Consider the following 115,343-nt stretch of genomic DNA (forward strand, 5'->3'; position numbering starts at 1 on the left):
AATAGAACAGGTAGGCCCGGTCGCCGCTGACGACGACGTCCGCGTGGCCGCCCATCACGCCGTCGTCCGGTCCGTGGCCCGGCTGTTCCAGCAGCGTCGTGTCCTGCTTGCGCCAGGCCAGCGCGTCGCTTGACCGGAACACGGCGAGGCCATGCCACACGTCGACGATCATCCACCATGCGCCGTGCCAGCGGAACACCTTGGGCCCTTCGCCGCGCTGGGCGACGGCGAGACCCCGGTCCGTCCAGTGTTCCAGGTCCGGGCTGTCGGCGTAATACGTGTTCTTGTGATCGAGTTCGTTGTTGTACCACATGCGCCAGGTCCCGTCGGGCAGCCGGGCCAGCGACGGGTCGATCACCTTGTCGTTCGCCAGCGGCACGATCGCCGGATGGCGCCAGGTGCGCAGGTCAGTGCTCGTCAGGTGCACGATCACGCGCGGATGCTTCCAGTCCTCGAACACGCCCGGCACGACCGTGAGGAACATGTGGAACGTGCCGTCGCCGGCGCGCACGATGTCGGGCGCCCAGTGCGTCGCGTCCTTGCCGCCCAGGCCGGGCGGCAGGTCGATGTCGGCCGTGCCGACGTACGTCCAGTGCGCGCCGCCGTCGGGCGATTCGGCGATGCCGATGCGCGTGCCGTGCACCCACGTCACGCCCGGCAGGCCTTGCGCGGTCGCGCGCCGGTTCGTGTAGAACATCCACCAGCGCCCGCGGGCCGGGTTCCATATCAGGGTCGGATCGGCGGCGCCGTCATACACGGGGTCGCGGAACAGGGGCTTGGCGGCGATGCCGCCTGCGGCGACAGTCGCGGCGGCCGGCGGCGCGGTCCGCTCGATGGCGCAGCCGGCGAGCGCGGACAGTGCCAGCAACAGGCACGCCGACCTGGCCGCGAACGGCCGTAACGTGGACAACAAATCGTCTCCTTTTCCCGGACGGTCTTCAGCCGCCGTCGACATGGCGCGATGATAAAGCCGGCGTGGCCTGCCGACCAATGAAATTTTTCGCGCCACCGATACGTTTTGTACGCGTCCGCGTCACCGGGCAGGCGGGCGCCGGTGCCGCGGCCGGTCGTCCATGCCCGCCTCGTCGACGTCGGCCGACGTCGAGCGCGAGCGCTTGTATTCGAGTTCGCCCGCTTCCTCCGGCAGCGCGGGGCCCGTGTACAGGACGGCCACGTCGGCCAGCGCGCTGGCGCGGTCGTCGCCGAAGCCGGACAAGGGCGTCAGCCGCAGCCGGCGCGCCGTCACGGTCCGGCTGAAACGCACCGTCTGCGGATCGAACGTGGAGCCCAGCACGGGCCGCGCCACGTCGCGCCAGCTGGCGCCGTCGTCGCTCGCCTGGATCAGCCATTCGTGCACGTCGCCCTCGTGGTCGCGGTGGTTCTGGCGCGGCATCAGCACCAGGCCGTCGAACGGCACGGACTGCGCGAATTCGATGGTCAGCGGCGGCTGCGGCCGCGGCGCGTCGCCCTTCACGGCGACGAGGCCATAGGTGTTCGGATCGCCGTCGACGACATTCGCCGCGTCGGGCCAGCCGCTCGCCGTCGCGCCGAGCTTTTTCATCACACGCGTGTCGAACAGGCTGGCGCGCAGCGCGGCCGGATCGACCGCCGTCGCCGGCTCGAAGCGTGCGCCGGCCATGTAGTCGAGCAGCGAGCGGCGCAGCTGGCGCGCGGCCGGGCGCTCGTCGAGCCGGTTCTCCAGGTCGAACGTCGACACGACGAGCCGGCCGCTGCCCACCTTCGCCTCGAACACGGCGCCCAGCCGGTAGTTGCGGTTCCAGTCGTCGATCGGCTGGACGATGGGACGCAGGCCGGCCGGCAGGCGCGCCAGGTTGAAGGCGCGGGCGCCCGCCACCAGGTCGCTCCACTGCCAGTCCATGTGGTCGGCCGTCGGGAAGCCGGCCAGCGCGGGATGCGCGCGGTCGACCCACAGGCCCAGCATGCGGCTCCAGCCCGGATTCATCAGGCGGTTCCAGAACACGGGCACGTCCGCGAGCGGCGGCGAGGTCCAGTCCAGGTCCGCCTTGCGCGGCAGGTACAGCACGCTGCCGCCCTGCGCCAGCCTGGCCTCGGCCTCCGGCCACGCCCGCGTCACCAGCACGCCGGCGGGGACGGCAGCGTCGACCTTGTCCGGATACAGCCAGAAGTTCCAGTCGTTGGCGACGGCGGTGCCGTCGAGCCCGACGACGAGCTTGTAGTGCGCCGGCGCCGGTAACCGCGCGAGATCCGTCGCCACCCGGCCCAGCGGGATGTTCTTCCCGATCGGGATGTCGAGCTGCGCGAAGCGGCCCTGCACGACGGCGCGCCCGCCATCGTCCTCGATGCGCCACCACGGCCGCGCGCCGGCCAGCGGCTGTTGACCGTAATGCGCGATCTCGACGGGCACGTCGAACGCGTCGCGCGTCGTGAGGACGGAACGCGTGAGGCGGGCCAGCGGGACCGTCTCGCCATTGAAGCGGCGGAAGGCTTCCGGCGTCGCATACCCCTTCGATTCCCAGAACGTGTCGAGGATGCCGACCAGCGCCGTGCCCTGGCCCAGGTAGTCGTGCAGGTCCAGCAGCTGGTAGCCACTCATGCCGCGCGTGCGCAGCGCCGCCTCGATCTCTTCCTTGTAGCACGCGACCTGCCACCGTCCGGATGCGAGCGCGAAGTCGTGGTCGCGGTCCAGCACCCCGTGGCGGCGGGCGGACTCGCGGAAGATCTCGTAATTTCCCGGCCGCAGATAGCCCGTGAACTTGTCGATGACCGAGAAATCCGGATACGCGACCCACTGCCCCATCTCGTGCGCGATCACCGGCACCTTGATGCCGTCCAGCGAGGCCGCGTAATCGCGTCCGAACCAGCCGGTCTTGTTGCGCAGCGGCTTGGGGCCGATGCGCTGCACGGCCAGGTAGTCGGTGTCCTTGTCGAGGTCCGGCACGACCTTTTCGGTGTGGCCCGTGCCGTTGGTGTACAGGCGGCGCGGGTCCTCGGCGCGGAAGCGCGCGATCCACTTCGCGAAGACTTCCTTCCAGCGGCCCGACGGCTCGTTGCTGGGGCTCAGCAGCAGGAACGACGGATGGTTGCCGTAGGCGCGGATCAGGCGTTCGGTCTCGTCGACCAGCATCACCGCGATGGGCGAACCGGGTTCGAACCGGTTCCACATGCCGGGTTCGATCTGCAGGTAGATGCCCACTTCGTCCGCCGCCTGGAACGCGGCGTCCGGCGGCGTGAACGAGTGGAAGCGGATGTGGTTGATGCCCCAGGCCTTGTTGATGGCGAAGATCTTCTTCCAGTACGCGACGTCGGTCGGCGGATACCCGGTGAGCGGGAAATCGCCGCCGTGGTGCGTCCCGCGCAGGAACACGGGGCGGCCGTTGACGAGGATGTCGGTGCCGCGCGCCGCCACCTGCACGAAGCCGAACGACACGTTCCGGGCATCGTCGGCGCCCGGTCCGCGCAGGCGCAGCGTCAGCGACTGCAGTGCCGGGTGCCACTCGTCCCACGTCTGCGTATCGCCGGGGTACTGCACGCGGAATTCCGCGCTGCCGCCGGCCGCCGTCCAGCGCACGGCGACGCGCCTGCCGTTGGCCTCGATCGTGCCCTGCCCCGCCTTGCCGCCGCCGTTGCCGACCTTGAGCTTCACGAGGACGCTGCGGGTTGCCACGTCCGGGAACACCTGCGCGTCGTCGATGTACACGGGCGACGTGGCGCGCAGCTCGGCGCGGCCGACGATGCCGTTCCAGCTCATGCCGAGCGAATCCGAGATGCTGTGCGAATCGGGCCGGTAGGCCATCAGCACGCGCGAATCCACGCGCACCGTGACGCGGTGCTTGCCCGGCGCCAGCATGCCGATGTCGTAGTCGTGCGGCGCCACGAGGCTCAGGTTCGATCCGAGCGCGCGATCGTCGATCCAGGCGCTGGAACCCCAGCGGGGCCGCTCCAGGTGCAGCACGACCCGCTTGCCGCGCCACCCGCGCGGCACCTCGACGTCGCGCTGGTACCAGGCCGCGCCGAGGTAGTGGCGCGGCGGCTGGCTCAGGAACGGCACCTTCACCTGGCCCGGCGCCGTGAACGCCTTGTAGTCCTCGCGCAGGTTCCAGTGCTTGTCGTACAGCGACAGTACCCAGGGCGTGTGCGCCGTGATCTCGTCGCCGTAACCTTGCGCGTTGAGGATGCCCGGGATGCGGATGCGGTCGGGCAGCGTGCGCGTATCCCAGTGCTCGGCCACGCCGGTGTCGGCGGGGTCGAGCGCGAAGCGCCACGTGCCGGCCAGGTCGAGGGTGTCGGCGGCGGTGGCGGAGGCGGCGGAGGCCCCGAACAGCATGGCGGCGGCCAGAGCAAAACGTAAGCGGGACAGGAAGTTCATGCGGTTCTTCATTCGGTGTCGTGATCGTGCATTGTGGCATGCGTGCCCGCGTCCGCCGGCGCCGTGCCGCCAGGTTGCGGACGCCAGCGGCATGCCGCCAGGCGGTCGAGCGGGACGGCGGCCGCCATCGCGCGATAACCGGCCGGCGACGGGTGCAGGCGGTCGCCGGAATCGAAGGCTTCACGCAACCGGCCGGGCGCGTCGGGGTCGCGCAGGGCGGCGTCGAAGTCGGCCACGCCGTCGAACAGCGGGCTGGCGCGCAGCCAGGCGTTCAGCGTCAGGCGGTCCGCCTCGTTGTCCGGGCCGGGCTGGTAGATGCGGCTGCCGCCGTATGGGACGATCGTCCCCGCGATGAGGCACACGCCACGCGCGTGCGCCTGTGCGGCCAGTGCCGTCCACCCGTCTTCCAGGTCGTGCAGCAACGCGCGGCGCGCGTCCGGCGTATCCCGTCCGGCACGATGCTGGACGCCGAGGTCGTTCACGCCGATCAGCACGAGCGCATGCGTCACGCCGGGACGATCGAGTACGTCGTGCGCGAAACGCGCCGCCAGCTTCGGACCGTTCCCGTCGGCCAGCATGCGGTTGCCACCGATGCCTGCGTTCACGACGGCCAGCACCGGCGCATGCGTGGCGCCCAGGCGCCGCTGCAGGTAATCCGGCCAGCGCTCGTCGCGGTCGAGGCCCGCCCCGGTGCCGTCCGTGATCGAATCGCCGATCGCCACCAGCTCGGCCGCGGGCGCGGACGGCAGCACGTCGATCTCGTCGACCTGATACCACGACGTCAGCGCCCGCGCGCCGTCGAGAGCGGGCCGCGCGGCCTGGTCGCCCGGCGCAAGGAATTGCGTCGCGTGGGCAGCGATGTGGACGCTCTGGCGCGCCGGCAGCGCCTCGACGGCCAGCGACACCGCGACGAGATCGCCCGCCACGCTCGGGAAATCCAGCGGATCGCTCACGATCTCGGCGCCCGGCGCGACGGTCACCCCGGGCTTGCCCACGAAACGCAGCGGCAGCGGCGGTCCGGCAAGGTCGCCCGCGCCGGCACGCGCGCGGCCGACGGTCGCGGCGCCGATCGCGAGGGGCTCGTCACCGAAGCGGTTGCTGATGCGCACCCGCAGCGCGGTGCCGCCCAGCGACAGGCGCATGGCCTGGCGCAAGGTCGCGTGCGCGGCGGCGGCCGGCGCCAGCGCCACCTTGTCGTTCGGGGCCATCAGCGCCGTGCCCCAGGCGGCGATCCAGTCCGGCGCCGGCCGCGCCTGGGCGGCGGCGGCCAGCAGGCCGGCCGCGACGAGCGTCGTGCGAACCTTCATGCGATGTTTCCGTGTTCGTGAATAAAAAGAGCGCGACCCGCCCGGCGGATCGCGCTCCTGCCCCCCCCGGGCGCGGGCGGCGTCTCGCTCATCAACCGCCGAAGCGGAAGTTCGCGCCGGCCATGATGCGGCGGCCGGCATAGCTGTAGTCCAGGATGCTCGGCGCGCCGTTCGAGAACGGCACGTAGGAGCCCTGGCTGTCGCTGGTCGCGGCGTTGCCCAGGTTGCGGCCCTCGACGAACACCTCGACGTTCGGGGTGACCTTGTAGGCGATCTTCGCGTCGAGGTAGCGGGTGGCGTCCTTGAAGTTCGGCGAGCCCGGATTGTACGCCGGCGGCCGGGTGTTGCCGCTGGCGTTCGGGTAGTTGTTCACCCCGGTGCCGGTCCAGCCCGCGATGTTGGCGAAGTAGCTGGCCACGCCCTGCACCGCGACGCGTGCCGACAGGCGGCCGTCGTCATACCAGATCGCCCAGTTGTACTGGAACTTCGATTCGCGCAGCGGCGGCATCGGCGTGCCGGTCAGCAGGTCGACGATGTTCTGCGTGGACGTGACGGAACCGAGCTTGGTGTAGTTGCCGTCGAAGCCGAGGTAACGCAGGCGCCACGGCAGGAACGTGAACGCAGTCTTGGTGCCAAACTCCCAGCCCGTGCGGGTGGTCGGTACGCCGTTCTGGTAGGTCGAGAACGAGAACGGCAGGTTCGACAGCACCTGGCCGGTGGTCGGATCGGTCAACGCCATGCCGAGGGTGCCGTTGGCGGTCTGCACGATGGACGGGCCGACGATGCCCTGCTGCTTGAAGTACGACAGCGAGAACATGGTGTCCTTGCTCGGGTAGTACTCCACGCTCCAGTTCTGGTTCAGGTTCTTCTGGGCCTGCAGGGCCGGGTTGCCGATCTTCGACGTGCAACGCTGGGTGTCGTCGTCGGCCAGGCGCTCGTCGTAGCGGCACAGGCCCTGGGGCAGCAGGTAGCTGACCGGCGGCCTGGCCACGGTGCGGGCACGGTTGTAGCGCACCACGACCTGATCCGGCACCACCCACATGGCAAGGTTATAGATCGGCAGGAAGTCGTGGGTGGTCGCGTCGACCGCGGTATTGGTCGTCACGGTGACGTCGTTGATGCCCGCCTCCGCGCCCGGGTTGGCTGGGTCGAAGGAAGCGTTCTTGGTGATCGACTCGAACGACATCTGGCCGACGCCGTGCACCTTGGTGCGGATATAGCGGTAGCCCAGGTTGCCTTCGATCTCCCAGCCGAACGGCAGCGCACGTTGCGTGAACGGGATGTGGTCGACGTTGAAGTCGCCCATGACGTACAGCGCCTCGGAACGCTCGCTCATGCGCGTCCCCGGCTGCTCATAGGTCTTGCCGTCCGAACCGACGCACGAATAGACGCAATTCAGGTTGGCGTTCGGGACGCCGGACAGCTGGAACACCTTCTGCACGTCGATGTTCGGCCAGTTGGTCAGGGCGCTGCCGAACTCGCCGTTGGCGCCGTTGAAGAACCGGGTCGGGGTGATGTTCCCGGTGATCGACTTGGCGATGACGTCCTGGAACTGCTGGGGCGTCAGGGTGACCGTGCCCGAACCCAGGCGATTGTAGGAATTGCCCGGCACGAAGCCGTACTGGCACTTGTTGCCGCCCGCGCCCAGCGAACCGGCAGTGTCCTGGCAACCGACCAGCGTGCTGCGGACGATGGAAGGCTGGACCCAGACGTTCGGGTCCGTGCTCGCCTGGTAGCCGTTGCCGTAGTTGCCGGGATTGTGGTAGCGGGTGTCGCGGAAGGTGAAGCCGCTCTTGAACCGGGTGAAGAACGGCACCGATTCCGGCGTCGCCCACGTGAAGTCCGCCTTGGCGGTACGCTCCTCGGTTTCGCGCACCACCGGGTTGTAGGTCAGCTGCGGCTGCGAAAAGGTCACCAGTGGCTGCTGGTTGGCCGTGTAGGCCGGAACGTCGTGGATGTTGCCGCCGCCGCCCGTGACGGCCTTGGACGCCGCCTGCGACACCAGCTGGACGTAGTTGGCCGGGTTGTACAGGTTGAAGTTCGAGCCCGCCGGGAAGCTGTAGGCCCACAGCCCGTTCGGCTGCACGGTGAGTTGCGCCGCGCCGTAATTGGTGGCGAACGTCGTGCGGAATTGTTCGCTCGTGTACTTCGACTTGGCGTCGCCGACCAGCCATTCCGCCGTCAGCCCGCCGTGCCGCCATTCGCCGCCGCTCTGGAAATACCGGGTCACGGTGTTGCTCTTCTGGTAGATCTGGTCGACGCCGGCGCTGCCGTCGCTGATGCCGAAGCTGGTGACGTGGTGGCTCGCGTCCACCTTGACGGTCGACGGATCGACGTTGGTGACCGCGCCCTGCACGGCCGGGCCGTTGGCCAGGTAGCTGGCGTTACCCGGATACAGGTAGTAGCCGTCCGCGCCCGCCGCGACGGCGCGCACGCCGTTCGTGTCCGTGAACGTCTTGGCGAGATTGATGTTCATGCCGCCCAGGTTGAGGAACGACGTCTGGTTCTCGGTCGCGCGCTTCGAATAGCTGCCCTTGAGGTAGACGGTCAGCTCGCGGTTGACTTTGAAGTCGCCGCGCAGGTCGAGGTCCTGGCGCTTGTCGGTCTCGGTCTGGATCTTGTTGCGGATCAGCGAAGGCGTGTAGTCGTTCCACTGGTTCAGGCAGCTGATCAACTCGTTCTGGCGCTCGTTCAACGCGCTGTTGCGGTTGTTCGTGCTCAGGTTCTTCAGCGCGGCGTCGGCCGAGGTCAGCTGCGGAAACGCCGCGTAGCATTCGGCCTTGGTCTTCGCCGCGGCCGACTTGGTCAGGATCTCCTGGGGCGTCGCCGTCATGTAGCTGCCGGTGCCGCTCGTGTACGGGTAGATGCCCACCGATCCGACCGCGGGCCCGGCCGGCGTGGTCGACGCCGGATCCGCCATGTTCAACGTGGCCGGGTTGTAGGTGAAGGTCTTTTCCGGCGAGTTGTCGAAGTCGATCGCGCGAGCATAACCGGTGTTCGCGCTCGTCGCGACCTGCATCTGGTGCTGTTCGTTGGCGGTCGTCGACTTCGACGCGTTCAAGATCACGCCAAGGCGGTCGTTCATGAACTTGCGCGAGAGGATGACGTTGGTGTCCGGCTCCCACTTCTTGTTCAGGTTATTCGTCGTACCGGACACGCGCACCGCGGCGAACGGCTCCTTGAAATCCAGGCCGGTGCGGGTCTTGATGACGATGCCGCCGCCCAGCGAGCCTTCGACCATGTCGGCCGTCGAACCCTTGACCACGTCCACGCTCTTGATCAGGTCCGCCGACAATTGGCGGAACTCGCTGCCGCGGCCACCGAGGTCGCTGTTGGCCGACTGCACGGCCATGCCGTCGATCTCGACGCGGGTCAGGTCGGGGCCGTTGCCGCGCACGGCGACGGTCACACCCTCGCCGAAGTCGCCGCGGTCGAGCGCGACGCCGGCCATGCGCGAGATCGCCTCGCCGATGTTGCGGTCCGGGAGCGAACCGACGTCCTCGGCGACGATCGAGTCGAGCGCGGTGGCGGCGTTTTTCTTGCGGGCGATCGACGATTGCTGCGACCTGCGGGTCGAGACGACGACGGTCGCGATGCCGCTCGCGATCTCGTTGTTGCCCTTCGGGGCCGCGCTCGCGCCGGTGCCGGGCGCCTGCGTGTTGGTGGCGTCCTGCGCCGGCGGATTGTCCTGCGCCAGCGCGGCGTGGCTCGCCATCAGCGAGACTGCCAGCGAGACGGCATAGGCAAGGCGGGTGGGACGGATGACGTTGCGGATGTCGTGCATTTTTCTGTCTCCTTGGTGGACCGTGGTGAGCGGTCTGTCTTTTTTCGCGGTGACGCCGCAGGTCTGGTGCTGCGGTCGTTGGCTCTTCGACTCAGGGACAGTGTAGGGTTGCGGGCGCCCATCGTGATATATCAGCGGGAAATACTCATCCACATGAGCGAAGCGTGTGCTCGAATGGCCACACACACCGATCAAAACCGCGATTGCGATGCCATTTTTTGCGCGGGATGACGCCGGCGCCCTGCGAACGGTTATCGCAACGCCGCGGGCCGGGCCCACGCGCCGCCGAAACGATCAATCCGGTGAGCGAATCGTGCGGGGGCGCACGGCGCGATCGCCCTGCGCTATCCTTGCCCGCGCAAGCCGCGCCCACCCACGAGGAGACCCGATGAAGACGACGAGATCACAGACCATCCCTGCTTTGCTTTCGCTCCTGCTGCTGGCCACGGCGCACGCCCAGACGGGCACCGTGATCGTGAACGGCACGAAGGCGCGCGCCGGCGATCCCCATGCGATCAACGCAGCGAAGGACCGGATCCTGAACGGCCGGTCGGCGTCGTCGTGCGCGTTCATGGACCCGCACAACCCGGCCTACGATCCGGTCATGACGACGTACATGAGCGACTTCGGGCTGGACGACAGCCTGTCCAACGACGTGCCGCACTTCTCCGACCTGGCGCCGGGAGGCGACGTGTCGAATGCGGTCGATTCGTCGGGCATCGCCCGCGACCCCGGGATGTCCGGCCAGATCGCGCCGACGAACACGTCCGGCTGCGGTCCCGCCGACCGGCGCTTCGCGGCGGGCCGCAACCGCATCGCGCGCAACGACAAGTCGCTCGCCTTCGGCTACGAAGCCTACGACAACAAGGACTACGCGCGTGCGCTGGAGCAGTTCACCACCGCGTGGAACAAGGTCGGCTACGACGAGGCGGCGCTGATGCTGGCGCGCCTTCACCTGTACGGCCTCGGTACGCCGAAGGACGGCGCGCAAGCCGTCGCGTGGCTGGAAAAGGTGGACAACCAGCGCTACGATCCCGCCGACCGCCTGCACTTCGATCCGGCGCACCCGGACGCGATGACCCCGCGCATCGAAGCCGCCTTCATGCTGGCGCGGATGTACGACCGCGGCATCGGGGTGGCGCGCGACGCCGGCAAGGCGCGCCTGTGGTACGGGAAGGCGGCCGGCTACGGCTTCGTGCCCGCCCTCGACATCCTGGGCGCGCGCGCCCTGGCCGGCAGGGACGAGCCGCGCGACCCCGTCAAGGGGCTGGCGCAGTTGAAGGAAGCGGCGGACGCGGGCTACCCGGCCGCGCAGTACCATCTCGCACGCGCCTATTACGCGGCGGACGGCGTGCCGCGCGACGTCAGGACGGCCGGCGCCTACTTCGAAGCCGCCGCGCACGCCGGCATCCCCGCCGCCATGTTCGCGGCCGGGCACATGATCGACCTGGGCGAAGGCGTGAAGGCCGATCCCGCCAAGGCCATCGTCTACTACAAGGATGCGGCGCTGAAGGGCGACCGCGACGCCCAGTTCGCGCTCGGCACGTATTTCTACAGCGGCGAAGTGGTCGGCAAGAACCCGGCCACGGCAAGGCAGTGGTTCGCCGCCGCGGCGCGCCAGGGCCAGCCGGACGCCCTGTTCAACCTGGGCGCGATGACGGCCAACGGCGAAGGCGGCGCGAAGGACCCGGCCGCGGCCTACGTGCTGTTCAACCTGGCCGCCCAGGCGGGCTACGACGGCGCCGCCGGCGCGCTGAAGGCGTTGACGCCGACGCTGACCGCGGACGAGCGCAAGCGCGCCGACGCCGTGCTGCATCCGCGGGTCGCCGCGTCGCACTGACGGCCTGCCTACGCCGGCGGATAGTCCGGCGGCAGCAGCATGTCGGGAAAGCGCTCGCGCAATACGTCCAGCGCCTGCAGGGTGCCCGACAGATGATCGCGCACGGCGCGCTGGGCCCCCGCCGCGTCGCCGCGCGCGACGCAGCGCGCGATCCGGCCGTGCTGCTGCAGGATCGACTGCGCCTTGCCGTTCAGCGGCAGGTGCAGGCGGCGCAGGCGATCCAGGTTGCCGCTGCAGCGGCGCGTCAATACCCACAGATCGGGCAATTCGGACGCGTCGTACATGCGCTTGTGGAACTCCATGTCGACGCGCGTAAACTGTTCCAGGTCGCCCGCCGCCAGGCAGCCGCGCTGGCGCGCCACGAGGTCCAGCAGTTGCCTGCCCAGCTCCGGGCGGGGCTCGCGGGCCAGCACCCACGCGATCTCCAGCTCGACGGACAGGCGGAAGAAATGCGCCTGGCGCGCCGCGGCCAGGTCGATGGCGCGCACGCGCGTCTGATGCTGCGGGTAGATGTCGACGAGGCGCTCTTCCTCCAGCCGCAGCAGCGCTTCGCGGATGGGACTCTGCGACAGCTGGAAGTACTCGCACAACGCGGGCCGCGCCAGCACCGTGCCCGGTTTCAGGGCGAGGCCGACGATCCGCGCGCGCAGGTGCTCGAACACCTGCGCGGTCGCGTTGCGCGAGCGGTCCAGGCGGAACGGGACGTCGAGGGCGCTCATCGCTTACGGCCGTTCATAGAACTCCGCCTCCACGATGGACAGCGTGGACGTCGACACGCCCTTCGTTCCCGTCGCCGTATTCGCCTGGTTGGCGACCTCCGTCAGGCGCATGCCGCCGCCCTCCTGCGCACGGCCGTCCAGCGCGATGCGCACCGAGCGGCCCTGGATGGGCTTCAACGGCAGCGTCACATAACCGAGGCTCGTGGGTGTGAGACCGCTCCACGCTTCCTGGCCGTCCACGTACACCTTGAGCGGATAGCTGCGCTCGCGCCAGCCCGTCAGCTTGAGCACCACTTCCGCCAGCCGCGCGGCCCTGGCCAGCGTGTACGTGATCTCGGGCGTGGCGCCGGGCTTGCTCGTCCAGGCGGTCGTCTCGTCGTCGTCGATGGATTTGTTCCCGTCCGGCGCATCGACCGCCGCGACGGGCACGGCCACGCGCGACACGGTGAACGACGGCGTGGCCGGGGTGGGGCCGCGGTCCAGGTGCGCCGGCGGCGCGGGCGGCAGCGCGGCCAGGCCGTCCTGCACGGCCACCGGCCTTGACTCCAGCACCAGTTCTGCCGGCGCCAGGCCCTGTGCGCGGGCGCGGACGACGATGCGGCCGGCCGTCGGCGTCGTGCGCAGCAGCACGCGATTCACGCCGCCCTCCACCGGCAGCGAGCGCGCGAGGATGTCGTTGTCCGGGCCCTGCGCGATGCCGCCGCGCCATTCGGCCGGGCCCTGCACGTCGAAGTCGACGGTATCGAGCGCGAGCGGATTGCGGCGGCCGGCCGCGTCGACGGCCTCCACCTGCACGAGCGCCATGTCGGCGCCGTCGGCGCGCAGGCCGTGCGGCGAGACGATGGGCGTGAGGCGCAGCGCGACGGGGGCGCCGGCCGTCGCCAGCGTCGTCTCGCAGACCTGCTTGCCGTGCGCGTCATAGCCGATGGCCTTGAGTTCGCCCGGCTGCCAGGCGACGTCGCCGAACGTGAACAGGAAGCGCGCGCTCTGCTGCGCGGGGCCGAGCTCTTTCCCGTTCAGGAACAGCTTCACGGTGTCCGCGCTGGAGACGACGGCGACCGGCTTGACCGTCCCCGCAGGATAATTCCAGTGGCCGGCGATGTGGACGCGCGGGTGCTCCACGTCGACCCAGCCGTCCCACATGACCTGGTGCGCGTACCACGCGTCCTTCGGGATGCGCATGGCGTCCACTTCGCCGCTGCGCCGGTAATTCTCGGCGCCGCGGTGGTGGGTGTTCGAGTCCGAGAACACGATGTTCACGCCGCCGCTGGACACGCGCGTGCCGGTGCCGGGCCGCTCGCGCCAGTAGTCGTACCAGCGCTTGACGTCCTCGATGGTGAAGCTGTCCTGGTTACGGTTGTAGGCGCTCGCGTCCTGGCCCTTGTGCAGCGGCCCGTCGCCGTCCTTGTGGTAAGGCGGGCTGAGATCGTCCCAGTATTTGCGCAGCGCCTCGTCGCGCGCGTACTCCATCGCCCACATCGGCATGTCCGCGCTCTTGTTTATGTACAGCATTTCGCCGCCGTATTCCGCGACCTGCTTCAGCTCCCGGCTCAGCATTTCGCGGCTGCCGGACGCACGCCCGCCGTACGGATCGTACTCGTCGCGCAGCGCCTTCATCGCCCGCATGTGGTCCGCGCTCACGCCCTTGTTGCCGCTTTCGTAGAACACGATGCTCGGGTTGTTGCGGTTGTAGACGATGGCGTCGCGCATGGCCTCGAGGCGCTGGCCCCAGCGGCGGTCCTTGACGTCGCCTTCCGAATCGCCGGCCGGCATCGCCTCCATCAGGCCCAGGCGGTCGAGCGATTCGACGTCCTGCTTCCACGGCGTCACGTGCATCCAGCGGAACAGGTTCGCATTGCCGGCCAGTGCCAGGCCGTTGCTGTAATCGGAGAGCCACGCGGGCACCGACATGCCGACCGCCGGCCATTCGTTGGTCGTGCGCTGCGCATAGCCGTGCACCTGGATGACGCGGTCGTTCAGCGCGATCATTCCGTTGCGGAACGCCGTCTTGCGAAAGCCGGTGCGGGTCGTGACCGCGTCGAGCGGCCTGCCGTCGACCTTCAGGGTGGTCACGACGTCGTACAGATAGCCGTAGCCCCAGCTCCAGAAGTGCAGGCCGGCGACGGGCGCGTCGGCCTTCAGCGTGACGGTGGCGCCGGGCGCGATGGCCTGCGCGGGTGCGGCGAAATGCGCGACACGCCTGCCGTCGCGGTCGCGCAGCTCGACGTCGTATTCCACCTTGCGCGCCCTGCCCGATGCGTTGCGCACCTGCGATTCGGCGTGGACGGTCGCCTTGCCGTGCGCGATGTCGAAGTCGCGCGCATACACGTACACGCCGGTCGTGCCGAGGCTCGCGAGCAGGGGCAGCGTCTGGTACACGGGCTCCGTCACGTGCAGGCGCACGTTCTTCGACAGCCCGCCGTAATTGGCATAGAAATTCTTGTCGTTCCACTGGAAGCGCTGGCCCGTGGCCCGCTCGCGGTAGTCCCAGCTGTTGTCGGTGCGGACGGCCACGACGTTGTCGCCTTTGAGGAGCGCGCCCGAGATCTCGACGCCGAACGCGTTGACGCCGTTCTCGTGCAGCCCGACGGCGCGGCCGTTGACAAACACCTCGGCGGCCTGGCGCGCGCCTTCGAATTCGAGGAACACCTTCTGGCCCGGCTTCAGGCCGGGCACCCGGAAATGCTTGCGATACCAGGCCACGCCGGTCGCCAGGTCGGCGATGTCCTTGCGGAAGGCGTCGTCCTCGTTCCACGCATGCGGCAGGCTCACGGGCTTCCACGCGCCGTCGTCGAAGCCGGGACGCGCCGCTTCCTGCGGGTCGCCGACGACGAGTTTCCAGCCGGGGTTGAAGTCGTACAGGGCGCGTGCCGCGTGGGCCGGCGCGGCGGCGGCGAGCGCCATCGCCAGGGCAAAACGGAGGTTCATGGAGGTCCAGTCAACGGGAAAGTGGGCACTGAAATATTAGCAGTCCAGTATTCGACCTTTGCGGGGTCCCGCCAATTACTCAACATGCTGAGCGTTCGCCGCGCCCGGATTGACGCCCCTGCCGTTTGGGCAGGTAATGACGGTCCAACAACAACAGCAATCAAGGAGACGGCATGGAATCAAGGCAGCAGTACCTCGTGCGCGGCGCGTTCGCGCTGGCGATCCTGGCCGGCGCGGGCGGCGCGGCGGCGGCGACCTATTACGTGGCCCCTGCCGGCAACGACGCCAACGCGGGCACGCAGGCGGCGCCGTGGGCGAGCTTCGCCAGGGCGCAGTCGGCGGCCGTGGCCGGCGACACCGTGTACTTCCGCGGCGGCGCCTACGTCTACCACGGTGGCCTGAACCAGTGCGCCAGCATGACGGACACCGTCAACGTCATCACCCTGAACAAGAGCGGCGCATCCGGCAAGACGATCCGCTACTGGGCGTATCCGGGCGAAACGCCGGTGTTCGACTTTTCGCAGATGAAGGACAACTGCCGCGTGAAAGGCTTCAACGTGACGGGCAGCTGGATCCACCTGAAGGGCCTGGAAGTGACGGGCGCCCCGCAGCAGCCGGGCAATCTGCTGAACAACGAATCGTGGGGCGTGTGGAACAGCGGCAGCAACAACACCTTCGAGGCGCTGAACACGCACCACCACATGGGTCCGGGCATGTTCATCGCGAAGGGCAGCAACAACCTCGTGCTGAACGTCGACTCGCACCACAACTACGACCCGTACAGCAAGAGCGGCCCGGGGCAGAACGCGGACGGCTTCGGCGTCCACATCGGCGCCAACCAGCCCGGCAACGTGATCCGCGGCTGCCGCGCGTGGGCGAACACGGACGACGGCTACGACACCATCAGCGCGTATTCGCCCGTGCTGATCGAGAACTCGTGGGCGTGGATGATGGGCTACTATCCCGGCACCACGACGTCCGTCCCGGCCGGCAACGGCAACGGCTTCAAGCTGGGCGGCTACGGCGGCGTGTACGTCGCGAACGCGCCGCAGCACACCGCGCGCTTCAACGTCGCCTTCAAGAACAAGGCCTACGGCTTCTACGCCAACCATCATCCGGTCGCGAACTACTTTTATAACAACACGGGCGTCGCCAACCACGCCGACTTCAACATGCTCGGCATCGACCCGAGCGGCGCGGCCATCAGCCTCGGCATCCTGCGCAACAACCTCGCGTGGCAGGGCACGCTCGTGATGAACATGGGCGGCGCGGACGTCGCCAACAACAGCTGGAACCTCGCCAGCGTGTCGGTCACGAGCGCCGACTTCCAGAGCACTCTGCTTACCGGCTGGGACGCGCCGCGCCTGCCGGACGGCAGCCTGCCCCCGCTCCCTTACCTGCGCCTGGCGAGCGGCAGCGACCTGCTCGACAAGGGCGTCAACGTCGGCCTGCCGTACAGCGGCACCGCGCCGGACCTGGGCGCGTTCGAAGGCAGCGCGCCGGTGACGCTGTTCACGGACGCCGGTGCGAACATGACGGTCACGCAGTCGGGCCTCACGCTGAACCGCACGACGCAGCAGATGAGCGGCACGCTCAGCTTCACGAACCGGTCGACCACGACCTACGACGGCGTGCTGATGGCGCGCCTCGACACGTTGAGCGACGGCGTCCTGCTTGCCAACCGCAGCGGCAGCCAGGGCGGCGCGCCGACCCTGACCGTGACGTCGGCCCATCTCGCACCGGGGCAGACGGTGACGTTCCCGCTGGTCTTCTCCAACCCGGCGCACGTCGCCATCGGCTACACGCCGCGCCTGTTCGCGGGCCGGCCATGAAGCGGCTCGCACTCGCCCTGTCCCTGCTGTGCGCCTGCGCCGCGGCCGCCGCCGGCCCGACGTACCACGTGGCCATCGACACGCAGGACCATGCCGGCCAGTCCGGCTACCTCGACTTCCTGATCCTCGGCCAGGCCGCGGCCAGCCCCGTGCACGCGACCCTGAGCGGCTTTGCCGGCATCGCTCCGGATGGCGGCGCCGCGGACATCGCCGCCGGCGACGTGAGCGGCTCGGCGGCGACCGGTGTGGTGCTCGGCAACGGCACCGGCTGGAACGAATTCGGATTCTGGACCCGCTTCACGGGCCAGCTGGCGTTCGACGTCGCCTTCGACATCGACCCGCTGCCCGGCGCCGGCAGCACGCTCGAAGTGGCGCTGCTGGACGCTGGCCTGAACTACCTGGACCAGGACGGCGACGCGCTGGCGTTCGCCACCGTGCCCGGCGCGGCGCCGGTCGTGACGGCGACGGCCGCCGTGCGCCTGCCGGAAGCGCCGGCGCCGGCGCTGTGCCTGACCGGTCTCGCGCTCCTCGGGCTGGCCCGCCGCCGGCGCGCCTGAAGCGGACGGGCTGGTCAACGGGACGGGAACGCTGTTAGCATTGCGGCACGCGGGCCGACCGCGTGTCCGCCTTCCCTTCCCGTATCAAGTAATTAACAGTAAAGAGCGATGACGAAACCATTCAAACGCATCCTGTTCACCGGCGCCGCCGGTAACCTGGGCCGCCGCCTGCGCGAGCGCCTGCACGAATTCGCCGACATCGTGCGCCTGTCCGACGTCGCCGATGTCGGCCCGGCCGCGCCGCACGAGGAAATCGTCCTGTGCGACCTGGGCGACCGCGACGCCGTCATGCGCATGTGCGAGGGCGTCGACGCCATCCTGCACTTCGGCGGCATCTCCACCGAAGAGGAATGGGCGCCGATCATGCAGGCCAACATCCTCGGCATGGTCAACCTGTACGAAGCCGTGCACAAGCTCGGCATCCGGCGCGTGGTCTTCGCCAGCACCAACCACACGATGGGCATGTACAAGACGACCGACCTCGTCGACGCCACGATGCCGCCGCGCGCGGACGGTTACTACGGCGTGTCGAAAGTGTTCGGCGAGACGCTGTCGCGCTATTACTGGGACCGTTTCGGCGTGGAGACCGTGTGCATCCGCATCGGCTACTGCTGGCCGGAAGCGACCAACTACCGCCAGATGGTGACGTGGCTCTCGCTCGACGACCTCGTGCAGCTGCTGCACCGCTCGTTGGTCACACCGCGCGTGGGCCACACGATCACGTTCGGCATCTCCGACAACGAGGGCCGCTGGTGGGACGACCGCCACGCCGCCTTCCTGCGCTACCAACCCAAGGACAGCTCGGCGCAGTTCGCGCACAAGCTGCCGCAGACGGTCGAGTATCCGCCGGCCGACGACATCACCACGTTTTATCAAGGCGGCGTTTTCCTGCACAATGGGCCGAAGTACAAGGCGTGACACGGCCCTGAGGCACGGGTCGGCACGTCACATGTCGTCTGACGTCCGATCTCAACGCCGTCGTTCCCGGGCATCTACACTCCGTCACTCCCGCGCAGCTACATACCGTCGTTCCCGCGCAGGCGGGAACCCAAGTATCGTCGGAGCACGGTTGACTTGGGCCCCCGCCTGCGCGGGGGCGACGGGGGTGTTCGTTGCGGACTTCCCGAATAAACGGGCCCGCCCCGCCAGATGCCCCGACCCGCGCGGGAACTACGGCGTTCTCGTACCGGCCCACATTTTTTTGCAGACTTGTCAGACGACCGAGTCCGCACGGCTATAATCGTGGCCTGGACCCACTGTTTACCACACGCGCATGAACTCGCCGACCGCCCTGCTGCCCGCCCGCAAGAAATACCGCAACCTCGCCCAGGGCGTCGTCGAAGAACTGAGCGCGCGCATCCGCCGCTCGGAATTCAACCCGGGCGACAAGCTGCCGCCGGAATCGGCCATCATGGAGGCATACGGCGTCAGCCGCACGGTGGTGCGCGAGGCGATCTCGCAGCTGCAGGCGGGCGGCCTCGTGCAGACGCGCCACGGCATCGGCACCTTCGTGCTGGAACCGCCGGCGACGACGCTCGGCATCGGCACCGACAGCGTGGTGACGGTGCGCGACGTGCTCGCGATCCTGGAACTGCGCATCAGCATGGAGACCGAGGCCGCGTGGCTGGCCGCGTCGCGCCGCACCGACGAACAGGTGGCGCGGATGGGCGAGGCATTGGGCGAGATGCAGCGCGCGCTGGTGAACGGCCGCACGTCCGTGGAGGCCGACGTGCGCTTCCACCAGCTGATCGCGGAAGCGACCGACAACCGCTACTTCGTCGAACTGCTGGGACAACTGGGCAGCGCGATCATCCCGCGCGCGCGCCTGAACACGCCGGGGCTCGGCGAGGACAAGCCGGCCGACTACCTCGAACGCGTGAACCGCGAGCACGAGGACATCTACAAGGCGATCCTGCGGCGCGATCCGGAGGCGGCGCGCGCCGCCATGCGCACCCATTTGTCGAACAGCCGCGAGCGGCTCCGCGAAGCGCAGCAGCGCCTGCAGGACCACCCCGCGGCCTGACGGCGCAACCGTCGCGCGGGCACGGGGTGCCCGCCCGACGGGATCAACGGTACTGCAGGGCGGCGTTGCGCACGACGGTCAGCGTGGGACGCGCCGCGCGCGGCGCCGGCGCAGGCGCCGCATCGCGCTCCAGCGTGAAGATGCCGACGGCCTGCAGCAGCGACTGCGCCTGCACCTTGAGGCTCTCGGCGGCGGCCGCGGCCTCCTCCACGAGCGCCGCGTTCTGCTGCGTGATGCCGTCCATCTGGTGCACCGCGGTGCTCACTTCGGCGATGCCGTGGCCTTGCTCGTTGCTGGCGCGGGCGATGTCGGCGAGGATGCCGGACACCTGCCGGATCGCGTCCAGGATCTCGTCCATCGTGTTGCCGGCCTGGTCGACGAGGCGGCTGCCCGTCTCCACGCTCTGCACGGAGTCGCTGATCAGGCCCTTGATTTCCTTCGCGGCGCCCGCGCTGCGCTGGGCCAGGCCGCGCACTTCCTGCGCCACCACCGCGAAGCCGCGTCCCTGCTCGCCGGCGCGGGCCGCCTCCACGGCCGCGTTCAGCGCGAGGATGTTCGTCTGGAAGGCGATGCTGTCGATGACGCCGATGATGTCGCTGATGCGCGCCGAGCCGTCCTTGATCTGGCCCATCGTCGACACGACCTGCGCCATCACGTCCCCGCCCTTGCCCGCCACGGTGGTGGCGCGCGCGGCGAGCTCGTTGGCGTTCTGGGCGTTGGCGGCGTTGCGCTGCACGGTCTGCGTCAGCGTCTCCATGGCGCTGGCGCTCTCCTCCAGCGATCCGGCCTGCGCTTCCGTGCGCGCCGACAGGTCGGCGTTGCCGGTGGCGATTTCATCCGTCGCCGACGCCATGCTTTCCGTGCTCGTGCGGATCTTGGCGAGCATGTCGTGCAGGTTGCCGTTGATGGTGGCGATGGCCCCCATCAGCCGGCCCACCTCGTCGTCGAATTCGACGGCGATCTCGCCCGACAGGTCGCCGCCGGCGATGCGGTCGGCGGCGTCGACGGCCTTGTTCAGGTTGCGCATGATGTAGCGGTACACCATGTACAGCGCCGTCGTCGTCAACACGAGCGACACGATCATCAGCGCGATGGCGGCCGTCATGGCGGTGCCCGTCGCGTGCCCGGCAGCGGCGACGGCGGCGCCGGTGCGCTCGTCCAGCAGGCGCAGGAAGTCGTTCAGCGGCACCATGATGCGCGCCTTGTTCCGGTGGTAGGCCGCGTCGTGCATGATGGTGCGGGCGAATTCCGGATTCGGGTCGGCCTTGCGCGTGAAGCCGCCGTGGCCGTCGTCGAACAGGCCCTTGACGGCGTTCATCGCGATGACTTCCGTCTTGACGAGCGCGTCGGAGTCGTCCTGGGCTTCCTTGAGCTTGGCGAACTCCTGGTCGGAAAAGCCGGCCTGGCGCATCAGCTGCTGCAGCGGGACCGTCTGGCCGCTCGACGGCGGGACGGCCACGCCGCCGGCCACGAGGTCCCAGTAGATGCGCTCGTAGTGCTCGGGCCGCGGCTTGGTGCCGTTGCGGATGGCGAGGATGTCCATGTATTGCTGCTCGTAGCGCTCGTCGCCCGTGACGACATAGGTGCGGGCGAGGCGCGTCAGGTCGTCGGAACTCTGGCGCAGTTCGTCGGCCAGCAGGTAGGACCGGTAGCGCGCGTCGCTCGCCTCGGTCGCGCGGCTCTGCGCCGACGACACCCGCGACAACGCGACCAGCATGAGGCCGGCCATCAGCAGCGTCAGGGCCAGCAGGGTGATGAAGGTTTGTTTGATCGTAAGGTGCCGCATGATGTCTCCTCGTTGGACACTTACAATCTATCCAAATCTATCCACGGAAAACAGCAAAACTTGAACAGAAGCTCCAAATGTTTTCTTGACGCAACATATGATGCGCAGCATGCAATGGGCGGCCGGCGCCGCGGCACGTCGCCCGCGCCGCCGGCCGGTTGTCAGAAGCGCATGCGCACGCCGGCCCGGTAGGTCCGGCCGATCACGTCGTACAGGGCCGGGTTGATGCCGATGCTCAGGTTGGTCTGCGGCACCAGCACCGGGCCGCGGTCGGCCAGGTTGTCGATCTTGAAATACAGCATCGATTCCTTGGCAAAACGGTACGTGGCGCCGAAGTCGACGTAGGTGGCGCCCGCGATATGGTTGTCGTAGATGGTCGGATGCGCCGCCGTCGGCAACGGACAGCTGGCCTGGCATTCGATGAATTCATTGCTGAACACGCCGGCGCTGACCCAGCGCTCCGTCAGGCTGACGCCCAGCTTGCCGTCGTCCCACGATTGCGTTACGAGCGCTTTCCACTTGGGCGTGCTGCCCGTCATGTTGCCCGCGCCTTCGCTCGGCGCGGTCCCGGGCACGCCGGGATCGGACACCGCGTGGATCGTGCGCGTGGCCATGCCGCGCAGCGTGAACGCGCCCGGCAGGCCATGGTCGCGCAGGTTCATGCGGTACGCGGTCTCGACGTCGACGCCCCGCGTGTGCAGCGACGCGAAGTTGAAGCTCTGGGCCAGCACGTAATTCGTGCCGGCCGGGCCGTTGATCGACACGGCCGAGCACACGTTCTGGTAGCCGGCGTAGCACAGGTCGACTTCCTGCTGCGGGCCCAGCGAGTTGATCACGTTCCGGACCTTGATGTCGTAGTAATCGACAGAGAGGTTGAAGCCGCGCGCCCACGCCGGCTGGCTCAGCACGATGCCGAACGAATTGTTGCGGGCGACTTCCGGCGCGAGGTCGGGATTGCCGACGTTGCGCTGCTGGACCTGCACCGACGAGCCCTGCGAATTGTTCACCGCCTGGTTGGTGACCGTCATCGCGGCGTACAGCTCGGACAGGTTCGGCGCGCGCACGTCCTTCGAACTCACGGCGCGCAGGCGCAGCCCGTCGATCGGCGTCTTCCACGTCGCGCCGATCTTCCACGCGTTGGCGTTGCCGGCCGTGCTGTACTTTTCCTGGCGATCGGCGATGTTCAGGTTCGCTTCGCCCAGCGTCGCCGATTTCAGGAACGGGATGTTGAATTCGACGTAGGCTTCCTTCACGTTGAACGCGCCGCGGCCGTTGTGGTAATTCCCCGCGAACCAGTTGTCGCCGCCTGCCGCGAGGGTCGTATCGAGCGGATAGCCCGGGCCGTAGCGCGATTGCAGGTCCACGCCGGCGCCGTACGGGTCGCCGTACACCGAGTAGTCCTCGCGCCGCCATTCGGCGCCGGCCGCCATCGAGACCGGTCCGGCCCAGGCCTCGAGCACGTCGCCGTGCACGTTGGCGCTGACGACGTTCTGGCTCGAATCGGTGTGCTGCATCGGACCGTTCAGCGGCGCGATGTACGACCAGCCGGCCATATTGATCGGCACGTCGCCGAAAATGTCGATCGGCTGGCAGCCGTTGGCGCGCGCGGCGGCGTCGCGGCAGACGACGTTGCCGCCGGCGTCGCGCACCGCGTCGATCGCGTAGTTGTAGCGGCGGTTCAGCGTGATGTCCTGCACGTGGATCACGGTCGTGTTCTCGCCATGCTCGGCGTACGCGTCGTACGACCAGTCCTTGCCGAACAGGGCGAAACGGCCGTCCGCGCCCAGCACGACGCGGCGCTGGGTGCGCGTCGGGTGCACCGTGATATTCGCGGGGAATTCCGCGTTCGCGGTGCCGACCTGCATGACGCCGTTCGGATAGCCGGACGCGCAACCGGCCGCGATCGACGCCGGCAGGTAGGCGTTGTCGCACTTGATGCCCAGATTGGCCTGCTTGGCCGCGCCCGGATTCGGCGAGAACACCGACGTCACCTGCGCCCAGTTTCCCGTCACGTAGATTTCGTTGTCCGCGTCGAGATCCCACGACACGCGCGTGTACGCGACCTCGCGGCGGAAATTCATCGCGAGGTTCGTGCCCGCGCCCACGCTGCCGGCCAGGTCGCCGCCCACACAGAAGTTGCCGACGCAATTCGTCCCGTACTGGAACGGCTGCGGCGTGCCGCCCGGGCCGAACGCCGTGCCCTTGAGCGGACCGTCCGTGATCAGGCCGTATTTCGCGTACTGGACGTGCTGCGCGTGCAGGATGCTCTTGTAGCGCGGCGCGCCCGCGGCCTGCATCGCCTTCGTCGATTCCTGCAGCGCCGGGTTCATGTACCAGCTGCGGCCGTTCGCGCCGACTTCGCCGAAGCCCGGCGAATCGACGCCGTTCTCCTTCGTGAATTCGGCGCTCGCCTCGACGTGCAGGCGGTCGTTCGCGAAGCCGCGCCCCCATGCCGCCTGCAGCGTCCCGTTCTTGTCGTCGTGATACTGCGTCATGCCGCCTTCGGCATTGAACTTGAAACCGTTGAACTTCTTGTCCGTGATGAAGTTGACGACACCGCCCACGGCATCCGAGCCGTACGACGCCGACGCGCCGCCCGTCACCACGTCGACGCGCTTGACGAGCAGTTGCGGGAACTGGCTCACGTCCGTCACGCCCGTCACGTTGGCGCCGACGACGCGCTGGCCGTCCAGCAGGGTCAGGGTGCGGATCGTGCCCAGGCCGCGCAGCGACAACGACGACAGGCCCTGCACGCCGCTCGACGTGCTGTACGTGAAGGTCGTGCGGCCGGTGCTGCCCTGCAGGGCCGGCAATTCGGTCAGGGTTTCGAACAGGTTCGGCTTGGCGGCCTTGGCGAGATCGTCCGCCGTCAGGGTCGTCGTCGGCGTCGGCTGGCTGAACCCGCGCGCGGCGATGCGCGAGCCGGACACGACGACGGTGGTCACGGCCTCGGGGCCGGCCGGGGCGCTCTGGCCGTCCTGTGCATATCCCGGCGTGGCGGCAACACCGCACGCACCGGTGACGGCGAGATGGATCAGGGTCTTGCGAAACTGCGTTGGCATATTGTCTCCGTTTTATTGTATCGGTATCGTTTGTTGCCTCTGCTGCTGTTCCTCGGTGGTACATTGTGCGGTGATAACGCTATCTGTTAGCGCTATCACCGCACCGCCCGGATTTTGAACCGTTCCGTAAATATGCGTCCAATAACTTTTATTAATCGTGCAATGCAAGAATCGCATCGAATCCTATGCCACGGCGAGCGCGGCGCCGGTGCGCGCCGAATTTCCTCTTGCCCTTTTCGACGGCCACTTGTACGATGACTGACAATTGTAGTGCGTGCATCCTGCGCGTCGTGCCATCGCCCTTTTCCTGGAGCCTCCATGAATCCGCAAGAACTGAAACAGGTCATGTCGTCCGGCCTGCTGTCCTTCCCCATCACCGACTTCGATGCCGAAGGTAATTTCCGCCCCAGCACGTACATCGAGCGCCTGGAATGGCTCGCGCCGTACGGCGCCACCGCCCTGTTCGCGGCCGGCGGCACCGGCGAGTTCTTCTCGCTGACGCACGACGAATACTCGCAAGTGATCAAGACCGCCGTCGACACCTGCGCCGGCAAGGTGCCCATCCTGGCCGGCGCAGGCGGCCCGACCCGCAGCGCCATCGCGTTCGCCCAGGAAGCCGAGCGCCTCGGCGCCAAGGGCGTGCTGCTGCTGCCGCACTACCTGACCGAAGCGAGCCAGGACGGCCTCGTCGCCCACGTGGAGCAAGTCTGCAAATCGGTGAACATCGGCGTCGTCGTGTACAACCGCGCCCAGTGCCGCCTCACGCCGGAGTCGCTGGAAAAGCTGGCCGACCGCTGCCCGAACCTGATCGGCTTCAAGGACGGCATCGGCGACATCGAACTGATGGTCTCGATCTGGCGCCGCATGGGCGACCGCTTCAGCTACCTGGGCGGCCTGCCGACGGCGGAAGTCTATGCCGCCGCCTATAAAGCGCTGGGCGTGCCCGTGTATTCGTCGGCCGTGTTCAACTTCATGCCCAAGCTGGCGATGGATTTCTACCACGCGATCGCGAAGGACGACCACGCGACGACCAACCGCCTGCTGGACGAATTCTTCCTGCCCTACCTGGCGATCCGCAACCGCAAGGCCGGCTACGCCGTGTCGATCGTCAAGGCCGGCGCGCGCCTGGTCGGCCACGACGGCGGCCCGGTGCGCGCACCGCTGACCGACCTGACGCCGGAAGAATCGGACATGCTGCACAAGCTGATCATCGCCCAGGGCGCCCAATAACCACCGCTACGACCAGGAAAACAGACACATGAGCATCCAAGGTGAAATGATCATCGGCCGCCGCGTCGTGCGCGGCAGCGCCGGCACGACCCGTGCCTTCAATCCGTCGACCCGCGCGCAGATGGAGCCGGAATTCGGCCTCGCGACGGAAGACGACGTCGCCGCCGCGTGCGCGCAGGCGGAACTGGCGTTCGACCCGTACCGCAGCCTGCCGCTCGAACAGCGCGCACGCTTCCTGGAAACCATCGCCGACCGCATCATGGACATCGGCCCGCTGCTGATCGAGCGCGCGTCCGCCGAATCCGGCCTGCCGGCGGCACGCCTGGAAGGCGAACGCGGACGCACCTGCAACCAGCTGCGCCTGTTCGCCAAGGTCGTGCGCGACGGGCACTTCCTGGAAGCGACGCTGGATTCCGCCCTGCCGCAGCGCACGCCGCCGCGCTCCGACCTGCGCATGCGCAAGATCGGCCTGGGCCCCGTCGCCGTGTTCGGCGCGTCCAACTTCCCGCTCGCATTCTCCGTCGCCGGCGGCGACACCGCGTCCGCGCTGGCGGCCGGCTGCCCGGTCGTGGTGAAGGCGCACAGCGCCCACCTGGGCACCTCGGAACTGGTCGGCAAGGCCGTGCGCCAGGCGGCCGAGGACTGCGGCATGCCGGACGGCGTGTTCTCGATGCTGATCGGCGAAGGCCGCGTGGCCGGCCAGGCGCTGGCCGCGCATCCGGCCATCAAGGCGGTCGGCTTCACCGGTTCGCGCCAGGGCGGCCTTGCCCTCGTGCGCACGGCGAACGCGCGCCACGAGCCGATCCCCGTCTATGCCGAAATGAGCAGCATCAATCCGGTGTTCATGCTGCCGGGCGCCCTCGCCGCCGGCGGCGCCAAACTGGCCGGCGCCTTCGTCGATTCGCTCACGCTGGGCGTGGGCCAGTTCTGCACCAACCCGGGCCTCGTGATCGCCCTGGCCGGCAAGGACCTGGACGCGTTCCGCGCCGCCGCCGCCGAGGCCTTGGGCGCCAAGGGCGCGGGCACGATGCTCACCGCCGGCATCCATCAGGCTTACGTCGACGCCGTCGGCCGCCGCTCCGGCATCGCCAACGTGGAACTGGTCGCGCAAGGCAGCGCCGAAGGCACCGGCTGCGCCGCGCAGGCCGCGCTGTACGCCACCGACGCCGCCACGTACATCGCCAGCCCGGCGCTGGACGAAGAGATCTTCGGCCCGGCGTCGCTGGTGATCGCGTGCCGCGACGAAGCCGAGATGCTGGCCGTGGCGCGCCACCTGGAAGGCCAGCTGACGGCCACCGTGCACGCCACCGCCGCCGACCGCGAACTGGCCGCCGGCCTGCTGCCGACGCTGGAGCGCAAGGCCGGCCGCGTGCTGTTCAACGGCTTCCCGACCGGCGTCGAAGTGTCGCACGCGATGGTCCACGGCGGCCCGTTCCCGGCCACGTCCGACAGCCGCTCGACGTCGGTGGGCGCCACCGCCATCGAACGCTTCCTGCGTCCGGTGTGCTACCAGGACGTGCCGGCCGACCTGCTGCCGGAAGCCCTGCGCGACGACAACCCGCTGGGTCTCGCGCGCATGGTCGACGGCACGCTGCAGGTCGCAAAATAATCATCATGTAGACGTTTAGCAGCACCGGGTGGCTGGTACGATGTGCCGGCCACCCCGCCGTCGCCCGCCCATCCGGCGGCGACGGCAACGGCCGGAGGAGACGCCGGCCGCGCACAAGTCGGCACAACCTGATAGAAGGCCTGACCATGACACGCAATCGCACAAGCGACGCCGCCCCGACCGCCGGCGGCAACTTCCGGTGGACCATCTGCGCGCTGCTGTTCTTCGCCACCACCGTCAACTACCTCGACCGCCAGGTGCTGAGTCTTCTCGCCCCTTCGCTGTCGAAGGAATTCGGCTGGTCGAACACCGACTACGCCAACATCGCCGCCGCGTTCCAGTTCGTGTACGCGATCGCCCTGCTGCTCGCGGGCCGCATCGTCGACCGCCTCGGCACCAAGACCGCGTACACGCTCGCCATCGTCATCTGGTCGGGCGGCGCCGTCGCCCACGCGTATTCGATCGAACTCGGCGCCGGCCTCAAGGCCATTCTCGGCCTCGCCGTGCCGGCCTCCGTCCTCGGCTTCATCGTCGCGCGCACGATCCTCGCGATCGGCGAGGCGGGCAACTTTCCGGCCGCGATCCGCGCCACCGCCGAATACTTCCCCAAGTCCGAGCGTTCGTTCGCGACGGGCATCTTCAATTCCGGCGCCAACATCGGCGCGATCCTGGCGCCGCTGACGGTGCCCGTGCTCGCCGCGATCTGGGGCTGGCAGGCCGCGTTCATCTGGATCGGCGGCATCGGCTTCCTGTGGGTCGTGTTCTGGGTGTTCCTGTTCGACGAGCCGGCACGCCAGCGCCGCCTGTCGCGCACGGAACTCGACTACATCCGCAGCGACGACGCCGGCGCCGCGCCGGTGGCCGCGACCGGCCCCGCGCCCGGCTGGCGCACGCTGCTCGGCCTGCGCCAGACGTGGGCGTTCATCGTCGGTAAATTCCTGACGGACGGCGTGTGGTGGTTCTTCCTGTTCTGGCTGCCGAAATACCTGACCGACAAATACGGCATGGCCACGTCCGACCTCGTGCTGCCGCTGGCCGTCCTGTACAGCATGACGATGGTGGGCAGCATCGGCGGCGGCGCGCTGCCGACGCGCTTCATGCGCCGCGGCGACGCGCCGTACGACAGCCGCATGAAGGCCATGCTCATCATCGCCTTCTTCCCGCTCGTCGTGCTGCTGGCGCAGCCGCTGGGCCACTTCGGCTACTGGGTGCCCGTGATCCTGATCGGCGTCGGGGCCTCGGCGCACCAGGCGTGGTCGGCCAACCTGCTGACGATCACGTCGGACCTGTTCCCGCGCCATTGCGTCGCGTCGGTGGTCGGCATCGGCGGACTGGCGGGCGGCATCGGCGGCGTGCTCGTCACCAAGGTCGGCGGCAGGCTGTTCGACTACTACGGCGGCCTGGGCCAGATCCAGACCGGCTACATGATCATGTTCGCGTTCTGCGCGCTGGCGTACCTGGCGGCGTGGATCATCATGAAGATGCTCGTGCCGACCCAGGCGACGGCCCGCCTGCCGGAGGAGCTGGCGCATGCCTGACGCGGTCGTGGAAAGCATCAGTGGCGTGCGCTGCACCGTCGGCGAGAGCCCGGTGTGGCACGCGGCCGAGCAGGCCTGGTACTGGGTCGACATCCCCGCGCGCCGCATCTGGCGCCTGGATCATGCGACCGGCAGCACGCGCCACTGGACGGCGGCCGAGATGGTCGCCTGCATCGCGCCGCGCGCCAGGGGCGGTCTGATCGCCGGCATGGAGACCGGCGTCTTCGCCGTCGACCTGCAGGATGACGGCACCGTGCGCGCCGAGCGCCTCGCCGCGCCGCCGGAACTGGCGCCCGGCATGCGCTTCAACGACGGCCGCACGGACCGCCAGGGCCGCTTCTGGAGCGGCACGATGTGGATGGACATGGCCGCCGCGCTGCCGATCGGCCGCCTGTACCGCTACGACGCGGCCGGGCTGTCGGCGCCGCTCGTCTCCGGCCTCGTCACGCAGAACGGTCTCGCCTGGTCGCCCGACGGCCGTACGATGTACCTGTCCGACTCGCATCCCACGCGCCGCCGCGTGTGGGCGTTCGACTACGACGTGGACGCCGGCGTCCCGCACGACCGGCGCCTGTTCGCCGACATGGCCGCGTACGCGGGCCGGCCGGACGGCGCCACGATGGACAGCGACGGCTGCTACTGGGTCGCCGGGAACGACGGCGGCAGCCTGCTGCGCTTCACGCCGAACGGGAAGCTGGACCGCGAACTGGCGCTGCCGGTGCCGAAGCCGTCGATGCCGTGCTTCGGCGGGCCGGCGCTCGATACCCTGCTCGTCACCTCGATCGTGCAGCCGGGGCGCGAGGACGATCCGCTGGCGGGTGCGGTGCTGCTCGTGCGGCCGGGGGTGTGCGGGGTGGCGGAGGTGGCGTTCGGCGGATGACCGGGATGACGTCGTTCGATGGAACGATGTCGGTGTCCATTCAAGTGCCGGTGGAACGCTCGGGGTCGGCGACCTCCGCCCACACGGATGCAAGCGACATGCGAGCGTCACGCGTGGGCACGGGGTGCCCACCCTACGGGCGCGTGCACGATGTCGTAGGGTGGGCGGCCCCCGCCCGCGCGCACGCGTGCGACACGCGAACGTCGCACGTAAGCACGGTATCGTAGGGTGGGCGGCCCCCGCCCACGCGCATGCGTGCGACACGCGAACGTCACACGTACGCACGGTATCGTAGGGTGGGCGGCCCCCGCCCACGCGGATGCGTGCGACATGCGAACCTTCCGCGCGGGCACGGGGTGCCCGCCCTACGAGTTTTGGTGTCGCGACGCGTCGGTTAGTTGCAAACGGCCGGGAAACGATGGCGTTGCCCACACCCGCGGCCCGATGCGGTATCGTGACGGCCGCACACAGGAGTCCCGATGAACGACAGCATCCATTTCTACGAACCGCGCGCCGGCCACGGCCTGCCGCACGATCCCTTCAACGCCATCGTCGGGCCGCGTCCCATCGGCTGGATCTCGTCGCGCAGCCGCGCCGGCACCCTCAACCTCGCGCCGTACAGCTTCTTCAACGCCTTCAATTACACGCCGCCCATCGTCGGATTCGCCAGCATCGGCTACAAGGACACGGTCCGCAACGTCGAGGAAACGGGCGCGTTCTGCTGGAACCTGGCCACGCGCGCCCTCGCCGACCGCATGAACGCCACCTGCGCCGCCGTGCCGCCCGACGTCGACGAATTCGCGCTGGCCGGCCTGACACCCGTGGCGTCGCGGCTCGTCGACGTGCCGCGCGTACTGCAAGCGCCCGTCTCGTTCGAGTGCCGGCTCACCCAGGTCGTGCGGCTGCAGGGCGCCGATGGGCAGGCCGTGCCGAGCTGGCTCGTGCTGGGTGAAGTGGTCGGCGTGCACATCGACCGGGCGCTGCTCACGGACGGCGTCTACGACACGGCGCGCGCGGGCCACATCCTGCGCGGCGGCGGTCCGGCCGACTATTTCGAGGTCGGGCCGGCGCAACTGTTCCGCATGTTCAGGCCGCAGTGATATACGTAATATCTGGCGAACTAAGCAACAAAGCCCGCGATCACGTATGATCGCGTATCGCCGTCGACCACGGTGCCCCCGTCTACGCCTGCGCCAGGAGCGCGCGTACAGCCCCGGCCATCCGCGCCGTGCGGGCGACGGGCGGTGCCCGCGGCACCGCTTTCGACTCGAAACGCGGCGCATGTCCCGGCACACGTCACCCCCGCGGTCCCTGCCGCGCACGGGACGGCAGCAAAGAATACACAACATCGTCCGCGCCAAGCGGCATAGGAGAAGCAATGAGTACCGAAAGCAGCCTGAACGAGGCTAAAGACACCCAGTTACGCGCCGACGCGCTCGAATACCACCGCAGCCCCGTGCGCGGCAAGATCGAGGTCGTGGCGACGAAACCCCTGTCCAACCAGCGCGACCTGTCGCTCGCCTATTCGCCCGGCGTGGCCTACGCCTGCGAGGAGATCGCCGCCAACCCGGCCACCGCCGCCGAATACACGTCGCGGGGCAACCTGGTCGCCGTGATCTCGAACGGCACCGCGGTCCTCGGCCTGGGCAATATCGGCCCGCTGGCCAGCAAGCCCGTCATGGAGGGCAAAGGCTGCCTGTTCAAGAAATTCGCCGGCGTCGACGTGTTCGACCTGGAGCTGGCCGAGAACGATCCCGATAAACTCATCGAAGCGATCGCGATGCTCGAGCCGACCGTCGGCGGCATCAACCTGGAAGACATCAAGGCGCCCGAGTGCTTCTACATCGAGAAGAAGCTGTCCGAGCGGATGAACATCCCCGTCTTCCACGACGACCAGCACGGCACCGCCATCATCTCGTCCGCCGCGCTGCTCAACGCGCTGAAGGTCGTCGGCAAGGACATCGGCCGGGTGAAACTGGTGGCGTCCGGCGCGGGCGCGGCGGCCATCGCCTGCCTCGACATGATGGTGAGCCTGGGCGTGAAACGCGAGAACGTGTTCGTCGCCGATTCGAAGGGCGTGATCTGGCAGGGCCGCGAAGCGAACATGGAAGCCAACAAGGCCCGCTACGCGCAGGATACGGACGCGCGTACGCTGGCCGACATCGTGAACGGCGCCGACGTGTTCCTCGGCTGCTCGACGGCGGGCGTGCTCACCGGCGACATGGTGAAGACCATGGCCGACCGCCCCGTCATCCTGGCCCTCGCGAACCCGGAGCCGGAGATCCGTCCCGAAGTGGCGAAGGCCGCCAGGCCGGACTGCATCGTCGCGACCGGCCGTTCGGACTATCCGAACCAGGTCAACAACGTGCTGTGCTTCCCGTACATCTTCCGCGGCGCCCTCGATTGCGGCGCGACGCGCATCACGACCGAGATGAAGCTGGCGTGCGTGAGCGCGATCGCCGAACTGGCCGAGGCGGAAGCCAACGACGCCGTCGCCGCCGCGTACGCCGGCCAGGACCTGACCTTCGGCCCCGACTACATCATCCCGAAACCGTTCGACCCGCGCCTGATGGCCGCCATCGCGCCGGCCGTCGCCAGGGCCGCGGAAGCGTCGGGCGTCGCCACCCGTCCGATCGCCGACATGGACGCCTACCGCGACAAGCTGGGCGAGATGATCTACCACACCGGCTTCTTCATGAAGCCCGTGTTCGCCAAGGCCAAGGCCGCGCCGAAACGCGTCGCCTACGCCGACGGCAGCGAGCCGCGCGTGCTGCGCGCCGTGCAGACCGTCGTCGACGAGGGTCTCGCGAAGCCCGTCCTGATCGGCCGCGCGGGCGACGTGGAAAAAGCGATCAAGCAGTCCGGCCTGCGCCTGAAGCGCGACGTCGACTACACGCTCGTCGAGGCCGAGGGCGACACGACCCTGCAAGGTGCCCATCTGCTGAACGCCGGCCAGGTCGACTCGCTGATCTGCGGCATGCAGGGCAGCTACGACACCCACCTGGCGCACGTGAAGAACGAGATCGGCCTCGCGCCGGGCGCCGACGTGCTGGCCGCGATGAACGCGCTGGTGCTCGACAAGATGACCCTGTTCATCACCGACACCTATGTCAACGACAATCCGTCGGCGCAGGAACTGGCGGCGATCACGAAGCTGGCCGCGACCGAGATGCGCCACTTCGGCGTGGAACCGAAGGCGGCGCTGGTGTCGCATTCGATCTTCGGCTCGTCCCAGCGTCCGTCCGCGCAGCGCATGCGCGACGCGCGCGCCCTGCTCGCCACGAGCGCGCCGGAACTGCCGGTGCTGGGCGAAGTGCATGGCGACGCCGCGCTGTCGGAAGACATCCGCCGCGTGTACCAGTCGGATGACGGTTTCGCCGGCAGCGCCAACCTGCTCGTGATGCCGTCGCTGGACGCCGCCAACATCCTGTTCAACGTGCTCAAGGTCACGTCGGGCAAGGGCGTGACGGTCGGCCCGATCCTGCTGGGCGCGGCGAAGTCCGTACACATCCTGAGCCCGAGCGCGACCGTGCGCCGCATCGTCAACATGACGGCGCTGGCGGTGGCAGAAGCGCGCTAGGACCTTCTGCCAAAAAGAAGCGCGCCAGCGTCCATTTGACTGGCTCGTATCGCCAGCAGTAAGACCGTCGCCCCTGCGCAGGCAGGGGCCCAAGATCGTCGCATCTCGCAGCATGCGAACTTGGGGGTGGAAACTGCGAAAAGAAGCCCGGCAAACACTCGGGGACGCGCCCCCGAGTGCCGGATTCTTTGCTAAGCTGTCAGGCTGAAACCGATTTCACACAGCCCGACATATCATGCCCACTCCACGCAAGACCGCCCTCGCGCTGGCCCTGCCCTGCGCCCTCATGGCCGCCGCCCACGCGGCGTCCGACATTCCCGTCCACACCCTCGACAACGGCAGCGTGCGCGCGACCGTCACGGACGCCATCGGCGGCCGCCTGCTGTCGTTCGGGCTGGCCGGCCAACCCAACTTCCTCAAAGTCGATACCCGGGCCGGCGATCCCGGCGCGCCCGTCGACGCGAGCACCGACAACGTCGGGTATCTCGGCCACGAGATCTGGGTCGGACCGCAAAAGGAATGGTGGTCGCACCAGGACGTGAACCCCGCGCGCGCCGGTGCGCCCTGGCCGCCCGATCCCTGGCTGAGCCTCGCCCGCTACAAGGTCGAGGACAAGCGCGCCGACGCCATCACGCTCGCGAGCCCGGCCAGCCCCGTGAACGGCCTGCAGCTCGTGAAGCGCTACAGCCTCGTCGCCGGCAAGCCGCACAGCCTGCGCCTGGACGTCGACGCGGCGAACATCCGCACGAACCAGGTGGCCTGGGACATCTGGTTCAATACGCGCGCCCACGCCGACACGCGGGTCTATGTGCCGGTCGCACGCCGCGAGGACGTGCGCCAGCAGGCCATCGAACCCAAACCGGACATGGTGCCGCTCACGTGGACGCTGGCGGACGGGCTGTTCTCGCTCGACGCCTACCCGGCCGGCAAAGGCCAGCCGCACCGCAACGGCAAGATGCTGCTGCAGCCGTCGGGCGGCTGGATGGCGGGCTTCCACGACGGCCAGGTGCTGGTGATCCAGTTCGCGCACCAGCCGCGCGCGGCCATCCATCCGGACCAGGGCCAGATCGAGTTGTACAACGACTGGCAGCCGGACGCGCCCGACAAGGGACTGATGGAGATGGAAGTGCATGCGCCGTACGTCCGGCTGGCGCCGGGGCGGCACATGCAGGCGTCGGAGCTGTGGACCCTGCTGCCTTACGACGGGCCGGACACGCGGGCGGCGCAGGTGGCGTTCCTGCGGACGAACGCGAAGGCGTTGGGGTTGGAAGGACTGTGATCGTATGAACGTCGCCCCCGCGGAGGCGGGGGCCCTATTTTGCATGCGCCGACGAGACGCCCGCAGAACTGGGGTCCCTGCCTTCGCAGGGACGACGGTGTTACATCAGAAGCTGTAGCGCATCTTGGCCGTATAGCGCGGCCCCGACACGAACCATGCGCGGCCCTTGAACCCGACGCCCTGCTGCATCAGCTGGCGGGTCTTGGAGTCCGTCAGGTTCTGCGCTTCCACGCCGAACGCCAGCCGCTCCGTGATGTTGTAGAACACCGAGGCATCGAGCTGGCCGTAGCCGTCGGACCACACCGGCAACGCCCACGCCACGTTGTGCTGGCCATAGGTCGGGCTGCTCGGGTTGGTATCGGTGCCGTCCGTGCCCTGCGTGCCGTTCACGTTCACGTTCTGCAGGTTCTTCGAGCGCCAGTTCCAGGCCAGGCGTGCCGACAGCGGTCCCTTGTCGTACATGAGCGCCAGGTTGTACGTCTGGCGCGACAGGCCGATCAACGGCAGGTCGCCGAACGTCTTGCCGTCGATGTCGCAGCCGTTCAGGTTCAGGTTGTAGTTGTCGGCCGTATTCCCGCCCGAGCAATACACGGAGTGCACCGGCGTGTGCAGGTCGATCTTGCTGTCGACAAAGGTGAAGTTCGCCTGGACGCCGAAGCCCGACAGCCAGCCCGGCAGCATGTCGAAGTATTGCTGGTACGCGATCTCGGCGCCGCGCGCATGGCCGTCCGCGCCGTTCACGGGGCCCGTCACGGTGAACGTGTACGGCTTGCCGGTGTTGTCCGACACGTTATAGCCGTACGACTGCTTGATGATGACGTCCTTCAGCTGCTTGTTGAACAGCGCGAAGGTCAGCGAGCCGGACGGCGCGAAATACCACTCGGCCGTCAAGTCATACTGGTGCGAACGCACGGGGCGCAGGTTCGGATTGCCGGTGCCCGTACCCGTGTAGGTAACGAGGCCGCTGGCATTGTCCACGTTCTGCGACAGCGTCGTGTAGCCCTGCAGGTCGCTGAAATCGGGGCGCGAGATGCCGGTGGACAGGCCGAAGCGGAATTGCAGCTTGTCCGTCGCCTTCATGCGCAGGTTCAGGCTCGGCAGCACGTTGTTGTACATGTTGCTGAAGTCCTGCTTCTGGGAGAACGCGGTGAACACGGGAATGCCGGCGCCCGTCGACGTGCTCGGGTTGAGCACGGTGTAGCCGTGCGCCGTCATGTCGGTCCGTACGTAGCGCACGCCGATGTTGCCGTCGACCGGGTATTTCAGGTCGTCGAAACCGAAGCGCAGTTGCGAGTACAGCGCGCCGGTCTTCTCCTTCTGGTCGTTCACGCCGGCCGGATCGGTACCGAAGGTCGCCGGGCTCCACGCCGTGCAGTTGGGGCCCGTTGCGCACAGCATGTTCGGATACGTGTGCAGCTGGGCGTACGTGCCCGGATAGCCGGTCGCCAGCGACACGGCCGGGAACACCAGTGCCGGCACGTTGGTGTCGTTGTTGAAGAAGTTGTTGAACGAGTGGATCTGGGTCTGGTTGGAGAAGCGCGGATCGCCCAGGTAAGCCAGGCCCGTGAGCGTGCCCGGCACCTGCCAGGTCTGGGTGATGGCCGCCCAGTTGTAGCTCGGGTTCGAGTTCTCGTTGCGCGAGTCGCGGTCCGTCAGGCGCACGCCGAAACGGATGTCGCGCAGCACCGGATGGTCGAAGTCGTACTTCGCGTCCGTCCGCCAGGCCCACTCGCCGGCCTTGCTGCGGTCCTGGTGTTCCATCGTGAACGCCCAGTAGTAATTGTTCGGATTCGCGAGGTAGGCGCGGTCGGCGTCGGTGAACGACAAGGTCGGCACGTCGCCGCGCAGGTCGATGGTCTCGCTCGGCATCTGCACGCCGGTGGCCACGGTCGAGTCGAAGCTGCTGGTCGTGGCGCGGATGCGCTGCAAATCCGTGCTCAGGGTCCAGCGGTCGTTCGGGCGCCAGCGCACGTTCCACGCGATGTCCGTCGTGTCCGACTTGCGGTCGGCCGAGCGCGTGTCGCCGCCGAAGTTGATGCCGTTGTCCTGCGGATCGGTCAGCGTGCCGGTCAGCAGCGCGCCCTTCGAATCGAACGTGGCGTCCGGGCTGACCTTGATGTTGTAGGGGCTGGACTGGGCGAAGATCGCCTGCTCGTCCCAATGCATCTTGTAGCGCGACTTGAAGAAGGTGAGCGAGGAGCTGAGCGTGCTGTCCTTCTTCCACTGCAGTGCGCCGTAAGCGCCTTCGCGCTTGCGTTCGAATTGCAGCGTGCGCCATTGCGAGCCTTTCGGCACCCACACGGTCTTGCCCGCCACGACGTCGGCGCGCGGATAGTAGGGCTCGACCTGGAACGCGTCGGTACGGTCGCCGTGCTCCGAATACGCGAGGTCGACGAGGGCGCCGACTTCGCCGAAGCCGGTCTTCCAGCGGTTCGAGAACATGAAGGAGGCGGACGGCTGGCGCTTGCCTTTCTTGAGTTCCGAGTAGGTATCTTCCACCGTCAAGGCAAACTTGCGGCCCTTGTAGTCGAACGGCATCGCCGTGCGCAGGTTCACGAGGCCGCCCACGGCGCCTTCGATCTGTTCGGCGGACGGATTCTTGTAGATGTCGACGCCGGCCATCAGTTCGGGCGGCACGTCTTCGAAGTTCAGCGCGCGGCCGCCGTTGGCGGAGAACGAATCGCGGCCGTTCAGTTCCGAGCGGACGTACGACAGGCCGCGCACGTTCACGCCCGAGCCTTCGACCGAATAGTGTTCCGGGTCGCCCTTGGACATCGTGCGATCGATGGTGACGCCGACGACGCGCTGCAGCACTTCCGTCACCGAGCGGTCCGGCAGCTTGCCGATGTCGTCGGCCACGACCGAGTCGACGATCTCGTCCGAATTCTGCTTGATCTTCTGTGCGGACTGCAGCGCGGCGCGCTGGCCCGTCACGACGACGACGTTGGCGTCCTGGGTTGCCTGGGTCTGCGCCAGCGCGGTGCCGCCGGCGAGCAATGCGATCTGGCCCACTGCGACGGCGATCGCGGTTCTCTTGAATCGAGTCATGTAGTCTCCTGTGCTCTGTTTGTGGTGCCCCGCTTCAACGGCGGGGCTGGTTACGACTGCGGATGAATACGGCCACCCTGCGGCGGCCGCAATAATGGGTCAGTGCGAATTCGGGGCTGCTTGCCGGAACGCGGCACGGCCGGATCGGCGTTGTAGAGAGGTCGGGATCATGGTCCCGGTCCGGAATGATCGGCGATGGCCGGCGGAGGTTGGCATTGTTGTCTCCATGCTTTATTTATTGCACAGGCGATGTAGTCGTTATGGTCTTGTAATCGGTTTCATGAGTGTAGTGATTTAGCGTGATTTTTGTCAAACGCCATAACATCACTGTTGTACGCTAACATCGTATGTATATTTTATTTGCGAAAAAGTATGCTGAAATTTGATAGCTCGACAATTCGTCCGAAAAGCGCAACACGCTTGTGCAAGGTGGTGGTTTCGGGCCGAAATGTGGCGGAAGAAAATTGAACAGGACACGAGCGATAAATCCAATCCGCAGAGGGACGCAGGCCGGCAAACGTGACGCGCCGCTCTTCACGAACGCGCGGTTGCGGGCAAATCGCAGCGGTTATCAGGCGTTCGCTGCCTGATCCGGGGTGCACGATTTCAGGCTATTTTAGATAGCGCTACCATCACAATAATCCGCTATATCTAATTGGCGCAGTTTTGCCTATAAACAACAACTCTCTCGGTGGCCCAATTCTGAACATTGTTTTGGTAGCGCAATCAATTAAATCTCTAAATGAATTATGAAAAACATTTCCCTTCCCGCTCCACTTTTGCGGAAAAGGGAAATGGTATCTTGTTGCTATCCATGAGAGCACGTAGAGTCCTATCGATTCCCTTCGCTATGCGACCCATTTAAAAAGAGCGCAATAATAGACATGACCGATTTTCAAAAGTTCCCGAACCGCATTTGCCGCGCAGGCCGCCCGGAGGCTGCATGAACATGCCGGCCGAACCGCCGAAGAAGACTCGCCGCACGAAAGGCGGACTCACGCTCGTGGACGTGGCCCGCGTCGCGGGCGTGGCGCCGATCACGGTGTCGCGCGTGCTGAATTCACCGGAAAAGGTATCGGCCGACCTCGTGCAGAAAGTGCGCTCGGCGATCGAGCGCACCGGCTATGTGCCCAACCTGCTCGCCGGCAGCCTGGCGTCGACGAAGAGCCGCATGATCGCGGCGATCCTGCCCACCATCGCGGGCTCCGTGTTCCTCGACATGATCCAGTCGCTGACGGAGACGCTGGCCGGCGCCGGCTACCAGCTCATCCTGGGGCAGGCGGGTTATGTGAATTCGCGCGAGGACGAACTGCTCGAAGCGATCATCGGGCGCCGGCCGGACGGCATCGTCCTCGCCGGCATCATGCGGTCCGCGCAGGGCCGGCGCCGCCTGCAGGCCAGCGCCATTCCTCTCGTCGAGACGTGGGACCTGACGCCCACGCCGGCCGACATGCTGGTCGGCTTTTCGCACGAGGACGCGGGCCAGGCGGTGGCGGAATTCCTGTACCAGCGCGGGCGCCGCCGCGTGGCCGTGATCAGCGCGTCCGACGAACGCGCCCAGCGCCGCAACAACGCCTTCGCGCAGGCGGCCGTGCGCCTCGACATGCAAGGTCCGGACGGCCAGGTGCCGTTCCACTCCATCCCCGCGCCGGGCACGGCCGCGAACGGCCGCGTCGCCCTGCGCGCGCTGCTGGCGGCGCATCCCGACATCGACGCCGTCTTCTGCAGTTCGGACATGGTCGCGCTCGGCGTGCTGACGGAAGCGCGCGTGCTGGACATCGACGTGCCGGGCCGGCTGGCCGTCGTCGGCCTCGGCGACCACCCGTTCGCGGCCGAGCTGTACCCTGCCCTGACCACCGTGCGCATCGACGGCCGCGCGATGGGCGGCATCGCGGCGAACTTCCTCATCGACCGGATCGCGGGCAAGGACATTCCCGAGGTCGTGCGCGACATCGGCTTCACCATCGTGGAGCGGGACAGCACCTGACGTCCGGCCTCAGGCGATCCGGCACGCTTCCCCGAAGCCCAGCCGCGGCGCGCGCGGACGCAGGCAGGACGCGTCGCCATAGCCGATGCTGCACACGAAATTGGAGCGGATGGCGGTGCCGGCAAAGAACGCGTCGTCCACCTGTGCGTGGTCGAAGCCGGACATCGGACCGCAATCCAGGCCGATGGCGCGCGCCGCCATGATCAGGTAGGCGCCCTGCAGCGACGAGTTGCGGAAGGCGGTGGCCGCGATCAGGGCGTCGTTCCCCGCGAACCAGGCGCGCGCATCCACGGCCGGCGACAACTGCGGCAGCTTGTCGTGGAACGCCATGTCCATCCCGACGACGACGGTGACCGGCGCCTGCGCCGTCCTGGCCTGGTTCCCGGGCGCCATGCAGGCCGCCAGCTTGTCCCTGGCTGCCCGCGACTTCACGAACACGAAGCGGGCCGGCGCCCCGTTGGCCGAGGTCGGCGCCCATTTCAGCAGGTCGTACAGGCGCGCCAGCTGGGCGTCGGTGACGTCGCGGTCCTGCCAGCCGTGGTGGGTGCGGGCCGCATAAAACAGCGTAGCGAGTGCGGTATCGTTCAGCATGGGGTGCTCCGGCCTAGCGGCTCAGCGGGACAGGATTCGGCGGCTCGTAGTCCGTGCTGCCGAACAGGATGAAAGGCCAGTCGCTCACCCGGTTGCGGCGCAGCTCCAGGCCCATGCGCAGATACGGCAGCACCACGTAGCGCAGCGGGTTCACGCAGAGGTCCGCGTGGGGATCGAACAGGCCGGTGCGCGGGAGTTGCCCGGTCGGCTCGACATACGTGCCGAACAGGCGGTCCCAGATGCTCAGCCGCGCGCCGAAATTGGCCCCCGTGCCGTGCGGCCCCGTCACCTCGCACGAGTGATGCATGTAGTGCACGCCGACGGTGACGAACACATGGCGCAGCGCCCGCAGCACGCGCGATTTCGACTCGACCCAGTACATGAAGATCGAGTGCGACGGGTCGACCAGCGCATCGATCACCATCAGCACGGCCAGCGCGGCGCCGGCATCGCGGATATCGGCGGTGAACAGCTTGGACAGCACGGGCAACAGCAGCAGCGCCGCGCCGCCGGCCGCCTGCAGCGGCAGCCAGCCCGGTTCGATGGCGCAGGTCATCTGCGTCAGGTTGCGGTTGCGGTGGTGGTTGATGTGGCCCAGGTTCCAGAAGCAGCGCGTCTCGTGGCACAGGCGATGCGACCAGTAGAAGCAGAAATCGCCGATCAGCACCGCCGCCGCCAGCGCCACCGATCCGTTCAGGTCGACCAGGGTCGGCACCTGGGCGACCAGCGCGTCGTAATGCGCCAGGAAGCGGCGCACCGGCTGGTTCAGCACGGCGAAGAAGGCGGCGCACGAAAACAGGCCGTTCACCAGCGCGACGTTGATCATCGATTCCCAGTCGAACGGGCGGCCCGTGATCCGCTTGTGGAACACCATGTCGAGCCAGGCGCACAGGATGTCGAACAGCGCGCGCCCGATGGCGATCCAGACGAGGAGTTCGGCCAGCGGCCGGTCCTGCGTGCCGAGGTCGAGGGCCGGCACCATGTAGAAGACGTACGCGACCCTGGCGCCGGCCATGGCGCTGAAGTCGTGGATGACGTCCTGCTGCCAGGCGCCGTAGACGACGGCCGCCGCCGCGGCCGCGACGAGCAGTGCGAACTGCCAGCCCGTGCGCCTGAACTTCAGGTCGCCGCGCCACAGCGGCAGGAGCAGCCGGCCGGCCGCTTCCCGCAGCGCGCGCAGCGGCAAGGCGCCGCCCAGCGGTGCGGGCACATCCTGTCCCAACGTTGGTTCGATATTGTTCATTTGATTCTCCATTTGAAAAGAATGCGTTACTCGACCGCTACTGCCGGATCTCCAGCACCAGCGCCGAGCGCGGCGGCAACGTGATCCGCTCGGCGAGATCGTAGGTCTTGCCCGTCACGACGTCGGTCCCGGTGGCATGCGCACCCAGCATCTCGCCGAAGCGCGCGGTGGCGAGCACGGTCTCGGCCCGGTTCTCGTTGAGCGCGACCATGACCTTGTCGGTGCCGTGACAGCGGAAATACACATAGGTGCCGTGTTCCGGCGTGAAGTGCACCAGCCTGCCCTGCCCGACCGCCGCCGAATGCTTGCGCCAGTTGAACAGCGTGCGCACGAGCCGCTGCGCTTCCCGCTGCCGCGCCGACAAGGCCCGGCCGCTGAAGGCATCGACCGGGTCGCCCGCCCAGCCGCCGGGGAAATCGGCGCGTACGAGGCCGTCGGCGCGCTCGAGGGGGCTGGTCGCCAGGATCTCGTCGCCGGCAAACAGCTGCGGCACGCCGCGCGTGGTCGCGTACCAGGCGATGCTCATCTTGTACAGGTCGAAGTCCTCGCCCAGCGAGGAATAGAAGCGCGGCGTGTCGTGGTTGCCGGGGAAGATCACCAGCCGGCCCGGATCCGGATACAGGAAGTCGAGGGCCAGCAATTCGTAGATCCGCGCCAGGCCGGTGTGCTCCCCCGGCGCCTGCGTCATGCCCGCCAGCCAGGCATAGTGCAGCGGGAAGTCCATCACGGCGGGCAGCGGCGAACGGTAGCCGTCGCGATTGCGCTTGCCCTGCTGCCAGTACGAGACGACGGCCGGACTGTCGTGCCAGTCCTCGCCCACCATCGTCAGGTTCGGATACTCGGCGCGGTAGGCCCGGGCCCAGCGCGCGAGAAACGCCTTGTCGGAATACGAGTAGGTGTCGATGCGGATGCCGGCCACGCCGAGATATTCGGTCCACCAGATCGTGTTCTGGATCAGGTAGGTGGCGAGCAGCGGGTTGCGCTGGTTGAGGTCCGGCTTGTTGGCGTCGAACCAGCCGTCGGTGAAGTTGCCGCGGTCGTCGAGCGAGGCGTGCATGTCCTCCACGGTGACGTGCGCATGGCGGTTGAACCTGCCGGCCGGATTGACCCAGTCGGCGGCCGGCAGGTCCTTCATCCACCAGTGCCCGGCGCCGACGTGGTTGAACACCATGTCGTGGATCACGCCCAGCCCCTTCGCCTTCGCGTCGGCCACCAGCCGGCGGTAGTCCTCGTTGCTGCCGAAGCGTGCGTCGACGTGGTAGAAGTCGGTGATCGAATAGCCGGCGTACGAGTACTTCGGCATGTCGTTCTCGTTGAGCGGGGCCGGCCACAGCATCGTGAAACCCAGGTCCGCGATGTAGCCGAGATGGTCGCGGATGCCGCGGATGTCGCCGCCGTGGCGGCCGTCCGGGTCGGCGCGGTCCGTCGCTTCCGCCGTCAATGCCGGCACGCTGTCGTTGCCCGGGTCGCCGTTCGCGAAGCGGTCCGGCACCAGCAGGTAGATGGCGTCGGCGGGCCCGAAGCCGCGGCGCCGGGCGGAACCCGGCGCGCGCGCGTCGAGCCGGTACGGGTGGCTCAGCACGTCCCTGCCGTTCTTCGCGAACCGCAGCATGAACTCGCCGGGCCGCGCGTGCGCGCCGATGTCGAGATCGATGAACAGGTAGTCCGGATTGGCGACGCGCTCGACGTGCGCGATCCGCACACCGTCGTACGCCACGCGCGGCGTCAGCTCGCCGATGCGGTCACCGTGCACCATCAGCTGCACGTGCGGATTCTTCATGCCCGTCCACCACGACAGGGGTTCGAGGTGGCGGATGGCGTAGTCCTGGCCCCGGGCATCCAGCGCGAGGGCGAGGCCGGACACGGCCAGCGCCAGCGTTTTACGCATCATGTTTCCCCGCGCTTTCAGAAAAAGGCCTCGACCTGGATCCCGGACGACAGCCCGCTCGTGCGCGTGCCGTAGACCGGACCGGAACCGTTGGCGGCATTGACCAGCGGCGTCGCCGCGCCGTTCCACTTGCCGTACGTGACGAAGGCGCGCAATTCCGGGCGCGACCACAGCCCCGGTCCGGCAGAAATCGTGGGCGCGACGGTGAACTTGGTGAGCCGGCTGGCGGGACCGCCGGCCGGATCGGTCAGGCGGTCGGTGCCGAATTCGAACTGCAGCTTGACGTAGCGGCCCAGGCCGAAGACGGGACGGGCGCCGATGGTGGCCCAGGTGCTGCTGCCCTGGGCATTCGACTTATCGCGCTGCATCAGCACGACGAACGACATGCCGAAATCGGGCCGCGGCTGGATCCACAAATAATCGAAGGCGCGCATTTCGCTCACGTCGTGGCCCAGCATGGTGCTGCCGGATGGGCCGAACAGCGCGACGCCCTCGTCCGCGCCCGGCCCCACCCCGGTGCCGGGGCCGACGCCGTACTGCAGCACCGCCGTGTTGACGCCGCCGGCCACGCCGTACTGCTTGTGGAAGACCGTCATCTGCCACCCGCCATGCCGCCCGGGGCCGCCCTGCGCCTGCACCAGCGTGGCGATCGCGTTCAGCGAGCCGCCCGGGTTCACCGGCAGGTCCTGGTAGACGAAGTTGTGGCGCATGGCCGCCGAGGTGTCGACGACCGCGCCGGTCGTGCGGCTGGCGATGTTGTGGTCGTTGTCCTTGAACACGGCATACGAGAACTTGCCGGGGCCCGCGGGAATCCGGTCGAACCCCGCGCCCGTGCTGTTGTAGGTCGGGATGACGTACCACAGGTCGAGCATGTGGATGTCGCTCCACAGGTAATCGCGCTTGCCGATCCAGGCCGTGCCGCCGTTCAGGAACGGCAGGCCGCGCGCCTCGACATACGCCTTGTTGATCTCGGTCCGGGCGCCGTCGAAATCCGAATGGGGGCTGTACGCGGCCAGCCACAGCGTGGCGAAGAAGGTCACGTCGTCCGCCTGCGCCACCTGCTTGGTGTAGCCGAACTTGGTGTAGGCGTCGCACTCGTTGCCGAGCCGGTATTTCAGCGTGTTGCCGCCGAGGCTGTAGCAGCTCTGCGGCCCGCCCGTCGAACTGCCGCCGAAGCCGGCGCGTAAATACCCGTGGAAGCCCTCTTCGTCCTGGGCGGCAACCGCGCCCGATAGTGCGCATGCCAGCAAAAGCGTGGCGGCGCGGAAAGTTGTTCTCATTGCGATCCCGTCATGTGTAGCAAAGTTACGTATAACCTGAATAGACATAAATACAACGAGAAAGCATATCACGGGCATTTTGTCCTAACAATGTTTACTTTATGTAATTGTCGTAGTTTAATTACATACATAGACTTGCTTCGTTGAAAATTTCACTCCACCGGACCCCCGTGACGACCATGCCATTCCGCTGCACCTTGTTGCTTATCCTTTCCGCAACACTCACGCCCGCCCTGGCGGCCGACCGCCATTTAATTTCTTGGAGTCAACATGACGGCCGCCTCGACCTGACCGTCAGCGACGGCGTGGTCCGCATCCAGCCGTACACCGACAAGATCGTGGAAACCACCTTCGTGCCGGCCGGCGAACGCTTCGATCCGGTCTCGCACGCGGTCGTGCTGAAGCCGGCGGCCCTGCCCGCGCGCGCGGCCGTGCGCGAGCACGACGGCGGCCTCGAATTCGACCTGGGCGCGCTCGGCGTCACCGTGCGCCGGGCGCCGTTCGCGATCTCGTACACGTATCGCGGCCAGCCGCTGACGGCGGAAAAGCACGGCTACGCACGCACGGCGCAAGGCGAGCGCATCGACTTCACGCTGACGCCGGACGAAACGATCTATGGCGCGGGCGGCCGCGTGCTGGGCATGAACCGGCGCGGCTACCGGCTCCCGCTGTACAACAAGGCGCATTACGGCTACGAGACCCATTCCGAGCAGGTCGCCTACGCCTTGCCGCTGGTGCTGTCGTCCCGGCTGTACGCGATCCACTTCGACAATCCGCAGCGCGGCGACGTCGACATCGACAGCCGCCACGACGACACCCTCGCCTTCGAGGTCCGCGGCGGACGCAGCACCTACCAGGTGATCGCGGCCGACAGCTGGCCCGAACTGCTGGCCAACTACACGGCGCTGACCGGCCGCCAGCCGATGCCGCCGCGCTGGGCACTGGGCAGTTTCGCCAGCCGCTTCGGCTACCACTCCGAAGCCGAGGCGCGCGCCACGGTGGACAAATACATCGCGGCCGGCATCCCGCTCGACGCCATCATCTTCGACATCTACTGGTATGGCGTGGACATGAAGGGCCAGGTCGGCAACCTCGAATTCACCAAGGAGCGGTTCCCCGACGCGCGCAAGATGATGGCCGACTTCGCGGCCAAGGGCGTCAAGACCATCGTCAGCATCGAACCGTATGTGATGACGGCCTCGAAACGGTGGCAGGAAGCGCTGCGGCGCGACGTGCTGGCCAAGGGGCCGGACGGCAAGCCGCTCGTGTACGACGTCTATTTCGGCCGCACCGGCCTGATCGACATCTTCAAGCCGGCCGCGCGCGACTGGTTCTGGGAACGCTACAAGGACCTGCACGCGCAGGGCGTGGCCGGCTGCTTCTGCGACCTGGGCGAGCCGGAAGGCCATCCGTCCGCGATGCGCCACCAGACCGGCAGCGCCGACCAGGTGCACAACCTGTACGGCCACGAATGGGCGCGCATGATGGCCGACGGCTACCGGCGCGACTACCCGAACGAGCGCCCGTTCATCCTGGCGCGCGCTGGCTACTCGGGCTCCCAGCGCTACGGCCTGATTCCGTCGTCGGGCGACTCGAACCGCACGTGGGGCGGCCTGCAGGGACAGCCGGAACTGTCGCTGCAGATGGGCATGCAGGGCGTGGCCTACATGCATTCCGACCTGGGCGGCTTCGCCGGCGCCAACCTGGACGACGAGTTGTACGCGCGCTGGATGCAATACGGGACGTTCCAGCCGGTGTTCCGGCCGCACGGCCAGGAGGAAGTCGCGTCCGAACCCGTGTACCGCGCCCCCGCCCCGATGGCGCCGCGGCGCGCCTGCGCTACCGCCTGCTGCCCTACAACTACACGCTGGCGTTCGACAACCACGTCAGCGGCATGCCGCTGATGCGGCCCCTGATGTTCGACGAACCGGACAACCCCGCGCTGCGCCTCGTCTCGGACACCTATCTGTGGGGCGACGACATGCTCGTGTCGCCGGTGCTGACGTCGCACGCGCAGCGCCAGCCGGTCTACCTGCCCAGGCGCGGCCCGTGGTTCGATTTCGCCACCGACCGCGAATACGCGGGCGGCGCCATCCACATGGTGGACCTGGTGCCCGACCACATTCCCGTGTTCGTGCGGGCCGGCGCCTTCATCGGCGAGGTGGAACCGGTGCAGAGCACGCGCGACTATTCGCTCGCGAAGCTGGCCGTGCACTACTACCACGACCCCGCGGTGCATGCCGGCCACGGAAAAATCTACGACGACGACGGCAGCACGCCGGACGCGTTCGAGCGCGGCCAATACCAGGTGCTGCATTTCGCCAGCCGGCTGTCAGGCAACGCGCTGACCATCGAATTGAGCGACGAAACCGGCAAGCACTACACGCCGGCCCCGCGCGAGGTGAGCGTCATCATCCACAATATCGGCACGCGTCCCGCCGGCGTCAGCCTGGACGGACGCGCCCTGCCGTTCGAATGGGACGGACAGCGCCGCCGCCTGGCGCTCGCGCTGCCGTCCATGCGCGCCAACACCGGCCTGCTGCGCATCGCGCTCGCGCCGGCCGACGAACGACCCTGAAAGGACAACCATGGACCTGCAATTCCGCCCCGACCCGGCCCTGCTGCCGCACGCCGTCCCCGGCGGCGTGCGCTTCACCTGCGACGCCGCGCCCGGCATCCGCACCGTCGCGCTGGCAGGCACGTTCAACAGCTGGGTGGGCGACGCCTGCATGCTGGAACGCGTCTCGCCCACCCGCTGGCAGGCGGTGCTGCCCGTGCCGGCCGGACGCCACCTGTATAAATTCGTCGTCGACGGCACGGACTGGATCGTCGATCCCGCCAATCCGTGGATCTCGGAAGACGGCCAGAACAACTCCTGCCTGACGGTCGACGACGCGGGATCGGTGCTGATGCGCCAGGCCGGCCTGTGTGCCGCAGCGCCCGGCCCGCTGCATGCGCGCGCCGCGCTGGCGAGCCCCGACTGGCTGCGCGACGGCGTGATCTACCAGCTGTCGGTGCCCGCGTTCGGCGGCGACTTCGACGGCGTGCGCGCCAGGCTGCCCTACCTGGGCGAGCTGGGCGTCGACATCCTCTGGATCATGCCCATCCACCCCGTCGGCATCGAAGGCCGGCGCGGCACGGCGGGCGACCCGTACGCGGTGCGCGATTTCGACGCCATCGCGCCGCACCTGGGCGACGCGGCGGCGCTGCGCGCGCTGGTCGACGCCGCGCACGCGCGCGGCATGCGCGTGCTGCTCGACTGGACGCTCAACCGCAGCAGCATCGACCATCCCTTCACGCGCACGCATCCGCACTGGTACACGCGGCGCGCCGACGGCAGCATTTATTACGCCGTCCCCAACCGCACCGAATTCGCCGGGTTCGACTTCGCCGACCGCGCGCTGCGGCGCACCCTGATCGACAGCATGCGCGGCTGGATCGAGCGCTTCGGCTTCGACGGCCTGCGCTTCGACGATTCCGACATCACGCCCTGCGATTTCCTCGACGAGATCCGCGCGGCGCTGGCGGCGGTGCGCCCGGACATCGCCCTCGTGTCCCAGTCGTACGACGAATTCCACCACCTGGCCGCATGCGACCTCACGTACGAAGGCGGCACGCGCGAGATGCTGCGCCGCTGCGCGCACGGCACGGCCGACGGCGCCGCGTTCGCGCGCTACTGGAACGAATCGACGTACAGCTTCCCGCGCGGCGCCCTGCGCATGCGCTGGCTGGAAGACAAGGAGCAGGGACGCGCGTCCGCCTTCCTGGGCCGCGCCGCCCACCGTCCGGCGGCGGCCGTGCTGCTGGCGCTGGACGGCGTGCCGCACATCCTGATGGGGCAGGAATTCAACGAGCCCACGTGGACCGGCTGGCAGGTGCTGTTCGACGGCTGGCGGCTCGACTGGGATGCGTTCGACGCCGCCGCGTACGCGCATTACCAGACCCTGATCGGCCTGCGCCGCCGCCACGCCGCGCTGCGCCGGGGCGCCACGACGTTCCTGGACGGCGTGCCGGCCGGCGCCGTCGGCTTCGTCCGTGCATACGACGGCGAGCGCATCGTCGTGCTCGCGAACCTGTCGGCGGCGCCGCTGGCGTTCGATGCCGGCCTCGCGCATGTGCGGCCGCTCTATGCGTCGGGCTGGCAGGGCGAATCCGCCACGCTGGCGCCGCACGGCTGGATGATCGGCACGCCCGCCGCGTAAAAAAAAAGGGCGCCGCGAAGGCGCCCTGAAGTGATATCGAGAGTAAGTAAGTCGAGGCCGTGCTGGTGGCCACCACGCCACCGCACGAGTTGCCATGTTAACGCGCCGGCGCATGCCGGGGCCATCACTTATTCGTCATTTGTTATCAGTTTTTAATATAGACCGAACCGGCACCGGCGCCACGCGAACCCCGGTGCCGGCCCGGTGTACAATCGTCGGTTCCAGGACACAGGCGTATCCATCCCGCCCGACCGCGGCGTCGCCGACCGGCCACAAGCCGGCGCACGACGTCCGCCGCCGCACGCATGCCGCACCGACACACGGGCGCGCAACGGGTTGCATCCGCCCAGCCCTGCCCGGCCACGTTTTCCCTTCGGTGCCGTGACAGCGTACCGGGCAACCATCTCAACTTCGAAGATTCAGAACAACATGCAGACCCACTCGACAGAGACAGACAACGGCCTCCCCCTCGACATGATCATCTTCGGCGGCATGGGCGACCTTGCGATGCGCAAGCTGCTGCCGGCGCTGTATATGGCTTTCCTGCACGGCAACCTGCCGCCGACGACGCGCATCCTGTCCACCGGCCGCCAGGATTTCGGCCGCGACGCCTACCTTGCCCACATCGAAGCGAATTCGCGTTCGTTCATCGCCGCCAGCAATTTCAACGAGAAGACCTGGGACGGCTTCCTGAAACTGCTCGAGTACGTGCGCCTGGACGTGCAGGCCGCGCCCGATTTCTCGGCACTGGCCAGCGCCTCGCGCGCCGGCGCGCAGCGCGTGTTCTACCTGTCGACGGCGCCGTCCCTGTTCACCACCATCTGCGACAAGCTGGCCGCGAGCAACCTCGTCGACGCCAATGCCCGCGTCGTGCTGGAAAAGCCGCTGGGCACGGACCTGGCGTCCGCGATCGCCATCAACGAAGACGTCGGCCGCCACTTCGCCGAATCGCAGATCTACCGCATCGACCACTACCTGGGCAAGGAAACCGTGCAGAACCTGATGGTCCTGCGCTTCGGCAACTCGATCCTGGAACCGCTGTGGCGCGCGCCGAACATTTCCAGCGTGCAGATCACCGTGGCCGAGGAAGTGGGCGTGGGCAGCCGCGCCGGCTTCTACGACGGCGCCGGCGCCATGCGCGACATGGTGCAGAACCACCTGCTGCAGCTGCTGTGCATCGTCGCGATGGAACCGCCGACGTCGCTGTCGCCGGACGCCGTGCGCGACGAAAAACTCAAGGTGCTGCGCTCGCTGCGCCGCCTGACCCTGGCCGACATCGCGCGCGACACGGTGCGCGGCCAGTACATCCGCGGCGTGTCCGGCAACCAGGAAGTGCCTGGTTACCTGGAAGAAAAGAACGTGCCGCAAGAGAGCAAGACGGAAACCTTCGTCGCCCTGCGCGCCTTCATCGATACGTGGCGCTGGTCCAAGGTCCCGTTCTACCTGCGCACCGGCAAGCGCATGGCGCGCCGCTCGTCGAAGATCGTGGTCGAGTTCGCGAATCCGCCGTTCCCGCTGTTCCCGCAGTCGGCCGGCGCCGTCGCCAACCGCCTCGTCATCGAACTGCAGCCGGAAGAAGCGATCAAGCTGCAGATCATGGCCAAGCAGCCCGGCAGCGGCATGGAGATGCAGCAGGTCGCGCTGAACCTCGACCTGCAGTCCGCGTTCCAGCAGCGCCGCGCCGAAGCCTACGAGCGCCTCCTGATCGACGTCGTGCGCGGCCGCCTCACCCACTTCATGCGCCGCGACGAACTGGAAGCGGCGTGGGAATGGGCCGACCCGATCATCGAAGGCTGGCAGACGCTGGACGAGAAGCCGCATCCGTACGCGGCCGGCTCGTGGGGTCCGGCCGAGTCGTTCGCGCTGCTCGCGCGCGACGGCCACAGCTGGGTCGAGTAAGCCCGGCACGGGTGGCGGACGGTGCGCCGCCACCTGTTTTAATCATGCACAATAGCCTGCAGGCATCGTCAACGCTCCCTGTTTAACGCTTCGCAAACCCGGGCCAGATTCCAGTCGCGCGCGATTGGAGCCCGGGACCGGGTGGCGTAGAGTGCGGTGTCTTCCACTCTGACCTCGGACGAATCGCCATGCAGGCAAGCAACTGGAACACCACGATGGGCATGCTCGGTGCGCAGGCCCTCAAGAACATGGACCGCAGCCGCCGGGCACGCGGCGACATGCTGGACCGCGCGGGCTACGGCCCGCAGCAGACGCCCTCGACGGTCCTGCACGCGGAACCCGGCCTGAACGTGCGCCGCTACGGCGCGCCTGCCGACATCACGGCGAACGGCGGCGCCGCCGTGCTGATCGTGCCGGCGCCCATCAAGCGCCCGTATATCTGGGACCTCGCACCCGACGTCAGCGTCGTGCGGCGCTGGCTGGAGCGCGGCTGGCGGGTCTACTTGGCCGAATGGGTGGCGCTGCCGGACACCCACGACCATTTCGGCCTGGACGACTACGGCGACCACCTGCTGGCCGCCTGCCGCCGCGCCATCGCGGCCGACGGCGGGCCGGACCAGGTCGTCCTCGCCGGCCATTCGCTGGGCGGCATCCTGGCCGCCATCCACGGCTGCCTGCACCCGGATGCCGTCAGCGCGACGATGCTGCTGGAGTCGCCGCTGCACTTCACGCCGGCGTCGAGCTGCTTCGCGCGCCTGATCGACGCGACGCCGCACGCCCGCCCCATCGCCGACACGTTCCGCCAGGTGCCCGGCGTCTTCCTCAACATGATGAGCGCGATGGCCGAGCCGCAGGCATTCCAGTGGGAGCGCTGGACGGACCGCTGGCTGTCGATGGCGGACCTGCAAGCCATGGTCACGCACATGCGCGTGGAGCGCTGGACGCACGACGAATTCCCGCTGCCCGGCCGGTTGTTCACGGAGATCGTCGAATCGCTGTACCGCCACGACGCGTTCATGCAGGGCAAGCTGGCCATCGGCAGCCGCACGATCGGGCCGCACGACCTGCGCTCGCCGCTGCTGAGCGTGGTCGATCCGCGCAGCAAGCTGATTCCGCCGGATGCCCTGATCCCGTTCCACGACGCGACGGCCAGCCCCCGCAAGAAGGTGCTGCACTACCAGGGCGACGTCGGCGTCAACCTGCAGCACGTGGGCGTGCTCGTGGGGCGCAGCGCGCACGAAAAAATCTGGCCGCAGATCTTCGACTGGCTGGACGGTCGGGACGCATCGTAAATGGCGGGCACGGAGTGCCCACCGGACGGCATGCGTAACGTAAACGTATTTAAACGCGCTCGATCACCACCGCGATCCCCTGCCCCACGCCGATGCACATGGTGCACAGCGCGAACCGACCGCCGGTCCGCTGCAGCTGGTAAGTGGCCGCCGTGACGAGCCGCGCCCCGCTCATCCCGAGCGGATGGCCGAGCGCGATCGCGCCGCCGTTCGGATTCACGCGCGGATCGTCGTCCGCGATGCCCAGCAGCCGCAGGACGGCCAGCCCCTGCGCGGCGAACGCCTCGTTCAGCTCGATCACGTCGAACTGGTCCAGCGTCATGCCGGTCTGGCGCAACAGCTTCTGCACGGCGGGCGCCGGGCCGATGCCCATCACGCGCGGCGCCACGCCGGCCGTCGCCATGCCGACGATGCGGGCGCGCGGCCTCAAGCCGTATTGCGCGGCGGCTTCCGCATTCGCCAGCAGCAGCGCGCAGGCGCCGTCGTTCACGCCGGACGCATTGCCGGCCGTGACCGTGCCGCCGGGCCGCACGACAGGTTTCAGCTTCGCCAGCGTTTCCAGGCTCGTCGCGCGCGGATGCTCGTCCTGCGCAAAACGAATGGGATCGCCTTTCTTTTGCGGGACCAGCACCGGCACGATCTCGGCGTCGTACGTACCGTCCTGCTGCGCGCGCGCCGCCTTCACCTGGCTCGCGAGCGCGAACGCATCCTGGTCGGCGCGCGAGATCCCGTGGTCGTCCGCCACGTTCTCCGCCGTTTCCGGCATCGCATCCGTGCCGTACAGCGCGTGCATCAGCGGATTCGGGAAGCGCCAGCCGATCGTCGTGTCGTAGAGGTTGGCGCTGCGGGAGAATGCGGATTCCGCCTTGCCCATCACGAACGGCGCGCGCGTCATCGATTCCACGCCGCCCGCGATCAGCAGGCGCGCCTCGCCGCTCTTGATGGCGCGCGCGGCAATGCCGACGGCGTCCAGGCCCGAACCGCACAGGCGGTTGACGGTGGAGCCCGGCACGTCCTGCGGCAAGCCGGCCAGGAGCAGGGCCATGCGCGCCACGTTGCGGTTGTCCTCGCCGGCCTGGTTGGCGCAGCCGTAGATCACGTCGTCGACGGCGGACCAGTCGACGTCCGGATTACGCCGCATCAGTTCGCGGATGGGGATGGCGCCCAGGTCGTCCGCCCGCACGTCCTTCAGCGCGCCGCCGTAGCGGCCGATGGGGGTGCGGATGGCGTCGACGATGAATGCGTCGGTCATGTTCATTCTCCTTTTATTCGTTGGGCGCCAGCAGCGGCGCGGCCGTGACGGCCTGCAGGTCGGCCAGGGTGAGCCCGGGAACCATCTCGCGCACGCGCAGGCCGGCGGGCGTGACGTCCAGCACGGCCAGGTCGGTATAGATGCGGCTGACGCACTCGACACCCGTCAGCGGATACGTGCAGCGCTCGACGATCTTGCTCTCGCCCGTCTTGGTCTGGTGTTCCATCATCACGAACACCTGCTTGGCGCCGATCGCGAGGTCCATCGCGCCGCCGACGGCGGGAATCGCGTCCGGCGCGCCCGTGTGCCAGTTGGCGAGGTCGCCCGTGTGCGACACCTGGAAGGCGCCCAGCACGCAGATGTCCAGGTGGCCGCCGCGCATCATCGCGAACGAGTCCGCGTGGTGGAAATAGGCGCCGCCCGGCAGCAGGGTGACGGGCTGCTTGCCGGCGTTGATCAGGTCCTCGTCTTCCTCGCCGGGCGCCGGCGCGGGGCCCATGCCGAGCAGGCCGTTCTCGCTGTGCAGGAACACTTCGCGCTCGGGCGGCAGGTAGTTGGCGACCTTCGTGGGCAGGCCGATGCCCAGGTTGACGTAGGCGCCCTCGGGGATGTCCCGGGCGACGCGCGCGGCCATCTGGTCGCGGGTAAAACGGCTGGTAATGGTCATACTGCCTCCTTGACGACGCGCTGGACGAAGATACCGGGGGTGACGATCGCTTCCGGATCGAGGTCGCCGAGCGGCACGATGTCAAGCACCTGCGCGATGGTCGTCTTCGCGGCCATCGCCATGATCGGGCCGAAGTTGCGCGCCGTCTTGCGGTACACGAGATTGCCCCAGCGGTCGCCGCGCAGCGCCTTGATCAGCGCGAAGTCGGCGTGGATCGGGGTCTCGAACACGTAATTCTTGCCGTCGATGACGCGCGTCTCCTTGCCCTCCGCCAGCAGGGTGCCGTAGCCGGTGGGCGTGAAGAAGCCGCCGATGCCGGCGCCGGCCGCGCGGATGCGTTCCGCGAGATTGCCCTGCGGCGTCAGTTCCAGCTCGATCGCGCCGGCGCGGTACAGCGCGTCGAAATGCCACGAATCGGACTGGCGCGGGAACGAGCACACGATCTTCCGCACGCGCTTTTCCTTGATGAGCGCGGCCAGGCCCGTGTCGCCGTTGCCGGCATTGTTGTTCACGATGGTGAGTTCGCGCGCGCCGTGGGCGATCAGCGCGTCGATCAGGCTGGAGGGCATGCCGGCGTTGCCGAAGCCGCCGATCATGACGGTGGCGCCGTCGTGGATGTCGGCCACGGCGCGCTCCAGCGATGCACAAGTTTTATCGATCATGGGATGTCACCTTGGTTGTGTTGTGCGATAATCGCACAATGATTCGTTTACCGCACAAAAAGTGTACGCCTGCGTGCCGCCGCCGGTCAAGCGCTTCCTGAGGGCCGATCTCGATCGATTACAATTTCAACATGTCATCAACCACCGCCACCCCAGCCGCGCCGCGCACCATCGCGGAAGACATCGACGCCCTCGCCGATCCCGACTTCATGACCTCGCTCGCGCGCGGCCTGGCCGTGCTGCGCGCGTTCGCCGACACGCGCAAGCCGCAGACCATCGCCCAGATCAGCCAGCAGACGGGCATCCCGCGCGCGGCCGTGCGCCGCTGCCTGCACACGCTCAGGCAGCTCGGCTACGTCGATGCGGAACTGAACAACTTCAGCCTGCGGCCGAAGGTCCTGACCCTGGGGTATTCGTACCTGTCCTCGACGCCGCTGACGGCCGCCGCGCAGCCGTGCCTGAACGGCGTCAGCAAGGCGCTGGGCGAATCGAGCTCGCTGGCCGTGCTGGAGGAAGACCAGGTGCTGTACGTGGCGCGCGCGGCGGCGTCGCGCGTGATGTCGGTGTCGCTGTCCGCCGGCAGCCGCCTGCCCGCGTATTGCAGCTCGCTGGGCCGCGTGCTGCTGGCGCAGCTGCCGCAGGACGAGCTGGATGCCTACCTGGCCCGCACGACCCTCGCGCCCATGACGGCGCGCACCGTGACGGACCCCGCGCGCCTGCGCGACGTGCTGGCGCAGGTACGCCGCGACGGTTACGCCGTCAACGACGAGGAACTGGAACTGGGCCTGCGCTCGATCGCCGTGCCCGTGCGCGGCGCGTCGGGCCGCGTGCTGGCCGCGCTGAACGTGGGTGCGCACGCGTCGCGCGCGACGCCGGAGCGCATGGTGGAGGAATTCCTGCCGGTGCTGCGCCAGGGCGCGCAGGAACTGGCGATGCTGCTGCCCTGACGGACGAGGAACGCGGCCGCCGACGATCGACTGCGGGACGACGGCGCCGCGGCAAACAGGCTAAGATGGGCCGCGCGCACCGGTGCGCACGGAACGAGGAGTCGGACATGGATCTGATCTTGTGGCGCCACGCCGAGGCGGAAGACATCGAACCGGACCTGGCACGCAACCTGACCGGCAGGGGCCGGGAGCAAGCCCGAAGCATGGCGCACTGGCTGCACGGCTACCTCCCCGCCCGGGCGCGCATTCTATGCAGCCCGGCCAATCGCGCGCGCCAGACGGCGGATGCCCTCGCCCTCCCTTACGACATCCGCGACGAGATCGCACCCGGCCGCGCCGCGGACGACCTGCTGAAAGCCACGGGCTGGCCCGCGGGCGACGGCGTCGTCATCCTCGTCGGTCACAACCCGGCCATCAGCGAGCTGGCCGGCAGGCTGCTGGCGGGCCGACCGTTCGCGATGAGGCTGTGCAAGGCCGGCGCGCTGTGGCTGAGCAGCGGCACGCACGACGGCGAGCCGGGCGTCGTCCTGAAGGCCGCGATGGTGCCGTCGATGCTGAAGCAGCGCTGACCGGCAGGGAATCACTCCTCCGGTGCGTCGTCCTTGTTGTCGCGGCCCAGCAACTCGCTGGACCACTCCTGCCAGCTGCAGTTGGGGCAACGCCGCCACAGCAGTACCACGAAAAACGTCGCGCAGCCGGCCGCGAGCACGACGGCGTGCAGCGAGAGATCCGGTTCGAGGCCGTATAGAAAATCCAGCATGGCGCACCTACCTTCCCGGCGGCATCATTCATGGCGATACCGCATGATTCCACTGTAGACCAAGCCGGGGGCGGTGTCCAGCGCGCGCCGCGCGCGTGCGTCAGATCGGCTTCAGGAACAGCCCGGCGGTCAGCGCGACGCCGATGCACACGATCGCCACGCGCAGCGCCCGCTCGTTCACGCGATGCAGCGCCCACGCGCCCGCGAGCCCGCCGATGACGGCCCCCGCCGCCAGCACGCCGCACTGCAGCCAGTGCAGCTGGGGCGACGCGAGGAACAGCACGACGGCGGACGCGTTCATCACGCCGGCCAGCACGTTCTTGGTGGCCCCCGCATTGCGCGCGGCGAGGCCCGCCATCGTCAGCGCGGCCAGCATCAGGATGCCGATGCCGCCGCCGAAATAGCCGCCGTACACGGCGATCAGGAATTGCGCGACGCCCGTCGCGGCAGGCCCCAGGTGCACGGCGCCGGCGGCGCCGGGCTTGCGGAAGAAGCTCCCCCACGTGAACACGGCCGTCGCGAACAGCACGAGCCAGGGCACGAGCCGCGCAAAGACGGCCGGCGACGTATGCAATAACAACAGCCCGCCCACCGCGCCGCCGGCGATGCTCAGCACGAACAGCGCCCAGAAAGGCAGGCCGCCCGCGCCGCTGACCAGCCGGCGTCCGGCGAATCCCGACGTGATCTGCGCGGGGAACAGCGCGACGGTGGACGTGATGTTCGCGGCCAGCGGCGTCATGCCGGACACGATCAGCGCCGGCAGCGTGACGAACGACCCGCCGCCGGCCAGCGCGTTCTGCACGCCGGCCCACAGCCCCGCCAGGAAGAGGAGCAGCAGCATCATGATGCCGCTCCGTGTCGATGATCGATGGCGGTGGCTGGGCGGTGTGGTGTCGGCATGGCGCGGCCGGCGCGCACGGGCCGGCGATGAACTCGGGGAAGCTCATCTTACACCGCCGGCGCGCACGGGTCCGCGCGATCAGTGACCGCCCTGCTCCTCGTGCTTGTGCCCGTGGTCGCCGCCTTTGCCGCCGCCGTGCGCCGGCGCCGGTGGTGCCGGATGCGGCGGCGCGTGCGCGGCCGGCTGCGGCGCAGCCTGCGGATGCGGTGCGGGCGGATGCGGCCGTGGCGCCGGAGGCTGTGGATGCGGAGCTGGCGGATGCAGGGTCGGCTGCGGCGCGGCATGCGGTGCGGGCTGCGGATGCGGCTGCGACGCTGACGGATGCGGCTGCGGATGCGGCGCCGGCGGATGCGGCTGCGGGGCCGGCTGCGGTACGGCATGCTGCGCAGGCTGCGGATGCGGCACGGATGGATGCGGCTGCGGAGCCGACGGCTGCGGATGCGGTGCGGGCGCGTGCGGTGGCGCCGCCTGCACGTGGACAGCCCGCTGCGCGGCCTCGGCATGTGCCGGCGGCTGCGGCGCGGCACGGTGCGCTGCCGGCTGCGGAGCCTGGCCGTGCGCCGCCGGCATCGCGCGACGTTCGTCCGGCCGCGGCGGCGCGCCCGGGGCCTGCGCTTGCGGCGTCATGCCGTGCGCCGCGAGGCGCTGTTCCGCCGGCGCGACTGGCGCCAGCGGAACGGGGCCGCGCTGCTCATGCCGCGCCGCCGCACCCGGCACCGGTGCCGGCGGCGCGTGATGCGCACCGTTCGCCGGGCTGTGCGCAAATTCGGAGGCCGGCGGCGCATGCAGCGGACCGTTCGCCGGACCGTGCGCAAAGTCCGGCGCCTGCGGACGCGCGCCCGGATGCGGCGCAAGCGGCGCGCCGGGACGCCCCGGCACCACGTCCGGCGGCACGCCCGCCAGCGCCGCCACCGGATGATCCGGCCGCGGTTCGCGCGCGCCCGGCAGTGCGGCCATCGGCTGGACGGCCGCGGGGACCGGACCGCGGGCGCCCTGGACGAACCGGCGGCCGGCGGCGTCGGCGCCGTGTGCGGGTTGCGGCACGCGCGGCTGGCCGAGCGCGGGCCGCAGCACGCGCAGCGGCGGCACCGGGCCGTGGGCGGCCAGTTGCACCCCCGGCCGCGCCGGCGCGGGCACGCCGTGCGCGCCATGCACGCCGTGCGCACCCGCCGGCGCGAACACGGCGTGCGGCAGCGCGCGCGTCACGGCGACGCGCTGCATGACCGGCGCCGGCGGCAGCCGGCCGGCCGGCGCCGTGCCGACGCGGCTCTGCGGCAGCGGCCGCGCCCGGGGTGCGGCCAGCACGGGCGCCGCGCGCGCCACGCCGGGCGGCAGCAGGAGCGCGGCGCGGCGCGTCGACGTGGCTTGCGCGAACTGCTGCGCGGGCATCGCCACCATCGCGCCCGGCACGTTGCGGTTCACGTAGCGGATATTGGTGACGTTGTTGATGTTGTTGACGATCTGCGTCCGGCGGATCACCGTATTGCTCACGTTGACGTTCGTGATGTAGGTCGGGCTCGCGTGGTAAGGCGGCCGGTACGCCTCGTGCGGCGCGAGCGGGAACCAGCCGACGCCCGGGCCGGACCGCCCGCCCAGCGTCAGCACGGCGCCGACGAACGCCACCAGCGCGGGCGCATAGACCGGGCGCGCCTGCGCCGGCGCGGGCACCCATGCCCAGGTGTCCGGCGTGCGGACCCAGCGTCCGTAGTGCGACACGGCATACCCGTACGGCTGGTCGTCGATCCAGGTCCAGCCCCACGGATCGACCCACGCCCAGTGGCCGTCGTGGTACGGGGCCCAGTCGCGCGGCGCGCGGTCGGGCACCCACACGGTGCCGTAGTCGGGCACGCTGCGCCAGCTGCCGTAGTCGTCGAGGTCCTCGGCGCCGACGACGCCCTGCGGCACGTAGCGGCGTGCGACGGCGTGCTCGTAGCGCGCATCGCGTGCCAGCGCCCAGCGGTCGAAATCGTCCGGCGGAGCCGGCTGCAGCGGCACGTAGTTGTTCAGGTCCTGGCCGCCGAAGCGGTAGCCCTGTCCGGGCGCGAGGGCGAGCGACGTGCCGTCGCCATACACGTCGCCGGCGCCGCGCAGGACCGTGACATCCGTCGTGCCGCCGTCCGGCGCGACGGCAAGGCGGTAATCGCCCGGCTGGCGCGCGACGAAGGCGAGATTGGGCGTGTCCACCTCCACCGTTTCGCCGTCCGCGAGGCGGCGCACGTGCAGGTCGATGCGGCCCTGCGACACCTGCAGCTGGGTCGTGCGTTCGTCGGCCCCGAGCACGGTCAACAGCGTGCCGGCGTCCATGCGCGCGACGGCCGATCCGAACTCGGCCTCGTCGCGCGCGCCGGCATCCGTCCACAGGCGGTCGCCGGGGACGAGCGGACGGTTGAGCGGCGCCTGGGCCCAGTCGGCGGCGCCGGCGGGAGAAAAGCTGACGGGGCCGGCGAGATACGCGATGCGGCCCACGCGCGCGGGCGGGTCCTGCGCCAGCGCGGGCGCGGCGGCAAACACCAGCGCCAGGCCGACGCCGACCGGCCATGTCGATGTACGTGCGGTCATGATGGTCGATGAACGTGAAGACGATGACCGATCATAGTCCGCGCACCCCGCGCGCACGGTACGGTGTCACACCGTGTTACAGAAGTTTCATGCGGCTCGGTGTGCGAGGGCCGGATACGTGAACGCGACGAAGTGGACGGCGTTCAGCGCGAAGTGCGTGAGGATCGCGCCCTCGATGCGCCCGGACCGCAGGTACGCGGCCGCATTGCCGAGGCCCGCCAGGGTGGCGAACACCACGAGCAGCGCCCCGCCGGGCGCGTGCGCGAGCCCGAACAGCACGGTCGACACGACGACCGCGACCGCCGTGCCGTAACGCCACCGGGCCATCCCGCGCGCCAGTCCGCCGAGCAGGAAGCCGCGGAAGAACGCCTCCTCCGTCACGCAGGTGATCAGGAGGTTATTGGCGAGGAACCAGGGCGTCAGCGCCGTCCACTTGACGTCCGGCCGCACGACGCCGAGCGCCATGCCGGCGCCGAGGACGACGACGAGGGTCGCCAGCAGCACGGGCAGCGTACGGCGCAGCATCGGCAGCCATTCCGCCCGCGTGCGGATCGGCGCGCAGAACACGCCGGCCAGCACGATGCCGGCGACGGCCTTGTCGAAGTTCGCGTAAAGCGTGAACGGGATCGCGCCGGCCGAGACCTGCACGCGGTCGGCCAGCACGGGGTTGTGGAAACCGGGCAGGCGGTGCAGCGCCAGCAGCAAGGCGCACACGCCCGTCAGCACGAGGAGCAGGATGCGCAGCCACGCCCGTTCGCTGGCGCGCGCGCCGAACGCCAGCGCGAGATACGCGGCGATGGCGAGCAGGCCGCGCCAGTCCAGCACACCGGACGCGAGTCCGGCCCCGCATGCGAGCAGCAGCCCGGCGCACCAGGCCCACTCGCGGTTGCCGCGCACGGGCGGCGCCGGCACCCACAGCAGCACGATGGCCAGCGCCAGCGCGCCGAAGGTCGGCACCAGATGCAGGTCGAGCAGCATGGATCAGTGCCCGCGCTTGTGCATCTGCTTGTGCATGCGGCGCAGCGCGAGCCACACGACGCCCGCCACGACGGGCACCAGCACGCCCGTGAGCATGTCCGGATTGACCGGGACGCCCACGCTTTTCAGGCCCTTGCCCGCATACCCCAACAAGCCCACCACGTAGTACGAGATCGCCGCCACCGACAGGCCTTCGACGGCCTGCTGCAGGCGCAGCTGCTGGGCGGCGCGGCGGTCCATCGACTGCAGGATCTGGCGGTTCTGGTTTTCCTGGACGATCGAGACGCGCGTGCGCAACAGGTCGTTGACGTTGGCGATGCGGCGCGCCAGCGCTTCCTGGCGCGCGGCCGTCGCCTCGCAGGTGTTCATGGCGGGCGTGAGGCGGCGGTCCATGAATTCCTCGACGGTCGGCACGCCCTCGATGCGGGCCTCGCGCAATTCCTCGATGCGCGCCTTCACGAGCCGGTAATACGCTTTCGACGCCGAGAAGCGGTAGCCATTGTCGAGCGAGAGCTTTTCGAGGCGGGCGGCCAGCCGCGTGATCTGTTCGAGCAGCGCCTGGTCGCCGGCCACCGCTTCGCCGGCGACCATGCGCTCGGCGAGCAGCGCCAGTTCGGCCTCGATGTCGTCGAGCGCGGCGGACACGGCGCGCGCGGCCGGAAGTCCGAGCAGCGCCATCATGCGATAGGTGTCGATCTCCAGCACGCGCTGCGCCAGGCGGCCGGCCTGCTGCGCGCGCATGTCGACGTCGCGCAGCACGAAGCGCGAAAAGCCGTCGGACTGGATCACGAAGTCGGTCCACACCTCGCCGCCCTGCATGACGCGCGAGCCCACCAGGTGGCTGCCGGCGAAGCTCTCCTGCAGCACGGCCGGATCGGCGGCCCCGCGTTCGAGCAGCACGTGGGCGGCGGACATCAGGTGGCCGTGCAGGCCCAGTATCCACGCCTGCGGCAGGTGCGCTAGCGGCATGCGCGCGAACGCGTCGGCCAGCGACGGCCCGGGCGCGGCCTTTTCCGTGAACGTGTAGGTGGCGAACTCCGTGTGGCACTCCCACTTGAGGCGGAAGCGGCCGAAGTCGTGGTAGAAGTGATTGGCCGTCACGTTCGGCGCGGCCACCCCGAAATGACCGCACAGCGCGGCCAGCAGCGCATGCTGGTTCGGGCCGTGCGCGCTGCGCGAGCCGGATTCGCTGGCGCGGTACACGGCCAGGTGGGTGATGGCTTCGGGCGCTTCCAGCCGGAGGAAGGGACGCGAATGGATTTCGGCGGCGAGCGGAATGCGCTGGGCATGGCTCAGGCTCGGGTAGGCGGTCGTCATGGTTCGATTCATCGGCTGTCGGGGTGGTGCCGTGCGCGTGATCTGCATGGCAATATTTCCATTGTACATGCGTGTGCACAGTGGCGTGGCAGCGAGCCCCCGGGCGGACCGTCGCGCCGCGTCCAACTGTTGCGAAATGGCCCGCGCGATCAGCCCAAATGACCACTTTGGTCTGACCACTTGCAACATTATCCGGACCAAACTAAGATGCGACCTTGGCAATCGCCTCCACATTTTCCTGGACTGCACACAATGAGAAAAATGCCCGCGCCACCCGATGCGATTGCGACCGAACCGCGACTGTATCGCGTGGTGTCGAGCCGGATCGAAGCGCTGATCCGGGAAGAGAACATCAAGCCGGGCGAACGCCTGCCGGCCGAACGCGACCTCGCGACGAAGCTGGGCGTCTCGCGCACGTCGCTGCGCGAAGCGCTGATCGCGCTGGAGCTGGGCGGCGTCGTCGAAGTGCGCGGCGGGTCCGGCGTCTACGTCAGCGAACAGGCGGCGCCCAAGTCCGCGCGGCCGGCCGCCGGCCCCGGTCCGTTCGAAGTGCTGGCCGCGCGCCGCGTGATCGAAGTCGAAGTCGCGGCGCTGGCCGCGAAGAACGCGACGCCGGCCGCCGTGGACGCGATCCTCGTCGCCGTCGAACAGATGGAACAGAACCAGGACAACCTGGGCGAGAACGAATCGGCCGACCGCAATTTCCACCTCGCGATCGCGCGCGCGGCCGGCAACAGCGCCCTCGTCGGCGTGATCGAATACCTGTGGGCCCAGCGCGGCAGCCTGTGGCACAAGCTGACGGAGCACTTCCAGACCGAGGAACTGCGCCAGTTGACGCTCCTCGACCACCGCGCCATCCTGGCCGCCATCGCCTCGCACGACGTGGCCGGCGCGCGCCAGGCGATGCGCGCCCACCTCGATCGCGTCACGCGCACGTTCTCGCGCGGGTGACGGGCGCCGTCATGGACATCTGGGTCGACGCCGACGCCTGCCCCGCCGTCATCAAGGACATCCTGTACCGGGTGGCCGACCGCCTGCAGATCGACGTCACGCTGGTCGCCAACCAGCTGATGCGCGTGCCGGGCTCGCGCTTCATCCGCGCGCTGCAGGTCCCGGCCGGCGCGGATGCCGCCGACGCCGAAATCGTCGCGCGTGTGCAGCCCGGCGACATCGTCGTGACCGGCGACATTCCGCTGGCCGCCCTGGTGCTGGAAAAAGGCGGCTTGCCGCTCAACCCGCGCGGCGAGTGGTACACGAAGGACACCATCGCCCAGCAGCTCACGATGCGCTCGTTCATGGAAGAGCTGCGCGGCAGCGGCGTCGACACGGGCGGCCCGGCCGCGTTCAGCCAGGCGGACCGGCAACGGTTCGCGAATGCGCTGGACCGCGAACTGGCGCGTACTCAGGCCCGGCGCGAGCGGCCGTAAGCCGCCCCCTTGGCCACGCGCAGGGTGACGACCGTCCCCGCCGCGCCGCTCTCGATGCGCAGCACGCCTTTGACGACGCGGGCCCGCTCGCGCATGCCGGTCAGTCCCCAGTGGCCGTCGCGCCCTCCCCTGGCCAGCACCGCCGCCTCGATGCCCCGGCCGTCGTCGCCGACACGCAGCACGAACGCCGCCGCCGTGTAGTGCAGGTCGACGCGGACCCGCGTGCCCTGGCCGTGGTGCAGGGCATTGCGCAGCGCTTCATGCGCGATATGGAACGCCTCGTCCGCGACGATCGGCACGAGGATCGCGCCGTCCGGATTCACGACGGTGAGTTCGATCGATTGCGGGAAGCGCAGCCGGAACGACTCGAGCATGGCCGCCACGCGCGCTTCCAGGGCGGTGCTCCCGTCGCTACCGGGGCGCAGTCCGACGATCTGGTGGCGGCCCTCCGTCATCACCTCGTTCGCCTGCGCCAGCGTCAGGTCCAGCAGCGCCCTGTCCTGGTGCTGCGCGGGCAGGTTGTCCATGATCTGCTCGAACCGCCAGACCAGGGCCTGGAGGCTTTGCAGGAAGGTGTCGTGCAGCGTGCGCGCGATGCGCTGGCGCTCGCGCAACAGCAGGTGCAGGCGCGCCGTCACCTCGCGCAGGCGCCAGCGGTAGAACAGCACGGCCGCGCCGGCCGCCGCCAGCGCGCACAGCACCGGGAACCACCAGGTCTGCGTGAAATACGGACGGATCTCGACGCCGATCCGGGCCGTCCGTCCGCTCCAGCCGCCGCCCCGGAGTGCGGCCTGGAGCTCGAACGTGTACCTGCCCGGCCCGAGGTTCGCATACGACGCGTAACGCCGGTCCGACGGACCTTGCCAGTCGCGCTCGACGCCGTCGAGGCGATAGCGGAACACGGTGCGCTCCGGCACCGTGTAGCTGAGCGCCGTGAATTCCACGCCCACGTGATCCGTCCCGGGCGCGAGACGGATCGTTTCGGTTGGATCGAAGCGCCTGCCGTTGGCGGTCACGGCGCGGATGACCGGCGGCGGCGGCGCCGTCGCGAGGTGGTCGTGCGCCGGGTCGTACAGGGCGATGCCGGTGCTGGCCGCGAACCACATGCGGCCGTCCGGTGCGCCGGCCGCGGTCGCGACGATGCCGATCTGGGCGCCGTCCGGGAAGCCGTCGAGCCGGTCCAGCAATTCGTAGCGCAGGAGCGCGGCGGGCGTGTGCATCGCCGCGTGCCAGTCGATGGCCCGCACGTGCAGCACGCCCCGGTGCGTGTTGAACCAGCGGTCGCCGTCCGGCGCGATCACGAGGCCGTTGACGCCGGTGAGGACGTCCGGGTCGGCGGCACGGACATGGCGGAAGCGCCCGCCGGACAATACCTGCAACCCGCCGTCCCCGGCCGCGAGGACGTCACGCTGCACGTCGATGAACGTCGCCACGCGCACGTCCACGCCATCCCGCGCATCGTACTTGCGCGCGCCCGCCGGGCCGAGCCTGACGATCGTGTTGTTGGCATACGCCAGCCAGACGTTACCCCGCCCGTCGGCCGCGTCGCCCGCCCTGGCCACCGGCGTGCCGTAGTCCGCGGGCTTGCTCCAGGCGCCGCCGGCATAGCGCCACAGCCCATGCCGGGTCCACCCGACCCAGAACGCATCGGGTCCTTCCTGGAGCAGGCGCCGGATCGGGTCCATCGGCGCCGGCGCCGGCACCGGATAAGGGATCGTGCGCTCGCGCCCGCGCTCGCGCACGACCAGGCCCGCGGGCGTCGCCAGCACCACCGTGCCGTCGATGCCGGACCGCTGCAGCGTGGCGTCCGCGTGCCGCCGCGCCGGCTGCAGGCCCGTGCCCTCGATCGCGTAGTAGCGGGTTTCGACCCCGCCCGCGACGGCCGTGACGGCGCCGCCGGGATCGCGCGCGAGCGCTGTGCGAAACGACGGACCGCTGTAAGGAATCGTGCGCAGACGATTGTGCCGGAAGCGTTCGAGGCCGTTCATGGTCGCCATCCAGACGTTGCCGTCGCGGTCCTCCAGCAACCCGATGACTTTCTGGTCGGCGCGGCGCCCACCGGTGCAGTCCTGCGCGGTCCGCAGCGCGGCCGTGGAAAACGCGCCCGCTGCCGGCAGGCGGTCGCGCGGCAGCATGCACACGTCGTTGTCGTCCGGCGCCAGCCAGAGATTGCCGTCGCGGTCGAACAGCCTGCGGATCGTCATGGCCGGCGGCGTGTTCACCTTGTACGTCGGCTTGACGCCGCCCGGGTCGACGGCGACGGGCGTCATCCGGTCGTCCGTGCCGATCCACAGCGCCCCGGTGGGATCGTAGACGAAGTCGGCGCCCATTTCCACGCTGCGCAGCCCCGTGGGACGGAACCTGCGGCCGGCGCGGTCCAGCACGTGCACGTTCGCGCCGTCGCTGACGAACAGCCGGCCGTAGCGATCGAGCGCCAGGTTGTCGGTCCGGGTCCCCGGATAACCCCACGCCGCGCCGACGTGTTCCCACGTGCGCCCAGCCAGGTGCATCAAGCCGTCGATGGCGCCGATCCAGTACGTCCCGTCGACGTCGGCCAGCACGGTGAACGTGTTCGCGAAAGGCTGTTCCTGCACGGACGTCATGTGCAGCAGATGCCCGTTGCGCAGGATGCTGAAACCGCCGGTCAGGTAGGCGATCAACAGGTCGCCGTTGGGCGCGGCGGCAAGCGTGGAGATCGCGCTGTAGGTCAGCGACTCGCCCGGGAACGGCACGAAGCGTTCGAACCGGACGCCGTCGAAACGATACAGGCCGCGGTACGTGCCGATCCACAGCCAGCCGTCACTGGCCTGCGCAATCGACAGGATGGTCGACGGAGCGCCTTCCTTCGGGCCCCAGACGTCGTGATGATAGTCGCCGATGCGGAAATGGCCATCCAGCGCACGCGCGCCCGGGACCATGGCCGCATACGATATGAGGAGTGCGGCAGCGAGGCGCGGCGGTCGATAGATACTCAATGGTTCGTCGTTCCATACGGTGCCATGCCGATGGACGGGTTTCGACAGGCAGCGCGGATTCTAGCAGTTCGGCCCGTCCATTGGTATCGACGCGCCCCTGCCGGGTATGCCGGTTTCCCCGCCGGACCGGCTTAGAAACGACAAGACCGCACGGCCCCGCCGCTTTAACCTTGCGTTCGACGCTTCCGACGGCAGACACGCACATGAAGAAAATCGCGATCATCGATTCACACACTGGCGGCGAGCCGACCCGGCTCATCGTCGACGGCGGCCCCGATCTGGGGCATGGCCCCTTGGCCGCGCGGCTCGCGCGCATGCGCGCCGACCACGACCACATCCGCACCGGCACCGTATGCGAACCGCGCGGTTCCGACGTGCTCGTGGGCGCGCTGTTGTGCGAGCCGCATGCGCCTGGGTGCGCCGCGGGCGTCATCTTTTTCAATAACGTCGGCTACCTGGGCATGTGCGGACACGGCACGATCGGCCTGGTCGTGTCGCTGGCCCACCTGGGACGCATCGCGGCGGGACGCCACCGCATCGACACGCCCGTCGGCGTCGTGACGGCCGAACTCCACGCGGACGGTTCGGTGAGCATCGACAACGTCCCGTCGTATCGCACGCAGCGCGGCGTGGAAGTCGACGTCGGCGGCTACGGCACGGTGCGGGGCGACGTCGCCTGGGGCGGCAACTGGTTTTTTCTCGTCGAGCGCCACGCATTCGGGGTCGGTCCGGCCGATATCCCCGCACTGACGGCGTTCGCGCAAGCGGTCATGGCGGCACTGGGCGAACAAGGCATCACCGGCACGCACGGCGCGGCCATCGACCACGTCGAATTGTTCGCGGCGTCGGATACCGCGGACAGCAGGAATTTCGTGCTATGCCCCGGCAAGGCCTACGACCGCTCGCCCTGCGGCACCGGCACCAGCGCGAAACTGGCCTGCCTGGCGGCCGACGGCAAACTCGCGGAAGGCGCCGTCTGGCGCCAGGAAAGCATCATCGGCAGCGTGTTCGAAGGCAGCTACCGGCGCGACGGCGACCGTATCGCGCCGACGATCCGCGGCACCGCATGGATCAGCGGCGAATCGACGCTGCTGTTCGACGACGACGATCCGTTCGCATGGGGCATCCCGGCCGCGGGATAGCCTCATGCGCTTTTTTTCATGTGCATGCCGTATTCGGTCGGGCTCATGCCGACATACGACTTGAACTGGCGGCTGAAGGCGCTGTGGTCCGTGTAGCCGCATTCGTACGCGATGTCCGCGATCTTCGCGGCCGGGTTGCGCTCGATGAGCGCGCGCGCGGCGGACAGCCTGCATTGCACGAGCAGCTGGCGCGGCGAATGCTGGAAGACCTTCTGGAACAGCCGCTCCACCCGCGACAACGACAGGCCCGCCTCTTCCGCCAGCGCCGCGAGCGAGATGTTGTGCCGATAGTGTTCGCTGATGTGCTGCGCGATGCGGGCGATCTGCCGGTAGGCCGGATGCAGGTCGTCGAGCAGGCCGAGATCCTGCGACGTGCCGATCAGGCCGACGACGGCGCCGTCCGTGCCGAACAGCGGCACTTTCTTGGTGATGCACCAGCCGCGGCTGCGCCCGGGATAGATGTGCAGCTCGAGCTGCTTGTCGATCGGGGCGCCCTGGTCGATGACTTTCCGGTCCTGCGCCAGATAGGTCTCGGCGAGCGCGCGCGGGAACAGTTCCAGCGCCGTCTTCCCGAGCACGTCGCTCTTGTGCCGAACTCCGCACCGCCGCACCATCGTGCGGTTGATGCTGAGATAGCGCCCGTCCCGGTCCTTCACGAAAAATGCGATGTCGTCCAGCGCATCGAACATCGCTTCGACGGCTTCCGTGCCGATGGTGTCGATCATGTTTCCCTCCATGGCGACAATATAGGCGCAACGCGCCGGCATGGCAAACGGCTGCGGGATGCTGTGCCGATTTCGGCGCGCCCGGCGCGCGGTTCACGCAAGACCCGGCCGGCATTCCGGCCTAGCATGGATGCTTTCAATCGCCCCACCCAAGGAGACCGACAATATGTGGAAAGGTGTTCTTCCGGCCGTCACCACCAAGTTCAAGGACGACGACTCGCTGGATCATGACGAAATGCTGCGCTGCTTCCAGATCCAGATGGATGCCGGCGTGGACGGGCTCATCGCCTGCGGTTCGCTGGGCGAAGGGCCGATGCTGTCCCAGGACGAGCGCATCGAGGTCTTCAAGCTGTGCAAGCAGGTGAGCGGCGCCAAACCGGCGCTGCTCACCGTGGCCGAAGCGTCGACGCGGGACGCATGCGCGCTGGCGAAGAAGGCCGCCAAGGCGGGGGCGGACGGCCTGATGGTCGTGCCCAGCACGATCTACCACACCGATCCGCGCGAGACGGTGGCGACGCTGAAGGCCGTCGCCGCGGCCGGCGACCTGCCGGTCATGATCTATTCGAACCGCCTCGCCTACCGCGTCGACGTGACGGTCGAGATCATGGAAGCGCTGGCGGACGACGCACGCTTCGTCGCCGTCAAGGAATCGTCGGACGACATCCGCCGCAGCACCGACATCATCAACCGCTTCGGCGACCGCTTCGACCTGCTGACGGGCGTGGACAACCTCGCGTTCGAAGCGCTCGCCGTCGGCGCGGTCGGCTGGGTGGCCGGCGTGGGCCTCGCGTTCCCGCACGAGACGGTGGCGATCTGGCGCCTCGTCCAGGCACGGCGCCACGACGAGGCCCTGTGCATCTATCGCTGGTTCCGGCCGTTGCTGGACCTGGACGTCTCGACCTTCCTCGTCCAGAACATCAAGCTCGCCGAGCACCTGGCCATCGGCTCGAACGAGCGCGTACGCGCGCCGCGCCTGCCGCTCGCGGGCGCGCGCCGCGCGCAGGTGGAGCAGACGATCCGCGCCGCCCTGGCCTGCCGTCCCGCGCTCCCCGCATTCGCGTGAAATCGCCGGACGTCATCGTCGTCGGCGCAGGCATCGTCGGTGCCGCCTGCGCGCTGGAACTGCAGGCGCGCGGGCGCGACGTGCTGCTCGTCGACGGGCGCCATCCCGGCGCGGGCGTGACGGCGGCCGGCATGGGCCACCTCGTCGCCCTCGACGAGACCGAGGATGAACTCGACCTGTGCCTGCTGTCGCTGGCGCGCTGGGACGAGTACCTGGCCACGCACGCCGGCCTCGCGGAACACGTCCGCTGCGGCACGCTGTGGGTGGCCGAGGACGACGCCCAGATGGCCCACGCGCTCGCCCGCGCGGAACGCCTGGGCCGGCGCGGCTGGGATGCGGAAGCGCTGACGGGTAGCCAGCTTGCCCGGACCGAGCCCGCGCTGCGCGCCGGCCTCGCGGGCGGCGTGCGGGTCGCGCGGGACGGCGTCGTGTACCCGCCCGCGGTCGCCCGCGACCTGGCCGCGCAGCTGGTCGCCCGAGGCGGACGGACGCTGTTCGGCGCGACGGTCGCCGGCATCGGCCGCGGCGCCGTGACGCTGTCGTCCGGCCAACGCATCGACGCGGGCGACGTCGTCGTCGCGGCGGGGCCGGGTGTCGCGCGCCTGCTGCCCGACATCCCCGTCTTTCCGCGCAAGGGCCACCTCGCCATCACGGCGCGCTATCCGCGCACGCTGTCGCACCAGGTGGTCAGCATGGGATACGGCCAGACCGAGGCCGGCAGCGACGCCCTTGCCGTCGCCGCGAACGTGCAGCCGCGCATCACGGGCCAATGGCTGATCGGGTCGTGCCGCCAGGACGGGATCGACCACACCGGCGTCGACCCGCGCGTGCTCGCCCACGTGCTGCGCGCGGCCATCGCGCTGCTGCCCTGTCTCGCGGACATGACGATCATCCGCAGCTGGACCGGCCTGCGCCCCGCGACACGCGACGCTCGCCCGGTCATCGGGCCGCATCCGGCGCTGGAACACGTCTGGCTCGCCGCCGGCCACGAAGGGCTGGGCGTGACGACGGCGTTCGGCACGGCGCGCCTGCTGGCCGACCTGATGCTGGCATGCCCCGCCCCCGTCGATGCCACGCCCTATTCGCCCGCGAGATTCGCCCATGAACCAGCCTGACATGACCTGTGAAGTGACCGTCGACGGCGTCGCGGTCGGCGTCCCCGTGGGCGCGTCCGTCGTCGCGGCCATCGTCGCCGCCGGATCCCTGTGCACGCGCCACTCCGTCACGGGCCGGCGCCGCTTCGCGTTCTGCGGCATCGGCCAGTGCCAGGAATGCCGCGTGACGGTCGACGGCCACGACGACCGTCTCGCCTGCCGCACGGCCTGCCGGCCCGGCATGGCGATCGTGACGGGAGGCGGCCGGTGACCACCGACAAGCTGCTGCACATCGTCGGGAGCGGCCCGGCGGGCCTGGCCGCTGCGCAGACGGCGCTCGATGCCGGTGCAAGGGTGTGCCTGATCGACGATAATCACGCGCCGGGCGGCCAGATCTGGCGCGGCGGCCCGGCCCAATGGACCGACGCCCGCGCGCAGGCCTTCTGGAAGACGCTGCACGACCACCCGGGCTTCACGCACATGCAGGACGCCCAGGTCATCGGCTGCGTCGACGCCAACACGCTGTTGCTGGAGACGGAGGGCCGCGGCGTGCCCGTCGGCTTCGCGCGCCTCGTGCTCTGCACCGGCGCGCGCGAACTGTCGCTGCCGTTTCCGGGATGGACGCTCCCCGGCGTCACGGGCGCGGGCGGGCTGCAAGCCCTGATCAAGGGCGGCATGCCGGTCGCCGGACGCCGCGTCGTCGTCGCCGGCTCCGGACCGCTGCTGCTCGCGACGGCGCTGACGGCCGTCAGGGCCGGCGCGCAGGTGGCGGCCGTCGTCGAGCACCCGCCCCTGTCGCGCCTGTCGGCGTTCGGCGTCAAGCTGCTGTCGCGGCACAGGAAGAAGTTTCTGCAGGCGGCGTCGCTGTTCGCGGGCCTGCGCGGCGTGCCATATGTGACGGGCGCGCAGATCGTCGCGGCGCGGGGCGACGACATGCTCCGCAGCGTGGTCGTCCAGGCCGGGGGCAGGCAAACGGAATACGCCTGCGATTTCCTGGCCGCGGGCTTCGGCCTCGTGCCGAACACGGACCTCGCGCGCGCGCTGCGCTGCGACATCGGCGACGGCGCCGTGCGCGTCGACGGCCTGCTGAAGACGAGCCGCGCGGACATTTGGGCCGCGGGCGAATGCACCGGAATCGGCGGCGTGGACAAGGCGGTGGCCGAAGGACGGATCGCGGCACTCGCCGCGCTGGGCCTGCGCCCGGTCGCACGGGACATCCCCGTGCTGCGCACCGCGCGCGCGTTCGCCGCGCTGCTGGCGCGCACGTTCGCGCCGGACGATGCGCTGCGCGCGATGTGCCAGCCGGATACCATCGTGTGCCGCTGCGAAGACGTCCCCGCGGCCAGCCTGCTGCCGCACCGCGACTGGCGCGAAGCGAAACTGGCGACCCGCGTCGGCATGGGGCCGTGCCAGGGCAAGACGTGCGGCCCGGCATGCGAATTTTTGTACGGATGGCCGCAACACGACGTCCGGATACCGATCATGCCCGCCTCGGCGCGGGCATTGTCGCAGATCGAATGAACCAGGGAGAACCATGACTATCGGTGGCACCAACAAGCAGGCCGCACTCGATGCGCTGACGAACATGACGGCAGGCGCGGTGCCGATCGCGCCGGACGAATACCGGTCGCGCATCGCCCGCGCCCAGGCATTCATGCAGGCGCAGGGCATCGCGGCGACGTATCTCAACGCGGGCAGCAACCTGACGTATTTCACGGGCACGCGATGGAGTCCCAGCGAACGCATGGTCGGCGCGGTCCTGCCGGCGCGGGGCGACCTGGTGTACATCGCGCCCGCGTTCGAGGAAAACACGATCCGCAACTTCATGGCCGTCGAAGGCGAAATCGCCTGCTGGGACGAGCACGAGAATCCGGCCGTACTGCTGCGCGCCGTGCTGGCGCGGCTCGGCGTCGCAGCCGACGGCGCCACGCTGGCCGTCGACGAGAGCACGCCGCTGTTCCTGTTCGACGCCATCCGCGCCGCGACGTCCGGCTACGTCGTCCGGAACGCGCATCCGGTCACGTCCCATTGCCGCATGCGCAAGTCGGATGCGGAGATCGCGTTGATCCAGCGCGCGATGGACATGACGATGGCCGTGCACGTGGCGGCCGCGTCGATCCTGCACGAAGGGATCACGACGGCGGACGTGGAGGAATTCATCCACCTCGCACACCGCAAGGCCGGCGCGAGCGGCTCGTATTTCTGCATCGTGCTGTTCGGCGAGGCGACGTCGTATCCGCATGGCGTCAACTACGTCCAGACGCTGAAACGCGGCGATACGGTGCTGATCGACACGGGCTGCAAGGTCCACAACTATATCTCCGACATCACCCGCACCTATGTGTTCGGCGCGCCGTCCGAGCGCCAGCGCTTCGTGTGGAACGCGGAACAGGCGGCGCAGCGCGCGGCGTTCGAGGCCGCGCGGCTGGGCGTCCCCTGCGAAGACGTCGACAAGGCCGCCCGCCGCTCGCTCGAAGCGAACGGGTTCGGGCCCGGCTACAAGCTGCCCGGCCTGCCGCACCGGACCGGGCATGGCATCGGCCTCGACATCCATGAAGGCCCGTACCTCGTCGGCGGCGAACGCCGCCCGCTCGAACCGGGCATGTGCTTTTCGAACGAGCCGATGATCGTCGTGCCGGGCGAATTCGGGATCCGGCTGGAAGACCATTTCTACATGACGGCATCCGGGCCGAAGTGGTTCACCGAGCCGGCGGCGAGCCTGGAGGATCCGTTCGGGGCAGGTGACGAGCTCAAATAGGTGAATGTCCCCATCAGGATTCGCAATAATTGGTGAGTTTTAGATACTTTCCTGCAGGCTATACTTGTTATTGCGACACGGCACGCCAAGATGCCGTCCTAGGGGAACATCATGAAAAAGACATTAGCAATCCTGAGCGTGGCCTTCGTACTGGCGGGCTGCCAATCTGCGCCTCCTATCAATTTCTCCGTACCGAATGTCGGGTACAGCACAAAAAAAATCGATGCGGAACTGAAATCGATGACAGTCGGCATTGCCCGCGCCGACGAGAAAACAGGTGACCTGCCGGCCGGCATGGAAACTCTCGTCCCGCAGCTCTGGCAAACCTCGCTGCAGGAAGCGCTCAACAAGATGGCGATCTTCAACGATGATGCTTCCAACAAGGTCAACCTGACGGTGAAGATTCTGAAGCTCGACATTCCGAGTTTCGGAGCCGGCATGACGACCGAAGTCGCGGCCCGTTACGAACTTCTCGACCGCAAGAACGGGGCCGTGATCTATACGCAAGACATTAACTCGAAGGGCGAAGTACCTTACGATTACGCGTTTTCCGGTGTGACGCGGGTCCGCGAATCGATTAACCGATCCGTACAAAACAATATCACCCAATTCCTGCAGGCCCTGCAGACCGTGGACGTGTCGAAACCCATGTTCCCCGTAAAGGTGAGTCAGAAATGATGGGTAAAAAACTCATCGCAGCCGCTTGTGTCGCGATCCTGGGCATGTACGGCTGCGCTTCCAATATATCGCCTACCTCGTATTCGGTGGGTTCGGTCGGCCAGGTAAATCGAACGGTCGCCGCGAAGGTCATCAGCGTGCGGCCTGTCGATATCGCCGGAACGACGGGCGCGGGCGGGACGGCCGGTGGCGCATTGGGCGCGACCGCCGGCTCCGGAATCGGACATGGCGATCGCGCCAACGTCGCGGGCGCGATCGCCGGCGCGGTCGTGGGCGCGGTCGCGGGGGCGGCAATCGAGCAGGGCGCAACGCACCAGTCCGGCTTCGAATATGTCGTGCAAACCGAAAACGATAATCTGATGACGATCGTTCAAGGTGCGAATCCGACGTTTGCCGTCAATGACAAGGTATTGGTCTTGTACGGCTCCCCCGCTCGCATCATCCCCGATCCGAGAAAGTAGTTTTTCGTGCCGGATGCCCGCGCCGCGGGCATGTCGCCGATCAGTTTCGGCGCCCCCGGCCGAGATGTTCCCGCAAGAAGCCATCCGTCGCCTCCACCGTGGGCGCCAGCCACGGATCGAACAGCCAGAAGCTGTGCGGCGTATCCGGCACAAGCACGACGCCGGTCGCGATGCCCAGCGCCTTCAGCTTCGCGACGACCTCTTCCCGCCCCAGGCTGAAACGCCGCTGCGCGCTGCCGATGAACAGGATCGGCGGCGTGCCCGGCCCCACGTGGAACAGCGGCGACGCGTCGCGCCACAGCGCCGCCTTTTCCGCATAGCGCCCGCCGAACCACGCCCCCGCCGATGACGGCTGCTTGGCCGGATCGTCCTCGTATTTGCGCGCTTCCTCCGACGTGAAATCGGACAGGCCGTCGATGTTGACGATCGCCTGCACGGCGCTCGACACGTCCCCGGGGCGCGCGTCCGGATCGAAGCGGGACTCGGCGTTCGTCACGCCCGTCAGCGCCGCGATCTGGCCCCCGGCCGACGCGCCCGCGACGGCGATGCGGGCCGGGTCGATGCCATAGTCGGCCGCATGCGCGCGCACCCAGCGGACGGCGGCCTTGACGTCGTGGATGGCCGCCGGATACGGCGCGTCCGACGCCAGCCGGTAGTCGATGGTGGCGGCCGCATAACCCCGTTCGGCCATGCGGATCGCCATCGGCGCGAAGTTCGCGCGCACGCCCGCGCGCCAGCCGCCGCCGTGCACGAACACGATGGCGGGCCGCGACACCGGGCCGCCGGCCGCGGGCAGGTAGAGATCGAGCTTGAGATCATGTGGCTGCGCGCCCTCCTCGCGGCGCGCGTAGGTGACGTTCATGACGGCGCGCACGGATGCAGGCACGGCGCCGCTCGCGATGCGGATGAACGGATATTTGGGGGCCAGCTTCGCGTACGTCGTCGCCGCCGTGTAACTCTCGGGCGCGGGCGCCTTCACTTGCTGCTGCGCGCACGCGGCGAGCAACAGCGCCACGCCTGCCGCCACCCACACCCTCCTGCGTTCCGATCCCGCCATGCCGTCTCCACCGCCTCCCGAGTCGACCCAGTATGCCACGGAACAACACGTCGCGGCTAGTCCGCCTTGCCAAAGTGGTCAGACCAACCTAGAATGGTCCGACCAGATTAAGAACGACCCGGCCGCACGGCGCGAGGACCGTCCATCCGATAAAAACGACTGGAGACTACGTTGCAACCGCCAACCAGATTGCTCGCCATCCTGGCCGCCTTCGCATGCCTCGCCGCACCCGCCCACGCGGACGGCCCCATTCGCAACCCCGACAACAAGAACCGCAACGACGCCGGCGAGGGTACGTATCCCGTGCCGTACAAGAAGCCCGTCGTGGCCGAGATCGCGGCGGCGCTGCAGCGCGTCCGCGGCTACCTCGACAGCCAGACGCCGACCCGCGTCGTCCACAAGGGCAGCGGCGCCCCCATCACCGATTTCGGCACGCCCGTGGCCGACGCGGTCGTCGCGACGGCGGACGCCGGCTTCAGCCTGCAGGCCTACGAGATGGGCGTCGTGCATGCCGGCCTGCTCAAGGCGGCCGCGGTCACGGGCGACAAGAGCTACACCGCCCTCACCGCCCGCCACCTGCAGTTCTTCGCCGACAAACTCCCGTATTTCCGCGCCCAGGAACAGCGCTTCCACCTCGAACGCGCCAACAGCTTCGCGCGCTTCATCGACCCGCGCTCGCTCGACGACGCCGGCTCGATGTGCGCCGCGATGATGCGCGCGCGCAGCAAAGGCGTCGGGCCCGACCTCGCGGCCCAGATCCGCGTGTGCGGCGACTGGGTCGCGAAACGCCAGTTCCGCCTGCCCGACGGCACCCTCGCGCGCCAGCGCCCGCAGGCCGTGTCGCTGTGGGCCGACGATATGTACATGGGGATTCCGGCGCTGGCGGAACTCGGCCGCATGACGGGCGAGCGCGCCTACTTCGACGACGCCGTCAAGAACGTGCTGCAGATGTCGGGCTACCTGTTCGATCCGCAGAAGAATCTGTACACGCACGGCTGGAACGCGAACAACCCGGACGCGCCGCGCTTCTACTGGGGCCGCGCGAACGGCTGGGCGGTGCTGGCGATGTCCGACCTGCTCGACGTGCTGCCGCACGACCATCCTGGCTATCCGCAGGTGATGGCGCAGTTGAAGAAATCGTTGCGCGGCATCGCCGAACGCCAGTCCGGCGCCGGCCTGTGGCACCAGATGATCGACCGCGACGATTCCTACCTCGAGACATCGGCCAGCGCCATCTTCGTCTACGTGATCGCGCACGCCGTCAACGAAGGCTGGATCAGCCCCGCGACCTGGGGATCGATCGCGCAGGCCGGCTGGAACGCCCTGTCCGCGCGCATCGACGCGCAGGGCCGCGTCGATGGCACGTGCGTGGGCACGACGTTCGCGAGCGACCAGGTCTATTACTACCACCGCCCCACCAGCACGGCCGCGCTGCACGGCTACGGCCCCACGCTGCTGGCCGGCGCCGAGATGATCCGCCTGCTGAACAATCCGGCGATCGACATCCAGTACCGCGTCCGCACCTATCACTACGTGCCCAGGGACGGCGGGCAGACCAGTTACCGCGAACATCCTTGAGCACCCACATGGAAGCCCGAATCATGCGCACCCGATTCCTGCTCTGCGCGGCCGCCGCGCTGCTCCCCGCCGGCGCCGGCGCTGCCGAACGCCTCACCGTCACCGTCACCCACGACCTCGATGCGGCGCGCCCGTCCGAGACGATCGAGATCCCGTGGAAGGACGTCAACGCCGCGCTGCCCGGCGCGCTGATCCAGCACATCGTCGTGAAGGATGCGGCCGGCCACGTGCTGCCCTATCAGGTGACGAACGTCGCGCCGCAAGCGAAGGATCCGAAGGGCATCGGCGTCGCGTACGGCGAACTGCTGTTCCAGCACGACTTCGCGCCCGGCGAGAAGACCGCCACGTTCATCGTCGAAAAGAACGCCGCGCTCTCGCCGCCGTTCGCGCCCAGGGCGTTCGCCCGCTACGTGCCGGAACGCCTCGACGATTTCGCGTGGGAGAACGACGTCATCGGCCACCGCACCTACGGCCCGGCCCTCGCCGCGCCGGCGCCGCCCGGCAGCGGCAAGGAAGTGCTGGAGACGAGCGGCCTCGATATCTGGTTCAAGCGCGTGGATTATCCGATCGTCGACCGCTGGTACAACAAGGGCCACGACCACTACCACCACGACGAGGGCGAAGGCATGGACATGTACAACGTCGGCCGTTCGCGCGGGGCCGGCGGAACGGGCGTGTGGGATGGCGCGCGCCTTGCCACGAGCGGCAATTACGCGACCTGGAAAGTGCTGGCCAACGGCCCGGTCCGCGCCGTGTTCGAACTGGCGTACGACGCCTGGGATGCCGCCGGCACGAAGGTCACGGAAGTGAAACGCTTCACCGTCGACGCCGGCCACCAGCTGGACCGGATCGACAGCACGTTCACGTTTTCCGGGCCGGCCGCGTTGACCGTGGCCGTGGGCCTGAACAAGACCCCGGCGGACAAGAAGCAGGCCGCGCGCGTCACCCTCGTGCGCGACGACGCCGACCACGCGCTGCTGCAATGGGTCGAGCAGGCGACGAACGGCGCGTTCGGCACGGCCGTCGTGCTGCCGGCAGCTTCCGGCTATGCGGAGGACGCGCTGAACGACCTCGTGCTGGCCCGAGTCGAATCGGGCAAGCCGCTGCGCTACTGGGTCGGCGCCGCCTGGGACCGCGCCGGCCGCATCACGTCGAAGGCGGCATGGCAGGCGTACGTGGCGGCCGAGGCCCGGCGCATCGCGCATCCCGTGCACGTTGCGCTCGACGCCGGCCCGAACTGACGCCCGCGCCCCGGGGCGTGTCAATTTCCCAACACATTATTTGGCAAATCTGGTCTGACCACATTGATCTTGTGGTCAGACCACTTTAGAATGATTCCACCAAAGAGCCGCACGCAAGCACGTGCGGATTTCGCCTAGCCAGGTCTGGTTTTGCAGGAAGCACCCATCGGCGCGACCGCCAAGGCGACGCCGAAACGTCATCGATAATAAACAGGAGACAGCTTCATGAAATACCCCAGCAGCACCCCGCCCCGTCACCACACCCGCCAGTTCGTACTGTCCTCGATCGCCCTCGCCGTGCTGAGCCTCACCCACCAGGCCTGGGCACAGCAGGCCGACGGGGCGATCCAGCGCGTCGAAGTCACCGGCTCCAGCATCAAGCGCCTGGCCGCCGAGGAAGCGCTGCCCGTCACGACGATCAAGGCCGACGAACTGGTCAAGCAAGGCATGACCACGCTGGCCGACGTGATGATGGCGCTGCCGCAGTCGGCGTCGCTGCAGCCGTCGAACGCCGGCTCCGGCACGAACATCAACCTGCGCGGCCTGGGCGTGAACCGCACCCTCGTGCTGCTGAACGGCCGCCGCCTCGCGAATGAAGCCATCGCCGACGGCTACGCCAACCTCGACACGATCCCGATCAGCGCCCTGCAGCGCGTCGAGATCCTGCGCGACGGCGCATCGTCGATCTACGGCTCGGACGCCATCGGCGGCGTCGTCAACTTCATCACCAAGCGCGAAGTCGAGGGCGGCAACGTCACCGTGCAGCTGGTGCAGCCGCAACGCCACGGCGGCGGCGACGAGCAGCGCATCCAGGCCACCTTCGGCAAGGGCAACCTCGAACGCGACGGCTGGAACGTCTACGGCACCGTCGACTTCCACCAGCGCAGCCGCCTGCTGCTGTCCGACCGCGCCGGCTTCATTCCGGACGACGCGGCGATGGCCGCGATCGGCCTGCCGCGCAGCGCCGCGAGCGGCGGTTACGCGACGCCGGCCAACTTCACCAGCTCCGCCAACAAGAACGCGGCGAACCCCTACTACGCGAGCGGTTGCCTGAGCCCGTACTCGATCCAGGGCGCGAAGAACACCTGCGTCCTGAACGACGACACGTACGGCTCGGCGCTGCACCCGAACAAGCAGCTGACGATGTATGCGAAGGCGACGAAGAAGATCGACGCCGACAACACCATCACGGTCGAATACACGCGCGGCGACGAATCGATCTTCGGCCAGAAGAACCCGACGCAGGCGGTGGCGGTCGGCAGCGCGAAGGCGATCCTGCCGTCGACCAGCCCGTGGTATCCGGGCAAGAGCGGCGGCGTGCCGGCCGTCGCCGGCATCACGAACCAGCCGCTGACCGTCTCCTGGGCCGTGGCCGACTTCGGCCCGGCCGTCACGCGCGACAACCAGCTCAACCAGCGCCTGCTGCTGTCCGCGGACGGCACCGTCGCCGGCTGGGACTACAAGGCCGGCATGAGCTACGGCCTGTCGCTGCGCAAGGGCTACTACAAATCGGGCTACTTCTCCGGCATCGGCCTGATCAACGGCCTGGCGAACGGCGTCCTGAACCCGTTCGGCCTGCAGGACCAGGCGGGCCGCGATTACCTCGAATCGATCGCCGCCGACGGCATGCAGAACCGCAGTTCGAAGAGCTCGTACTACGGCTTCGACGGCACGATCAGCCGCAGCCTGATGGCGCTGGCCGGCGGCGACCTCGCGCTCGCGCTGGGCGCCGACGTGCACCGCGACACCAACGAGGACACCAAGCTGGCGCAGGCCGTCGACATCACGTACGCCAAGGCCGTCGCGGCGCACGGCGAAAGCGCGCGCAACGTGGCCGGCATCTACACCGAGATCGACGCACCCGTCACCAAGACCCTGGACCTGAACGGCGCCCTGCGCATCGACAAGTACAGCGACGTCGGCTCGACCGTCACGCCGAAGATCAGCTTCCGCTGGCAGCCGACCAAGACCATCATGTTCCGCGGCTCCGCCAATACGGGCTTCCGCGCGCCGACCCTGTTCGACCGCTACGGCTACCGCACGACCGTCGCCAACACGACGACGGCCGGACGCTGGGACGATCCGGTCCAGTGCCCGAGCGCGACGCCGCTGATCCCCGGCACCGGCACGGCCGTCCCCGGCGCCGTCGCGGCCGACGTCTGCAACGCGAAGCTGAACAAGCTGACCGGTTCCAACAACACCCTGCAGCCGGAACGCTCGAAGGGCGGCACGCTGGGCGTCGTGTTCGAACCGACCCGCGCGTTCACCGCATCGCTGGACTACTGGCAGGTCAACATGAAGGACATGCTGGCCAACCTGCCGGAAAACGTCTACTTCACCAACTACGCCGACTACAAGAACCTGTTCGTGCGGGACCCCGACGGCTCGCTCGCCTACATCAACAACACGACGATGAACCTGGGCGGCCAGATCGCGGCCGGCGTCGACGTGTCGGCGAACTGGGAAATCGCGAACAACCGCTACGGCAAGTTCGACGCCGCCATCGACGGCACCTACCTGACCCGCTTCGACAACCAGCTCGTGCCGAACGGCCCGTGGATGTCGAACGTCGGCCAGTTCGGCTGGGCCAGCAACGGCACCACGTCGAGCTACCCGATCATCACGTTCCGCTGGAAGCACAACCTGCGCCTGAAGTGGCAGAGCGGGGACTACTCGGCCCAGTTGACGAACAACTTCAACAGCGCCTACCGCGACGCCAACACGGCCGTCACGTCGCAGTACTTCCGCGACATCCCGTCGTTCTCGACGTGGAACCTGACCGGCTCGGTCGTCGTGCAGAAGCAGGTCCGCATCACGGCCGGCGTCACGAACCTGTTCGACAAGGCCCCGCCGATCACCAACAACACGATCTACAGCAACGGCTACCTGAGCAGCGTGGCGAATCCGACCGGCCGCACCTGGAACCTGCGCGTCAGCTACGATTTCGACTGATCGTCGCCGTCAACCGCCGCAGCGCGTGCCCGGTCCGCCGGGCATGCGCTGCGGCGCACGTCATTCCACCGAAAGGACATCGATGCAATTCAATCGTCTCGCACTGGCCGCCCTCGTCGTGGCCGGCCACGCCGCCGCGGCCGACGCGGCGCATGCCCCCATCCGCGTCATCCTCGTCGGCGACTCGACCATGGCCACGAAGAGCGGCTACGGCGACGCGCTGTGCGCCCGCTTCACGCCCGACGTCACCTGCGTCAACCTCGCGCGCGGCGGCCGCAGTTCCAGCAGCTTCCGCTACGAAGGCCGCTGGGACGAAGTCCAGCGCATGCTCAAGGACGGCGGCACGTTCAAGGCCACGTACGTCCTCGTACAGTTCGGTCACAACGACCAGCCGGGCAAGGGCAAGCGCGCCACCGACCTCGTGACCCAGTTCCCCGCCAACATGGCGCGCTACGCGCAGGAGACGCGCGCGGCGAACGGCATCCCCGTCCTCGTCACGCCGCTGACGCGCCGCACCTTCAAGGGCGCGTATCTCGCGGACGACCTGGCGCCGTGGGCCGCCGCCACGCGCGCCGCGGCCGCGCAGGAACATGCGGCGCTGCTCGACCTGAACGCCGACAGCGTCGCCGCCGTCCAGGCCATGGGCCAGGACGAGGCGGACACCCTGGCCGTCGTGCCGCGCCCGCCCGGCTACGGCGAGCCGGTCGATCTCAGCAAGGTCGAACGGGCCGGCCCCGCCAAGACGGCGTTCGACCGCACCCATCTCGGCGCCAAGGGTGCGGACTTCTTCGCGCGCATGGTCGAGCGCGAACTGGTCGCCGCGCGGCCCGAGACGGCCCATTACTTCAAGGACGGAGGCAAGCCTTGAGACGCGGCGCGCTCCTCGCGTGCGCGCTCGCGGCCGCGCACGCGCACGCCCAGGACGCGCGCGCCGTGCGCGAGCCCGTCGTGCCGCCCGCGTGCGCGGTGCTGACCGGGGAAGCCACCGCCACGGGCCGCGACGACGCCGCGCGCATCCAGGCCGCCATCGACAAGTGCGCGCCCGGCCACGCCGTCGTGCTCGCGCCCAGCAATGACGCCCGCAGCTTCGTGTCCGGCCCCCTGCAGCTGCGCGCCGGCGTGACCCTGCTCGTCGACGCGGGCGCCACGCTGTACGCGAGCACCGATCCGCGCCTGTTCGACCGCGGCGCCGGCACGTGCGGCACGAACGACGCATCGGGCCGCGGCTGCCGTCCGTTCATCACGGCGGACAATGTACGCGGCGCCGGCATCATGGGCGCCGGCACCATCGACGGCCAGGGCGGCCAGCGCATCGACGGCAAGACCGAGACCTGGTGGCAGATCGCCCGCCGCGCGCAAAAGGAAAAGACCCGGCAAAACGTGCCGCGCCTGATCCAGCTCGACAAGGCACGCGACTTCACCCTGTACCGCATCACGCTCAAGAATTCACCGAACTTCCACGTCACGCTGAACAGCGTCGACGGCTTCACGGCGTGGGGCGTCACGATCGACACGCCGCACGACGCGCGCAACACGGACGGCATCGATCCGATCTCGTCGCGCAACGTCACCATCGCGCACAGCGTCATCCGCACCGGCGACGACAACGTGGCCGTCAAGGCCGGCGGCGCCGGGCCGACCGAGAATATCTCGATCCTGCACAACCGCTTCTACAGCGGCCACGGCATGTCGATCGGCAGCGAGACGAACGGCGGCGTGCACCGCATGCTCGTCGAGGACCTCACGATGGACGGGACGACGTCCGGCCTGCGCATCAAGAGCAACGACATGCGCGGCGGGAAGGTCGACGACGTCGTCTACCGCGACGTCTGCCTGCGCGATGTCCGCTCGCCGATCGAGATCACGACGCATTACGAACAGCCCGCGCACCCGGGCAGCCTGGTGCCCGACTATGCCGGCATCCGCCTGGAACGGGTGCGCAGCACGACGCCGGGCCGCATCCTGCTGCAGGGCTACGACGACGCGCATCCGCTCGTGCTGGCCCTGCAGGACGTGGCCATCGCCGCCGGGTCGGAGGTGAAGCAGGAACACGCGCGCCTGCAGGGCGCGTTCGGCGCGGCGTCCGACTGCGCGGGACGGTTCGCGCCGTTTCCCGAGCGGGCGGTCCGCGACCCGCGCCCGCAACTGACGGCCGCACAAGCCCGCGCCTACGACTACCGCGAGGTGCTGAAATACGTGGGCCCCATCGGCAACGAGCGCGTCGACCCGTGGGATCCGCTGGCCGACCCGCTCGCGGGCAAGGCCGACGTCAAGGCCGACTACACGGTCGACCCGCGCGCGCCGGCCGACGGCGCCACCCGCTTCGCCACCGTGCAGGCCGCGGTCGGGCGCGCCGTGGCGGCCGGCGGCACGCGGCGCATCGTCATCCGCGTCAACCCCGGCACCTACCGTGAACTCGTCTACGTGCCGCCCGGCGCGCCGCCGATCACGCTTCTCGGGGCCGGGGCCGACGCGCAGGCCGTGCGCATCAGCGCGGCCCTGGACGCGTCGACGACGGGCGCCGCCTACCGCGCCAGCCATGGCGCCGAATTCGAACACGCGCCGGCGTCAATCCGTGCGATGTACGACGCGCTGAAGGATTTGCCTGCCCTCCAGACGACGGGCTCCGCCACGGTGTGGGTGCGCGCGGACGGCTTCCAGGCCCGCGATCTCACGATCGAGAATGCGTACAACCGCGACGGCGCCATGGCGCATCCGGAGTGCAGCGGCGACAACTGCCCGGACACGACCGGCGGCAGCCGCGTGCACCACCAGGCCGTCGCGCTGCGCGTGGACGGCGCCGACAAGGCGCAGTTCGAACGCGTGCGCCTGCTCGGCCTCCAGGACACGCTGTTCCTCAGCTCGAAGGACGGCAGCGCGACGGTGCGCAGCTTCTTCCACGACGCGCACATCGAGGGCGACGTCGACTTCATCTTCGGCGACACCATCGCCGTCTTCAAGGACTGCGACGTGCACGCCGTCGGCGGCCGCGCCGCGTCGTACGTGGCTGCGCCGGACACGAACCGGCGCGCGAAATACGGCTTCGTGTTCGACGGCTGCCGCTTCACCAGCGATGCGCCCGGCGCGGCGCACACCCGGTTCCATTTCGCCCGCCAGTGGTTCCACAACGAGCGCTGCACGCCGTACGGCTTCGTTCCCGTCGACGGCTATACGTGCCGGCTGGGCGACGTCGACGTGTACAAGGCCCCGAACGGCACGATCCGCAAGCGCACGCTGGAGACGGTCGGCAAGGCCGTGATCCTGCGCTCGCGCATCGGCCCGTATTTCGAAAAGACGGCGCCGTGGTCGGAATGGAACCGCAACGGCACGCTGGCGCACCGCCCCGCGCAGTTCAGCTCCGACGATTACTGGAACAACCTGGCCGGCACCGCCTTCGACCCGGCCGCGGCGCTGGGCGACGGGCCCCGCCCCGTCCCCGCCGACGTCTATCTCGGCGAATACGACAACACCAATGAATGACGGAGACACCATGAAGCATCCCTTCGACGCCCGCCGTGGCTTCTTGAAGAGCGCCGCCGTCGCGGGCCTCGCGCTGTCCGGTCCCGCCCACGCGCTGGCCGCGGCGAACAAGGCCGCGGGCGCCGGCGATCCGTGGCGGGAAGCGGCGGCCATCGCGCGGCGCCTCGCCAACCCGGTCAAATTCCGCAAGGCCGATTACCCCGTGACCGACTTCGGCGCGGCGCCGTGCAAGCTCGTGCCCGTGAAGGCGTGGATCTCGTTCGAAGACCAGGCAACCGTGCAGACGCCCGCGCCGGGTGCGCACGACTGCTACGCCGCGATCCGGGCCGCCATCGAAAAATGCCACGGCGAGGGCGGCGGGCGCGTCGTCATCCCGCAGGGCGACTGGTTCTGCGCCGGTCCCATCGTGCTGCTGTCGAACGTGAACGTGCACCTCGCGCGCGGCGCCCACGTCTACTTCAGCAACGACCCGGCCGACTATGCCAAATACGGCGACGTCGATTGCGGACCGAACGGCAAGCTGGTCGTGTCGCGCTGGCAGAGCAACGACTGCCTGAACTTCTCCTCGATGATCTACGCCCGCAACCAGGACAACATCGCCCTCACCGGCGACGACTGGACCGCGATCCTCGACGGCCAGGGCGGCGTGCCGTTCGCCGGCCGCGCCGACTGCTGGTGGACGTGGAAGGGCAAGAACGCGACCGTCAACTCCGTCGCTCAGGACAAATCGCCGAACTACGTGCCCGGCAAGCTGGCGCAGAACCACGTCAACGAACTGAATCCGAAGTCGCTGGCGGACGTCGCGCCCAACGTGCCGGAGGACAGGCGCCGGCTGATCCAGGGCGAAGGCGACAAGTGGCGCGCGGACGACGCCTACCTGCCCGCGCTGTCGGAAGCCGGCGTGCCGCTCGAGAAGCGCGTGTTCGGCCTGGGGCATTACCTGCGCCCGCCGATGATCCAGCTGATCGGGTGCACGAACGTGCTGCTGGAGGGCTACCAGGTGACGCACACGCCGTTCTGGCAGCACCACCCGGTCGCGTGCCGCAACCTCGCGATCCGCAAGGTGCATGCGAACAGCCTGGGCCCGAACAGCGACGGCTTCGATCCGGAAGCCTGCGACACGGTGCTCGTCGAAGGCTGCCAGTTCAACACGGGCGACGACTGCATCGCCATCAAGGCCGGCAAGAACCTCGATACGCAATACGGCCCGTCGCAGAACATCGTCATCCAGAAATGCACGATGCAGAGCGGCCACGGCGCCGTCACGCTGGGCAGCGAGATGGCCGGCGGCATCCAGAACGTGTACGCGCAGGACCTCGTGTTCGAGAACATGAACTGGGCGACGAATCCGCTGAACACGGCCATCCGGCTGAAGACGAACATGAACCGCGGCGGCTTCCTGCGCAATTTTTACGTGCGCAACGTGAGCATCCCGAACGGCGTGCAGACGAGCCCCTCGTTCTACGCGTCGCTGCCCGGGTCCCCGATCGCGTCGAAGACGGTCGCCACGGCCGCCGGCGCCGTCGTCACCTTCGACTGCGACTACACGCCGCGCGCGGATAACGTGCGCGTGCGTCCGCCCGAGGTGCGCAACGTCCACATCTCGAAGGTCAGCGTGGGCAACGTGAAGACGAAGGACGGCAGGCAGGCGTCGTGCTACCAGGCCTTCGTCATCCTCGGCCCCGTCGCTTCCGACTACAACGGCCCGGCGCCGGCGCCCGCCGTGCTGCCGGTGCGCGACGTGACGATCGCGGACTGCGACTTCGGCACGCCCGTCGACGCCGACCACCCGTGGTACACGTACAATGTGCGGGGACTGAAACTGGCCAACGTGACCATCGGCGGGAAGCGCTACGACACGGTCCTGTCGGCGTAAACAGAGGCCGTCGTTCCCGCCTCCGCGGGAACGACGTGTGAGCACAATCCGCGCCAAGCGCTGCGACGGAGCGCTGTCGGCCCGTTGTCCATAAGCCGTCGTTCCCGCGCAGGCGGGAACCTCATTTTTTCGCACATCGTCCGCGTTTGACGTGGGCGCCATGCACGCGACCTGGGTTCTCGCCTCCGCGGGAACGACGGTGTCATACGCTTGCACTACAATGCCGTCACCTCACTCTGCATGGGATGGATGATGGCGACACCGGCGTTCAACTACGGCTCCGACATCTCGGGGCTCGTCTGGGGCTTTCTGTTGAACGGCGCCGGGCCGGCGCTGCCGGTCGACGCGGGGGAAGCCGAGGCGTGGTTGCGCGCCCCCGTGCCCGGCCAGTTCGTCTGGCTGCACTTCAATCTCTCGAACGCAGCCAGCGAGCGCTGGCTGCGCGCCCACGCCGGCCTGCCGGACGAATTCTACGAAACCCTGCACCAGGGCTCGCGCTCGACCCGCATCGAGATCGCGGACGACGCCCTGATCGCCGTCGTCAACGACGTGCTGCATAATTTTTCCGTCGACGCGGCCGAGATCTCAACCTTGTGGGCGCACGTGACGCCGCGCGGCGTCATCACTGCTCGCCGCAAGCCGCTGGAATCGATCGAGCGCCTGCGCCAGGACGTGCTGCAGGGCGCGCCGCTGCGCTCGAGCGTCGAGCTGCTCGTGCACCTGCTGCGCGACCAGGCCGACGTCCTCGTCAACATCGTGCGCGACGCCGTGGCACGGGTCGACGCCACCGAGGACCAGCTGCTGGCCGGCCGGGTCACGCGCCGGCGCGAGGACCTGGGCGCGCTGCGCCGGGTGCTCGTCCGCCTGCAACGGCTGCTGGCGCCGGAACCGGCCGCCCTGTTCCGCCTGCTGCAGCGGCCGCCGGCCTGGGTGGCGCCGGAAGACCGCCAGGAGCTGCGCCAGTCGACCGAGGAATTCACGGTCGTGCTGTCCGACCTCGCCGCGCTGCAGGAACGGATCAAGCTGCTGCAGGAAGAGATCGCGGCCCAGGTGAACGAGGACAACAACCGCAGCCTGTTCCTGCTGACCATCGTGACGGTGATGGCCCTGCCCATCAACTTGATCGCCGGCCTGCTGGGCATGAACGTGGGCGGGGTGCCGCTGGCGCAGCATCCGCACGGGTTCTGGGTCGTGCTTGGCTTTACGGCCCTGGTGACGGGCGCCATCGCCTGGCTGCTGCTGCGTCTGCAGCGGCCGCGCTGACTTAACATACCTTTACCATATCAAAACAAGATATATCCCCCAGCATTGGGCATAACTCGTTTCCCGGCGTCACGCTAAGCTTCTTGCCTCAGGAAAAGTCCGCACGCCAGGGCAGCCGTGCGCGCCGCGACCGACGGTAGAATGGCCGCAAACGCCGGCGCCAGCCTCTGCTACCGCCGGCCTGCGCGCCGCTTCCCGCCCGGCCGGCTGCGGCTTTCCGTCCATCCGAATCGCAGAAGAAGACCATGTTCAATCCATCCGACCATCCGCACCGCCGTTACAACCCCCTCATGGGCGACTGGGTCCTCGTGTCCCCGCACCGCGCCAAGCGTCCGTGGCAGGGGCAGCAGGAAGCCATCGACCGCTCGGCGCGCCCGTCGCACGATCCGACCTGCTACCTGTGCCCGGGGAATACCCGCGTCAACGGCGAAAAGAATCCCGACTACACGGGCACCTATGTGTTCGAGAACGACTTCGCCGCGCTGATGCCGGACACCCCGGAAGCCGCGCCGGGCGCCGACCCGCTGTTCCACACGATGAGCGCGCGCGGCACGAGCCGCGTGATCTGCTTCTCGCCGGACCACGCCAAGTCGCTGCCCCAGCTGTCGCTGCCGGCCATCGAAGGCGTGATCGACACGTGGTGCGCGCAGGCCGCCGAACTGGGCGCCACCTACCGCTGGGTCCAGGTGTTCGAGAACAAGGGCGCCGTGATGGGCTGTTCGAACCCGCACCCGCACGGCCAGATCTGGGCCACGAGCTACGTGCCGAACCTGCCGGCCGCCGAAGACCGCCAGCAGGCCGCCTACCACGCCGAACACGGCCGCCGCATGCTGCTGGACGTGGCCGAGCGCGAGATCGCCGCCGGCGAACGCGTGGTCGTCCAGACCGAGCACTGGGTCGCCATCGTCCCGTACTGGGCCGCGTGGCCGTTCGAGACGCTGGTGCTGCCGCGCTTCGCCGTGCGCCGCCTGGAAGAGCTGCAACCGGCCCAGCGCGCCGACCTGGCCGTCCTCCTGAAACGCCTGACGACCCGCTACGACAACCTGTTCCAGACCTCGTTCCCGTACTCGATGGGCTGGCACGGCGCGCCGTATCCCGTGCAGGGCGCCAGCACCGAAGACGGCGCCGGCTGGCAGTTGCACGCCCACTTCTACCCGCCGCTGCTCCGTTCCGCATCGGTGCGCAAGTTCATGGTCGGGTTCGAGATGCTGGCCGAGGCCCAGCGCGACCTGACCCCGGAACAGGCAGCCGAACGCCTGCGCGCGCAATCCGAAGTGCACTACCTTGAAACCGCATCCCCTCAATCGACCTGACATGACCGATAACCGCCTCATTTCCCGCACCGACCGTACTGCCGCCGCCTTCGAAACCGCCTTCGGCACCGCGCCGACGCTCTTCGTCCAGGCCCCCGGCCGCGTCAACCTGATCGGCGAACACACCGACTACAACGACGGCCTCGTGCTGCCCTGTGCCATCGACTACCGCACCGCCATCGCGGCGCGTCCGCGCGGCGACCGCAAGGTGCGCGTGGTGGCCGCCGACTATGCCGACGCGCTCGACGAATACGACCTCGACGCGCCGATCGCCCGCCTGGCGGCGCCGATGTGGGCGAACTACGTGCGCGGCGTGGTCGCGCAGTTCGTCGCGCGCGGCCTGCCGATGCAGGGCATGGACCTGGCCATCGCCGGCGACGTGCCGCAGGGCGCGGGCCTGTCGTCGTCGGCCTCGCTGTCGGTCGCCGTCGGCCGGCTGTTCGCGACCCTGCCCGGCTTCGAGGCGCTGTCCCCGGTCGACATCGCGCTGATCGCGCAGGCGTCGGAAAACGACTTCGTCGGCACCAAGTGCGGCAACATGGACCAGATCAGCTCCGCCTGCGGCGTCGCCGGCCACGCGCTGCTGATCGACTGCCGTTCGCTCGACGTGAAGCCCGTCCCGGTGCCGGACAACGCCGCCATCATGATCTTCAATTCGAACGTGACGCGCGGCCTGGTCGACAGCGCCTACAACGTGCGCCGCGAACAGTGCGAGGCGGCCGCCCGCCACTTCGGCCTGCCCGCGCTGCGCGACCTCGACCTCGCGACGCTGGAAGCCCGCGGCGCCGAACTGGACCCGGTCGTGCTGCGCCGTGCGCGCCACGTCGTGACGGAAGACGACCGCGTCCTGGCCGCCGCCGACGCGCTGGCCGGCGGCGACCTCGCGCGCCTGGGCGAGCTGATGGCCGCGTCGCACGCATCGATGCGCGACGATTTCGAGATCACCGTGCCGCCCATCGACAAGCTGGTCGACATCGTCAAGGGCGTGATCGGCCTCGAGGGCGGCGTGCGCATGACGGGCGGCGGCTTCGGCGGCTGCGTCGTGGCCGTGGTGCCGCATGCGCTGGTCGATGCGGCCCGCGCGGCGGTCGAGCGCGAGTACCGCTCGCCGGACGGCAAGCCGGCCACGATCTACGTCTGCCGCCCGGCCGCAGGCGCCGGCACGGTGACGCCATGAGCTGGCAGGCGGCCGCCGGCCGCTACGGCACCATGCCGTATCCGCACTGCGGCCGCAGCGGCCTGCGGCTGTCCGCCGTGGCGCTGGGCTTGTGGCACAACTTCGGCGGCCATGATGACTTCGAACGCCAGCGCGACATCGTGCGCACGGCGTTCGACCACGGCATCACGTGCTACGACCTCGCCAACAACTACGGTCCGCCGCCCGGATCGGCCGAGACGAATTTCGGCCGCATCCTCGAGCTGGACCTGAAGCCGCACCGCGACGAGATCGTCGTCTGCACGAAGGCCGGCTACACGATGTGGCCGGGTCCGTACGGCGACTGGGGCAGCCGCAAATACCTCGTCGCGAGCCTGGACCAGAGCCTGACGCGCATGGGCCTGGACTACGTCGACATCTTCTATCACCACCGTCCCGATCCCGACACGCCGCTCGAGGAAACGATGGCGGCGCTCGATTACATCGTGCGCAGCGGGCGCGCGCTGTACGCCGGCATCTCGAACTACGGCGGCGAGCGCACGGCCGCCGCGGCGGCCGAACTGCGCCGCCTGGGCACGCCGTTCGTCATCCACCAGATGCGCTACAACATGCTCGCGCGCCAGCCCGAGACCGACCTGCTGCCCGTGCTGGAACGCGAAGGCATCGGCGGCATCGCGTTCTCGCCGCTGGCGCAGGGCCTCCTCACCGACCGCTATCTCGGCGGCGCGCTGCCGGCCGATTCGCGCGCGGCGGGGTCCGTCGGGTTCCTGAAGCCGGAACACATCACGCCGCAGCGCCTGCACATGGTCGCGGCGCTGAACGAGGTCGCGCGCACGGGCGGGCGCACGCTCGCGCAGCTGGCGCTCGCGTGGGTGAAGCGCCAGCCGGCCATCGCGTCGGTGCTGATCGGGGCCAGCAGGCCGCAACAGGTGCTCGATGCCGTGCGGGCCGTGCAGATGGCGCCGCTCAGCGGGGACGAGATCGCGGCGGTGGAGGCGATTCTCGCCGGGCAGTAGGCATGCGTGCCGGACGACGCGTGGCGAGCGGTCCTACTTTGGCCACAGTGGCACGAAGTGGGCGCCGAATTGCAGGATCGTGCAATTTGTTCCCGCCGCGTTGCCGACCGAAGTCATGTTTTGAACTGCCCCGCCGTATCCGATTGCGTATATCTGGACGTGCAATCCACGCGTGACCGCCATGCGGTGACCGGTCGTGCCTACGTCGATCGTCGCGCCGGTCGGAAGACCGTAGGCCAGGCGCTCCTGGCCGAAGTCAGGCATGACGTTCGGATCATTGGCTTCCAGCTGAGCGAGGGTATGGATGAGGCAATTGTGTCCTTCAGGCGTGGCCTGGCCCTCGTTGAAGTGTTCGAACAGGTTCGCAAGCGAGGCATCGGGCGTCTGAACACCTTGTTGCTGGAGAAACTCGGCGACCGATTTCGGATACGAGGGCACTTGCAGTGGTTCGAACATGACGATGTCGTCCGGATTGCCCGAGCCGGGGCCTTGTGGGTCCTCGTCCTCGTCCTCGCCCTCGTCCTCGAACTCGTCCGACGCCGCGCCCCACGAAAGGCTTGCGGCGGTACCGCCGACCGAGGAAAAGCCCTTGTTGAATGCCGTAACCTTCCGGGCCAACGCGCGCTGGGCCTGGACCGAACGTTTCTCGCCGGAGTTGAGGCGGGCTTTCTCCGTCGGCATATTGGCCACGCCGAAATAGGGATCTGTCAGGGCAGCGGAAGAAATCGTCGGGAGCGACTCGTAGCCGACTATCTTCCAGCGCAGCTGCTGGGCCTCGCTCGCCGCACAGCCGATGGCGCGCGCCGCCAATTCTTCCTGCCAGTTGTCGAGCTTCGATTGCTTCATCGGATTGCCACCCTCTTCGTCCGGCGCATAGAAGTCGTCCCCCGACGCACCGACGAGGAGACGCCCCACGAGGCAGGCCGACGACATACCTCCGAGAACGTTCACCTCGGCCTCGTTGAGGATGCGCGCCTTGATCGACAGGCTCTTCTGCGCCGCGAGTTGCAGCACGTTGTTAAGGCGCAGGATGTTGTCAGGGACGAGTGGAATGAGATAAATGTAGAGCTCGCCCATCGTTCCCTGACGGCGCCGTTGCTGGGACTGCTCTTCCGGCGTTTTTATGCCCAGCACGTAGCGGATCGAGTGCACGGGATTGAACGAGAACGATACGAAGGGCGTCAGGCTGAAGTCGAGACCTCGATACAGTGCGGGCGCCTTGTCGGCCTGTTTGATTTCGGTGCTGAAGGCACCATACGTATTGATGTAGCGCTGGATGAGGCTGTAGTACTGGTCGCCCTGCTTGTTCCCGCTCCAGTGCTGCTTGACCGCCTCGCCCTCGACGGCGCGCAACTTGCGGGCGATGCCCATGGCTTCCTCGTCGAGTTGATCCATTTGCGCCTGCGATTCGACCAGCCCCGGTTCGACGTTCGCGCGGTGGCGGGCCTCTTCGCTCGAGGCCGGAATCTGGTCCAGCGAGGCAAGACTCTGGTTCAGGATATCGAAATCGCTGAAGTAGTCGCGGCGAAAATGCAGGCCCCGATAGACGGCAATGCATTCGATTTGCTCCGTCGTATCCGGCAAACCGGCCATGCCCGGCATGCCACAGGGGATGATGCTGGTCACGGCGGACTTGCTGGAGGAAAAGGACTGCCCGGCCTGCACCGTCTTCTTCTCGAAGTCCGTGACCTTCTGCGTCCATGTCGTCTCGGCCGCGAGCAGCCGAGAAGCAATTTTCCTCAACCAAACCGCCGGATTCTTGCCAGCGTTCTTGTAGATTAACTCCAGCGCCTCGCTCGTTGCGATCGACCTGCATCGTTGATGAAATTGCTTGAGTTCGTGACCATGGTAGGCAATCGTTCCAAGCAATTGCTGACCGGTCGCCAGGTCGACCAGGCCGCCGTTGACATACCGGGAGGCCGTCTGCGCGAGCAACCGGGTGCGCCGGGCCACGCGCGCCCCGAACGCGGCGTGGCTGCGCAGCGTCATCAATGCCGTGATCTGCGCCTCGAACAACGCGTTTTCCTTGATCTCTGCCGGAAGCAACGGCAAGCCGTGGTTGGCTTGCGCTTGCAGGAGGTCCCGCCCGAGCGCGCGCAGCAGGGACGACATTTTCTGGAGCACTGACTCGAAGGCTTCGATGTCCTTGCGGTCGAGGACATTCCCTTCCATGAACGTCTTGATGGCCAGGCAAAGCTGGAGAAGGCACGCCTCGATCCGCTTCTTCACTCGACCTCTCCCGTGCCGGCCGCACGTCGCGCCGCTTCTGCATAAAGTGCCGTCATGAGGTCGTTGCCGTCGGTGATCGAACGCGGCACAGGCTCGAGCAGGGGCCCGGCCCAGGACATCGAATCGAACTCGGCGCCGTGGACGAGGACGATCTGCGCCCACTGCCAGAGCGCCTGTTCCGACACGAACCCGCGGGCCAGGGCCCGATCCAGGCCGGTACTCACGTGCGCGCGGACGGCCGCCCTCCCCCTCGCCTCGATCGCCTCAGGCCGCAGCGCCGCAAGCGCCTCGAACAAGCGCTGCGCGAAGGCCCGACGCTGGTCTTCTTCGAGAATCGATTGCTGGCGCGCGCGGATCAGGAGCACGGCAGTCCTTCGACGACAGGATCGCCAGCGCGTGCCGGGCCGTCCGTGAGTGCAATGTGCCCGCACTCGCCCCCCGCCTCGACTTCGCCAGAAGCCACGGTCCGCTGGAACCCGGCAAATGACGGCAAGCGGATAGATCGTTCGAGTCCGAGAATCCGTATGTGCATACGATGGTTGGTTGTCGTTGGACGGGGGCCGCGGCGGCGCCAATATCGGTTGCGCGACGGGAACGTGGCCTTGGCTCCCGCACGTCAGCGCGCTGCAATGTTGACGAGATTGTAAACGATTGCACAGCCGTGTACCGTCAATATACCGCTGACCGATAAATTTTTGCCAATCGACACGATGCCGATGCCAAGCATTCCCGTCGCCGTTCCATGGCGGTGTTCTGCACCGGATTCGGGCCAGGCACGACAGGATCGCGGCAGTCGGACCGTTTCCGCCCGGGCCATGGCGGCTAATCCGTTCTGCGTGCGAACCACGTCGCCAGCGCGGAGCCGGACAGGTTGTGCCACACGCTGAACAGCGCGCTCGGCACGGCGGCGAGAGGACTGAAATGCGCGGACGCCAGCGCCGCGCCCAGTCCGGAATTCTGCATGCCCGTCTCGAACATCACCGCCTTGCGCTTGGCGAGGTTCATGCCGAACATCCTGGCGAACACATAGCCCAGCGCGAAGCCGAGCAGGTTGTGCAGGATGACCGCCGCGAATATCAGCAGGCCGTTCGTCAACAGTTTCGGTTGGTTCAGCGCGACGATGATCGCGATGATCAGCACGATCGCCACCGTGGACACCAGCGGCAGCGCCTTGACGCTGGCCGCCGCCTGCCGGGCGAACAGCGTCTTGGCTGCGATGCCGAGCGCGATCGGCAGGATCACGACCTGCACGATGTCGACGAACAGCGAGGTCGTATTAATGTGCATCCACCCGCCCGCGAGCAGCGACACGAGGGCCGGCGTCGCGAACGGCGCGATCAAGGTGGACACCGACCCGATCGACACCCCGAGCGCGACGTCGCCCCTGGACAGGAAGGTCATCACGTTCGACGCGGTCCCGCTCGGGCAGCAGCCGACGAGGATCACGCCGACCGCGATCTCGGGCGGCAGGCGCAGCGCGAGCGCGAGCAGGTAGGCGATGCCGGGCATGATGAGGTAGTGCCCGACGACGCCGATGGCCACATCCTTCGGCCGCCGGAAGACTTCGCGGAAATCCGCCGCCGACAGCGTGAGGCCCATGCCGAACATGACGATGCCGAGCAGCGGCGCGATCCAGGTCTTGTAGCCGGTGAACAGCGGCGGCGCGAAGAATCCCAGGGCGGCGAACAGGAGGACCCACACCGAAAAGGTCTTGCCGACGAAGGCGCTGGCTTTTTCTACTGCGTTCACGCGTGTGTTCTCCCTGTCCGATTTATCGCTGCGTCCGGCATTATATGTCCGCTGCCCCTGACCTTTGGCGGATGCGGCGCGGCGCGATCCGCGTTAGCATTGCACCACCATGACCGCTGCCGCCTCCGCCCCCACCCGCCTGCCGATCGGCACCCTCGACGGCGTCGCGTTCGACGTCGTCGCCTGGGGCCCGGCGCACGCCGACGTCGACTTCAGCGTGGCCTGCATGTTCGAGCACGAACTGGGCGGCGCCATGGGCGGTGGGCTGCTCGCCCTGGACCAGGCGCTCGGCGGCGAACTGGCGCGCCTGCGCGCGGCGGGCGCGTTCCGGGCGCAGCCGATGGAAACGCTGCTGGTCACGACGCCGCCGCCGGGCGTGACGCCGCGTGCCGTGCTGGTGATCGGCATGGGCGATCCCGCGGCGCTGGACGGCGACCTGCTGCGGCGCGCCTGCCGCGTCGCGATGCGCGAGGCGATCCGCCACGGCGCGACGTCGATGGCGTTCGCGCCCAGCGTGCTCGATGCCGGCCACACCGACAACGCGGCGCTGGACATGCAGGAGGTCATGCTGGACGGGATGCTCGGCGCCTTGCGCGCGGAGCACATGCTGGCCGACGCCGGACTGGCGGGCACGCCGACGCTGCGCCATTGCACGTTCGACGTCGGCGCGCCGCGCGCGCAGGCGGCCGGGCGCGCATTCGCGGCGGCGTTCGCGCGGGCGACCGCCGCAGCCCGTCAATGAATCAGTCCCGGTCGGCGCGGCAGCGCATGCCCTGCAACTCCTCAGGCGTCGGCGACGCCAGGGCCGGGCCGTTGATGGCATACGTCGCCCCGTTCGACGCGGTCACGACGTTATGACTCCCCTCGATGGTGGCCGTGCTGTTTGGTCTGCCCCAATGAAAAAACCAGCGCATCGTCCCGTGCGCGCCCGGCTCGACGAGAATGCCGAAGATATCGCTGTCGCCGGCAAGCGTCTGAAAGACCGGGGCCCCTGTCGGCGACACGCCGAACGTCAGATGCCGCCCCTGCAGTCCGGCGTTGGTCGCCGTTCCGCGTGCCAGCACGTAGCACCCGCTTCCCGCCGCATCCGGCCCCTCGCCCTGTTGCTCGAAGGCCGTGATACGTCCCGACCGGTCGATGTCGACATAGCCGCTGGTCTCGACCTTGACGCCACCGATCGTGATCGTGTGGGCTGAGCTGTACACACCGGCCACGAAGGAAACATCGTTGGCTTGCGCTGCTGCCCTGCCGGATGTGCCCAGCGCCAGCATGGCGGCAACGACGAAAAGCGAGGCAAGCGGTTTCATTCGAACTCCAGTCGGGTAGGCGATTCCGGAGTCTACAGCGTGTTCGACGGCGAAAATGCGCACATCGTCACATCGGAGGGCGCTAGGGTCCATCTGACTGATACGACGTGAAAAGCGCTGTTTCCGGCATCCTTAGCACGTCGTCATTAGCACGTCGTCCCCGCGCAGGCGGGGACCCAATTTTGCGCGGGCGGCCTCTCAAACCTGGATTCCCGCCTCCGCGGGAACGACGTAAAGATTGATGCCGCTGGCCTTAGTCAATCAGATAGGCCCTAGCGCCGCAACGCCAGGTCCGCCAGCAGCACCAGCACCAGCGCGAACGACAGCGCCTTCCAGAACAGCAGCGGACTGCGTTCGATCAGGGGCGCGCGGGTGCGGTCGAGGAAGGCGCGGTTCGGGTGGTGCAGGTCGTACACGAATTCGGCCACGTCCTCGTAGCGCCGGCGCGGGTCGATCCGCAGCGCCTTCGCCAGCGCCGCGTCGACCCAGGCCGGCAGCGCCGGCTCGTGCTCGCGCGCGGACGTGTACGCGAGCTTGCGCTGCGCTGCGCGCCCGGCCGCGCGTGGAATCCCGACGCCGTACGGCAGCGCGCCGGTCAGCATCCAGTAGGTCAGCACGCCCAGCGCGAACACGTCGGAGCGCACGGTGCCGCGTTCGCCCAGGAAGTATTCTGGCGCGGCATACAGGGCGGCGCCCTGCAGGGTCCAGTCGGGCGCGTGCGGCGCCATCTCGATGACGCCGGCCACGCTCACCGAACCCAGGTCGATGATCGTGGCGGTGCCGTCGGCGTCGATCATGACGTTGTCCGGACGGACGTCCTGGTGCAGCATCTCCAGACGGTGCAAGGCGCGCAAGCCTTTCGCCACCTGGTCGACGATGCGCCGCACGGCGTCCAGGCCGGGGCGCGGATGGTCGCGCAGCCACTGCGCCAGCGTGACGCCGTCGATGTACCCGGTGGCGACGTAGACGCAGCTGCGCGGGCGCGCCGGCAGCGCGGGCTTGACCACGTGGGCGCTGTGCACGCGCCCCATGATCCACTCCTCCATCACGAACCGTTCCATGTGGGCGCGGTCGGCGGCGAGGTCGATCGACGGCACCTTGAGGATCACGTGCGCGCCGCTGTCCGGGTCGAGCGCGAGGTAGACGTGGCTGCGGCTGCTGCCGTGCACCTCGCGCACGATGCGGTAGCCGTCGAGTTCCGCGCGCGGCGCCAGCAGCGGCGCCAGCGGCAGCCCGGCCATCTGGCGCAGCAGCTCGGACGCTTCGCGCGCCTGCAGCGATTCGATGCGCACCAGCTGCACGGTGAGATTGTCGGCGCTGCCGTTGTCCAGCGCGCGCGCCACCAGGCGGCGCGCCGCCTCGTCCAGGTCCGGCGCGCCGTGCAGCGCGGCGTGCACGTCGGCGCCGGTCAGATGCTCGTACACGCCGTCCGTGGCCAGCATGAACAGGTCGCCCGCCTCCAGCGCCACGGCGAGGTAATCGATGTCGATCCGGTCCTGCACGCCCAGCGCGCGGCTCAGGTAGCTGCGCTCGGGCGACACCCAGACCCGATGATCCGTCGTCAGCTGTTCGAGGCTGGCGCCCTGCTCCCCGAGGTGGATGCGATGGATGCGCGCGTCGCCGACGTGGAACAGGTGGGCCGTGTTCGACTTGATGACCAGCGCCGAAAAGGTGCAGACATAGCCGCGGTCCTGGTCGTACCGCTCCTGGCTTTGGCGCGTCTGCGCGTACAGCCAGGCGTTGGCCGCGGCCAGCACGCGCTCGGCGGAGGTCCGGACCGACCACGCGTCCGGCGTGGCGTAGTAATCCTCGAGGAAGGACGCGACGGCGGTGGCGCTGGCGACGTGGCTCACGGCGCTGCTGCCGATGCCGTCCGCCAGCGCGAGCGCCGCGCCCTTGGTCGCGCGCAGCGGCGCGGGCGGCATCACCGCGCCGTGGCAATCCTGGTTGGACGGTTTGCGGCCCCGGTCCGTGTGCTGGCCGACGGACAGGGTCAATGGTTGCGACATGGACGCCGGCCCGTGCGCCGCGCCGCTCAGTTGAACGAACGCTTGGGCGCCGTCTTCACGTGCGTCGAATACAGGGTCAGTCCGGTGAAGGCGAGACCGCCGACGAGGTTGCCGAGCACGGTCGGGATCTCGTTCCACAGCAGGTAGTCGAGGAAGGTGAAGTGGGCGCCGGTCAGGATCCCGAACGGGAACAGGAACATGTTGACCACCGAGTGCTCGAACGCCATCGCGAAGAACAGCGTCACCGGCATCCACATGGCGATGACCTTGCCGCCGACGGTCGTCGAGATCATGGCGCCGACGACGCCGGTCGACACCATCCAGTTGCACAGCATGCCGCGGATGAACAGCGTGACCATGCCGGCGAAGCCGTATTCCGCATAGCCGAGGGTGCGCTTCTCGCCGATCGAACCGATCGTCTTGGCCAGCACGCCGCCGTCCGTGTGGAAGCCGAACGTGAAGATGTACGACATCAGCACGGCCACGGTGAACGCGCCGAGGAAGTTACCGAGGAAGACGATGCCCCAGTGCTTGATCACGCGCGGCAGCGTGACGCCGGGGCGCTTGTCGATCAGCGCCAGCGGCGTCAGGACGAACACGCCGGTCAGCAGGTCGAAACCGAGCAGGTACAGGATGCAGAAGCCGGCCGGGAACAGCAGCGCGCCGATCAGCGGCACGCCCGTCGCCACCGAGCTGCTGACGGCGAACACCGCCCCCAGCGCGAGGATGGCGCCCGCCATGTAGGCGCGGATCAGCGCATCGCGCGTGGACATATAGATCTTGGATTCGCCCGCGTCGACCATCTTGGTCACGAATTCTGAAGGCACCAGGTACGCCATGAAACTTCTCCCTAGGGGCCGCGCTGAGGCGGCATGGATTGATCGGTGATCCGGCGTCGGTCGCGCCGTCGAAGGGAGTCATGCAAGAAACGGGCCCGCTGCCGGGATGGCGGCCGGGCCGGCGAAGCGCCGGCCGATCGGGCACCGGCGCACTGCTTTCGTGCCCGCGCCGTCTGCTGGTGCAAGGCCGCACCAGCGTGGTAAATACCGATGGCACGCATGCCCGCAAACGAGGCGACAATCCGGAGTCGACAATCCGGAGTCGACAATCCGGAGTCGACAATTCGGGGTCAGAGCACGTTTTGGTGCAAGTGCTTCCGCGTAAGTTCGTGCGGGCGCCGACGTTGGCGGTCGTTGCGCATCGGGACATTGATCCAAACCGGGCTCTGACCCCGGTGGCAAAAAAAACGGCGCGCCGCCCGAAGGCAAGCGCGCCGGTGGCAACGACAGGCCGGCACCGCCGTGCCGTCCCGTCCTACTCGGAAATCAGAAGTGGTATTCGGCCTTCACCATCGGCGTGCTGGCCGATGCGCCCGGCACGTGCTTGCTGTCGTTGCCGAACTTGTTGTGCCAGTACTGATACTCGAAACCGGCGCGGAAGGTCTTCGGCTTCGCGCCCAGCAGCGGGCCGACGTCGTACAGCAGCTGCATGTCGATGTTCGTTTCCGGCGCCGTCTGGTTGCCGAATTCGTCCTTGCCCTTCGAGGCGATCCAGTTCGCGAAACCTTCCCACGACCAGCCTGTCGCGCCTACCGGGAATGCCCACACGGCGCCCAGCATCGGGTGCGTGTCGTAGCGGTAGCGCGGGGTCGAGACGCCCGAGAACTCGTTGGTCGGCGCGTTGCTCTCCCACAGGCCGTAGATGCCCACGTTCAGCAGGCCCGGCGCCTTGAACGAGAAGGTCGGGCCGACGACCAGCATGCGCTTCTTCGAGTTGTAGCCGGCGTCGTCCTTCGTGTTGACGTCGAAACCGAAAGTCATGCCGACGTCGGTCACGGGGCCGTAGGCGAACGGATTGCCGGTCGCCTTGGTCAGCGAGACGGTGTTGCGGTACAGGAGGTAGAATTCCTGCGCGCCCGAGCTCGCGCCCGGCGCCGACGGATCGGTCTTGTTCGACAGCAGGACATCTAGGTTGAAGAAGTTGGTGCCGTAGGCATAACCGCTCACGTGGTTGATGTCGAGGATGTCCTTGTGGATGTCGGCGCCGTTGAACGGCTCGCGGAAACGGCCGCCGGTGCGGTAGCCGATCGAGGTGTCGCTCCACTCGGCGGCCTGGACGGACGTTGCCGCGCACGCGCACAGCGCCATGGTCAGGACGGTTTTTTTCATGCTTTGCTCCCTTGGACGATTGATTGGTGGTTGTTGGTGGCGCCCGCGTCCCCGTGGCTCTCGGCGGGGATGTCGCGGGTTCCGTTAAAGAAGAGGTTCAGCGCGACCGCGGCGACGGCGGTCAGCAGGATGCCCGACTCCAGCAACGGATGCAGGCTGTGGGCCATCTGTTGGGCCCAGCGCGGCGCCACCAGCGGGATCAGGCCGAAGCCGATCGACAGGGCGACAATATACAGGTTGTAGCGGTTGCTCCGGAAGTCGACGCGGGTCAGGATGCGGATGCCTGCCGCGGCAACCATGCCGAACATGACGAGGCCTGCGCCGCCCAGCACGAACTGCGGGATCGCCTCCACGAGCGCCGCCATTTTCGGCAGCATGCCCAGCACGATCATGATGCAGCCGCCGGCCACGCACACCCAGCGGCTCTTGACGCCGGTGACGGCGACCAGGCCCACGTTCTGCGAGAAGCTCGTGTGCGGAAAGGTGTTCAGCAGGCCGCCGATCAGCGTGCCCAGGCCGTCCGTGCGCAGGCCGGCCGCGAGCTGCTTGCGGTCGAGGTCCTTGCCCGTCAGTTCGGACAACGCGAGGAACATGCCGGCCGACTCGATCATCACGACGATCATGACGACGGCGAACGTGACGATCATGACGAGATCGAACGTTGGCGCGCCGAATGCCAGCGGCGTCACGAGCCGGAACCAGGCGGCCTGGCCGACCTTGGCGAAGCTCATCTCGCCGAACGCGAACGTCACGATGCAGCCGGCGACGATGCCCAGCAGGACGGAAATATTGGCGAGGAAGCCACGGGTATAACGCACGAGGCACAGCACGACGGCCAGCACGAAGGCGGCGATGCCCAGGTGGTCCAGCGCGCCGTAGTTCGGGTTCGGCGTCATCGGCACGGGGCCGGCCAGCTTCAGCGCGGGCGCCGCACTGCCCGGCGGCAGCGCGCTTGCCGCCTGCGCCGCGCTGGCGCGCGCCGCGTCGACCATCGCGGCCAGCTTGACCGTGTCGACGCTCTGCGCCGTGTTGTCCGGACCGCCCATGGCCCAGCCCACGCCGACCCGCATCAGGGTCACGCCGATGATCAGGATGATGGTGCCCGTGACGACGGGCGGGAAGAAGCGCAGCAGGCGGCTCATCAACGGCGCGATGAGCAGCGCCACGGCACCGGCGCCGATGCCGGCGCCGAAGATCGCGCGCGCCCCGTCGACGCCGGGCACCGCGTTCGCGATGGCGACCATCGGGCCGACGGCCGCGAAGGTCACGCCCATCATCACCGGCAGGCGGATGCCGAACCAGGATGTCAGCCCGAGGGACTGGATGAGCGTCACGATTCCGCAGCAGAACAGGTCGGCCGAGATCAGCATGCTGACCTGTTCAGGGGGAAGCTTGAGGGCGCGTCCGACGATCAGCGGCACGGCGATGGCGCCGGCGTACATGACGAGGACGTGCTGCAGGCCGAGCGCGGTCAGGCGCCCGAGGGGCAATCGCTCATCCACGGGATGGCGGGAAGTTTGGGTCATGCTTGTCTCCTGGTCGGGGGTGGTCCCCCTTTGGTTTTAGAACTGCCGGTGCTGCCGTACTGCGTGTACTGCCTGTACTGCGTACTGCGTTACTGCGTTCGAAACGAAGGATGCATGCTGCCCGCCGGGCGCCGGCCGCGCTCGTGACGCGGCCGGCCGGGGCACGGGGCCCCTGGTGATCAGTTGACCGGGGCGCCCTCCTCGTACCAGCGCTTGATCAGGTTGCGCTCGTCGGGTGTGATCTGGGTCGCGTTATTCAGCGGCATCTGCTTGAGCACGACGGCCTGCTGGTACATCTCCTGGGCGTGGCGCTTGATCGATTCGGGCGAATCGAACGAGATGCCTTTCGACGCCATGGCGGCCGAGTGGCACATCGAGCAACGCTGGGCGACGACGCCTTTCACCTGTTCGAAGCTGACGTTCTGCGCGCTGGCGCCGGCGGCGGCGCCGCTGTTGGCGACGGCAGCGGTGGGCGCGGCGGACGCGATGGCCGGCACATCGATCTCGGGTTTCGGGACCAGGTAGACGATGAGACCCATCAGGGCGGCGACGCCGAAGCCGGCGAATTCCCACGGCACGCGCTTGCCGTGCACCATGGCCTTGTGGCGCGCGACGAAGCTCTGGCGGATCAGGGCGCCCGTCAGCATCATCAGTACCAGAACGACCCAGTTGTTGTCGCCCGAATAGAGCCAGCCGTAGTGGTTCGACAACATCGCGAAGAGCACCGGCAGCGTGAAATAGGTGTTATGGACGCTGCGCTGCTTGGCGCGCCAGCCGTAGATCGGGTCGACCGGCTGGCCGGCCTTGAGCTGGGCGACGACCTTGCGCTGGCCCGGGATGATCCAGAAGAACACGTTCGCGCTCATCGACGTGGCCAGCATGGCGCCCACCAGCAGGAAGGCGGCGCGGCCCGCGTACAGCTGGCAGGCCAGCCAGGCGGCGAACACGACGAACACGAAGACGATCCCGCCGACGATGGCGTCGCCGTTCTTCTTGCGGCCGAACGTGCGGCAGATCGTGTCGTACACGAGCCAGAACGCGACGAGGAAGCCCAGCGCGGTGCCGACGGCGGCGCCCGGCGTCCAGTCGTGCACCTGCTTGTCGACCATGAAGGTGCCGGCATTGAACAGGTACAGCACCGTGAACAGGCCGAAACCGGACAGCCACGTGGCGTAGCTCTCCCAGTAGAACCAGTGCAGGCCTTCGGGCATCGACTTCGGCGCCACGAGGTATTTTTGCGGGTGGTAGAAGCCGCCGCCGTGCACGGCCCACAGCTCGCCGTCGACGCCCTTCTCCACGAGGTCGGGAGAGGTCGGCCTGGTCAGCGAATTGTCGAGGAAGACGAAGTAGAACGATGCGCCGATCCAGGCGATCGCCGTGATGACGTGGGTCCAGCGCAACAGCAGGTTGGCCCAGTCGAGCAGATAGGATTCCATAGAGCCTCTTACGAAAGGAAGTACGGCATGAACGACTGCACGTACTGTCCCATCACCACAGCGGGCTCTGTGAGGGGCAAATCATCGCAACCACCGGCGTCGGGCTGGGCCCTTCTGCCGATGTGCTCCGCGGCGACATCTACAACTGTATACGATCTTGTCGAAAATGGGGAGATTTTTTATGACAAGAACAAGGCTTGATGCTTACGAGCCACGGTAGGTCGAATACGACCACGGGCTGACCAGCAGCGGCACGTGATAGTGGCCGGCCGCGTCCGAAATACCGAACTCGAGCGGCACGACGTCGAGGAAGGCCGGCTCGGGCAGGCTGACGCCCTTCTCGCGGAAGTACGCCGCGACGGCGAACGTCAGGCGATAGCGGCCGACCGCCATCGTTTCCGCATTCAGCAGCGCACCGCCGTCGTTGCGGCCGTCGCTGTTGAGCGTGAGCGTCCTGATCGTGCGCGCGCCGTTGCCGTCGAGCGCTTCGAGCGTCACGCGCATGCCGGCCGCCGGGCAGCCGTTCATGGTGTCGAGCACGTGGGTGCTGAGGTGTCCCATCTGTTTTCCTTTCTTGGTTGGCGAAAAAATTGCATACACTTTGTGTTTTCTTTTTTTGGAAAAGTGTATACACTCCAAGAACGATGTCAATCACTTATTGTGTAAAGCGACCATGAGCCGAGCCCGAACGCCCCTGAAGATCGTCCCGTTGACCCATGATACGCCCGCGGGCGCGCCGGCCGGCGGCGCCACGCAGCGCATCGTCGACGCCATCACCACCGCGATCGCCGAGCGCCGCCTGATGCCGGGCACCAAACTGTCCGAACAGAAGATCGGCGACATCTTCAAGGTGTCGCGCACCGTCGTGCGCCAGGCGTTCAACCAGTTGTCGCGCGACCGCCTCGTGGTGCTGGAACCGGCGCGCGGCGCGTTCGTCGCCACGCCCACGGCCGAGGAAGCGAACGACGTGTTCGAAGTGCGCACTATCCTCGAGACGGCCGTGACGAAGCAGCTGTGCGCGACGATCACCGACGCCCAGATCAAGCAGCTGCGCGAACACCTGCAGCTGGAACAGGCCGCCGTCGCCAACGCCGAAGTCCCGGGCCGCACCCGCCTGCTGGGCGACTTCCACCTCGTGCTGGCGCAGATGCTCGGCAACCAGGTGCTGGTGCAGATGCTGTCCGAGCTGCTGACGCGCTCCTCGCTGATCGCGCTGATGCGCCAGTCGTCGCAGTCGGCCGAGGAATCGCTGGACGAGCACGTGGCCATCGTCGACGCCTTCGAAAAGCGCGACGTCAAGGCGGCCATGCGCCTCGTCTCGAAACACCTGGCCAACGTGCAGCACAACCTGCACCTCGATCCGCAGCGCGTGGACCTGGCCGACATCCTTCACCCGTGAACCACGAACGAGCCATCATGACCCAACCCTACCCACGTGACCTCGCCGGCTACGGCCGCGAACAGCCGTACGCCGACTGGCCGGGACGCGCCCGCGTCGCCGTGCAGTTCGTCCTGAACTACGAAGAAGGCGGCGAGAACAGCGTGCTGCACGGCGACGCCGGCAGCGAACAATTCCTGTCCGAGATGTTCAACCCGGCGTCGTTCCCGACCCGTCACCTGTCGATGGAGAGCATCTACGAATACGGCTCGCGAGTCGGCGTCTGGCGCATCCTGCGCGAATTCGAAAAGCGCGGCCTGCCGCTGACGATCTTCGGCGTCGGCATGGCGCTGGAACGCTCCCCGGACGTGACGAGCGCGTTCAAGGAACTCGGCCACGAGATCGCCTGCCATGGCTGGCGCTGGATCAGCTACCAGAACATGGACGAAGCGGCGGAGCGCGCCGACATGGCGCGCGGCATGGACGCCATCGAACGCCTGACCGGCGAACGCGCGCTGGGCTGGTACACGGGCCGCGACAGCCCGAACACGCGCCGCCTCGTCGCCGACTACGGCGGCTTCGAATACGACAGCGACTACTACGGCGACGACCTGCCGTTCTGGCTCAAGGTGCGCAAGACGGACGGCACGCAGGCGCCGCAACTGGTCGTGCCGTACACGCTGGACACGAACGACATGCGGTTCGCGCTGCCCCAGGGTTTTTCGCACGGCGATCCGTTCCTGGCGTATCTGCGCGACGCGTTCGACGTCCACTACCAGGAAGGCGGCGACCGCCCGTCGATCCTGTCGATCGGCATGCACTGCCGCCTGCTGGGCCGGCCGGGACGCTTCCGCGCGCTGCAGCGCTTCCTGGACTACATCGAACAGCACGACCGCGTGTGGGTCGCGCGCCGCATCGACATCGCGCGCCACTGGAAGAACGTGCACCCCTACAACCCCGACACCGCATTCGCGTGGGAGTAATGACAATGTTAACGCTGGAGACACTCAACGCCGCCGACGAGGCGCATTTCACCGCGCTGCTGGACGGCGTCTACGAGCACTCGCCGTGGATCGCCGGCCGCGCCTGGGCCAGGCGCCCGTTCGCGACGCTCGCGCAACTGAAGCGCGGCCTCGTCGAAGCCGTGCGCGACGCCTCGCGCGACGAACAACTGGGCCTGATCCGCGCCCACCCGGAGCTCGCGGGCAAGGCGATGGTCAGCAAATCGCTGACGGCGGAATCGACGAATGAACAGAACAAGGCCGGCCTGACGAATTGCACGCCGGAGGAATTCGCGACGATCCAGAAGCTGAACGCCGACTACAACGCCAAGTTCGGCTTCCCGTTCATCCTCGCGGTGCGCGGCCCGCGCGGCCTCGGCCTGCAGAAGGCCGAGATCATCGCCACCTTCGCGCGCCGCCTGGGCAACGGGCCGGACTTCGAGTTCGCCGAAGCGCTGCGCAACATCCACCGCATCGCCGAGATCCGCCTGGACGACAAGTTCGACCAGCACCCGACGCTCGGCAACGACGTGTGGGACTGGCACGAACAGCTGGCCGCCCACACCGAACCCGGCTACGCCGAGCGCGGCGAGCTGTGCGTGACCTACCTGACCGATGCGCACCGCGCCACGGCGCTTCACCTGGCGCAGTGGATGCGCGAGGAATGCGGCTTCGACGACGTGACCATCGACGCCGTCGGCAACGTCGTCGGCATCTATCACGGCGCCGATCCCGCCGCCAAACGCCTGCTGACCGGCTCCCACTACGACACCGTCCGCAACGGCGGCAAGTACGACGGCCGCCTGGGCATCCTCGTGCCGATGGCCTGCGTGCGCGAACTGCACCGCCAGGGCAAGCGCCTCGCCTACGGCATCGAAGTCGTCGGCTTCGCCGAAGAGGAAGGCCAGCGCTACAAAGCCGTGTTCCTCGGCTCGGGCGCCCTCACCGGTTCGTTCGACGCGAACTGGCTCGATCAGAAGGACGCCGACGGCATCACGATGCGCGCCGCCATCGAGCACGCCGGCCTGAGGGTCGACGACATCGCCGCGCTGAAACGCGATCCGGCGCGCTACCTCGGCTTCGTCGAGACGCACATCGAACAGGGTCCGGTGCTGAACGACCTCGACCTGCCGCTGGGCGTCGTCACATCGATCAACGGCAGCGTGCGTTTCGTCGGCGAGATCGTCGGCGTCGCCAGCCACGCCGGCACCACGCCGATGACGATGCGCCGCGATGCCGCGGCCGCGGCGGCCGAACTGGTGCTGTTCGCCGAGAAGCGCGGCGGCGCGGTCGCCGACCTCGTCGCCACCGTCGGCATGCTGGAGGTGCCGAACGGCTCGATCAACGTCGTGCCGGGCCGCTGCCGCTTCTCGCTGGACGTGCGCGCCACGACCAATGAGGTGCGCGACGCCGCGGCCGCCGACATCCAGGCGGAACTGGCGGCCATCTGCGAGCGCCGCGGGCTGCAGTACAAGCTCGAGGAAACGATGCGCGCGGCCGCCGCCCCGTGCGCCGCCGATTGGCGCCAGCGCTGGGAGCGCGCCGTCGCGACGCTCGGCCTGCCGGTATTCCGCATGCCCAGCGGCGCCGGCCACGACGCGATGAAACTGCACGACATCATGCCGCAGGCCATGCTGTTCCTGCGCGGGCTGAACGCGGGCATCAGCCACAACCCGCTCGAATCCATCACCAACGACGACGCCGAACTGTGCGTCCAGGCGTACCAAGCCCTTCTCGACCAACTCGCATCGGACTTCTGACATGACCACGACCGCTACCAACAACACTGCCGCCCCCTACGAAGCGCTGGACTCCTGGATCGACGCCCATTTCGACGAGGAAGTGCGCTTCCTGCAGGAGCTCGTGCGCGTGCCGACCGACACCCCGCCGGGCAACAACGCCCCGCACGCCGAGCGCGCCGCCGACCTGCTGCGCGAATTCGGCTTCGACGCCGAGAAGCACTCGGTGCCGGCACCGACCGTCAAGGCGGCCGGCCTGGAAACGATCACGAACCTGGTCGTGCGCCGCAAATACGGCGCGGGCCGCACCGTGGCGATGAACGCGCACGGCGACGTGGTGCCGCCGGGCGACGGCTGGAGCCATGATCCGTACGGCGGCGAAGTCGTCGACGGCCAGCTGTTCGGCCGCGCCGCCGCCGTCAGCAAGTGCGATTTCGCGACCTTCACGTTCGCGACCCGCGCCCTGGAAGCGCTGGGCGCCCCGCTCAAGGGCGGCGTCGAACTGTACTTCACCTACGACGAGGAATTCGGCGGCGAACTGGGCCCGGGCTGGCTGCTGCAGCAAGGCCTCGTCAAGCCCGACCTCCTGATCGCCGCGGGCTTCAGCTACCAGGTCGTCACCGCGCACAACGGCTGCCTGCAGATGGAAGTGACGGTCAACGGCAAGATGGGCCATGCGGCCGTGCCGGAAACGGGCGTCGACGCGCTGCAGGCCGCGACCCGCATCCTCGTCGCGCTGTACGACCAGAACACCCAGTACAAGCAGGTCAAGAGCCAGGTCAAGGGCATCAACCACCCTTACCTGAACGTGGGCCTGATCGAAGGCGGCACCAATACCAACGTCGTGCCGGGCAAGGTCGTGCTGAAGCTCGACCGCCGCATGATCCCGGAAGAGAACCCGCTCGAGGTCGAAGCGACGCTGCACAAGGTGATCCAGGACGCCGTCGCCGACTGCCCCGGCATCACCATCGAGATCAAGCGCATGCTGCTGGCGAACGCATTGAAGCCGCTGGACGGCAACCAGCCGCTGGTCGACGCCCTGTCGCGCCACGCCACCAGCGTGTTCGGCGAGGAGATCGGCGCGGCCGGCACGCCGCTGTACACGGATGCGCGCCTGTTCGGCGAGGCGGGCGTCCCGGCCGTGCTGTACGGCTGCGGTCCGCGCACGGTCGGTGAGAGCAACGCCAAGCGCGCCGACGAGCACATCGACCTGGAAGACCTGCGCCGCGCGACCAAGGTCGTCGCGCGCACGCTGTTCGACCTGCTCGACTAAGGCGTCCTCCGCTCTCGTGGCAGCGGGCGCTCCGGCGCCCGTTTTCATTGTCGCGCCGCCCACGCGTTCAGCCGGTGCATGAATAACCGGCGTGCCCGTCCATGTCGGAGCCGGCTGCGCGTGGGCACGGGGTGCCCACCCTACGGGCGCATGCACGATGTCGTAGGGTGGGCGGCCCCAGCCCACGCGCACGCATGCGGCACGCGAACGTCACACATGCGCACGGTATCGTAGGGTGGGCGGCCCCCGCCCACGCGCACGCATGCGACACGCGAACGTCACATATGCGCACGATGTCGTAGATACCGTCTTGTGCGTCAAGCTTCACATGGCGTAATTCGGGTCATATGGCCTGCCTGAGTGCACAACACCAAAGCACAGGTGGGCCAGCTTGCGCATGCAGGCACCGATGACGGCCATCTTGGTCTTGCCTTTGGCGAGCAAACGGTCGCTGAAGGATTTGATGTGAGGGTTCCAGCGGCGGGCCACCACGGCTGGCATGTAAAGCAGCTTGCGCAGGTGCGATGGGCCAGCCTTGGATAGGCGAGGACGTTTATGCACCGACGAACCTGAGTCCCACTGTACCGGCACCAGGCCAAGATAAGCGGCCAGTTGCTCGGCAGTGTCGAAGGTTTTAGCGGCAAACAGCGCGGTCAGGTTACTCGAGACACGCTCGCCCACGCCAGGAATCGTCTCCAGCAGATCCTGCTTGTTGCGCAAATCAGGATCGTTGTCGATATGCTCTTCGATCATCTGTTCCAGACGCTTGAGCTCAGCCTGCAAAAACCTGAGCGACTGCATGATCGACTGCTTGACCTCGTCCGGTGATACACCGAAATCGATGGCCTCCTGACGGTTTTGTTCGCGCTGCAAATCATCGGCAATAGCGTCACGGCGCGTCAGCAGGGCTTTCAGGTGACGCGCAGATTTCGACGGCGGTTGCCAAGCTACGGGTTTCAATGTCTCGCCGTAGCGCGCCAGTACGGTACTGTCGGCTTTATCGGTCTTGTTCTTGACGCCCAGTCCTTGGGCAAACTGCCGCAGCTGGGCCGGATTAGCCAGTGACAGTTTCAAGCCCGCATCGGTCAGCGCCAGCGCGGCCGGTTCGTGATACACACCGGTCGGCTCCATGATCACATGCGCATCAGGCGCTTTGTTTGTGGCCAGCCATTCAATCAGTTCTTCGAATCCAGCCTTTGTGTTGGATAACGATTTGGACTTCAACTTGCCGTTCTTAGTATCGAGCAGCATGCAGTCCAGTTTTTTCTTCGAAACGTCTACGCCAAGATAAAACATTTGATCTTCCTTGTGTTCTTGATTTTCCCTATCCACTCCACACTCGCCTTGTACATGCAGGGTCAGAGCCCTCGGATACCGTCCAGTGTTCAGTCATGGGGTGGGGAGAGGTGAAGGGCCTAATCTACTCCACAAGGTCAACGCCTTCAGGGTGGGCACAAGCTGGTCTTCACCTCAGTTAGTGGTAGCTAATCACCAACACGCTCAAGATACAAGGGTGGGCGGCCCCCGCCCACGCGTTCAACCGGCGCGTGAATGACCGGGGTCCGTCCGTGTCGGAGCCGGCTGCGCGTGGGCACGGGGTGCCCACCCTACCGGGCCGTCAGGCGCAGCGCCAGCGGCGTCTCCGGCCGCAGGGTGATGTTGAAGACGGGCCGCGGCGGCGCCATCCCGCTTGGCACGGCGACCGAGTAGCGCTGCAGGAACATGGCCGCGAGCAGCGTCATCTCGGCCAGCGCTAGATGCTGGCCCAGGCACACGCGCGGCCCCGTCCCGAACGGCATGAACGCGCCGCGCGGGATGGCCGGGGCGCCTTCCGCGAAGCGCTCGGGGCGGAACGCCTGCGGCTCCGGGAACCAGCGCGCGTCGTGGTGCATCAGGTGCAGCGGCACCGCGAAAATCGTCCGCGCCGGGAGCTGCCAGGCGCCCAGCGTGACGGGCCGCAGCGCGCGCCGCGAGATCAGGACCGGCGCGGCCGGATACAGGCGCAGCGTCTCCTGCAGGGTGCGCCCCAGGTAATCCAGCGCCGGCAGATCCGCGGCCGTGGGCGCCCTGCCCTGCAGCACGGCGTCGACCTCCGCGCGCGCGGCCGCCTGCGCGTCCGGATGCGCGGCCATGCACCAGGACCACCACGTCAGGGTCGCGGCCGTCGTCTCGTGGCCGGCCAGGAACGCCGTCATGCACTCGTCGCGCACGGCCTTGAGCGGCCACGCCGCCGGGTCCTCGACGTGCAAGGTCAACAAGCGGGTGAGCAGGTCCTGCGGCCAGTCCTCCCGCGCCATCTTCAGGCGCGCGTCGACCTGGCGGTCGATCAGGCGGTCGAGCGTGGCGCGGGCGCGGCGTTTGGTGCGCTTCCACGGCATCCAGTCCGGCCAGCTGGCGGGCCAATACATCTCGGCATTGCCGGCGACGGAGCACACGTGCACGGCCCACTCGGCCTCGCGCGCGTCGGCCGCGATCCCGCTGGAGAACATCATCCGCACGATCACCTCCATGCCCAGCGACGTGAACGCGCTCTCGATCGGCCATGCATCGTCCGCCCGCGGCCAGTGCGCGAACGCGGCGTCGGCGGCGGACGCGATGGCGGGCATGAACGCCTGCACGGCCCTCGGGCTGAACGCGGGCTGCAGTGCCTGGCGTTTCGTGCGCCACGCGGCGCCCTCGGACGTGAGCGTGCTGTGGCCGTGCACCTGCGCGAATACCTCGATGCCGCGTTCCCAGCGGACCAGCGCGTCGTGCTGGTCGACGAGCAGATCGCGCACCAGTTGCGGATGGGTGACGATGACCTGGTGCTCGGGCCAGATGGGCAGGTGCACCATGTCGCCGTACTCGCGCCGCCAGCCCGACAAGGTGCCGAGCATGTCGCCCGACATCTGGCGCAGGAAGCGCCAGCCCGTCAGGCCGGCCGGCGGGCCGGGAGGCCAGGTGCCGGGTGGATGGGATGCCGGGGCCGCATGCGTCGCGCCGGCATGGAAGGGGCAGGATGGGGGCGTGGTCGTTTTCATGCCATGCATTGTCGGCCGGGGGCGCGGCGCGGTATTGAACGGAAACGACATGGCTCGATACGGCAACGGTATTTGAAAATGGCGTCTCGTTCGAACGCGAGCGCCTGCCCTGCGTTTCAATGCGATAGCACTTTCGAGCTGGCAAGGCTTTCATAACTTTCTTTTGCCAGTTTCAACAGCACGTTATTTTCGCCCTGGCGGGCCGAAATCTCCTTGAGGATTTTTCTCAGTTGTAGGAGCGCGTCGTCGGTCGAATTTTCTCGAGAAGCGATCAATGCCAGACCATATTCCCCATACAGGCGGCCGGTCGGGACGTGCTCGTTTTCGGCAAGCCGCGTGAACCGCTGCCTCGCCTTGTCGATGACGGGCCCGGCGTTCTTTGGCTCCGCATCGGCTTTACGCAGCAATGCGAAACCGATGCGGGGATCCGTTTGATAGCCGAGTTCGCCGCCATACCGTTCTTCGTTCGCTTCCGCATCGAGATACTGCTTTTCCGCCGCATTCGGCTTCTTCTCCATCAGTTTCACGTCGCCCGCCATCATGCACACACGGGCCTTGATCCAGAATTTCCTCGGACAGGATTTCACGAACCGCTTGGCGTTACCGATGTGGATCCGGGCTTCGAAGATACGGTCCTGCTTCGCGCAGATCCGCGCTTTCCAGGCACTGGCAAGCGCCCGCAGGTCGTTGTCCTGGTCCGTCAGCAACTGCAAACCCTGGTCGATGTATTTCATGGCCTGGATGTCGGAGCCCTCTTCGATATATGTCCAGCCCAGTGCATCGATGTTCAGCAGCGCCCGCGTGCGTTTGTCCAGGTCGCTGGCCATCGCCATCGCCTTATTGACGAAATACAGCCGGTGACCGTTCAGGAAACGGCTGTCCATGTAGTGGACCAGCAGAAGCAGGAAGTCCACGATGATCGGCTGATCTTCGGCCCACCACATCAGGCTTTCGATGATGGGCCAATACGGATCGATCTTTACGAACTCTTCCCGGACGAGCGCATTCCAGTATCGTTCGGGAATCTCGGGCCGGCAAACGACGCCGTCCGCGCTCAGGAAGGCGAGAAGATGACGGGCGAGCTCGGTGCGGGCATGATTCAGCTGCACCTGGTCGATCAGATTTTGACGGCTGAGCGCCTCCTTGATCGTCCGGTGCATGAAATAGTTGTCGTACAGTGCGTCATAGCCGAGCAGGCCGAATCGCAGGCAAGTCTGCAGGGCCTGCTGGAGCACATTGTCGTCCGCGGTTTTCGCCGCGCATTTCAACAATGCCGACGGCACCCATTCTTCGGCGGGAAACGCCGCCATCGCTTCGACCACGCGGCGCGCTTCCCCGTCCACCGGCAGTTTTTCCCAGATCGCGGCCGTGATCGAATCGAAGACCGGTTCGATTCCCTGGCTCCCGCCGGCGCGGGAACGCTCGATTGCCGCGTCGAGCCAATCGTCCTTCGGCGCCCCGTTGATCAGGCCCAGCGCCAATCGGATCGCCTGGGGATTCCCCATCGTCAGATCGACCACCTTTTTCTCGACGGTGGCGAGCGCATCGAAATGGCGGCGCAGCATGATGGCGCGCGCGTGTTCGTGCACCATTTTGACCGCATCGGCGCCGCCGAGCCGCGTCACCTCGACCATGAATCCCGCCACGACGGCGGTTCGCGTCGTCACGACGATTCTGCTGCGGGCATAGGAGAAATTCCCGATGTCTTCCAGCCAGGCCTTGATATCGTCGAAGCGCGTGGCCTCCGCGTCGCGCTGCTCCTCCGCCCGCGATTGATGTTGATCGGCGCGCGGATCGTCGAGATCCTCGATCACGATCAGCACACGGCGCTCCTGCAGCAGCGCCTCGATCTTGTGGCGCAGCCGTTCCGATTCGCTGTCGTCCAACTGTACGTTGCCGTCCAGCTGGGATGTAATCGAACTGAAGATCTGGTCCAGCGTGTGGAAGCCGCCGTTCTTCCGCAAGACCGGGCGGATCCAGATAATCTGTTCGAAACCCTCTATCCAGAGCGAGCGATTGCTGGGCTGGAGCTTCTTCTTGGCGGCGTCGGCCACCAGATGCGTTTTACCGACGCCGGCTTCCCCTCTCACCACGATGACACGGAATTCGGACGACAGCCCGCTCCTGATCCGATCGGTCACGCGCTCGCTCCTCACGGAATACGGGTGCCTCATCAGCAAGGGACTGCTCGCTGGAAATTTCCTTGTCCCGAGTACCTGCTGGCGTCGGCGTTCCATGCTGTTCAGCGACCTGCTGAATTGCTGCAGCCATTCTTCGATCTTCCTTTCCGCATCGGACGTCCCGGGCCTTGCGTCGATCGGGATCACCGTGACCCCGCGCGCCTTCATGGCGAGGATGGACAATTCCGTCGGTTGAAACTGGATCGCATAAATCAATGGCGGGGTCGTGCCGGTCTGGAAGACCGCATTTCCGAGAATCATTGCCAGGTTCGGATCGCTGAAGCTGTAGCCGATGAACAGGACGGTCCGCGTCTGCAGTTCGACTTTCAACAGGTCCGCCACCGCCGGGTTCTTGGCCGCATAGCTGTAGAAGTCGCGCGCCGTCAGCACGATGGAATTCGGATCGGCCAGGTCCCCGTGGAGCTTGATGATCGACAGCATGGACGTGTCGGACAAACCGACGTGCGACGCGTTGTAGATGACGTGCCGGTTGATCTGTTTTTTCTGGGACGCCTGTTCGAGGAGGTTATCGAAATTGGTCGTATAGATGCGTTGAACCGGCAGCGACACGAGCAGCTCGTGGGTTTTATTGACCCGGAATTTCACGTGGCCCAACTGTTCTTTCAAGTGCTGGACCAGTGCACTGCGCCCATGCTTGACTTCATACAGCTCGGCGACCTGTAATAGATCGAGGTCGTCGGCATCGGGACCGAGTTCCTCTTTCAGGGGCGCCATCAGCTTTTTCCAGGTGGGCAGCCGGGAAGCAAGCGACACCCCCGCACCGACGAAGATCGTGCCGTTGCCGCGTACAAACCGTTCGACCAGCAAGCGGTCGACCTGCGGGGGATTTTCCATACGTCAGGCGCCCAATGCCGCGCTCAATCGCGCAAACAGCGCCTCGCGCTGCGCCAGCGCCTGTTTTCCACCGTTGATGATCATGGTCATCCGAACGAAGTCTTCCTCCCTGGGATGGCCCGCACCGGAATCCGCCAGGGCATTCAAATGATGCGCCTGCCAAAAGTACGCTGCGCTGCGCGCGGCATTGCCGCGTTCTCCCAGCATTTCGGGTTTGTCCTGCAATGGCAGGCCGATCTGCTTCGCGACCTGGCCATAATTGGTTCGCCCGGTAATCTGCAGCAGGCCGCGTCCCCGGAAGCGAAAACCGTCGCCGGATGCCACGTCGCCGTTTCCCATCCGGTTCGCGTACACGAAATTTCCCAGCGCCTCGGGGTTGCGCAGATAAGCGGCGGCGTTTGCGCCGCCGGGAAAGCGGCTGGGCCAGACCTTGCCCAGTCGTA

At 68.1% G+C, this 115,343-nt stretch carries 83 protein-coding genes (2 of these 83 only partly in view); 45 read left to right on the top strand and 38 right to left on the bottom strand.

The window, feature by feature from the left end; translation table 11 throughout:
* The 4 genes from ACEN9Q_RS12730 to ACEN9Q_RS12745 all read right to left on the bottom strand — a co-directional run.
* On the bottom strand, nucleotides 1-910 hold the 5' portion of the coding sequence (locus ACEN9Q_RS12730) for a family 43 glycosylhydrolase (protein ID WP_495628686.1). The gene continues 155 nt to the left of window position 1, outside the view; only the first 910 of its 1,065 coding nucleotides appear in the window; it begins with the start codon at nucleotides 908-910; its stop codon lies off the left edge, out of view.
* A 123-nt stretch (nucleotides 911-1,033) separates the two neighbouring features.
* Nucleotides 1,034-4,348, bottom strand: coding sequence for a DUF8487 domain-containing protein (locus ACEN9Q_RS12735; protein WP_495628687.1), 3,315 nt, complete (start codon nucleotides 4,346-4,348; stop codon nucleotides 1,034-1,036).
* Nucleotides 4,349-4,356: 8 nt separating this feature from the next.
* Nucleotides 4,357-5,655, bottom strand: coding sequence for an SGNH/GDSL hydrolase family protein (locus ACEN9Q_RS12740; RefSeq protein WP_495628688.1), 1,299 nt, complete (start codon nucleotides 5,653-5,655; stop codon nucleotides 4,357-4,359).
* 91 nt (nucleotides 5,656-5,746) lie between these two features.
* Nucleotides 5,747-9,439: a TonB-dependent receptor gene (locus ACEN9Q_RS12745; protein ID WP_495628689.1), complete on the bottom strand. Its 3,693-nt coding sequence runs from the start codon at nucleotides 9,437-9,439 to the stop codon at nucleotides 5,747-5,749.
* Between the two features lie 388 nt (nucleotides 9,440-9,827).
* Between ACEN9Q_RS12745 and ACEN9Q_RS12750 the strand changes: the two genes are divergently transcribed.
* Nucleotides 9,828-11,279, top strand: a complete 1,452-nt coding sequence (locus ACEN9Q_RS12750) for an SEL1-like repeat protein (protein ID WP_495628690.1) — start codon at nucleotides 9,828-9,830, stop codon at nucleotides 11,277-11,279.
* A gap of 8 nt (nucleotides 11,280-11,287) precedes the next feature.
* Here ACEN9Q_RS12750 and ACEN9Q_RS12755 read toward each other — a convergent pair whose 3' ends face one another.
* Both ACEN9Q_RS12755 and ACEN9Q_RS12760 read right to left on the bottom strand, forming a co-directional pair.
* Nucleotides 11,288-11,998 (bottom strand): GntR family transcriptional regulator, encoded by a 711-nt coding sequence (locus tag ACEN9Q_RS12755; protein ID WP_495628691.1) that lies wholly within the window; start codon nucleotides 11,996-11,998, stop codon nucleotides 11,288-11,290.
* Nucleotides 11,999-12,001: 3 nt separating this feature from the next.
* On the bottom strand, nucleotides 12,002-14,926 hold the full coding sequence (locus ACEN9Q_RS12760; RefSeq protein ID WP_495628692.1) for a glycoside hydrolase family 2 protein: 2,925 nt from the start codon (nucleotides 14,924-14,926) through the stop codon (nucleotides 12,002-12,004).
* A 173-nt stretch (nucleotides 14,927-15,099) separates the two neighbouring features.
* Here ACEN9Q_RS12760 and ACEN9Q_RS12765 point away from each other — a divergent pair, with 173 nt between their 5' ends.
* From ACEN9Q_RS12765 to ACEN9Q_RS12780, 4 genes are all read left to right on the top strand, one after another.
* Nucleotides 15,100-16,758, top strand: coding sequence for a right-handed parallel beta-helix repeat-containing protein (locus tag ACEN9Q_RS12765; RefSeq protein ID WP_495628693.1), 1,659 nt, complete (start codon nucleotides 15,100-15,102; stop codon nucleotides 16,756-16,758).
* Entirely contained in the window at nucleotides 16,755-17,315 is a 561-nt protein-coding gene (locus tag ACEN9Q_RS12770; RefSeq protein ID WP_495628694.1) for an NF038129 family PEP-CTERM protein, read from the top strand. The genes ACEN9Q_RS12765 and ACEN9Q_RS12770 overlap by 4 nt, the downstream gene beginning before the upstream one ends.
* Nucleotides 17,316-17,423: 108 nt before the next feature.
* Nucleotides 17,424-18,233, top strand: a complete 810-nt coding sequence (locus ACEN9Q_RS12775; RefSeq protein WP_495628695.1) for an NAD-dependent epimerase/dehydratase family protein — start codon at nucleotides 17,424-17,426, stop codon at nucleotides 18,231-18,233.
* Between the two features lie 355 nt (nucleotides 18,234-18,588).
* Nucleotides 18,589-19,338: a FadR/GntR family transcriptional regulator gene (locus ACEN9Q_RS12780; protein WP_056450216.1), complete on the top strand. Its 750-nt coding sequence runs from the start codon at nucleotides 18,589-18,591 to the stop codon at nucleotides 19,336-19,338.
* Nucleotides 19,339-19,381: 43 nt separating this feature from the next.
* Here the strand turns inward: ACEN9Q_RS12780 and ACEN9Q_RS12785 are convergent, their stop codons facing one another.
* Complete coding sequence (locus ACEN9Q_RS12785) at nucleotides 19,382-21,124, bottom strand: methyl-accepting chemotaxis protein (protein WP_056450218.1); 1,743 nt, start codon at nucleotides 21,122-21,124, stop codon at nucleotides 19,382-19,384.
* Nucleotides 21,125-21,285: 161 nt separating this feature from the next.
* Complete coding sequence (locus tag ACEN9Q_RS12790; RefSeq protein WP_495628696.1) at nucleotides 21,286-24,186, bottom strand: TonB-dependent receptor plug domain-containing protein; 2,901 nt, start codon at nucleotides 24,184-24,186, stop codon at nucleotides 21,286-21,288.
* 318 nt (nucleotides 24,187-24,504) lie between these two features.
* On the opposite strand from ACEN9Q_RS12790, the gene kdgD reads away from it, so the two are divergent.
* The 7 genes from kdgD to ACEN9Q_RS12825 all read left to right on the top strand — a co-directional run bounded on the left by kdgD (nucleotide 24,505) and on the right by ACEN9Q_RS12825 (nucleotide 34,302).
* A complete protein-coding gene (gene kdgD, locus ACEN9Q_RS12795) occupies nucleotides 24,505-25,416 on the top strand; it encodes a 5-dehydro-4-deoxyglucarate dehydratase (protein ID WP_495628697.1) in 912 nt (303 codons plus the stop codon).
* Between the two features lie 28 nt (nucleotides 25,417-25,444).
* The gene (locus ACEN9Q_RS12800) at nucleotides 25,445-27,025 is read left to right on the top strand and encodes an aldehyde dehydrogenase (NADP(+)) (RefSeq protein WP_495628698.1); all 1,581 of its coding nucleotides are present in this window, start codon (nucleotides 25,445-25,447) and stop codon (nucleotides 27,023-27,025) included.
* 146 nt (nucleotides 27,026-27,171) lie between these two features.
* On the top strand, nucleotides 27,172-28,563 hold the full coding sequence (locus ACEN9Q_RS12805) for an MFS transporter (protein ID WP_056439896.1): 1,392 nt from the start codon (nucleotides 27,172-27,174) through the stop codon (nucleotides 28,561-28,563).
* The gene (locus tag ACEN9Q_RS12810; RefSeq protein WP_495628699.1) at nucleotides 28,556-29,443 is read left to right on the top strand and encodes an SMP-30/gluconolactonase/LRE family protein; all 888 of its coding nucleotides are present in this window, start codon (nucleotides 28,556-28,558) and stop codon (nucleotides 29,441-29,443) included. The genes ACEN9Q_RS12805 and ACEN9Q_RS12810 overlap by 8 nt, the downstream gene beginning before the upstream one ends.
* A gap of 479 nt (nucleotides 29,444-29,922) precedes the next feature.
* Nucleotides 29,923-30,543 carry a flavin reductase family protein gene (locus ACEN9Q_RS12815; RefSeq protein WP_495628700.1) on the top strand — a complete coding sequence of 207 codons (621 nt, stop codon included), beginning with the start codon at nucleotides 29,923-29,925 and terminating at the stop codon, nucleotides 30,541-30,543.
* Between the two features lie 278 nt (nucleotides 30,544-30,821).
* On the top strand, nucleotides 30,822-33,023 hold the full coding sequence (locus tag ACEN9Q_RS12820) for an NADP-dependent malic enzyme (RefSeq protein ID WP_495628701.1): 2,202 nt from the start codon (nucleotides 30,822-30,824) through the stop codon (nucleotides 33,021-33,023).
* 235 nt (nucleotides 33,024-33,258) lie between these two features.
* On the top strand, nucleotides 33,259-34,302 hold the full coding sequence (locus ACEN9Q_RS12825) for a DUF4380 domain-containing protein (RefSeq protein WP_495628702.1): 1,044 nt from the start codon (nucleotides 33,259-33,261) through the stop codon (nucleotides 34,300-34,302).
* A gap of 105 nt (nucleotides 34,303-34,407) precedes the next feature.
* Here the strand turns inward: ACEN9Q_RS12825 and ACEN9Q_RS12830 are convergent, their stop codons facing one another.
* The gene (locus ACEN9Q_RS12830; RefSeq protein WP_495628703.1) at nucleotides 34,408-37,350 is read right to left on the bottom strand and encodes a TonB-dependent receptor; all 2,943 of its coding nucleotides are present in this window, start codon (nucleotides 37,348-37,350) and stop codon (nucleotides 34,408-34,410) included.
* Nucleotides 37,351-38,293: 943 nt separating this feature from the next.
* On the opposite strand from ACEN9Q_RS12830, the gene ACEN9Q_RS12835 reads away from it, so the two are divergent.
* On the top strand, nucleotides 38,294-39,337 hold the full coding sequence (locus ACEN9Q_RS12835) for a LacI family DNA-binding transcriptional regulator (RefSeq protein ID WP_056439904.1): 1,044 nt from the start codon (nucleotides 38,294-38,296) through the stop codon (nucleotides 39,335-39,337).
* A 9-nt stretch (nucleotides 39,338-39,346) separates the two neighbouring features.
* On the opposite strand, the gene ACEN9Q_RS12840 is transcribed toward ACEN9Q_RS12835, so the two are convergent.
* Genes ACEN9Q_RS12840 through ACEN9Q_RS12855 form a run of 4 tightly spaced genes read right to left on the bottom strand, consistent with a single transcriptional unit; the run spans nucleotide 39,347 to nucleotide 44,339 of the window.
* Complete coding sequence (locus ACEN9Q_RS12840) at nucleotides 39,347-39,928, bottom strand: malonic semialdehyde reductase (protein WP_495628704.1); 582 nt, start codon at nucleotides 39,926-39,928, stop codon at nucleotides 39,347-39,349.
* 13 nt (nucleotides 39,929-39,941) lie between these two features.
* Nucleotides 39,942-41,171, bottom strand: a complete 1,230-nt coding sequence (locus tag ACEN9Q_RS12845; RefSeq protein ID WP_495628705.1) for a sterol desaturase family protein — start codon at nucleotides 41,169-41,171, stop codon at nucleotides 39,942-39,944.
* Between the two features lie 37 nt (nucleotides 41,172-41,208).
* Nucleotides 41,209-43,062: a glycoside hydrolase family 13 protein gene (locus ACEN9Q_RS12850; RefSeq protein WP_495628706.1), complete on the bottom strand. Its 1,854-nt coding sequence runs from the start codon at nucleotides 43,060-43,062 to the stop codon at nucleotides 41,209-41,211.
* Between the two features lie 14 nt (nucleotides 43,063-43,076).
* Entirely contained in the window at nucleotides 43,077-44,339 is a 1,263-nt protein-coding gene (locus ACEN9Q_RS12855) for a maltoporin (protein ID WP_495628707.1), read from the bottom strand.
* A gap of 179 nt (nucleotides 44,340-44,518) precedes the next feature.
* On the opposite strand from ACEN9Q_RS12855, the gene ACEN9Q_RS12860 reads away from it, so the two are divergent.
* From ACEN9Q_RS12860 to ACEN9Q_RS12880, 5 genes are all read left to right on the top strand, one after another.
* Entirely contained in the window at nucleotides 44,519-46,243 is a 1,725-nt protein-coding gene (locus ACEN9Q_RS12860; RefSeq protein WP_495628708.1) for a TIM-barrel domain-containing protein, read from the top strand.
* On the top strand, nucleotides 46,234-46,917 hold the full coding sequence (locus tag ACEN9Q_RS12865; RefSeq protein WP_495628709.1) for a DUF5110 domain-containing protein: 684 nt from the start codon (nucleotides 46,234-46,236) through the stop codon (nucleotides 46,915-46,917). Before ACEN9Q_RS12860 ends, ACEN9Q_RS12865 begins: the two co-directional genes overlap by 10 nt.
* A gap of 10 nt (nucleotides 46,918-46,927) precedes the next feature.
* Nucleotides 46,928-48,541, top strand: a complete 1,614-nt coding sequence (locus ACEN9Q_RS12870) for an alpha-amylase family glycosyl hydrolase (RefSeq protein WP_495628710.1) — start codon at nucleotides 46,928-46,930, stop codon at nucleotides 48,539-48,541.
* A gap of 429 nt (nucleotides 48,542-48,970) precedes the next feature.
* Complete coding sequence (gene zwf / locus ACEN9Q_RS12875; protein ID WP_056439917.1) at nucleotides 48,971-50,440, top strand: glucose-6-phosphate dehydrogenase; 1,470 nt, start codon at nucleotides 48,971-48,973, stop codon at nucleotides 50,438-50,440.
* A 188-nt stretch (nucleotides 50,441-50,628) separates the two neighbouring features.
* A complete protein-coding gene (locus ACEN9Q_RS12880; RefSeq protein WP_495628711.1) occupies nucleotides 50,629-51,732 on the top strand; it encodes an alpha/beta fold hydrolase in 1,104 nt (367 codons plus the stop codon).
* A gap of 49 nt (nucleotides 51,733-51,781) precedes the next feature.
* Here ACEN9Q_RS12880 and pcaF read toward each other — a convergent pair whose 3' ends face one another.
* Genes pcaF through ACEN9Q_RS12895 form a run of 3 tightly spaced genes read right to left on the bottom strand, consistent with a single transcriptional unit; the run spans nucleotide 51,782 to nucleotide 54,313 of the window.
* Nucleotides 51,782-52,984, bottom strand: coding sequence for a 3-oxoadipyl-CoA thiolase (gene pcaF, locus ACEN9Q_RS12885; protein ID WP_495628712.1), 1,203 nt, complete (start codon nucleotides 52,982-52,984; stop codon nucleotides 51,782-51,784).
* Between the two features lie 13 nt (nucleotides 52,985-52,997).
* Entirely contained in the window at nucleotides 52,998-53,651 is a 654-nt protein-coding gene (locus ACEN9Q_RS12890; RefSeq protein WP_056439921.1) for a CoA transferase subunit B, read from the bottom strand.
* Complete coding sequence (locus ACEN9Q_RS12895; RefSeq protein WP_495628713.1) at nucleotides 53,648-54,313, bottom strand: 3-oxoacid CoA-transferase subunit A; 666 nt, start codon at nucleotides 54,311-54,313, stop codon at nucleotides 53,648-53,650. The genes ACEN9Q_RS12890 and ACEN9Q_RS12895 overlap by 4 nt, the downstream gene beginning before the upstream one ends.
* A 131-nt stretch (nucleotides 54,314-54,444) precedes the next feature.
* Between ACEN9Q_RS12895 and ACEN9Q_RS12900 the strand changes: the two genes are divergently transcribed.
* Together ACEN9Q_RS12900 and ACEN9Q_RS12905 are read left to right on the top strand one after the other, a co-directional pair.
* Nucleotides 54,445-55,260, top strand: coding sequence for an IclR family transcriptional regulator domain-containing protein (locus ACEN9Q_RS12900; RefSeq protein WP_495628714.1), 816 nt, complete (start codon nucleotides 54,445-54,447; stop codon nucleotides 55,258-55,260).
* Between the two features lie 107 nt (nucleotides 55,261-55,367).
* A complete protein-coding gene (locus ACEN9Q_RS12905; protein WP_495628715.1) occupies nucleotides 55,368-55,829 on the top strand; it encodes a SixA phosphatase family protein in 462 nt (153 codons plus the stop codon).
* Between the two features lie 11 nt (nucleotides 55,830-55,840).
* On the opposite strand, the gene ACEN9Q_RS12910 is transcribed toward ACEN9Q_RS12905, so the two are convergent.
* From ACEN9Q_RS12910 to ACEN9Q_RS12930, 5 genes are all read right to left on the bottom strand, one after another.
* Nucleotides 55,841-56,020: a hypothetical protein gene (locus ACEN9Q_RS12910; protein WP_495628716.1), complete on the bottom strand. Its 180-nt coding sequence runs from the start codon at nucleotides 56,018-56,020 to the stop codon at nucleotides 55,841-55,843.
* A 100-nt stretch (nucleotides 56,021-56,120) separates the two neighbouring features.
* Complete coding sequence (locus ACEN9Q_RS12915) at nucleotides 56,121-56,861, bottom strand: sulfite exporter TauE/SafE family protein (RefSeq protein WP_495628942.1); 741 nt, start codon at nucleotides 56,859-56,861, stop codon at nucleotides 56,121-56,123.
* Between the two features lie 138 nt (nucleotides 56,862-56,999).
* Nucleotides 57,000-59,480 carry a DUF6600 domain-containing protein gene (locus tag ACEN9Q_RS12920; protein WP_495628717.1) on the bottom strand — a complete coding sequence of 827 codons (2,481 nt, stop codon included), beginning with the start codon at nucleotides 59,478-59,480 and terminating at the stop codon, nucleotides 57,000-57,002.
* 87 nt (nucleotides 59,481-59,567) lie between these two features.
* The gene (locus tag ACEN9Q_RS12925) at nucleotides 59,568-60,458 is read right to left on the bottom strand and encodes a CPBP family intramembrane glutamic endopeptidase (protein WP_495628718.1); all 891 of its coding nucleotides are present in this window, start codon (nucleotides 60,456-60,458) and stop codon (nucleotides 59,568-59,570) included.
* Nucleotides 60,459-60,461: 3 nt separating this feature from the next.
* Nucleotides 60,462-61,775 carry a DUF3422 family protein gene (locus tag ACEN9Q_RS12930; protein WP_495628943.1) on the bottom strand — a complete coding sequence of 438 codons (1,314 nt, stop codon included), beginning with the start codon at nucleotides 61,773-61,775 and terminating at the stop codon, nucleotides 60,462-60,464.
* A 261-nt stretch (nucleotides 61,776-62,036) separates the two neighbouring features.
* On the opposite strand from ACEN9Q_RS12930, the gene ACEN9Q_RS12935 reads away from it, so the two are divergent.
* Nucleotides 62,037-62,726, top strand: coding sequence for a FadR/GntR family transcriptional regulator (locus ACEN9Q_RS12935; RefSeq protein WP_229412646.1), 690 nt, complete (start codon nucleotides 62,037-62,039; stop codon nucleotides 62,724-62,726).
* An 11-nt stretch (nucleotides 62,727-62,737) separates the two neighbouring features.
* Nucleotides 62,738-63,202: a YaiI/YqxD family protein gene (locus ACEN9Q_RS12940; RefSeq protein WP_495628719.1), complete on the top strand. Its 465-nt coding sequence runs from the start codon at nucleotides 62,738-62,740 to the stop codon at nucleotides 63,200-63,202.
* Here ACEN9Q_RS12940 and ACEN9Q_RS12945 read toward each other — a convergent pair.
* Complete coding sequence (locus ACEN9Q_RS12945) at nucleotides 63,178-66,177, bottom strand: sensor histidine kinase (RefSeq protein WP_495628720.1); 3,000 nt, start codon at nucleotides 66,175-66,177, stop codon at nucleotides 63,178-63,180. The two genes, ACEN9Q_RS12940 and ACEN9Q_RS12945, sit on opposite strands and share 25 nt — an antisense overlap.
* Before the next feature lie 203 nt (nucleotides 66,178-66,380).
* Between ACEN9Q_RS12945 and ACEN9Q_RS12950 the strand changes: the two genes are divergently transcribed.
* Nucleotides 66,381-67,319, top strand: coding sequence for a 4-hydroxyproline epimerase (locus ACEN9Q_RS12950; RefSeq protein ID WP_495628721.1), 939 nt, complete (start codon nucleotides 66,381-66,383; stop codon nucleotides 67,317-67,319).
* A gap of 2 nt (nucleotides 67,320-67,321) precedes the next feature.
* On the opposite strand, the gene ACEN9Q_RS12955 is transcribed toward ACEN9Q_RS12950, so the two are convergent.
* Nucleotides 67,322-68,044, bottom strand: coding sequence for a helix-turn-helix domain-containing protein (locus ACEN9Q_RS12955; RefSeq protein ID WP_495628722.1), 723 nt, complete (start codon nucleotides 68,042-68,044; stop codon nucleotides 67,322-67,324).
* A 166-nt stretch (nucleotides 68,045-68,210) separates the two neighbouring features.
* Between ACEN9Q_RS12955 and ACEN9Q_RS12960 the strand changes: the two genes are divergently transcribed.
* The 7 genes from ACEN9Q_RS12960 to ACEN9Q_RS12990 all read left to right on the top strand — a co-directional run bounded on the left by ACEN9Q_RS12960 (nucleotide 68,211) and on the right by ACEN9Q_RS12990 (nucleotide 74,098).
* Entirely contained in the window at nucleotides 68,211-69,107 is an 897-nt protein-coding gene (locus tag ACEN9Q_RS12960) for a dihydrodipicolinate synthase family protein (RefSeq protein WP_495628723.1), read from the top strand.
* Nucleotides 69,104-70,222: an NAD(P)/FAD-dependent oxidoreductase gene (locus ACEN9Q_RS12965; protein ID WP_495628724.1), complete on the top strand. Its 1,119-nt coding sequence runs from the start codon at nucleotides 69,104-69,106 to the stop codon at nucleotides 70,220-70,222. The genes ACEN9Q_RS12960 and ACEN9Q_RS12965 overlap by 4 nt, the downstream gene beginning before the upstream one ends.
* Complete coding sequence (locus tag ACEN9Q_RS12970) at nucleotides 70,209-70,472, top strand: 2Fe-2S iron-sulfur cluster-binding protein (RefSeq protein ID WP_495628725.1); 264 nt, start codon at nucleotides 70,209-70,211, stop codon at nucleotides 70,470-70,472. The genes ACEN9Q_RS12965 and ACEN9Q_RS12970 overlap by 14 nt, the downstream gene beginning before the upstream one ends.
* A complete protein-coding gene (locus tag ACEN9Q_RS12975; protein WP_495628726.1) occupies nucleotides 70,469-71,722 on the top strand; it encodes an FAD-dependent oxidoreductase in 1,254 nt (417 codons plus the stop codon). Before ACEN9Q_RS12970 ends, ACEN9Q_RS12975 begins: the two co-directional genes overlap by 4 nt.
* A 13-nt stretch (nucleotides 71,723-71,735) precedes the next feature.
* Nucleotides 71,736-72,959, top strand: coding sequence for a M24 family metallopeptidase (locus ACEN9Q_RS12980; RefSeq protein WP_495628727.1), 1,224 nt, complete (start codon nucleotides 71,736-71,738; stop codon nucleotides 72,957-72,959).
* A gap of 111 nt (nucleotides 72,960-73,070) precedes the next feature.
* Nucleotides 73,071-73,637: a UDP-N-acetylglucosamine acyltransferase gene (locus tag ACEN9Q_RS12985; RefSeq protein ID WP_495628728.1), complete on the top strand. Its 567-nt coding sequence runs from the start codon at nucleotides 73,071-73,073 to the stop codon at nucleotides 73,635-73,637.
* Entirely contained in the window at nucleotides 73,634-74,098 is a 465-nt protein-coding gene (locus tag ACEN9Q_RS12990) for a hypothetical protein (protein ID WP_162251824.1), read from the top strand. Before ACEN9Q_RS12985 ends, ACEN9Q_RS12990 begins: the two co-directional genes overlap by 4 nt.
* 40 nt (nucleotides 74,099-74,138) lie before the next feature.
* On the opposite strand, the gene ACEN9Q_RS12995 is transcribed toward ACEN9Q_RS12990, so the two are convergent.
* Complete coding sequence (locus tag ACEN9Q_RS12995; protein WP_495628729.1) at nucleotides 74,139-75,155, bottom strand: alpha/beta fold hydrolase; 1,017 nt, start codon at nucleotides 75,153-75,155, stop codon at nucleotides 74,139-74,141.
* 171 nt (nucleotides 75,156-75,326) lie between these two features.
* Between ACEN9Q_RS12995 and ACEN9Q_RS13000 the strand changes: the two genes are divergently transcribed.
* The 10 genes from ACEN9Q_RS13000 to ACEN9Q_RS13045 all read left to right on the top strand — a co-directional run bounded on the left by ACEN9Q_RS13000 (nucleotide 75,327) and on the right by ACEN9Q_RS13045 (nucleotide 91,030).
* Nucleotides 75,327-76,733, top strand: a complete 1,407-nt coding sequence (locus ACEN9Q_RS13000; RefSeq protein ID WP_495628730.1) for a glycoside hydrolase family 88/105 protein — start codon at nucleotides 75,327-75,329, stop codon at nucleotides 76,731-76,733.
* Nucleotides 76,734-76,756: 23 nt separating this feature from the next.
* On the top strand, nucleotides 76,757-77,974 hold the full coding sequence (locus tag ACEN9Q_RS13005) for a BT3233 family polysaccharide utilization protein (RefSeq protein ID WP_495628731.1): 1,218 nt from the start codon (nucleotides 76,757-76,759) through the stop codon (nucleotides 77,972-77,974).
* A 225-nt stretch (nucleotides 77,975-78,199) separates the two neighbouring features.
* The gene (locus ACEN9Q_RS13010; protein WP_495628732.1) at nucleotides 78,200-80,926 is read left to right on the top strand and encodes a TonB-dependent receptor plug domain-containing protein; all 2,727 of its coding nucleotides are present in this window, start codon (nucleotides 78,200-78,202) and stop codon (nucleotides 80,924-80,926) included.
* A gap of 82 nt (nucleotides 80,927-81,008) precedes the next feature.
* A complete protein-coding gene (locus ACEN9Q_RS13015) occupies nucleotides 81,009-81,794 on the top strand; it encodes a rhamnogalacturonan acetylesterase (protein WP_495628733.1) in 786 nt (261 codons plus the stop codon).
* Nucleotides 81,791-84,406 (top strand): pectinesterase family protein, encoded by a 2,616-nt coding sequence (locus tag ACEN9Q_RS13020; RefSeq protein ID WP_495628734.1) that lies wholly within the window; start codon nucleotides 81,791-81,793, stop codon nucleotides 84,404-84,406. The genes ACEN9Q_RS13015 and ACEN9Q_RS13020 overlap by 4 nt, the downstream gene beginning before the upstream one ends.
* A 10-nt stretch (nucleotides 84,407-84,416) precedes the next feature.
* Entirely contained in the window at nucleotides 84,417-86,282 is a 1,866-nt protein-coding gene (locus tag ACEN9Q_RS13025; protein WP_495628735.1) for a glycoside hydrolase family 28 protein, read from the top strand.
* Nucleotides 86,283-86,534: 252 nt separating this feature from the next.
* Nucleotides 86,535-87,545, top strand: a complete 1,011-nt coding sequence (locus ACEN9Q_RS13030) for a transporter (protein ID WP_495628944.1) — start codon at nucleotides 86,535-86,537, stop codon at nucleotides 87,543-87,545.
* 245 nt (nucleotides 87,546-87,790) lie between these two features.
* A complete protein-coding gene (locus ACEN9Q_RS13035; protein ID WP_056439973.1) occupies nucleotides 87,791-88,858 on the top strand; it encodes a UDP-glucose--hexose-1-phosphate uridylyltransferase in 1,068 nt (355 codons plus the stop codon).
* 1 nt (nucleotide 88,859) lies between these two features.
* Entirely contained in the window at nucleotides 88,860-90,035 is a 1,176-nt protein-coding gene (galK, locus tag ACEN9Q_RS13040) for a galactokinase (protein ID WP_495628736.1), read from the top strand.
* Nucleotides 90,032-91,030, top strand: a complete 999-nt coding sequence (locus ACEN9Q_RS13045) for an aldo/keto reductase (protein ID WP_495628737.1) — start codon at nucleotides 90,032-90,034, stop codon at nucleotides 91,028-91,030. Before galK ends, ACEN9Q_RS13045 begins: the two co-directional genes overlap by 4 nt.
* A 33-nt stretch (nucleotides 91,031-91,063) precedes the next feature.
* On the opposite strand, the gene ACEN9Q_RS13050 is transcribed toward ACEN9Q_RS13045, so the two are convergent.
* The 3 genes from ACEN9Q_RS13050 to ACEN9Q_RS13060 all read right to left on the bottom strand — a co-directional run bounded on the left by ACEN9Q_RS13050 (nucleotide 91,064) and on the right by ACEN9Q_RS13060 (nucleotide 95,008).
* Nucleotides 91,064-93,259, bottom strand: coding sequence for a hypothetical protein (locus ACEN9Q_RS13050; RefSeq protein ID WP_495628738.1), 2,196 nt, complete (start codon nucleotides 93,257-93,259; stop codon nucleotides 91,064-91,066).
* Nucleotides 93,256-93,624: a hypothetical protein gene (locus ACEN9Q_RS13055; protein WP_495628739.1), complete on the bottom strand. Its 369-nt coding sequence runs from the start codon at nucleotides 93,622-93,624 to the stop codon at nucleotides 93,256-93,258. The genes ACEN9Q_RS13050 and ACEN9Q_RS13055 overlap by 4 nt, the downstream gene beginning before the upstream one ends.
* Before the next feature lie 457 nt (nucleotides 93,625-94,081).
* Nucleotides 94,082-95,008 carry a bile acid:sodium symporter family protein gene (locus ACEN9Q_RS13060; RefSeq protein ID WP_495628740.1) on the bottom strand — a complete coding sequence of 309 codons (927 nt, stop codon included), beginning with the start codon at nucleotides 95,006-95,008 and terminating at the stop codon, nucleotides 94,082-94,084.
* Between the two features lie 109 nt (nucleotides 95,009-95,117).
* Between ACEN9Q_RS13060 and ACEN9Q_RS13065 the strand changes: the two genes are divergently transcribed.
* Nucleotides 95,118-95,750: a M17 family peptidase N-terminal domain-containing protein gene (locus tag ACEN9Q_RS13065; protein ID WP_495628741.1), complete on the top strand. Its 633-nt coding sequence runs from the start codon at nucleotides 95,118-95,120 to the stop codon at nucleotides 95,748-95,750.
* Nucleotide 95,751: 1 nt separating this feature from the next.
* Here the strand turns inward: ACEN9Q_RS13065 and ACEN9Q_RS13070 are convergent, their stop codons facing one another.
* From ACEN9Q_RS13070 to uraH, 7 genes are all read right to left on the bottom strand, one after another.
* Nucleotides 95,752-96,315 (bottom strand): hypothetical protein, encoded by a 564-nt coding sequence (locus ACEN9Q_RS13070; protein WP_495628742.1) that lies wholly within the window; start codon nucleotides 96,313-96,315, stop codon nucleotides 95,752-95,754.
* A gap of 272 nt (nucleotides 96,316-96,587) precedes the next feature.
* On the bottom strand, nucleotides 96,588-98,324 hold the full coding sequence (locus tag ACEN9Q_RS13075) for a bifunctional protein-serine/threonine kinase/phosphatase (RefSeq protein ID WP_495628743.1): 1,737 nt from the start codon (nucleotides 98,322-98,324) through the stop codon (nucleotides 96,588-96,590).
* A gap of 26 nt (nucleotides 98,325-98,350) precedes the next feature.
* On the bottom strand, nucleotides 98,351-99,163 hold the full coding sequence (locus ACEN9Q_RS13080; protein WP_056439991.1) for a formate/nitrite transporter family protein: 813 nt from the start codon (nucleotides 99,161-99,163) through the stop codon (nucleotides 98,351-98,353).
* A gap of 486 nt (nucleotides 99,164-99,649) precedes the next feature.
* Nucleotides 99,650-100,492 (bottom strand): hypothetical protein, encoded by an 843-nt coding sequence (locus ACEN9Q_RS13085; protein ID WP_056439993.1) that lies wholly within the window; start codon nucleotides 100,490-100,492, stop codon nucleotides 99,650-99,652.
* Nucleotides 100,489-102,018, bottom strand: coding sequence for a nucleobase:cation symporter-2 family protein (locus tag ACEN9Q_RS13090; protein ID WP_495628744.1), 1,530 nt, complete (start codon nucleotides 102,016-102,018; stop codon nucleotides 100,489-100,491). Before ACEN9Q_RS13090 ends, ACEN9Q_RS13085 begins: the two co-directional genes overlap by 4 nt.
* Before the next feature lie 179 nt (nucleotides 102,019-102,197).
* Nucleotides 102,198-103,454 (bottom strand): urate hydroxylase PuuD, encoded by a 1,257-nt coding sequence (locus tag ACEN9Q_RS13095; protein WP_056439997.1) that lies wholly within the window; start codon nucleotides 103,452-103,454, stop codon nucleotides 102,198-102,200.
* 204 nt (nucleotides 103,455-103,658) lie between these two features.
* Nucleotides 103,659-104,015: a hydroxyisourate hydrolase gene (gene uraH / locus ACEN9Q_RS13100; protein WP_495628745.1), complete on the bottom strand. Its 357-nt coding sequence runs from the start codon at nucleotides 104,013-104,015 to the stop codon at nucleotides 103,659-103,661.
* 112 nt (nucleotides 104,016-104,127) lie between these two features.
* Between uraH and ACEN9Q_RS13105 the strand changes: the two genes are divergently transcribed.
* From ACEN9Q_RS13105 to ACEN9Q_RS13120, 4 genes are read left to right on the top strand one after another with little or no spacing between them, the layout of a single operon-like run.
* Nucleotides 104,128-104,853 (top strand): GntR family transcriptional regulator, encoded by a 726-nt coding sequence (locus ACEN9Q_RS13105; RefSeq protein ID WP_082547862.1) that lies wholly within the window; start codon nucleotides 104,128-104,130, stop codon nucleotides 104,851-104,853.
* 17 nt (nucleotides 104,854-104,870) lie between these two features.
* Entirely contained in the window at nucleotides 104,871-105,815 is a 945-nt protein-coding gene (gene puuE, locus ACEN9Q_RS13110) for an allantoinase PuuE (RefSeq protein WP_495628746.1), read from the top strand.
* A gap of 5 nt (nucleotides 105,816-105,820) precedes the next feature.
* Nucleotides 105,821-107,593, top strand: a complete 1,773-nt coding sequence (uraD, locus tag ACEN9Q_RS13115) for a 2-oxo-4-hydroxy-4-carboxy-5-ureidoimidazoline decarboxylase (RefSeq protein WP_495628945.1) — start codon at nucleotides 105,821-105,823, stop codon at nucleotides 107,591-107,593.
* A gap of 1 nt (nucleotide 107,594) precedes the next feature.
* On the top strand, nucleotides 107,595-108,845 hold the full coding sequence (locus ACEN9Q_RS13120) for a M20 family metallopeptidase (RefSeq protein ID WP_495628747.1): 1,251 nt from the start codon (nucleotides 107,595-107,597) through the stop codon (nucleotides 108,843-108,845).
* Nucleotides 108,846-109,169: 324 nt separating this feature from the next.
* Here the strand turns inward: ACEN9Q_RS13120 and ACEN9Q_RS13125 are convergent, their stop codons facing one another.
* From ACEN9Q_RS13125 to ACEN9Q_RS13140, 4 genes are all read right to left on the bottom strand, one after another.
* Nucleotides 109,170-110,141 (bottom strand): IS110 family RNA-guided transposase, encoded by a 972-nt coding sequence (locus ACEN9Q_RS13125; protein ID WP_495625417.1) that lies wholly within the window; start codon nucleotides 110,139-110,141, stop codon nucleotides 109,170-109,172.
* A 311-nt stretch (nucleotides 110,142-110,452) separates the two neighbouring features.
* A complete protein-coding gene (locus ACEN9Q_RS13130) occupies nucleotides 110,453-111,865 on the bottom strand; it encodes a cytochrome P450 (protein WP_495628748.1) in 1,413 nt (470 codons plus the stop codon).
* A 116-nt stretch (nucleotides 111,866-111,981) separates the two neighbouring features.
* The gene (locus tag ACEN9Q_RS13135; RefSeq protein WP_495628749.1) at nucleotides 111,982-114,900 is read right to left on the bottom strand and encodes an SIR2 family protein; all 2,919 of its coding nucleotides are present in this window, start codon (nucleotides 114,898-114,900) and stop codon (nucleotides 111,982-111,984) included.
* A gap of 3 nt (nucleotides 114,901-114,903) precedes the next feature.
* Nucleotides 114,904-115,343 carry the 3' portion of a glycoside hydrolase family 19 protein gene (locus tag ACEN9Q_RS13140; protein WP_495628750.1) on the bottom strand. Its footprint extends 202 nt past the window's final position, so 440 of the gene's 642 nt are visible here — the last part of the coding sequence; its start codon lies beyond the right edge, outside the window; the stop codon is at nucleotides 114,904-114,906.

Source organism: Massilia sp. Masssp93, assembly GCF_059491295.1.

Bases quoted from the DNA above. Each gene is read 5' to 3' on its own strand.
- ACEN9Q_RS12735 (WP_495628687.1), bottom strand. From the start codon at position 4,348: ATGAACTTCCTGTCCCGCTTACGTTTTGCTCTGGCCGCCGCCATGCTG.
- ACEN9Q_RS12740 (WP_495628688.1), bottom strand. From the start codon at position 5,655: ATGAAGGTTCGCACGACGCTCGTCGCGGCCGGCCTGCTGGCCGCCGCC.
- ACEN9Q_RS12745 (WP_495628689.1), bottom strand. From the start codon at position 9,439: ATGCACGACATCCGCAACGTCATCCGTCCCACCCGCCTTGCCTATGCC.
- ACEN9Q_RS12750 (WP_495628690.1), top strand. From the start codon at position 9,828: ATGAAGACGACGAGATCACAGACCATCCCTGCTTTGCTTTCGCTCCTG.
- ACEN9Q_RS12755 (WP_495628691.1), bottom strand. From the start codon at position 11,998: ATGAGCGCCCTCGACGTCCCGTTCCGCCTGGACCGCTCGCGCAACGCG.
- ACEN9Q_RS12760 (WP_495628692.1), bottom strand. From the start codon at position 14,926: ATGAACCTCCGTTTTGCCCTGGCGATGGCGCTCGCCGCCGCCGCGCCG.
- ACEN9Q_RS12765 (WP_495628693.1), top strand. From the start codon at position 15,100: ATGGAATCAAGGCAGCAGTACCTCGTGCGCGGCGCGTTCGCGCTGGCG.
- ACEN9Q_RS12770 (WP_495628694.1), top strand. From the start codon at position 16,755: ATGAAGCGGCTCGCACTCGCCCTGTCCCTGCTGTGCGCCTGCGCCGCG.
- ACEN9Q_RS12775 (WP_495628695.1), top strand. From the start codon at position 17,424: ATGACGAAACCATTCAAACGCATCCTGTTCACCGGCGCCGCCGGTAAC.
- ACEN9Q_RS12780 (WP_056450216.1), top strand. From the start codon at position 18,589: ATGAACTCGCCGACCGCCCTGCTGCCCGCCCGCAAGAAATACCGCAAC.
- ACEN9Q_RS12785 (WP_056450218.1), bottom strand. From the start codon at position 21,124: ATGCGGCACCTTACGATCAAACAAACCTTCATCACCCTGCTGGCCCTG.
- ACEN9Q_RS12790 (WP_495628696.1), bottom strand. From the start codon at position 24,186: ATGCCAACGCAGTTTCGCAAGACCCTGATCCATCTCGCCGTCACCGGT.
- kdgD (WP_495628697.1), top strand. From the start codon at position 24,505: ATGAATCCGCAAGAACTGAAACAGGTCATGTCGTCCGGCCTGCTGTCC.
- ACEN9Q_RS12800 (WP_495628698.1), top strand. From the start codon at position 25,445: ATGAGCATCCAAGGTGAAATGATCATCGGCCGCCGCGTCGTGCGCGGC.
- ACEN9Q_RS12805 (WP_056439896.1), top strand. From the start codon at position 27,172: ATGACACGCAATCGCACAAGCGACGCCGCCCCGACCGCCGGCGGCAAC.
- ACEN9Q_RS12810 (WP_495628699.1), top strand. From the start codon at position 28,556: ATGCCTGACGCGGTCGTGGAAAGCATCAGTGGCGTGCGCTGCACCGTC.
- ACEN9Q_RS12815 (WP_495628700.1), top strand. From the start codon at position 29,923: ATGAACGACAGCATCCATTTCTACGAACCGCGCGCCGGCCACGGCCTG.
- ACEN9Q_RS12820 (WP_495628701.1), top strand. From the start codon at position 30,822: ATGAGTACCGAAAGCAGCCTGAACGAGGCTAAAGACACCCAGTTACGC.
- ACEN9Q_RS12825 (WP_495628702.1), top strand. From the start codon at position 33,259: ATGCCCACTCCACGCAAGACCGCCCTCGCGCTGGCCCTGCCCTGCGCC.
- ACEN9Q_RS12830 (WP_495628703.1), bottom strand. From the start codon at position 37,350: ATGACTCGATTCAAGAGAACCGCGATCGCCGTCGCAGTGGGCCAGATC.
- ACEN9Q_RS12835 (WP_056439904.1), top strand. From the start codon at position 38,294: ATGAACATGCCGGCCGAACCGCCGAAGAAGACTCGCCGCACGAAAGGC.
- ACEN9Q_RS12840 (WP_495628704.1), bottom strand. From the start codon at position 39,928: ATGCTGAACGATACCGCACTCGCTACGCTGTTTTATGCGGCCCGCACC.
- ACEN9Q_RS12845 (WP_495628705.1), bottom strand. From the start codon at position 41,171: ATGAACAATATCGAACCAACGTTGGGACAGGATGTGCCCGCACCGCTG.
- ACEN9Q_RS12850 (WP_495628706.1), bottom strand. From the start codon at position 43,062: ATGATGCGTAAAACGCTGGCGCTGGCCGTGTCCGGCCTCGCCCTCGCG.
- ACEN9Q_RS12855 (WP_495628707.1), bottom strand. From the start codon at position 44,339: ATGAGAACAACTTTCCGCGCCGCCACGCTTTTGCTGGCATGCGCACTA.
- ACEN9Q_RS12860 (WP_495628708.1), top strand. From the start codon at position 44,519: ATGCCATTCCGCTGCACCTTGTTGCTTATCCTTTCCGCAACACTCACG.
- ACEN9Q_RS12865 (WP_495628709.1), top strand. From the start codon at position 46,234: ATGCCGCTGATGCGGCCCCTGATGTTCGACGAACCGGACAACCCCGCG.
- ACEN9Q_RS12870 (WP_495628710.1), top strand. From the start codon at position 46,928: ATGGACCTGCAATTCCGCCCCGACCCGGCCCTGCTGCCGCACGCCGTC.
- zwf (WP_056439917.1), top strand. From the start codon at position 48,971: ATGCAGACCCACTCGACAGAGACAGACAACGGCCTCCCCCTCGACATG.
- ACEN9Q_RS12880 (WP_495628711.1), top strand. From the start codon at position 50,629: ATGCAGGCAAGCAACTGGAACACCACGATGGGCATGCTCGGTGCGCAG.
- pcaF (WP_495628712.1), bottom strand. From the start codon at position 52,984: ATGACCGACGCATTCATCGTCGACGCCATCCGCACCCCCATCGGCCGC.
- ACEN9Q_RS12890 (WP_056439921.1), bottom strand. From the start codon at position 53,651: ATGACCATTACCAGCCGTTTTACCCGCGACCAGATGGCCGCGCGCGTC.
- ACEN9Q_RS12895 (WP_495628713.1), bottom strand. From the start codon at position 54,313: ATGATCGATAAAACTTGTGCATCGCTGGAGCGCGCCGTGGCCGACATC.
- ACEN9Q_RS12900 (WP_495628714.1), top strand. From the start codon at position 54,445: ATGTCATCAACCACCGCCACCCCAGCCGCGCCGCGCACCATCGCGGAA.
- ACEN9Q_RS12905 (WP_495628715.1), top strand. From the start codon at position 55,368: ATGGATCTGATCTTGTGGCGCCACGCCGAGGCGGAAGACATCGAACCG.
- ACEN9Q_RS12910 (WP_495628716.1), bottom strand. From the start codon at position 56,020: ATGCTGGATTTTCTATACGGCCTCGAACCGGATCTCTCGCTGCACGCC.
- ACEN9Q_RS12915 (WP_495628942.1), bottom strand. From the start codon at position 56,861: ATGCTGCTGCTCCTCTTCCTGGCGGGGCTGTGGGCCGGCGTGCAGAAC.
- ACEN9Q_RS12920 (WP_495628717.1), bottom strand. From the start codon at position 59,480: ATGACCGCACGTACATCGACATGGCCGGTCGGCGTCGGCCTGGCGCTG.
- ACEN9Q_RS12925 (WP_495628718.1), bottom strand. From the start codon at position 60,458: ATGCTGCTCGACCTGCATCTGGTGCCGACCTTCGGCGCGCTGGCGCTG.
- ACEN9Q_RS12930 (WP_495628943.1), bottom strand. From the start codon at position 61,775: ATGACGACCGCCTACCCGAGCCTGAGCCATGCCCAGCGCATTCCGCTC.
- ACEN9Q_RS12935 (WP_229412646.1), top strand. From the start codon at position 62,037: ATGCCCGCGCCACCCGATGCGATTGCGACCGAACCGCGACTGTATCGC.
- ACEN9Q_RS12940 (WP_495628719.1), top strand. From the start codon at position 62,738: ATGGACATCTGGGTCGACGCCGACGCCTGCCCCGCCGTCATCAAGGAC.
- ACEN9Q_RS12950 (WP_495628721.1), top strand. From the start codon at position 66,381: ATGAAGAAAATCGCGATCATCGATTCACACACTGGCGGCGAGCCGACC.
- ACEN9Q_RS12955 (WP_495628722.1), bottom strand. From the start codon at position 68,044: ATGATCGACACCATCGGCACGGAAGCCGTCGAAGCGATGTTCGATGCG.
- ACEN9Q_RS12960 (WP_495628723.1), top strand. From the start codon at position 68,211: ATGTGGAAAGGTGTTCTTCCGGCCGTCACCACCAAGTTCAAGGACGAC.
- ACEN9Q_RS12970 (WP_495628725.1), top strand. From the start codon at position 70,209: ATGAACCAGCCTGACATGACCTGTGAAGTGACCGTCGACGGCGTCGCG.
- ACEN9Q_RS12980 (WP_495628727.1), top strand. From the start codon at position 71,736: ATGACTATCGGTGGCACCAACAAGCAGGCCGCACTCGATGCGCTGACG.
- ACEN9Q_RS12985 (WP_495628728.1), top strand. From the start codon at position 73,071: ATGAAAAAGACATTAGCAATCCTGAGCGTGGCCTTCGTACTGGCGGGC.
- ACEN9Q_RS12990 (WP_162251824.1), top strand. From the start codon at position 73,634: ATGATGGGTAAAAAACTCATCGCAGCCGCTTGTGTCGCGATCCTGGGC.
- ACEN9Q_RS12995 (WP_495628729.1), bottom strand. From the start codon at position 75,155: ATGGCGGGATCGGAACGCAGGAGGGTGTGGGTGGCGGCAGGCGTGGCG.
- ACEN9Q_RS13005 (WP_495628731.1), top strand. From the start codon at position 76,757: ATGCGCACCCGATTCCTGCTCTGCGCGGCCGCCGCGCTGCTCCCCGCC.
- ACEN9Q_RS13010 (WP_495628732.1), top strand. From the start codon at position 78,200: ATGAAATACCCCAGCAGCACCCCGCCCCGTCACCACACCCGCCAGTTC.
- ACEN9Q_RS13015 (WP_495628733.1), top strand. From the start codon at position 81,009: ATGCAATTCAATCGTCTCGCACTGGCCGCCCTCGTCGTGGCCGGCCAC.
- ACEN9Q_RS13025 (WP_495628735.1), top strand. From the start codon at position 84,417: ATGAAGCATCCCTTCGACGCCCGCCGTGGCTTCTTGAAGAGCGCCGCC.
- ACEN9Q_RS13030 (WP_495628944.1), top strand. From the start codon at position 86,535: ATGGCGACACCGGCGTTCAACTACGGCTCCGACATCTCGGGGCTCGTC.
- ACEN9Q_RS13035 (WP_056439973.1), top strand. From the start codon at position 87,791: ATGTTCAATCCATCCGACCATCCGCACCGCCGTTACAACCCCCTCATG.
- galK (WP_495628736.1), top strand. From the start codon at position 88,860: ATGACCGATAACCGCCTCATTTCCCGCACCGACCGTACTGCCGCCGCC.
- ACEN9Q_RS13045 (WP_495628737.1), top strand. From the start codon at position 90,032: ATGAGCTGGCAGGCGGCCGCCGGCCGCTACGGCACCATGCCGTATCCG.
- ACEN9Q_RS13065 (WP_495628741.1), top strand. From the start codon at position 95,118: ATGACCGCTGCCGCCTCCGCCCCCACCCGCCTGCCGATCGGCACCCTC.
- ACEN9Q_RS13070 (WP_495628742.1), bottom strand. From the start codon at position 96,315: ATGAAACCGCTTGCCTCGCTTTTCGTCGTTGCCGCCATGCTGGCGCTG.
- ACEN9Q_RS13075 (WP_495628743.1), bottom strand. From the start codon at position 98,324: ATGTCGCAACCATTGACCCTGTCCGTCGGCCAGCACACGGACCGGGGC.
- ACEN9Q_RS13080 (WP_056439991.1), bottom strand. From the start codon at position 99,163: ATGGCGTACCTGGTGCCTTCAGAATTCGTGACCAAGATGGTCGACGCG.
- ACEN9Q_RS13085 (WP_056439993.1), bottom strand. From the start codon at position 100,492: ATGAAAAAAACCGTCCTGACCATGGCGCTGTGCGCGTGCGCGGCAACG.
- ACEN9Q_RS13090 (WP_495628744.1), bottom strand. From the start codon at position 102,018: ATGACCCAAACTTCCCGCCATCCCGTGGATGAGCGATTGCCCCTCGGG.
- ACEN9Q_RS13095 (WP_056439997.1), bottom strand. From the start codon at position 103,454: ATGGAATCCTATCTGCTCGACTGGGCCAACCTGCTGTTGCGCTGGACC.
- uraH (WP_495628745.1), bottom strand. From the start codon at position 104,015: ATGGGACACCTCAGCACCCACGTGCTCGACACCATGAACGGCTGCCCG.
- ACEN9Q_RS13105 (WP_082547862.1), top strand. From the start codon at position 104,128: ATGAGCCGAGCCCGAACGCCCCTGAAGATCGTCCCGTTGACCCATGAT.
- puuE (WP_495628746.1), top strand. From the start codon at position 104,871: ATGACCCAACCCTACCCACGTGACCTCGCCGGCTACGGCCGCGAACAG.
- uraD (WP_495628945.1), top strand. From the start codon at position 105,821: ATGTTAACGCTGGAGACACTCAACGCCGCCGACGAGGCGCATTTCACC.
- ACEN9Q_RS13120 (WP_495628747.1), top strand. From the start codon at position 107,595: ATGACCACGACCGCTACCAACAACACTGCCGCCCCCTACGAAGCGCTG.
- ACEN9Q_RS13125 (WP_495625417.1), bottom strand. From the start codon at position 110,141: ATGTTTTATCTTGGCGTAGACGTTTCGAAGAAAAAACTGGACTGCATG.
- ACEN9Q_RS13130 (WP_495628748.1), bottom strand. From the start codon at position 111,865: ATGAAAACGACCACGCCCCCATCCTGCCCCTTCCATGCCGGCGCGACG.
- ACEN9Q_RS13135 (WP_495628749.1), bottom strand. From the start codon at position 114,900: ATGGAAAATCCCCCGCAGGTCGACCGCTTGCTGGTCGAACGGTTTGTA.